Origin of the sequence: Foetidibacter luteolus, assembly GCF_009650435.1 — a bacterium.
In the GTDB taxonomy this organism is placed as follows: Bacteria; Bacteroidota; Bacteroidia; order Chitinophagales; family Chitinophagaceae; genus Foetidibacter; species Foetidibacter luteolus.
Map to the genome: position 1 here is coordinate 1 of NZ_VVIP01000043.1, position 115343 is coordinate 115343.

Sequence of the window (115343 nt, forward strand, 5' to 3'; positions counted from 1 at the left end):
ATTTAAAATACCTGATGGTATTGCATACGGTATATAACCAGCAATATCAAATGCACAGCACCCGCAGTTGCCGTGCAGAGGATCGTATTGTAAATATTCACCAGCCGCATGTACGCCCCATAGTCCGGGGCAAGGATGGTAAAAAAGTAGAGTTTGGCAGCAAACTGCAGGTATCGCTAAGCGGTGGGTTTGCGTTATTAGACAAGTTAAGCTGGGATAATTTTAATGAAGGCGGCAGCCTGAAGGAATCGGTAACGCTGTACAAAAAACGACTTGGATATTATCCCGCCGAAGTATTGGCAGACAAGATTTACTGTACAAGGGAAAACAGAAAAGTGCTGAAGGAATGGGGCATCGCATTAAGGGCTAAGCCACTGGGCCGTCCGGCTAAAGAGGCACTGCACATTCAGGTAAGTCCAGGGGAGCGCAATCCAATAGAAGGCAAGTTTGGGCAGGCAAAGGCTGGTTATAATATGGAGTGCATCAAAGCCAAATTACAAAACACCAGCGAGTCGTGGATTGCTTCCATTATTTTGGTGCTCAACCTTGTTAATTTAATGAGGCTGGGCCTCTATTGCCTAAATTTAATCAGTAATGCAGCCAGGCGCTTCGCCAGTCATCTTCAAGAGGCTTGCTCCCGGAAATTTTGGCAGCCCCATTTTCAAGGATAGTTATTGAGCAAGCCCTATGTAAAAACGGCTGATTAAGTTTTTGGGTAGTGAATTGCAACTTAAACTATTAATTTACTCTCCTATTGATCCATCTCGTTTGATAACATAATAAATGCAGGTGCGGCATAAGCCGCACCCACTTCTATGTAAAGGGTTGAAATGTTTAGTCTGTTCCGGCAATCCTGAGTGTTCTATTGGCATTTACGGTAAGCTTCCGGCACTGCATGTTCAGGAACTTACAAACGCCGTTTACATCTACCGTAAGGTCGTGGCTAAGGTAAACAGCCGTATTAATGTCCGGCACTTTACCGTTGCTCCAGGTGCTGGCATCGCTCCATAAACCGTTCTTTACATTGGTAACTACGCCTTTGTCTGTAAGCTTAAAGTTGGCGTAGCCGGTGGTAAGGCTCCAGTTGCCTTTGGCATCCTGTACCCGGAAGTAAAGCCCCTGCAGGCTATCGGCCTGTATGCAGGTAAAGGGTATGGTTAGGTTGTTGGGATCATTTTCAACGATGGACGCTACGCTGAGTTTGGTGGCCATGCCCACGCCGGGATCGCTGCCGATAAAATATTCCACGCTTTGCAGGTAGTTGGAGTCGGGGCTTTTAATTACCTCCACATTACGGCGCATGGTGTGCCCCCAATTGCCCTGGTTGTCTTTAAAACGGGTGTAAAGCTTATGATAGCCGGGTTGCAACCCTGTAACCTGTGCAGTAAAGCTTTGCATAATAACAGAATCCTGTGGGGATATGGTTATTTTGGCAGCAGCACCCATACCGGGATCTGTGTCAAAAAAATACTCTCCTGCAACAATGGTTTTTTTTGCCTGGTTGGGTATTATTTCAAAATTGCGGCGTGCGGTTATGCTCCATTTGCCATCGCTGTTTTTGGTACGTATGTACAATTTATGCATACCTATTGACAGGCCGGTTGTTTTAACCGTAAAGGGAAAATTGCCATCTGCCGAAGGGGTTACATTTACCCGGGTGTTTTGGCCAACGCCTAAATCCGTATCAACAAAATACTCCAGTTGGGTAATGTTTTGCGCCCGGGCCGCCCCCTGCATCAACAACAGCAGTAGTATGCCGGTTAGTAATTTCATAACAGCGTTATTTAATGGTTCTTGCCTGTATGGTTACGGGTAGGCCGGATGATGTGGCCACGGCTGAAGTGCTGATGCCGTAAATAACCGGTATTGGCGCCAGGCCGGATAATGTGTAGCGGCTGGTAACGGCCAAGCCACCGTAAGCCCCCCTGTCGGTACCATCACTGCCGTTATTGCTGGCGGGCGATGCGGCTTTAAGCTGGTATTTGCCGTCTGTGGTGCCTGCATCAACAAATACGGTGGTCATGTTAGGTACAGCCAGGTTATTGTTGGCCGTGCCGAATTGGGTTGCCGAGGTACCAACGTTATAGGCCACATTAAGATTTGTATTGTTGTTGATGTTAACCGTAGCATTGGTGCTTTTTAAAATGTTATTCTGGAAAGAGCTGGTGAGCATTTGTATGTTCAGCTTATTGGCAGGGCCATCGAACACGTTGTTATTGCATTGAAGTATGGAGCCGGCCCATAAAAGTGTTTTTTGCAAAATGTTGTTGTTAAAGTACACATCGTCAGGATAAACAAACTGCGTATTGCTGTTGGTACGTATGGCTGTTTCATCGCCGGCCAGCGGAAAGAAATTCTGGATAATGGCGATATCGCTGATGCTGTAGTTATCGCCCAGCGTAATGGAGCGTTCAATCCGGCACCTTTTGATAAGAATGTTGCTGGCCTGTATATAAATTCTGTTGCCGGTGTTGGAATTGTACACCACATTAAACCCAATTAATTGAGAGCCGCCTGATGTGCTGGTAAAAACAACTGTGGCCAGTTTGGCATCAAGCACATTGTTGGATGTGTTGGGGTTTTCCGTTAAAAAGTAGCCGGGGCCTATCAATATCAGCTTCTTGGTAATATTTGCGGCGGCATAAACAATGGAAGAACCTTCTACATGCAACGTATCCCCCGCACTAACAGAAGCCCAGCCTATGGCCTGGTTTATCTGCTGAAACACCGGGTAAGACGCGGTACCGCCCAGGTTTTCGCCAAACAGCGATGTGCCATTATAATTTGATGTGTTGTTAACGCGCCATACAGTAGCGTTGGCGGTTACAAGCATACACAGCAAAGCAATACAAACGCAAAATTGTTTCATACTAAATGCTTTAATTGTTTGGATATAAGTAATAGTTAGTTATTACGGCTATTGGGTTAGCATGATGTAAGCAGGTTTTGAATAGAATAGTGAATGCTGGTTTAAACTTACAACAACACCTTCGGGTTGTAAGCCGTTATTTATTCTTTCCAGCATCCTGTTGATTATTTGCTTGGTATTGCCGGTTATTTGCTTTGCCGGTTATGCAGGTTGGTGAGGAAGAATTAAATAGCCCCGGATTTCAACCGGGGCTATTACATGATTTTTACCGTCTACGGTACTACAATTGAGCAAAAAAATCCCAGGGCTGCCTAACCGGGTCTGAAAAGATGCCATAAAAAACCGAACGATGAAGTGCTTGCGACGCAACCAAAGCCGCCATAAAAACCCGTCGCTGGTACCATAAGTAAAACAAGTAGAATAGCGTGGCGTCAAATAGCTGTAACCCGTTTTATAACTTAACACCGATAGTTACATTTACCGTTCTGCCGTCTGACGACCATACGCCGGCGCCGGGATAAAAGGATGGACGTTTGGTAAAATATTGCTTATTGGTAAGGTTATTAATATTAAAGCGTATAGTTACCTGTTCCGAAAACCGGTAGGAGGTATTCAGGTCAAGCAGGCCATAAGATGGCACCAGGCCTACCGTACCGTTGAAGGTTGGCGTTACGGTATTCAGTGCATCCGCATAGCTGCTGGAAGTATAACTGTAAAGCAGTGATACACTGGCCCTGTACAGCTTAAAAGAGGCGCCATTGCGTGTAATAAGAGATGGTACGCTTTCTACCTTATTGCCACTTACATCCACATTCTTGTCACCGCTGCGTACGCTGGCATTCCTGTAACGGGCATTCATATACGCTGTGGAAGTAAACAGGTTTAAATAAGCATTCTTACCGGTGCGTATGCTGTACTCCGTAAACCATTCCAAACCGTTGGTGTAAGAGTCGCCGATATTGGTACGGAAAATATAGGAATTGCCGTTTTCTTCCTGGTTGATGGTACCCAGGCGGTTGCGGTACACCAGGCGGAATACGCTAATATCCCATTTAAGGTAACCCGCACTGCCACGGTAACCGGCCTCAATGGTATAGCCTTTGGCATCTCTCAGGTTCTTATCTGCCCGCTCATTAACAGAGCCGGGAATAATGTCTTTAAAGATTACCGGGCGATACGCCTGCGAAATGCCTGCATACGCGTTGCTGTTTTTGTTGAAGCTGTACTGCGTATTGAAGCCCAGCAACACAAAGTTGTGCTTAATGCTGTTGGGCAGGTTACCGGGATTGTAATAGGTAATGGTGCCCGTCATGTCAGACTTGCCGTTTTCCCAACGCAGGCCGGGGTTAACAGACCAGCGCTCTGTTACTTTAAAACTGTTTTCAATAAAAGCGGCAATGTTATTGGTTTTAAAGTGCAGGTCGCGGCCCCAGGTAGGGTCAACCAGCGTTAAATCAAAGTCGCTGCCGGTAGTGCCTTTGCCTAACTGGCGGCGGTGCAAATCGTTATTAATAACCTGCAGGCCGGCGCTAACAGTGCTTTGCATTCCGGCAAGCCGGTAATGGTGCAGCAGCCGCAGTTCAGATGTATAGCTGTTGAAGTTATCAATATCTACCTGGCGGTTATTGTATTCTTTGGTGGCGGTGTTAATGCTGTCTGCTATGTTGGCCGTTTTATCGTATTGAACGCTGTTACGGTCACCCAATACGGCGGAAAGAGTCCATGATAGTTGGGTGTGCTCGTTAATGTTCCAGTCCGCCGTTAACGACGGCACCCATATAGAAGGATTGAAATAGTTTCTTGCCCTTGTTGACTGCCGGGGGTTAGCCAGGAACATACTGTCTGACAGCGGGCCAGGTATCTGGTAAATGTAGCTGGAGCGTGCCAGCTCTGCCTTTAGCGTTGCATTTTTAGCCAGGCGGTATATTAGCAACAACGATTGTGCACTGTATTTTGACTGGCTGTTTTTCCTGTACCCGTCTGACTCGCGGCGGCTGTAATACGCATAGTAATCCAGCTTGCCTACCCGGCCGCTGATGGCGTTATACGTACTTAACAACCCGTAAGAACCTGCGGAGTTAATGGTTTCAAAACCAATGGCACGGGTGGTATCGGGCTGTTTTATGGCGTAATTAAGCATACCGCCAAACTGGGCGCCATATTGCAGGGAGCCTGTGCCGCGTACCAACTCAATATGGTCAACGGCCTCCATGGGCATACTGTAGTGGCTGGCGGGATAGCCGTACATATCAGAGTTGGTGATAATGCCGTTTTTACGAATATTGAATTCCCAGCCCCGGTGAGGGTCAAGCCCACGTACAGAAATGTTTATTTGGTTTCCGGCACCATCCATATCGTACACAAAAACGCCGGGCACTTTTGCAAATATCTGGCGGGGCGTTTTTTCAGCTATATTGGCATCCATGCCTTGCACGTACAGCACTTCATTTTTTTTACCCAGGTTTAGCCTGGTGCCGGCCACATCATTCAGCCTTGTTACATTAGATAGCTGCGACCGCACTGTAACATCGTCAAGAATGTTTTCTTTTACACTGTCTTTTTGTTGCTGGCTTTGTGCTGCAGAATAAACAATTATCCAAATACACACTAAACAAATTCTTTTCATTGGTTATGCTTTAAAACAGGCACAGGTTACACCTGTGCGGTATGCCTTACGGCAAACAAATATTATGGGCCCGGCAGGAGGAACTACTATGAGGCGTCCCTTGCGTCGCACTCTTGTGCTACATCTCATTACGCAGCAAAAATTACCGGTATCCCTGCAGCGCCAGGCTGCATAGCCCGACCAGTCTCCCGGAACTTAATAAGCAAAAGTTTAAAAAAGACTCCGTTAAGACTAACGGTGTCGAATGATTATGCTTATAAAACTCAAAAACTAACTATGTTGAATAAATGTTTTAAAATAAAGGCTTCGCCAAGACTAACAAAGCCTGAATGATTATGCTTATAAAACTCAAAAACTAATCGTATGTAATTAGCCGGATCATTGCCTGCCGCTGTAAAACATCCTTTACAAAAGGCTCAGCTCCGGAAATAATCCCGCAGTTTTTACAGCATTTAAAGCTGTTACGTTACCCGCTAATCTGTTCCCTCTTTTACCTGCAGTTTCTTAATAAAAGACCCTGTTAAGACTAACAGCGCCTGAATGATTATGCTTATGTAATTCAAAACTTTTTATGGTTATTCTTCAACAGCGCAACGCCGGGTTATTTAAAAAACCCCGCCAGGAATAGCGGTGTTGTATTTTTTATAACCCTCAATAAATAGTTTATTCAGCGCCGTCCGTTTTTGCCCTGTTAATGGCGTATGCACCTACATTATTTCCTGTTTCCAGGCCAACTTCACAATCGCTGCGGTAATGTATGCCGCCATACATCCTGGACAAAGATGCCTCTGACGCCATAGCCTTATACTGTTGCGCTTTTTCAGGTATTATATGGCCCAATATGGTAGCGGCAGCCCCACTAAAAGTTGAGTGGCCGGATATGTATGCCGGAAAGTTGGGTATGCCCGTTAATGTTTTTATTTCGGGGTTCATTTGTGTGGGCCTGGGGTTAAAGTAAAAATACTTGGTGTACCAGCACACAATGGCCGCATCCATCAGAGACATATTTAGCAGGGCCATATTACGGGCCCATCTAACCTCGCTGAAGTTTTTGGTAACAAAATCTTCCGCAGCTATAGCATCCCAATGGCCGGGCGGTGTATAAGTGCCCACACCATCGGCCCAGTAATGCACTATTCTTAAATTGTCTCTGGTGGGATTTTTTACATAGCTCAGAATTTCCTCTGTTTCTTTCTTCATCAGGTCGCTTTTGGTTAAGGGCGGTGGCGGCGGCACCAGCGAAATTTTTGTAAGCGAGTCAAACAAAAACGCTTTCACATCTCCGAAAAAGGGCAACATGGGGTTACGCCTTGGTGTTTCCAGGCTGTACCAAGGTGTTTCTCCCCTGGCTTCGCAATCTGTTTCCAGTTTCTTCCACTGTTCGGGTGTGCCTACCGCACGGCCGGCATAATCGCTTCTGCCACGTGCCACAAACTGTTGTGCCACCATTCTGCCAAGTGCTTCACCAGCCACCACATCGCTGCGGGTGGCAGCACCGCTCATAATGGCAGCGGTTTCCTGCTCAATGGCTTTTTGCTCAATATTGGCTATCTCCGTAGGAAAGAACAGTTTCATCATTTCTGCCGTAACGCCGGCCAGTACAGCCGCTTCAGAGGGATAGGAAGGCAGGTCAGACTTAGCAACCTTTGCCACAATAGCGGTATCTGTTTTGTACGGTGCAGGCCGGTTATACAGTTTTTTGTAATGCCAGCAGGCTACTAAAGCGTCATACTGGGCCGCGCTTATATAGGCATAAGCCCTGGCCGCGTAGGGCGGATTAGCAAAAGGGAACATGGGATAAGCGAATGGGTTGGCGCCGCTGGGTATCGGGTAAGAGCCATCCGGGTTTTGATAGGGTGGCAGGTTATACCTGGCTACCAGCTCCCGCATAATTTCATTCCAGCGCAGCACTCCGCCGGCACTCCAGTATTTTATCTTGCTTTCATCAGAAGCAGACAGGTTTCTCTGGTAGCCCTTTATTTCATTCAGCTCCGCAACATAGCTTGGGTTGGCTAAGGGTAATGGAGCTGCAACGGCAAATGTATCCGGCCTTCTCAAAAGCACGGGCTTCCATGTGCCGGCATTAATGTCAATATTAGCAGCTTCCAGTGGTGGCAGGTCTGCAGTTCTGTCCTTTGTGGTTTTTGAGCAGGAGAGCTGAAGAACCAGCCCGGCTGCAATGATAGTAATGAGGTATATATATTTTTTCATGATGTTTGCTTTGTTGGTGAGAGGGATAGCGGCATAACCGGTATGGCCAGCCTGCCATAAATGTTTTACTAGTTTTCTTTACCTCCGCTGTCAAGCTTTTTATCTCTTTTGGTAAACCCAATCACATAAAAGATTCCGCCGTAAAAAGATTTTGACTGGCCTACATTTCTGCCGTCCAGTACATAGCTGCCCCCGCCGATGAATGACAGGGCCTGCATTTTCTTTACAGTATATTTAAAGCCTGCACCCAGGCTGGTCATGTTCATTTTGTTGCTGGGGAAAGGCATGTCATTTCTTCTCATATCAAAGCCGCCCAAAGTTTCCTGGCGGTTAAGCACCACTTCCGCTATCAGCAGGTGGCTGCGGTAACCGGCCCGCAGGTTATACATGGCCACATTGGGCATTTCTACCTCGTTGGTTAAATGCATCCTGTCTGTGTAATAAGAAGTACGGTCAATTTCAATGTTTCTTCTGTAAGTATAGGTGCCTGAGCCGGTAACAAACAGGCTGCCCACCTGGTAATCTGCTATAATCCTGGCAGAAAGGTTGGTGCTGTGCAAGCCGATTGACAGGGGCAAAAAGTCTGGTGTATAGTTAGAGGCTGGAAAAGACAGGCCACCAACTGCATACAAAGAGAGAGTGCTGTTGCCCCAGCTTTTCTCGTAAGGCAACCATTTAAGCCAAAGGCTTACATCCTGCAGGCCTTTTAAGCCGTGGAGGGTACCAGCGGTTGCCTTAGTTTTTACATAAGGCACATTAAACAATACATTCAGCCTGTTGGTAATACCATAGTTGCCCATTACTGAAAAAGATTGCGTTGAAACAGTCCCTAAATTTTGGTTATCTCTTTTTAGAGTACCCTCCCAGTAGTGGTTCCAGCTACTGTAGCTGTAAACGGGGCCCACGCAAAAATTGTTCTTAATCATCATAATGGCGTCCTGGTCGGTTTGCGCTTTGGTAATGCAGGGCGCTGCTGCAGTTAGTAAAGCAACCAATAACAGGTTGCGGAGTAATGAGTGCTTACAAGTCATAAACAGTTGTTTTGGGTTACACATAAAACAGGGTACGGATTTTTAAATGTGTTGTTTATTCATTATTGTCAGGCCGGTTTTTTTGCTGCGTAAAGCGATGCAGTACAAGAGTGCGACGCAAGAAAAGCTCAATAGCAGGTTCTAAAGCCGGGCCCCAAAAAAATATCTAATGGCGAAGCCATTTAAAACCTTACCGATAAACCGGCATTAATTACATAATCAGCAAAAGCGGCATCTCCGTTTACTTTATTGGTTGGTGTGCTTCTTGCTTTATCAGTAACACTTTGTGTTCTATTGCGCACAAAAGCCACCGGAACAGATGCAAACAGGTTAACTTTCTTAAAGGCATAAGCAACAGCAGGCTCGGCAGACCATACATAACCCGGCCTTCTAAAATCTCCGCTGCCGCCAACAAGATCATTTACGGGGATACCTTCCAGCCTAACGCCTGCGGCTAAAGTGAATTTGTTTATCATTACGTTAGCACCTGCACGAAACATATACTGGTCGGGTACGCTCATAATGGCCTCGTTAGCTAACGCCGGCGTAAGCGTTTCCCTATAGGTTCTAACCCCATTTTGTTCCCGTGGGTTTACCAGGTAATACGCGTTGCCATAAACGCCAATGCTGCGGGTAAAACTGTAATAACCGTTTAATTCGGCAGTAAACCCTGTACCGCCATCCCCGGGTTGTATAGATTGGTCAACTGTTCTCAATTCTTTACTTTCATTAGGGCCTACATTGTACCAGTAATCTTTATAATCATAAGCGCCGGTGGCGAACTTGATGCCCAAACCGGCTTGTATGTTGCCTTTAAAATGCTTTTTGGGGTCAAGCAGCCAGCGGTAAACAGCCATACGTATATCGCCCAGGCCAAATACATGCATGGTATGTCTCTGGTTAAACTTGTTAACGCCGTTAACCAGCCCATGCTCGTACATGGAAGAACGGGTATTATGGATAATTGGAAGATCAACCATCACACTCCAGCGGTCATTTAACAGCCGGGTTAAGGTAAAATCAAAAGCTGTTTGATAGTTAATAACTTCCGTACCTTTTTCTATTCTTTCTTTCTGGTATTCGGTACCCTTATAATGTTTGTTAGACATAAAATACCTGTAACCTGTTGTAAATATCCACTTGTCGTTTTTGCTGGCATCAGGATGTGGTGTCATGTAACCGGGACCGCTACCACGTAGCGCAACACAACCCTGTGCCATGGTATTGTATGCAACGGCTACGCTTAATATGGTTAAAGAGAACGCGGCTAAAAAAGTCTTTTTCATAAATAAAGCTGTTAAGTTTTGATAGATAAACATAAGTATGCATGCTAATACAGTACTGCGTTATGCAGTTACCGTATGCTACAATTCAATTAATAGTAATAGTATTATTCTACTTCTTCATTTTTAACCTGTCAACCACCAGGCCGCCAACTTTGCGGCCATATTCTGTGGAGACAATGCAGGATTGATGAAAGTGAATGCCACCGTAAAAGCGGGCCCAGTTGTTTTCTATAGCCGCCTCTCTGAACGATTTGAAAGAGCGGCTTTTGATGCCGAATTCCAGTTCAGTGGAGTCGGTGTAGGCAAAATTGTCGCCAAACACACTGGTTAATGCTTCTGCCGCGGCAGACGAAATGGTAGAGTGGCCGCAGGTATATTCGGGAAAAGCGGGAGTTTGCAGTAATGGCCTCCATTCAGGATCAATGTACTTATTGATGATGGTTTCCGGTCTTGCCGTGTTATAGGTAAACTTACCATCCCAGCACTCAATAAATGCATCAAACATGGCTATGGAAGTTTTTGTATATGCGTACACAGTGGTAGCAAAATCGGCTTTGGCTTTTTCTGCCGCTATGCCTACAATGCTCATCCAGTGGCCGGTAGGAGAAAACTTTTTAGTGCCAAACTGCACGTGCCCGCTAACATTTAATTTAAACGGGTTATCATCCCAGAATTCCGCGATATGTTTCTGCTCGTCAGATAAACTGTCCACTGCATTTTTTATGGCCATCACCTCTTTATAGTAAGCGCTGTTCTTATCCTTTATGTTAAAAGGAATGGGTGGCGGTACCCTGAAAAGTGAAGCGCTGTCCATTACCAACGGTCTTATCTCGTTCCAGTGCGGTTCAACGGCCTGGGCATACATGGGTGGTGTTGGTACCCAGCGGCCCTCTTCGTTTGTTACGGTGTATTTGCTGGCGCTGCGTGTTTGCGCATAATTGTCTTTTTTGGTCCAAGCCAGTATATGGTCTGCTACTGTATTACCGTATGCTATGCTGTTATCAAAAATATCTGATGGCATACCCGCATCATCGGCCTTTATTTTAAGCGATTCCACGTATTCATCCATACTGCCTTCAGGAAAAGTAACCGCATTGCCAACTTTGCAATACGCTATCAGCGCGGCAAAAGGAAAATCAATTTTTTTACCTTCTGCTGGCTTAGGCGTAGCTGTTAACCCATTTAATTGCCCTGCCAGCGTTTGATAATCTTTGCTTTCCGCAGCTATTACTTCATAGGCGGCAATATTAGCATAGGTATAGTTGCGGGATGCAACCACCGGCGTAAAATTATTGCCCATTACCACACTGTTAAGCTCGTGTACTGTTTTACAGTACAGTATGGGGTCATGAACAATCTTTTTATAGTCTTCTGAGTTTCTGCAAGCCAACAATAACACAGACGCAACTAAACAGCCAACAATTCTTTTCATTACTAAGCAAAATCCGTTGATAAGAGAAAATAGAGAAGTTATGGTACCCGGCAGTTGATATTTCATGGCATCAGCGGTTGTGTCACTCACTTCAGGGTTCGGAAGTTATTTCAGCAGATTACATTACACCCGCCTTTACATCTGCAACCCATTTACCGCACATAAAACCTGTAGATAATCCATGAAAAATTAACGCCGGAAAATGCAGCGAAGATTATGCAACAAACACATCTGGTGGTTGTTCCGGAGAATGGTGCAACCCAAAGGTTATCAAAGAAGTATTTTGAGGAATACCATAAGCAGTAAAAGCGACATTTGAAGAAAGAGTGGAATATTGCTGCTGAAAAGCATCATAATCCAGGGATAGCGTTTTTACGAGAGTAGATTTAGAGCCATCCTGTTTTTTTGCGCCCCCGTTCTGCACCAGGTCGTTGGCCAGGCGGGAGTAATCGTTCTGGGCTGATTCAAGCCGCATTTTTTCATGGTTGGGCAGGCATTTAAGAATCAGTTGCCCATCAACCACTTTGCGTTTTACATACTTGTACACCTGGCCCTGAAGGGTAATTTCACCATCCACCCTTTCAAAATCCGGCTTGCTTACCTGGTAGGGCATAGACAGCGGCACGGTGATGGTAATGAGGTCATCCTCGCTGTATTGATCGTTGTCAAGTGATGAAACAAGTTGAGAATCAGCCTTTTGCTGGGCGAAATAGAACACAGCCCTGTAACCAGTGAGGTTAAAGATGAATAACGCAAGTAGTAATATGGCCGCAAGTCTCTTAAGCATCAGGCCGGAAATTAGGAAAAATTTACAAAATCAAAAGTATTTTTTTGGAAACGGGGAAACAAGCTGCCGGCTGTGTTTAATCAAAAACCAGGAGAATTTGCCAGCTACGGGCTGAAAAGCCGCCCAAAGAACAACCGATGAAAGTAGTTTCCAATTTGCTGCTTCGACACGCAAATGGCGCAACAGACGATTCCATGAAATACTACAGTCTGCCACCATATTTACCCCAAACAGCCAACGGCTGTTACTTTTTTTTCGTTAACAATGCAACCCGCTACCGCTTTTGTGCAACACAAACAGCTTTAACAGCGTCTAATGCGTGGCAATAACTACTTTTGCCGGCTTATTATTAATATGAAGACATATTTCAGGCTTCTGTCGTACGCAAAACCTATAGAGAAGTACGCGATACCTTATACTATTTTTACCTTGTTAACGGTTATTTTCAGCACCCTTAACCTGGCATTACTGGCGCCGCTGCTTTCTACGCTGTTTAATGTAAACGCTAATACCCCTACGCCGCCAAAGCCGGGCAGCTTTTTTGATATTTTCAAAATGCTAAACTATTACGCTGCCTGGGCCAATACCAAGTATGGTACCGCAAAAACGCTGCAATTTGTTTGCGCCACCATTGTAACATCGGTACTGCTAAGTAATGTATTCCGCTATTTTTCTGAGAGAACCATGGAAAGTTTGCGCATCCATACCCTCCTTAACCTGCGCAGAAGCGTTATTAGTAATATAATGACACTTCACCTGGGATACTTTAACAATGAAAGAAAAGGCGATATCATTTCCAAAGTTGCCTCTGATGTGTATGTGGTGCAGTATTCTGTTACCTCTACCCTGCAGGTAGTTTTTAAAGAGCCCCTGTTCCTTGTAACTTACCTGGTAATGCTGTTTGTTATTTCGTACAAGCTTACCCTTATGGCCATGTTGGTAATACCGGTTTCGGCCTTTATTATATCCCGTATTGTAAAAAAACTAAAGGAACAGGCGGCCCAATCCAGTATTTCGCATGGCATTATGATAAGTTACCTGGATGAGGCGTTGAATGGCCTGAGGATTATTAAAGCCTTTAACGCAGTAAAATTTGTTACAGACAGGTTTAATGCCGAAAATGTTCGGTTTTCTAAAATAGGGCGTTCTATGGCCAAACGCCAGCAATTGGCCTCTCCCGTGTCTGAGTTTTTGGGTGTTTTAATGGTGGCTGCTATTGTATTGTACGGCGGTTCGCTGGTGGTAGCGGGCAAAGGCGAGCTAACAGGCGCCAACTTTATCGCCTACATTGCCCTGTTTTCGCAGGTTATGCGGCCGGCAAAAGCCATTTCAGATTCTTTTGCCCACATACATTCCGGCATTGCGGCCGGCGAGCGGGTGTTAAGCCTGGTTGATGAAAAACCCCTGATAACAGACCCGCCCGATGCCATTACAGTTACAGGCTTCAATGACTCTCTCAGGTTCGAAAATGTTTCGTTTGCCTATGGCGAAAGAACCATACTGCACAATATTAACCTTACCATACCCAAGGGCAAAACGGTGGCATTGGTTGGGCCTTCCGGTGGGGGTAAGTCTACTCTTATTGACCTGATTCCCAAATTTTTACAGCCGCAATCGGGCAGAATTCTATTAGACGGTAAGGATATACATGAGATAAAAACAGACTCAATCCGCTCTCTTATGGGTATCGTTAACCAGGAGTCCATACTTTTTAACGACACTATTTTTAATAACATAGCCTTTGCGCAGCCCGGCGCCGACCCTGCCGCCGTGGAAGCCGCTGCCCGTATTGCCAATGCCCACGATTTTATTATGGCCACTGCCAACGGCTACAACACCAACATTGGCGATAAAGGCGTAAAACTTTCCGGCGGGCAAAAACAGCGCATTTGCATTGCCCGTGCTGTATTAAATAATCCGCCGTTAATGTTGCTGGACGAGGCAACGTCTGCCCTGGATACGGAATCTGAAAAACTGGTACAGGATGCCCTTACCAACCTAATGAAGAACCGCACATCGTTAATAATAGCGCACAGGTTAAGCACCATACAAAATGCCGACCTGATTATTGTACTGGAAAGCGGCAGGATTATTGAGCAGGGCACGCATAGTGAATTACTGCTGAAAAACGGTTTGTATAAAAAATTGATTGATATGCAAACTTTCAGCTCTATTTAAAACTATGGGCAGCAGGCAAAAAGGTTTATGGGCGCCTGCCCAAGCTATCGCAAGGGCACCGGGCTTTCCGCTCATACTCCGGCACAAAAGCCTGGGCACAATGCCTTCACCGGGGTATCCGCTGCAATCCCTGGCGCGGTAGTGACACAGCAAAACAAATTACCGGCATGCTAACATGCAGCAGCCGGAACAAAAAAACTTATTTAACTAACCGGCATTGCCGGTACGAAGCCAACGGCTTCACTGCCTTTATTTAATATGTATCCATCCTCGTCACTCATTATATCCACCTATAACTGGCCACAGGCATTGGCCGTTTGCCTTAAAAGCGCCATACGGCAAACAATCTTGCCCGGCGAAATAATTGTGGCAGACGATGGCTCCCGCAGCGATACCCGGCAGGTTATTGAAGAATTCAGCAGGCAATCCCCCGTGCCGGTGGTGCATGTATGGCATGAGGATGAAGGCTTTAGGCTGGCACATATACGCAACAAGGCCATAGCCGCCGCCAGCGGCGATTATATTATACAGGTGGATGGAGACATATTAATGCACCCCCATTTTGTGCAGGACCACCTGCGCTTTGCCAAACCCAATGCATTTGTACGGGCCAGCCGCATTTACATAAATGAGCAGGTAACCCAAAAAATGTTGGCCCATCAGCAAATAAGTATTAACTTATTCAGCAAAGGAACCACCAATTTTTTCAGCGCTTTCCGTGCCCCCGTACTATGGCCCTTTTTTGCTACCTCTTACAAAAACAAGGGCGCTGAACGGTTTGAAATCCACGGCTGTAATATGGCCTTCTGGAAAAACGATGCCATTGAAGTAAACGGTTACAACGAAGATTTTACGGGCTGGGGCCCGGAAGACAAGGAATTTGTGGCCAGGTTATTGAATGCCGGAAAGGAAAAAAGGTTTTTAAAATTGGGCGGCCTGGCTTTTCACCTGTATCATAAAGAAAACGCAAAAAATAACCTGCAGAAAAATGAACTGCTGCTTGAGCAAACGATTATAAAAAATATTACGTTCTGTACTTCAGGCATTCATAAATACATCCGCCAATGACTAAACAAACATCTGTGGCCCTGGTAATTGCCACATACAACTGGCCCGAAGCGTTAAGGCTTGTTTTGGAAAGCGTGCTGACACAAACCGTGTTACCCGATGAAGTAATTATAGCCGACGATGGCTCTACCATTGCCACTACCGGCCTGGTAGATTCTTACAGGAAAAAATTCCCTGTTCCCCTTAAACATTTCTGGCACGAGGATGAGGGCTTCAGAAAAACCATTATACTCAACCAGGCTATAGCCGGCACCAAGTGTGATTACATTGTACAGGTTGATGGCGATATTGTGCTGCACAGGAATTTTATAAAAGACCATTTAAATGCGGCGGAGAGAGGATACTATATAAGGGGCAGCCGTGTTATGATAGATGAGCGAAGGAGCAATGAAGAATTGCTGATAGGCAGGATGAAAAAGGCTTCTGCTTTTTCCGCAGGCATCAAAAACAGGATAAATGCCTTACGCATACCCTTCCTTTCGCCCTTGCTTATTAAAAAAAGCAAACGCTCTGACAATGTAAGCGGTTGTAACTGCGCTTTTTGGAGAGAAGATTTTGTGAAGGTGAACGGCTACAACAACGAGATAAATGGCTGGGGCCACGAGGATATAGAACTGGCTGCTCGTTTTATTAACGCCGGCCTGCTGCAGAAAAAAATCAAAATGATGGCTGTATGCTACCACCTGCACCACAGTTTTGTTGACAGGCAAAGGGAAAGCTTTAACTACACTATTTATAAACGCACCCTGAACCAAGGCATACGGTACTGCTCAAAAGGCTATCACAGCTACCAGCAGCAGTACAACTAAAACTGCCATTTTAATAATTTTCCACCGGTTGGTACGGAATGACGATGGATGGGGTTTATTGAACCCCATATCTATCCTTAAGGCAAAGCCATTGATAAAGCCATCTTTTAAAGAACGGCGTAAAAAACTGAATTCATAACAGTTTTTTGCCCACATTACGTGAAAGGCTGTTGCCAAAGACCAGCTTTTACCAACAAGGATGGTTTTAATTAAGTTGGTTATAAATTCTGCAAGCAGCAAAGCCACTGTAAACTTAACCAATAGCGCCGCAGTACCTGTAAGTATAGCTACCGGTGTTAGCAATGTCAGCAGCAACAAGGTTTCTGACGTATTGGTAAAATCCCGGAAGGTATAATTGCTTACAGGTTGTTTGCGGGCGATTTGGCTGGCGCCGGCGCCATAGCTAACCATGCGCCTGGTTTGCACGCTGCCATTGCCCCACCAGGGATGGTGTACAACAGCCCCCGCAACAGGTATATATTTCTCATTAAACAGCAGGCTGCTGCGTGTAAGAAACTCAATATCTTCCGCATTAACCAGGGCCGCATCAAATAACCCGGGGTGCATTTTTTGCCGGTTAAGCATTACGTTGGCCGTTGGAGACCAGGTGAGTAATGGCTTTCTTAACGCATCAGTAAAGCTGGAAATGGTGCCGTTTATTTCCAGCGCTTTGGTAACGGCATTAATGGGTTGCGGAAACTGCGTAATGCCGGCAAAGCCAATAGCATCCGGATGTGTTTTAATAGCAGCGGCATATACCAACAGCAAATCCGGCTCAGCCTTAATATCATCATCCAGGAAAAGTATCCATTTGCTTTTGCCCGCTTTAATGCCCACATTCCTTGTTGCCGGGGCGCCCATGTTTACAGGGTTAATAATGAGTTGTATTAAGCCCTTGTTGTGCAGTTGCATAACAGAAGCAGGCACAACTACTTCAGGATTATCAGAAACGATGTAGAAAAATACGTTGAACCCGCCAGGTTTTTCAAGGTTAATGATGTTTAGCAATATCTCTTCATCCAGCCTGTAAGACGGTACCACAATATCTATCGCATGTATGTTCATCGGCTCAAATATACAGCCTGTGGGTGGTGTGCCTGGTAAGCGTTATCTCAAATTTTTAAGAGTTGTACTTGCTATACTGTAAATACGGTAAGATGTGCAGCAGCATTGTTCAACCCATTCAGGATTGGGTACTATTATCCAATACCAACCCCGGATTTTATCCGGGGCTATTTACATTGCAGCCCTTCGGGCTGTTGCACGGGTTTGTGCTGCACATACTATAACGTGGCCTAAAAGACCGGGCCGCTGCTATAACAACAACGGCCCAGTGTATTATCAGCCTGTTTCATTTTGCGTGAGGGATTGCAGCGGATACCCCGGTGAGGCCATCGCAGCAGGGCTTTTGTGCCGGAGTAGCAGCGGAAAGCCCGGCCCGCCCTGTATTTTGGCGGGGCACGCCCTGCATTTCTTCCTGTATTTATTTTGTAGCCGCAAGCAAGTAAGCCGCAAAGCGGTTAATGGCTGCAGCATCCAGCATCAACTGCTCCTGCGCTTCTTTAAAATTATATTGCTCTATGGCTTCGCGAATGCCAGGCATGGTTTTAACGCCGTAGCCCGTATAAAAACCAGGTGCATACAGGCTGTGGCGGTACCACCCGCGGCGGGGCAGGCCTTTTTCCAGCAGCAATTGCTGTTCGGCCTGGTATAAAGCTTTGTTCAACACGGCCGTATTGGCGCCAGAGGCCAGCGCTTTACCCCACACAATTGCCAGCGAATCGGCACTTTTTTGCAGGTTTACCAACGCATTTTGCAGGGGAGAGAAATCAAGATAAGGCACTTCATCTTTTGGCTTTGGCGCGGTAAATGGCCTGGTGGGGTCCGCCGCAAGGGTGTAAGCATTTTGCTTTAGTGCTTCGTTTTCGGCAGCAGTCGCTTCCCGCAGGTTATCCGTAGCAGCCTGTAAATCCGCTACATACTTAATGACTGTTTTATATAATGTCCTGAAATCGAAAGGCAGCACGTCGGCATTGGCCATACGCAGTGCCGCATGCCCGGCAGTTTTGGCCAATGCTACACCATAAGCAAAAGTGGGGTCTTTAAAGCGGCGGTAATCATCGTAGGAATCGTAAATAGAATGGTATTCGCCGCCATCGCCTTCGCCACCAAAACCCAGGTTTAAAGACGGTATGCCCAGGTGCTGGAAGAAAGGAGAATAATCTGAACCACTGCCCAGAGCACTTAACTCAAGGCCGGTTTTTGCCAATGCGTCTTTTTTTGCCTTGCCTGCGGCGGCGCCGGCAACAGAAGCTGCTTTGGCCCTTTCAAAAACCGAAACATTGGTTTGCGGGTCTGTTACGTTTTTAGCTATTTCGTCCATTAAAGTGGTAAGTGCGTGAGAGCCGCCTGCCCCCAAAAAGCCACGTTCATTACCATCGGAATTAATGTAAACCACGGTTTTTTGTTTCAGTTCTTCGGCATGGTCTTCTACCCATTCGGTTGAGCCTATCAGGGCTGGTTCCTCTCCATCCCAGCCGCAGTATACCAGGGTACGCTTGGGTTTCCAGCCTGTTTTAAGCAGTTCGCCAATGCTTTTGGCTTCTTCAAGTAAAGCAGCCAGCCCGCTGATGGGGTCGCTGGCGCCGTTAACCCATGCATCGTGGTGGTTGCCACGTATTACCCATTCATCTGGGTACTGAGAACCTTTTACCATACCGATTACATTGTGGCAGGGTACCATTTTCCAGTCGAATTCCAGCTTCAGGTGTACTTTGGCTATACCCGGACCTATGTGATACGTGATAGGCAAAGTTCCCTGCCAGTCAACAGGTGCTACTTCTCCACCCAGTGCTTCCAGCAAAGGCCTGGCATCGTGGTAGCTGATGGGCAACACAGGTATTTTAAGCAGGTTGGTAGCCTGCTGGCGGGTAAGTCGTTGCGCATTTTCAGTAGCGCCAATACCGGGCGTAAGCGGGTCGCCCGGGTAAACGGGCATATCCATTACGCTGCCGCGCTGCACGCCGTACTCATTTTTAAAAGCCCCTTTTGGGTAAACATCGCCCTGGGTGTAGCCATCGTCTTTAGGATCGCTGTAAATAATGCAACCCACCGCGCCATGCTCCTGCGCCACTTTAGGTTTTATACCCCGCCAGCTTCTGCCGTATTTGGCTATTACAATTTTACCTTTAACATCTACACCTATTTTAGCCAGTTCATCATAATCGGATGGCAGCCCATAGTTAACAAATACCAGTTCGGCAGTTACATCACCATCGGCACTCCATGCATTGTAGGTAGGCAGTTGGCCATCCTGCCCGCTGGTGGCATCTTCCTTTAACGCAGGCTCTTTCAATAATGCTTTATAAGCAACGGGACCTGTCATTTCCAGCACCCTTGTTTTAGGCGTGGGAAATAAAACAGTATAAGTTTCAACCCGGGCATCAAAACCATAGCTTTTAAGCCGGTTCATAGCCAGCTCCGCATACTCTTTGCTGCCGGCCGAGCCAAGATGGTGTGGCCTGGCTGAAAAAGTTTTGATGGTTTGGCCAATGTTTTCGGCACTAAGGCCCTGGTCGAACTTTGTCTCTGTTTGTAATTGCTCAGCAGAAGATTTTTCTGTAAAGCCGGTTATAGGTTTTTGTGCGGTAAGGTTAGCATAACCAAACAATACAACAGCAGCCAGTAATGCGTTTTTCATCATGTGTAACAAGTTTTAAAGTGCAGCCCTGAAATTATTGAAGAGAAGCGGAAAAAATGCATTTGAGTTTTTATAATTTAAGTGAGTGGTGAGTAGTGAATGGTGAGTGGTGAATGGTGAGTGGTGAATAGTGAGTGGCTGATTATGGTTCATCACTTCATGTTTTGCTCAATACTCATTCAATGTCGTTTAGTTAGGGATGTCAGCCTGAGCCTGTCGAAGGCGGATGCGTGAAAAGCAACGGACATAAAACGGTTTCGATTCCGAAGTTTCGGAACTCAGGATGACATCCTTAACTAAACGAAGTTGGATATCCATTAGCCGGTAAATATGATACTTTGATTTTTTGTTCTATATCCTTACTTCAAAAACATAGCCGGGTGGCTATTCTGCCAACCTGTATTGTCCTGGTAGAGTTTGGCTATTGCCAGCAGCCTGGCCTCTGCGTACAGGTTGCCTACAAGGGTTATACTCTGCGGTAAATTTTCCTTACCGAAACCGATAGGTAACGAAACAGCGGGGTGACCGGTAAGATTGGTAATAGCGCATTGGTTGCCACCCCAGGTAGGGCATATCACCGCGTCGAAACCGGAAAGTGTATCATTTACCTTTTGCATGAGCAGGTAGCGGTGGCGGTTGGCGTTGATATAATCCACGGCCGATACAAACCTCGCTGTCCTGAACTGGTTAGGCCAGTCATTTTTGGTTTGCCAGGTAAGCAGGTCGTCTTTATTGCTGCGGGTCAGCTCATCAAAAGCCGCGGCGCTTTCCGCACTTATAATGATGCCCATCATGTCAAAGTTGTAAGCGCCTTCTTCCGGAAAATTAACAGGCACAGGGTTAATACCCATGCTGCGGTAGCTTTCCAATACAGCCCACTCAGGGTCGTCTTTCTTCAGCTTGTCAAAGTAGTTTTTGGCGTAGGCTATTTTCAGTTTACGGGTATCTATGCGTTGCTGGTAATTGAATGCCCGGCTAACGGCGCTTTCATCTTTACCATCAGTGCCATGCAGGTAATAAAACACAATAGCGGCATCTTCAGCGCTGCGGCAAATGGGGCCCACTTTATCCAGGCTCCAGCTAAGTACCATACCGCCCGAACGGCTGATGCTGCCAAACGTAGGCCTTAAGCCTGTGGCACCGCAGGATGTGGATGGAGAAATAATGGAGCCCCATGTTTCTGTACCAATAGCGAAAGGCACCAAGCCCGCTACTGTAGCAGCCGCAGACCCGGCAGACGAGCCGGAAGAACCGTGTTTGAGGTTCCATGGATTGTTGGTGCGGCCGCCAAACCACTTATCTCCCATGGCCAGTGCCCCCAGCGTAAATTTAGCTACCAGCACGGCACCAGCTTCTTTAAGTTTGGTGTAAACGTAACTGTCTTCATCAATTAACTGGTTTTTGTAGGGCGCTGCCCCCCAGGTGGTTTTGGTACCTTTTACGGCAAACAAATCTTTTAAGCCATAGGGAATGCCATGCAAGAGTCCGCGGTATTGGCCTTTGGCAATCTCCGCATCGGCCTGCTTCGCCTGTGCCATGGCTAACTCTTCCGTAATAGATATGGTGCATTGCAAGGTATCGCTGTATTTTTTTAGCCTGCTGATGAAATAGCGGGTTAGCTGAACACTGGTTATTTTCTTATTTTTTACTAACGATGCCAGTTGCAACAGGTTGTAAAATGCCAGGCCATTGTTTTGCGGTGGCAGGCTTACGTTGGCCGGAATACTCCATTGAACAGCTTGCTGCCTTTCGGTTTGTTGCATGCCCGGTAACAGCGGGCTTTGCCACAAGCTCATGGGAACATTATTAGGTAATGGCAGGGCATGCATCTTATCTACGTCTCTGCGCAATTCTTTTACAGCACCATACATGGAGTCTACCTCAGCTTGTGTAAACTGCAGCCCGAAAATCCTGCCTGCTATGGGTAAATCTTTGGGGACGATGGTATCCTGTGCCTTACTAACAATAGCGGTTAACAGTAATACAGGGATCAAAAGATGTTTTATCATGGGAGCTTAACATTGCAGGCCGGAAATTAAGAAAGAATCGCTTCAGGCAGGTTTAATTTATGTTGGCGGTCTGTTGTTCAATATCCGCTTGTTTAATGTTCAACATTAGCAACATTCAGAACTTTTAATCCGTAAGGATTACCATGTTATCTACAACGACATGCGTTAACACAATAACAAGTATACAAACTAACCAGCCTGTTACACCTTCGGGTGAGGGATTGCAGCGGATACCCCGGTGAGGCCATTGCAGCTGGGCCTTGTGCCGGAGTATGAGCGGAAAGCCCGGCCCGAGGTACGAGGGACACCCCCTGAAAATCTTATCCCGGCAGAATACAATGCGCTTATTCTTGACAGGAGCGCATAAAAAACCCCCGGAGTTACAAAACCCACGGGGGAGTCGGGGGAGAAAACGTTTGGTGCTGAATGTTTGGTTCCTCATTAACAACATCAAACCCCGCCAAAGAATTCGAGTTATGTAGAGCAAACTGTATGCATTCTCAGCAACGCTTTCAACAATAAGCCACCATTTATATATTGCCCGGTAAATTGCCTTACGGCACGGTTACGCTAAATAAGAGTGATTCAGTATTTTCAGGGATATTGAAGCCTGGATATTTGTACAATCAGCTTGCACGTGCAGAAACAACGATATAAAGTTTAAAAGCGTACAGAAGAACTGTGAGCATAATCAAACCCGCATTTCATTATCACATAAGTGCTAATTAAATACAAAAACAGCAATGCTTTTTAAGGGATTGCTGTTCGCTTTAAATTAACAATTATCATACCTGATTTAGTTTTCCCCATAACAAATTAGACAAAGTGAATAATTTTACGGGTAACCAGTGCAAGTGAGGCCTTTAAGACGCATGCGATGAATGATTGCTGCTATCTTCGCAACATGCTATACCCGGTTATCAGGAAAATTTTTTTTGGGTTGCCCGCAGAAGATGCGCATTATTTTGCCATGAATGCTATGCGCAAAGCCTGCGCCTGGCCCTTATCGGCCAACATGGTACGCTCTTTATACCAGTTTGAACATTCATTGTTACGCAGAAACCTTTTTGGTTTACAATTTAAGAACCCTGTTGGATTGGGAGCGGGGTTTGACAAAAACGCGATTTACCTTACCGAACTGGAAGCCCTGGGCTTTGGCTTTGTGGAGATTGGCACTGTAACACCACAGCCACAACCCGGAAATGATAAGCCCAGGCTTTTTCGCCTGCCTGCAGATAAAGCATTGATTAACAGGATGGGATTCAACAACAATGGTGTTAAAGCCATAAGGGGAAGACTTGCCGCCTGGCGGGGGATGCGTAGCAAAGGCCCCAACAAGCTGCTGGTAGGTGGAAACATAGGAAAAAACAAAGTAACACCTAATGAAGATGCCTGGAAAGACTACGAAATATGTTTTACCGAACTGTTTGATTATGTGGATTATTTTGTTGTGAATGTAAGCAGCCCCAACACGCCAGGCCTGCGTGAATTGCAGGAAAAAGATTCACTGCGCAAAATTTTGGGCCATCTGCAGAATATTAACCAGGGCATGGCAACACCTAAACCGCTGCTGTTAAAAATTGCCCCTGACCTTACCAACAGCCAATTGGATGATATTGTAGAATTGGCCTATGAAGTTAAGTTAAGCGGCCTGGTAGCCACTAATACAACCATTAGCCGCCAGGCACTGCAAACACCGGCCAACAAGGTGGAGGCTATAGGCGCCGGCGGGCTTAGTGGCAAACCACTGCAATCAAGGGCTACAGAAGTGGTGCAATACCTTAGCAAGCAGTCTAATGGCGGTATACCGTTAATAGCCAGTGGCGGCATTTTTACAGGCGCCGATGCCCAAGAAAAGCTGGATGCCGGCGCATCGTTGGTACAGGTATGGACAGGTTTTATTTACGAAGGGCCGGGCATTGCAAAAAACATTTGTAAGTTCCTGGCAAAGCATTAGTTATACATTCATGCAACTTCAACCAAACAAAAAAATATACTTTCTTTCAGACTTTCACCTGGGCGCACCCAATTACGAAAGCAGCCTGGTAAGGGAGAAAAAAGTGGTTGCTTTTCTTGACAGCATAAAAAAGGATGCGGCTGAAATATTCATTGTGGGGGACATTTTTGATTTTTGGTACGAATACAAAACAGTGGTGCCTAAAGGTTATACCCGCCTGCTGGGAAAACTGGCTGAGCTGACAGATACCGGCATACCTGTTCACTTTTTTATAGGCAACCACGATATGTGGATGCGGGGCTACTTTGAAAAAGAGCTAAACATTCCTGTTTATACCGAGCCTAAAACCTTTGAATGGAACAACAGGACATTTTACATAGGCCACGGCGACGGATTGGGCCCGGGAGACCATGGCTATAAATTCCTGAAAAAAGTTTTTCGTAACCCTGCTTGCCAGTGGCTGTTTGGCTTGCTGCACCCCAGGCTGGGTATGGGTGTGGCCAATTACTTTAGCCGTAAAAGCAGGGCAAAAACAGGCAGCGGCGATGCCATTTTTTTGGGTGAAGACAAAGAATGGCTGGTGATTTACAGCCGGGAAATTTTAGCCAAAGAACATTTTGACTATTTTATTTTCGGCCACCGCCACCTGCCGCTGGACATAAGCTTAAACAAAAACAGCCGCTACATTAACCTGGGAGATTGGATTACCTATTTTACCTATGCCGTGTTTGACGGCAATACCGTAGCTTTAAAAAAATGGGAAGCTTAAAATTTTTACCCGCTTTTATCCTTCTTTTTACCGCCCTTCGGTTACATGCTTCCGGCGATACGGTACTGCATGCCACCATGCAACAAATGCACAAAGGCAGCTTCAGCAATTTTTATGCTGACAACCTGGGCAATGTTTACTTAATAACCGCCAACAACCAGGTTAAAAAATACAGCGACAAAGGCGATTCTGTTGGCCTGTTTAACGATGTACGCCGCTATGGCGATATCTGGAGTATGGATGTAACCAACCCGCTGCGCATCATAGTATATTATAAAGATTTTACTACGGCACTTGTTCTTGACCGTTTTTTAAACACCCGTAACGTAATTGATTTGAGGAATGCCGGTATTACCCAGGTTAAAGCAGTAGCGCAGAGTTATGACAACAACATCTGGGTGTACGATGAGTTGGATAATAAAATAAAAAAAATAGACGAGCAGGGTAAACTGGTATTTGAATCGGTTGACTTCAGGCTGCTGTTTGATGATGCCGTAATGCCTGATAAAATTATTGACTACAACAGGGCGCTGTACCTGTATGATAAAAACAATGGCTGGTACCTGTTTGATTATTACGGTGCCTTTCAGAAAAAACTCCCTTACACCAACTGGAAAGATGTGCAGGTGGCTGATAACTTTTTAAGCGGCTATCAAAATAACCAGCTTATTTCACTTCCGCTGAATAATTTTGCCGCAGATGCAACAGCCCTTCGTACAAGTATTGATATAACAACAGCGTTAAAAGCACAATACCAGAACGGCAGGCTATATGTTTTAAACGCCGCCGGGCTAACCATCTACAGTTTGCAGTAACTTTTACAACATGAACGATTTTTTGCAGCGCAAATTTTTAGACAATACAATAGAATTATACCTGTATGTGTTGGGCTCTATACTGGTAGCCCTTTTTATAAAACGTATCATCTCCAAGTACCTGGCAAAGGTACTGTTCAGGATATTTTCAAAGGCTGATAAAACGCTTTATAAGCAACCTTTTCTCGACCTTATTATTGGCCCGCTGGAATGGGTAATCGTTCTTTTTATCAGCGTGGCGGCGCTTGACAAATTAACTTTTCCGCAGATACTTGATTTCAGGATATACAAGGTAACCTCCCGCATGGTGGTGGATGCAATGGCCAATGCCGCGTTGGTTATCTGCTTCATCAGGTTATGTGTACGCATTACCAAGTTTGTAGGCATGATACTGGAGCAAAAAGCCCAGGCCTCGCTTGACCAGGCCGATAACCAGCTCATTGTTTTCTTTAAAGATTTTTTCCGGGTAATACTCATCATTATCGGCATACTGCTTATCCTTAAATTTTCTTTTCATTACCAGATAAGCAACCTGCTTACAGGATTAAGCCTTGTGGGTGCGGCCATAGCGCTGGCCTTAAGAGAAAGCCTGGAAAACCTGATAGCCTCCTTTGTTATTTTTTTCGATAAACCCTTTACCACCGGCGAAACAGTTAAGGTATCCAGCTTTACCGGTACAGTTGAAAAAATAGGGCTGCGCAGCACACGTATACGTACTGATCAAAAAACATACATTACCGTGCCCAACAAGCAAATGGTAGATACCATATTAGACAATATAACCCTGCGTACACAGCGCCGTGTAGATGTGCGGCTGGAAATATCCTTAAGTGCAACCGCCGAACAACTGCGCAAACTGGCCCCCGCCATAAAAATGATACTTCAACACGATGAAATTGAAAGCGCTACTGTTTTTTTAAGCGATACCGGTAAAAATGCGCATGTAATTACCATAGAATATTACACCGGCATACAACAGCCCATAGCAGAATTTAATGCTTTAAGGGAGGTGGTAAACCTTGAAATTATCGCCCTTCTTAATAAGATGGATATTGAGCTTGCCGCCGAGAATACAGAAATTGTTCTTCAGCAAAAGGCAGTAGAAAAGCAGTAGCCAGCCTTCGGCTGTCAGACATTTTTTTGTGCCCCGGCTTTGGGTACTTCATGGCATCGCCTGTTGAGCAATCTTGCGTGACGAAGCAGCAAGATTGGAACACTTGTACGTTCAGTTTTTCATGGCATCTTTTCAGACCCTGGCAGAAGCCCGTTTGCTTAGCGCACTTATTCTTCCCCAAATAATTCCGCAGCAATACCATCTGCCATTAATTTGCCTTTGCGTGTAAGCACCAGGTTATTATTATTCAACACCATCAAATCATTTTGCAAAAATTTGCCGGCGCCTTTTAAAATACCGGCAGCGGCAGGGCCATTCCATTTAGTTTCAACTGCAGCAAGGTTAATCCCCTCGGCTGTTCTTAACGCCGTCATTATGTACTCGTTTAGCTGCTGCACCGGGGTGAGTATTTCTTCTTCAAACGGCACTTTGTTTTCTTCTATGCTTTTAAGGTAGGCCGGGTTATTGCTAACATTCCATTGCCTTGCCTTGCCGTTAAAAGAATGCGCCGAAGGGCCCAGGCCAAGGTAGGGTTTGCCCTGCCAATAACCGCTGTTATGCCGGCTGCGGTGGCCCGGCAAGGCAAAGTTGGATATCTCATAATGCTCCCAGCCGGCGGCGGCCAGCCAGTCCATCAGCATTTCAAAATGCCGGCCCTGCTTATCCTCACTCACATCGGCTATTTTGTTTTTCCGTATCATATCGGCCAGGGCTGTTTTGGGTTCTACGGTTAAAGCGTAACAGGATAAATGGGTGATGCCCAGTGCCAGGGCTTTTTCTACGTTAAGCTTCCACTGTTCATCGCTAAGCGTAGGTGTACCGTAAATAAGGTCAATGGTAATATTGGTAAGCCCGGCATCCTGCGCCAGTACAATGCTGCTTTCCGCCTGTTGTACATTATGCGCCCTGTTCATCCATTGCAGGTCGCTTTGCAGAAAGGACTGCACGCCTATGCTTAGCCGGTTAATACCGGCATTCTTCCAGCCATGTAGCTTTTGCGCATCAATATCGTCGGGGTTAGCTTCAAGGGTAATCTCCGCATCATGGGTAACAGCAAATAAGCCGGCCAGTTTTTCAAGTATCAGTTTAATATCATCCGCACTGTATAACGATGGCGTACCACCGCCAAAGTAAACGGTTTCAACAGGTTCGGCAATGTACTGGCTTCTTAACCCCGCCTCTTTTACAATAGCCTTCAACATATCACCCATTAAACCGGTGCCCGTACTAAAATGAAAATTACAATAGTGGCAGGCTTTTCTGCAAAAAGGAATATGAATATAAATACCTGCCATATCTACGTTTATCTTTAGTAAACTTGTCGCCGGTTATGTTACCATAGCTTACCCGGCGCAAATAAACCGGTTACCCAAATTACAGGTTGATGCAACCTGCTGAGTAGCGGACAAGGCGTACAAGTGAGTGACACAAGTAAAGCCTCATAGTTGTAATGCAGCTAAGTGCCAAAAAATTGTTCACTGCCGGTTATACGCAATGGTACATTTCCACAAGCTGTAAATGGCAAAAATAAGCGAATATAAATGGCGGGCTTTGCTGGTGTTGTTGCCCTGTGTAATGTGCTGTAGCATTATGGCGCAAAACGGCTATACGCTTATAGTGCAACCCGCAGATAAATCCGCGGAATTTATACAGCAGCTAAAGCTTAACACAAAGTTCAGTTCGCAAAAAGACTGTATGGCTTATGTAAGCCGGCTGCCGTCTTTGCTTTCCTCCAAAGGATATGTTTCAGCATCAGTGGACTCTGTTTGGAATGATTCCACAACAACAGGCATTCATTTGTTCTGTGGCGAAAAATACCTGTGGCAGGGATTAACGTTTAGCGAGGCAGATATACCGTTACTACATAACCTGGGTTATAAAGCAGAAACTTTTAACAACAAGCCTTTTGATGCGCAGGCGGTATCTAAACTTTACGAAGACCTGTTGAATTATTTTGAAGACAATGGCTACCCTTTTGCCACAGTTGCGCTTGACAGCCTGCAACTGAACAATAACCTGTTAACAGGCCGCCTGAACATTGACAAAGGGATGTTGTATAAAATAGACAGCATTGCCATAACCGGTACCGCCAAAATAAACAGCAGTTACCTGTACCATTACCTGGGTATTGAAAAAGGCAGCCTTTATAACCGCCGGCAGCTAACCCGCGTTAACCAACGCCTGCAGGAGTTACCTTTTTTACAACAGGTACAACCGTGGGATGTTACTATGCTGAACACCGGCGCCGTATTAAACCTTTACCTTAACCAAAAACGCAGCAACGAAATAAATGCGCTGGTGGGCTTTCTGCCGGCCAACCAGCAGTTGGGCGGTAAACTGCTGCTTACCGGCGAAGCCACCCTTAACCTGAAGAACGCTTTTGGCGCAGGGGAAACTATTGGCTTTAACTGGCAGCAGATACAGCCACAATCCCCGCGGCTGGATATACATTTTCAGCGGCCGTACCTGTTCAGCTCTTTACTGGGGCTTGATTTTAATTTTCAGTTGTTTAAAAAAGATTCCACGTTTCTTAATATCAATGCGGTGTTTGGTGTTAGCTATGCTTTATCCGGCAGGCAAAGCGGTAAAGTGTTTTTGCAAACCGCCAGTACCAACGTGCTTAATGTAGATACTACCCTGGTAAAGCTTACCAAACAATTGCCCCAGGTAAACGATGTAAGCGCTCTAAACCTGGGTATAGAATACAGCTTTAACAACACTAATTACCGGTATAACCCGGTATCTGGCAATGAGCTTACCTTGATGGTATATGCCGGCAGAAAAACTGTTAGGAGAAACAATACCATCAGCCAGCTTAAAGACCCTGATTTTGATTATAACAGCCTTTACGATACCGTACAGCTTAACGCCTACCAGTTTAGGGTAAAACTGAATGGCGCCCGTTATTTTAAAACAGGGCGGCAATCAACCGTTAAAACCGCATTGCAGGGCGGCTGGTACCAAAGCCCTAACTATTTTTTGAACGACCTGTTCCAGGTGGGTGGCTATAAATTGCTGCGCGGTTTTGATGAAGAAAGCATCTACAGCAACTTTTACGCAGTGGCTACGCTGGAATACCGTTACCTGCTGGCGCAGAATTCGTATTTTTTTGTGTTTACAGATGTGGGCACGGTATCCTTTAAAACCAACAGCACCAGCAACAACCATAGCTACATTGGCACGGGTATAGGCCTGGCGTTTGAAACCGGCAGTGGTATTTTCAACATTAGCTATGCAGTAGGTAAAAGAGATGATACCCGGCTGGATTTCCGGCAGTCTAAAATTCATTTGGGATTTGTAAGCCGCTTTTAACATTGTTACTGCCGCCTGCTATATTTTTGCGCCAAGCGATGAGATTGAAATTTTACCTGCTTTTATTCCAACTATCTTTCTGGGGTGTTGCCATTGCACAAAATGACAGCGTGAAGCCGCTACGCAAAGATACCCCGGCAGCAAAGGCTGCCACTGTAAAGCAAGCGCCTGTAAGAAGAGATACTGCCAGGATAAAAACCGCAACGCCTGCTTCTGCCGCAACCCGGCGGGATTCTGTTAAGGCGGTGAAGAAAGACTCAGCGGCCATTGCAGACTCCCTTAGAATAGCAGCAGCCAAAAAAGATTCTCTCGCTAAAAAAGCGCTTCCGCCAAAACTTACCTGGCAAACAGATACCCTGTTTAACCGCTTGTTTAACCTGCCAGGTATACCCAACGGTAAACCGCTTTACCGCATAGAATCTTTTCGCCAGCCGCATGCGCAGGATGAACTTTTTTATGTACTGGTAGGTATTCTGTTTTTTCTTGGCTTTATAAGGCTATTCTTTCCTAAATATTTCATTAATACATTCCGGCTCTTTTTTCAAACCAGCTTTCGCCAAAAACAAACCCGGGAACAATTGCTGCAGGACAGGTTGCCATCGCTGCTCATGAATATCTTTTTTGTGCTGGTAGGCGGTGTGTTTATCAGTCTTTCTGCCATGCGCAATAACTGGCTGCAGGTAACCGGTTTCTGGTGGATTTTGCTATACTGCTCCGGCCTGCTGGCAGCAGTTTACCTGGTAAAATACCTGGTATTGCAGTTTACAGGCTGGGTTTTTAACGCCGGCGAAGCTACAGACACCTACGCCTTTATTGTTTTTTTAACTAATAAAATGTTAGGAGTTTTCCTGTTGCCACTTTTGCTTTTGTATGCTTTTTCCGGCGACGATGTAAATAAAGTGCTGATAACCATTACTGCCTGCCTGGTGGTAATAATGCTGGCTTACCGGTACCTGGTTTCACTGGCAACAGTACGTGGCAATTTGAAAGTGAACGGTTTACACTTTTTTATTTACCTTTGCGCAGTTGAAATAGTGCCTATAATTGTTATTTACAAGGTATTGTTCAATTTTGTATCCAGGAACATCTAATCCCATTTCTAAATATACAGAAAAGACGCATGCTAAAAAACGGGGCCAAAAGTTCAACAGCGGTTGCAAAAGGCGCTAAAAAAATTCTGATTACCCAACCCAGGCCGGAAAGCGAGAAATCTCCCTATTTTGACCTGGCAAAACGGTATGGAGTGGAATTAGTTTTTCATCCCTTTATACGCCTGGAAGGCATCCCTGCCCGAGATTTCCGCAAACAAAAGATTGATATCGCTAAATTTTCGGCCGTAATTTTTACCAGCCGCAACGCGATTGACCATTTCTTCCGCATGTGCGATGAGATGAAAGTTACCATCAGCCAGGATACCAAATATTTCTGCATTACAGAAGCCGTAGCGCTTTACCTGCAAAAATTTATACTGTACCGTAAGCGCAAAGTGTTTTATGGCGCGGATGGCAGCAATAAAAGCCTGTTTGATGTAATTAATAAACACAAAGGCAACGAAAGCTTTTTATATGTGTGCAGCGAAAACCAACAGGATAACGACATTGTAAGCTGGCTAAAAGCCAACAATTGCGAATTTCAGTTAGGCTTTATGTACCGCACCATCAGCAACGAAGTAAAACAAGTGCTGGAGAAAGACGAATACGATGTTATTTGTTTTTTTACGCCCAGTGGTGTAAAAAGCCTGCTGGACAATTTTCCTGAATACAAACAAAACGGAACATCTTTTGGAACTTTTGGCAGCAACACCACCAAGTTTGCCGAAGATGCAGGTTTTAAAATAGATATTAAAGCCCCGGCCCCACAAGCGCCGAGCATGGTAGCCGCTTTAGAGCAGTTTTTATCAAAAGGTGGAAAAGGTTAACATTAACTTCTCATTATACAACAGGCCCCGGCTATAAGCCGGGGTTTGTTATTTAGGGCGTGCCCCGCCAAAATACAGGGCGGGGTCGGGCTTTCCGCTATTACTCCGCCACAAAGCCAACGCACAAAGCTTCAGCGGGGTAACCGCTTCAATCCCTCACGCGGCATCCGTTAAAATATTAGCTTTATCGTATGTATTACGATCTTAAAAAATCCGACAAAAAGCTGGCCCATATTATTTTAGCCAAAGGGGTTGATGCTACTTACAAAAAAGGCCTTGAAAAAGCCGGGGATATTTTAGCACGCTGGAATGAAGGTAAGCTGGATAACAGGGATGCTTACATGGAGTTGTTTCAAACCATCAAGCAGCACGATAAAGCTATTGCCAGGCGGCATAATGGTCTTGGTGGTTCAGAATACCTGGGAGCCATTGCCGGCCTTCTGCACGATGGTTATGTTACGGAAGCTGATATACAAGACTTTTCTGACGAAGTAAAAGAAGTTTTGAAAAGATGGTTATCTTTTTTTAATGAGTAGCATGTCATATTAAGGCATCCTTGAAAATCCAAAATGACATTTTGGATTTTCAAGGATGGTAACGTATGCAAGCGTAGCTATCAAGCTGCCACTATTTTCAATGGCATCTCATCGTAGGTTCTGCCCCCCAAAATTCTGCCGGTTTTCTTTTTATTTGTTCCTCCCCACTGCTTGAAAAAGAAAGCAACCTCATTATCAACACATTGCTGATGGATATCCCACACCCACCATTCCTGCATAGGCCTGGCTTTTCTTCCACTTTCACCCCCAACAATTACCCAGTTTATATTCTGTAGGTTCATGTTCTCCAACGGACCAATTAAAGGTTCGCAGGAAAGAAACTTAGTTTCGGCATTGATAAATCTCAAATCATTTATACGGTGCAAGACTTTTTCATTTTCCACCGAAACACCCATCCAGATATTGCTTGTCCAGCTAAGTAAATGATGAAGCTCTTTTAGTCTCTCTGAACGCTTGGTTAACACCTGGTAAATATGCTGTGGTGTATCGTTCATTACTTCAAATACCCGCTGTATAAATTCATAAGGAATTTCCGGATGAAACAAGTCACTCATGGAATTCACAAACACAACTTTTGAACCTTTCCAAGTGTAAGGAATATGTAGTGATTCCTCGTGTGTTTTAACCGCAAAGCCATCAGCATACTTTTCGATACCCATAGCCTGCAACCGTTTTGTCATTACCTCCGCATAGCAATACTTACAACCTGCTGAAATCTTTGTACAACCAGTGGTTGGATTCCATGTCATTTCTGTCCATTCAATACTGGATTGTGCCATTACAATTTGTATTTGGGTTTAACAATATGATTGGCAATTTTAAGTGCTGCTTCGTTATTAGTTGCCATCACAAAGTGATACATGATAGAGTTTTGAGAATTACGTAGAACAAAAGCATCCGAAACAAATCGAAATACGGTTGATAACCTTTCTTTATAAAGAGCATGAATCTTTTGTATCGAATTACTTTCTTTATAGTGCAAAGTTATATCGGCGCCGAATAAATCTTGCATTGACACCTCTTTGTAAAATCTTTCTTTTATTTCACCTCTTTTTATACCCAAAAAATCTTCAAGTTTTGAATACCATCCATCTGAAATGTTACCATCATTTTTTAGTAATCTTCCAACGCCTATACCTGTTGGAACTAAAATCCATAGGTCCACACCTAAGCCACTTAATGCTTGTATAGAAGACCATTTAACAACCATACCATAAGGGTCAATAAATGCCAATACTCTGAAGTCGCGTTCTTTCTTAAGAAATTTTGCGAGATCAATGAGCTTCTTGTTACAATCTTCATTAACAACGAAAGCGTTCCTAATAGAAAAATCAGACTTTATTGTGGCTTCCAAATCTTTTTTGTATGCTCCATTCTTTTCAACAAAATAATACATGTCGAAAGTTTTAGGAGAATCGATTTCTAAAATTCTAATTGCGGTACCTTTTACGGTATCAATTTCCGATTCTTCTTTTGAAATGCTTCCAGAACCAGCAAATCCATCAAAATAGAGAGTTCTAAATTGTGGATACTTATTCATAATAGTCAGATAAGCTCTTGCATATGACACCACTATCTCTATTTTCTGTTGTGTCCAATCACCTCCGAATTGTTGATTCATAAGGGTATTTTTTAATTAGGAAAAATACGAAATCCATGTTAAAGCGTTTCGCTCAGATTCCTTAGTGCTAATCCAATGATCAACGCTAATAGCTTGATAACCTCATACCCACTTCTCCTTGAAAATCCAAAATGACATTTTGGATTTTCAAGGATGATAAAAAATTATATTATTGATTATCAATTAATTAAATAGATTTTCAAAAACAAACTATTGCAGCAGCATATTATTGAAGTAACCCTCTCAAAACAACCGCCCCTGTTCTCCCGGCCTTCTGAATTGCGAACAATCTAATTCCCAGCGCTCCGCATTAAGGCCGTAGAGTTTGTTGTACTTATGAAACTGCTGCCGCACCAAATCGCTGATAGGGCCTTCCCCACGCATACGCACACCCCAGCGGCTATCGTTCACCTTTCCGCCATGGCCACCTTCTATCAGGTGCCATACTTTGTCCGCACGGTCGGGAAAGTTTTTGTAGAGCCAGTCATGAAACATGATTTTAATAGCGCCATTAAGCCGTATGAATGTGTACGCAGAAAAGGTAGCGCCATTATCAGTAGCGGCTTTCATAATCCGTTGCATCTCATGCTCGTTAAGCCCTGGTATCATAGGGCCCAGCATAACGCCCATGCGCACACCTGCCTGGCTTAAATCGTGTATAATTTTTAAACGCTGGTTAGCCGTAGTAGTGCGTGGCTCCATTACCCGCCGCAGGTCTTCGTTAAAAGAGGTGATGGATACGAGTATGCTGATGAGTTTTTTCTTAGCCATTTCCTGCAGCAGGTCTTTATCCCGCAGCATGCCGGCGTTCTTGGTTATCATACCTACAGGCTGGTTAAATTCGTTACATACTTCCAGTAACTGGCGGGTAATACGAAACTTTTTTTCCGCAGGCTGGTAGCAATCCGTATTACCGCTGAGGCTTATAGGAAGGCATTCCCATTTGGGGTTCATCAAAAACTTACGCAACAGGTCAGGCGCATTTTTCTTTACGAGTATTTTAGATTCAAAATCAAGCCCGGCGCTGTAACCCCAGTACTCAAAAGAGTTGCGGGCATAGCAGTAAATGCAGCCATGTTCACAGCCCTGGTAAGGGTTCATGCTGTACCACATGCCAACGTCCGGGCTGTCAACCTTGTTCACGATGGTTTTGGGGAATATTTCAATGTATTGTGTAGCAACATCTTCTTCTGTCCAGTCATCTATCCCTTCTATATGCTCCCTGGTTGATTCATTGATGAGGAACCTGTTCTTTGTATTGATTTGCGCCCCCCTGCCTTTCAGGTAAGTTTCTTCGTTTTCCTGTTTGGGGCGGGGTTTTTCATTGGGATTATATGATGAGTTTTTCATGATGTTGTGTTTAATTGTTGCGAAAGCGATAATGCCGTAACACTGGCGAAAGCATGCATCTTTTTAAGCTGATGCACATTGCTGCACAGCGATACAGCCGCACAAGAGTGCGACGCAAGGGACGCCTCATAGTAGTTCGTCCTGCCGGGCCCATAAAAAATTTCCTGCCCGTTTAATTATTGCAAATGGATTAGTAAAACATGCGTTTGTTGATATGCCTGTCGCGGTGTTTGTAGGTGTCTTTGCTGTTGTTGCCCAGCAAACTTTTTTCCAGGATATGTATTACACAACTTACCACGCCCCAAACATTACTGCGGTCATCAAAGTACGAGAGCTGTATATCGCTCATTTTTTTATTGGCGGCGGCCAGCACCACGCTGTTGATATTTTTTTGCAGGCGGCGTACCAGCAATTCGCCATCTACAATGGCAACGATAACCTTGCCGCTTACAGGTTTAAGGCTGCGGTCAACAATAAGAATATCGCCATTAAAAATGCCATCGTCCATCATAGCATCGCCGTTCATGCGAAAGAAAAAAGTAGCAGGCTTGTTTAAAATAAGCTGTTCGTTTAAGTCTATGCCCCGCTCCATGTAATCATCTGCGGCTGCGCCAAAACCGGTGGCGTTGGCCGCCTGCACATCGTGTTGCGTAAAATCTTTGCTGCCGTTATAAGCGGCGCCATACATGCGTTCCCTTTCCATATAAACTGTTTTAAGGTGGCTCCCCGCATTGTCCCCACAAAGCGAAGGAAAATTTATTTGGTACTTACTAATTTATTTAGCAATTTTATGCTAAATTATTTGTTTTTAAAAATATTAGTTATGCACACTTCCTATCAAATGCACACCGGGCCTGCTTTTGCGGGGAATAACTTATACGAGTATTTGCTGGTTGTACACCCTGCTAAAGAAGTGTATGAACAACTGGTTGCAGAGAAGCAAAATTTTTATAACGCCTACCAGGAACGGATTGCCATTAAAACCCTGCCCCATATTACCATTGCTAATTTTATGGCCAAAGAAGCCATGGAAGAAACGCTTATACGTTACATGCACCGCATTGTTGGCTCGCACAAAAGCTTTGAAGTAATGCTGAATAATTTCAGCGGTTTTCCTTCTTCGAAAACACTGTATGTGCGTGTGCAGGAGCATGAACCTTTTAAACAAATGGCAGCATCTTTAAAAATGCTGGAACAATACATCAACAGCAATGGTTGCCCTAAACCCTTTTTTATTTCTCACCCGCACTTAACTATTGCCCGCCGCATACAGGAGCGTGTGTACGACAAAGCCATGCTGGATTATTCTCAGAAAGTTTTTCACGCCTCGTTTACAGTTGGAGAACTGGTGTTGTTACGGCGCAAAAGCCAGTACGATAAATGTGAAACCGTAAATGTATTCAGGCTGGCGGAAGCGTAAGGTTGCTGGATTATTCAACGCTAACGTTCAAGACAGATACTATAAGCATTGAACTTTTGAACATGGAACAATTTATGATACCAGCGAAAGTTTTTCATGGCATCGCCTGTTGCGTCGCAATCCTTTCATCGTTCGGAATATATGGCGGCTGCAGGCAGTAATGCAAGCCTGCACAATTAACTAAACATCATTAAAGCAAAGCATCAAAACTCCCCTTTAGGGGTTGGGGTATATTATGGAAAACGAATTACTGTCATTACCCGGTTATACCGAATGTGAGTTTCTGCTGGTGCTTCAGCCACATGAAGAATTATGGAACATGATTGTTGAAGAAAAGAATTACTTCAAACAGCAGTACCAGTGTGACACAACTTTTGGCAAGCCGCATATTACGCTGGTAAAATTTCAGCAGTACGAAATGATGCAGCCGCGTATTGTGCAGCACTTGTACAGCATTGCACTGGGCTTACCCGCCATTAAGGTTGAGCTGAAGAATTATGGCAGCTTTCCCTCGCACACTATATATATCAACATTACCAGCAAAGTGCAGATTGTTGACACGGTTAAATCCATCCGGGCTGCGCAAAAGCTGATGAAGCTGGATAAAGATCATAAGCCGCATTTTATTACCGAGCCCCACTTAACCATAGCCCGAAAATTGCAGCCCTGGCAGTACGAAAAAAGCTGGCAGGAATATGAGCACAAACATTTTCATGGAAGGTTTATTGCTGATTATATGCTGCTGCTTAAACGCCGCACCGGAGAAAAAGGATATAAAGCAGTTGAACGCTTTGACTTTAAAGACCTGAATACGAAAGCGGTGCAGAAAGGCCTATTTTGACTACACTGACGTATTTACAAGAAACGATGTTAACCAAAAACAGTTACATAAAAACACAGCCGGTTACCGGTTACCCCTTCGGGCGGCGGAGGGGGTTTTACGCTATTGTTGACTGCAACAGTTTTTATTGTTCGTGTGAACGGGTGTTCAGGCCGGATTTGAAAGAGCAGCCGGTAATTGTGCTGAGTAACAATGACGGTTGCGTAATCTCCATGAGCGATGAGGCCAAAAAGTTAGGCATTACCATGACGGTACCATACTTCCAGGCCAAGCCATTTATAGAGAAGCATAAGGTGGAAACATTTTCATCCAACTATAATCTTTATGGCGATATGAGCTGGCGTGTGATGGAGACACTTAAAACAATTGTGGAAGAAGACAATGTAGAAGTATACTCTGTTGATGAAGCTTTTCTTGACCTAAAAGATATTCCGCATGAGCAATTATATGAAGCAGCCCTGCAAATACGTTATACGGTAGAACAGTGGACAGGTGTGGCCGTTTCTGTAGGCGTGGCCCCTACCAAAGTGTTAAGCAAGGTGGCTAACCGGCTGTGTAAAAAAGATAAGGGGGTCTCTAACTGTGTAATGGTAATAGATACACCTGAAAAAATAAACGATGCGCTATGCCGTACAAAAGTTGGTGATATATGGGGGGTGGGGCACCAATATGCAGAAAAACTAAAACGCTTTGGCATTGACGATGCTTACCAGTTACGCTGTATGAACGAGGAGTGGGCCCGCAAAAACCTGGGTGGCGTTACTGGCCTGCGGTTGATAAAGGAGCTAAAAGGCGAGCCTGTTATGCAGATGGAAGATGAACTGGATGAAAAGAAAATGATTGCAACCACCCGCATGTTTGGAGCACCAGTAAAAACGATAAAAGACATAAAGGAAGCCATTGCCACCTATACATCCCGCTGTGCAGAGAAGTTAAGGAGACAGCAAAGTGCAGCCTCGGTTGTCAGCATTTTTGTTGTTCCCAAAGTTGCGCCTAAAGATGGGGAACGTTTCAGGCATGGCCCAACCATAAGTGCTTACACCGTTTTGCCGCACGCCACCTCGTTAACCCATGAACTTATTAAGGCGGCTGTAAAACTGGTGGATGAAGTATATAAGGATGGCTCTCTTTATAAAAAGGCAGGCGTTACGGTTAGCGGGCTGGTACCGGATGAATCTATACAGGGCAACCTGTTTGTACCGGAATCGCGGAATAATCACCGGATGCTGATGGGGATGATTGACAATATCAACTTCAGCATGCGGGATGATGCTTTAAAGTTTGCCGCTTCGGGAACAGAACGCAACTGGAAGATGCGGCAGGAGTTGCGGAGCCCCAGGTACACCAGCCGGTGGGATGAATTGTGTGAAACTGTGTGAAATGTTTTTGAAAAAAAATAATATCGCTTTTTTTTACTGTTTTGAAGTTTTTAAACAAAAACACCAGCGCTATGCCACTACATAGACTATTCTACTATCTTCTTATTGTTATTGTATGGCTTATTCAGTTTTACTATTACTTTAAAAATAACACAAGGCTAATTTGACAGTACAATAAAGTAACAAATCCATACTTTTTTGACTGGTTAAGTCAGTGATTTTACTACCGGAGAACATAAGTGAATTAAAGGATATAAAGCCCGGTTTTTCCGGGCTGTAAATCGTTATCACAGGGGTAATATTTTACGATGATATTTTTCTGTGATATCATAGTTAAGGGTGGTAGAGGGCCTACTAAAGGGGCATATTTGAATGTAAAAATAATATGCTAACCGTTGTTATTTTGAACATTTTAACGGCCGTGCAATTTAACCTGACAGGTGTGCAGAATTGACTACTTATTGTGTTTTTAGAAAAGTGTTTTTGCATTGTCGAAGGGAAAAATTGAAGTGAGTTGCCTATTGCCGGTTGAGTTTAGCCATGCTTTTTTTGTACAATTGATGGGATTTTATGAAGTTCCGGAAACTGCTTTTCCCACTGTGGGCTGATATTTTAAGGAACCTGCGCATGAAACTGCCGGCATTGAAAGCGGGCTGCATCACCTTTGGGTGAGGGATTGAAGCGGATACCCCGGTGAAGGTCTTGTGTGTCGGCTTTTGTGCCGGAGTATGAGCGGAAAGCCCGGCCCGAGGCACGAGGGACACCCCCTAACGATTATGACAATAATACAATTGGCCAGGGAAAATACGCAACTGCAGACCCAGGGTTACTTTTACCTGTAACCGAAGCGGGCAAGAAATTCTTCCTTGCGGCGGCTGGCCACTTCAATCATAACGCCATCTTCCATTTCAACAAGGCCGCCGCGGCCTTTTAAATATTTTCGTACATAAGTAAGGTTGATAAGATGCGAATTATGAATACGGAAAAATACGTCTGGGGGAAGCATTTCCTCATACTCTTTGATGGTTTTTGTACCCAGGAATTTTTGCCCGTCTGAAGTAAAAACATTGCAATAGCCGCTACTCGCCTCGCACCTGGTGATGTTGTTTACGGGAACAAACAGCAAACTCTCTTTGAAAGGAAGGGCGATTTTTTGAAGTGTTGTATTGTTTTTTTTAAGGTTATACAGCAGGTTATTCAACTGTTGGTTGGTATCCTTGTGTTGAATTCTTTTTTCGGCTTTTTCAACAGCCTCCTTCAGCTCCTCGATGTTTACGGGTTTTAAAAGGTAATCAAGCGCACTATATTTAAAAGCCTTTAAGGTATATTCATCAAAAGCGGTTATGAATATGATTTCGAAATCAACCGGCATTAATTTATCCAGCATATCGAACGCGTTGCCGTAAGGCATTTCAATATCAAGAAATACCAGGCCAGGATGAAGTTCTTTTATTAACCGGATAGCTGTTTCGGCATTTTCCGCTTCTCCGCAAATTTTTACCTGCGGGCAAAACTGCTCCACGAGGTTTTTTAATACCCGGATATTTTTAGGCTCGTCGTCAATAATCAATGCCCGTATCATAGTTTGATTGGTATTTAGTTCTCAATGACGGGGAAGCGAACTGTTACCCTTGTGCCGCGGGGTACCGCAGTTTCATCTTCCAGGTCTTCTATCATCACTTCTATTTTTTGCGCACTACTTTCGTTGATCAGTTTTATCCTGTCGCTTGTTAAAGACATGCCCTTGGATTGGTACTCAATGGTGGTATTTCCTTTTAATTGCCGCGACATTTTTCTTCCGATACCATTGTCCTCAATTACACAGACAAGGTAACTATCCTGTTTAGTTACAGAAATTAAAATAACACCTGCATGATCTTTCCTGTAACGAACGCCATGCCTTACACTATTTTCTACATAGGGCTGAAGTATCATGGGCGGTATAAGATAATCATGAGGATAAATGTGCTGCCCGGTAATAACCTGGTAAGTAAATGCATTTTCCAGCCTGTCTTTTTCAAGTTCCAGGTAAGTGGTTAAGTAAGTAATTTCATCCGCGAGATTAATATGTGATTTTGCGGAAAAAAACAATGTTTGCCTCATTAAACGGCTAAACCCTGATATGAATTTGTTGGCCCCCGCAATATCTTTATCCATTACGTACTGCTGTATAGAATTAAGGCTGTTAAAAATAAAATGCGGGTTCATTTGAGATTTAAGGGCAAGCTGCTCCAGCTCTGTAATTTTCTTGGCTATTTTTTGCTTTTCAGATTCATTGCGGCGTACATGCCTGATACGAAGATTGAGCAGCAGCCAAACAAAGGCAGCAATTGCCAAAATCAGTAATGACTTAAACCATGTTTTTTCCCACAACAGTTTTTCTACAGAAAAAGGTAATGACATGATATCGCTGTTGACACCAAATTTGTTAGTAGCCTGCAGCTCTAATACATAATCGCCCGAAGGAAGTGTGGGATAGCTTAAATATGTTTCCCTGGTTGTTTGCCAGACACTGTCAAGGCCAATAAGCCGGTAGCGGTAAGTAATATCTCCGGCAGACCTGTAAGAGATGCCCACAAAATTGAACTGGATATTGTTTTTATTGTGGGGGAGATTGAAGTTGCTGCTATCGGTAGAAAAAGAATTACCGGAAACGGAGATGCCGGTTAGGCGTAAATCGCAGCGGGAGTTAGAATTTATTTTTTGCTCATCAAAAAAAGTAAGCCCTTCACGGGTACCAACAAACACCATACTGTTTTCTACAAATACCGCATTAATAATATCTGAAGCAATTCCGTCAGAGGTTGTGTATTGAGTAACAGATGCCTTTTCAGCTTTAAAGGATATCTTGTTTAAGCCCTTATCTGTGCCTACCCAAAGTTTATTACCATCAATAAAAATATTTCGGCAAATGTTACTTGTAAGACCATCATCTGTTGTTAGATGAGTTATTATACGATTGTTTTTATAGGCGAGTAACCCATCGCCATAAGTTGCTATCCAAAGTGTTCCGTCTGCAGATTCTTTAATAGCAGTTATCCTGTTTTTAAAAGATAGTACAGAGGCGCCCCAATGTTTTGCAGGCTTACCACGCACAAGCAGGTGAAGCCCATCCAATGCGCCTATAAAAAAAGTATCGTTACGATAATAAACGGCTGTAGTGCGCTGGTTCCAAATAGTATCTAAAATGCGGAAGGAATAGGGGTCGAAAATCAAGGTACAGCTTGGTGTCGCGACGACAAATTTAGTCTTATCGACCCAAGAAACGGATTTGGTAGGGATTCGAACTCCTTTATCCGGTGCAAAATTACCAGCGGATTTCAATATTTGTGAGCTTTCAAAAAAAATCCAATCCCCATTACTAAGCTCTTTTACATCCAAAATTTCAGAAACTACAGCAACACCGGCCGCAAATCCCTTTTGAACTATGCTTTCAAGACCATCATCCACATTTACTTCATATAAAGCACTTAGGCTTGCGCCGGCAATTATCTTACTGCCTATTTTAAAAATTGCAGAAATAGAAGGCTTAGAATTACTTATTTCTGGCAAACCGAAGTTTTTTACAACCTGTGAATTTAACCTGCAAATACCTTGCCCTAAGGTTGTAAACCATAAGCTACCCTCTTTGTCTATTAACAAATCAGTCACAGGCCTTCCTTCTAGATAAGTTAAATAAGCAAGCGTTTTAGTATTAATAACATCAATGCCAGAATTTTTACAAAGGGCAACCAGGGAGTCATTAACAATAGTGTACTTAAAAAGCGTGTGAGGGTAAGGTATAATGATTTTTTTACCTGAGATTAAATTCTTTAATTCCAACTCATCTGAGTGGTGCTTTTTGGCTAAAAAGTTATTAGCCAAAAAGATTTGTTTGTCTAGAATACCAGCGGAATCTATCTCAGCGATACTTCTAAAAAACCCATTTGCAAATTCATACAAGGTATCATTTTCGAGAACCCAAAAATTACCTTGAGGACTTTTTGATATAACACCGATTTTATTAAAAAATCTTGAGTTTATAGTACTTATATTTTTAACTTCATTATCTGCCGCAACCAGGTAAAGCCTCGACCTGCTGTAATCACTGATTAAAATATTTCCATGGGCATCTTCTGCAAAATGCCGGATATTAGAAAGCAGCTTAACTTTTGCCAGCGTGGTATCATTTTCGGCTGTATGTATCACCCCTTTATAATAATAACAAATCTCATTTCTAAAAGGCGCCATCCAAACCCTTCCCCTTGAGTCAGTAAACAACTCAAGTATCTCATTATCCGGCAGGCCATCCCTGGTGGTAAAATTTTTAAAATGTGTTCCATCAAAACGGCTTAGCCCGTTTTCTGTGCCAAACCATAAAAAGCCGTCTTTGTCTAAAGTTGAACAATAAACGGTGGAACCGGCAAGGCCGTTTTTAGTATCATAGTGGGTGTAACTCAGCTCCTGTGCAAAAGCCAAATGGGGTAGCAGGACAATGGAAAATAATATCAGCGCACTATGTATTCTCATTACGCCGTAAATATAAATGCTGTTTTGCAGCAAAAAAGGCACTGCATCATTTACTTTCCTTTTCTCCTGCCTGCCCGGGTCTGAAAAGCCGCCCAAAGAACCAGACGATAAAGTGCTTGCGACGCAACGAAGTCCCCATGAAAAACCGAACGCCGGTAACCAAATTATATTTAATCCAACCTTTTTGTACTTCATTGTTCAAACCGCGGATAACTGCGTAAAGCAATGCCCCGCATTACCTTACCTTTATCAAAATAATTACGCTAAAAATCCAATATGAAGGCGGCTAACTTACCGGAAAACGAAAAGGAGAGATTGGAAGAATTATACAGTTACGATATACTGGATACGGCTTACGAAGAAGCTTTTAACCAGATTGTGCAGCTTGCTTCCGCCATAAGCGACTCCCCCATTTCCACCATTACAATGGTTGATGTTTCACGCCAATGGTTTAAAGCCAAAGTGGGTATTGAAGACGCGGAAGGCGACCGCGATATTTCTTTCTGCGGGCATGCCATACTGCATACCGAAATAATGGAAATTGCTGATGCACTGCAGGATGAGCGCTTTTTTGATAACCCGCTGGTTACTGGCAACCCCAACATACGCTTTTATGCCGGAATGCCCCTTATTACAAAAAAAGGCCTTTCGCTGGGTACGCTTTGCGTAATAGACAGCAAACCCAAAAGCCTTACTGAAACCCAGAAGTTTATGCTGAAAGTATTGGCTAACCAGGCCATGCAGTTGCTGGAATTACATAAAAAACATGCGGAAGTTGCCAACCTGGTTAAAACGCAGCAAAAAATATTGTCCATTGTTTCGCACGATGTTAGAAATCCGTTGGGGGCAATAAAATCCATCCTTGAATTAAAGAATGACGATATTATTTCCGCTGAAGAATTTGACGAAATGCTGGAAGTTGCTTCCAAACAAATAGACAGCACCATTGACATGATTGCCAACCTTGTGGAATGGGGACGGATGCAGATTAACGTGAAAAAGCTGGTGAAAAAGGATGTTGATTTTCCCGCCATCGTTCAGCATTGCTTTGACATGGTGCATGCCGCCTCTACGCTTAAAAACAACAGGCTGGTGCTTAATTCGCAATGCAACACCATCCATACAGATCCCGATGCGCTAAAGTTCATCATCCGCAACCTGGTTACCAATGCCAACAAATACACTGAAAACGGTACCATAACGGTCAGCAGTTTTACGCAGCACGATAAAACCCTTATACAGGTAGCCGATACAGGTGTTGGCATGACAGAAGAAAAACGTAAAAGCCTTTTTGAAAACCCTAAGAATTTTTCAGAACCCGGCACACAAAACGAGCCCGGCAGCGGTTTGGGGCTTATCCTCATCAAAGAATTCCTGGATAAAATTCACGCCGAAATAAGCATAGAAAGCGAGCCCGGCAAGGGAACAAAGGTTAACATTCTTATCTAATCAAAGCTCTGGTTGCCCGCTGCCGCAAGTTTCAGCATGCGGTCGTACTGCTCTGGTGTAAGGTCATTATAAAAGTAATAAACAGGGTCAACCGGCTGGCCGTTACGGTGTACTTCATAGTGGCAGTGCGGGCCGGTGCTTTTACCGGTGCTGCCCACATAGCCAATCACTTCGCCCCTTTTTACTTTGGTGCCGGTCCTCGCCTTAATACGCACCATGTGGCCATACAATGTTTCGTAACCAAAGCCATGGTTAATAACTACATGGTTGCCATAGCCGCCGGCATTGTAATCAGACTCCTTAACAGTGCCATCTGCCGTAGCGTAAATAGGGGTGCCTTGCGGGGCTGTAAAGTCAAGCCCGGCATGAAACTTATTGATTTTATACACGGGGTCTATACGGGTGCCAAAGCCAGACGCTACACGGGTAAGGCTCTTGTTGCTAACGGGTTGTATGGCCGGTATGGCGGCCAGCAGCTTTTCCTTGTTGTTTATCAGCCCGTCAATCTCCTGGTAAGATTTTTCCTGGTACGCAGTGCGCAGTATAAGGTTGTTCAACTGGCCGGCAATGCTGCTCACCAAATCGCCGGCACCCATACCCTGCACCAGTTGTATTTCTTTGGCCATGCTCATTTCTTTCAGGCGGGCACTATCCGGCACAGGCGCCGATTCAAAAATGGAGCGGTACACTTCATTATCTCTTTTTTCCAACTCGCCAACCTTTTGCTGCAACTGGTTAATGCGCTGCGAAAGCAGTTTGTAATTGGCTGACAGGTTATCATTCTGTTGCTTCAGTAATTTTTCTTCCGGAGATTCAATGTATTGAAACGCAATCAGCACAATAATGCCGGCGGTAACCACGGCAGCGGCAATAAAGCCAAATACACGCAACAGCTTTACCCTGAAAGGCGTAATCAGCTTTTCATATCGCAGCGTGTGGGTATTGTAGAAGTACTTAATTTTTTTCATCTTCCTGTCATCATCGGGTGTTTTTTATGGGGGACGGACTTTCGTGCTGCTATTAAGCTTCGTTGTGTCACTCACTTGTACGCTTTGTTCGCTACTCAGCTTTTCCCACCGGGTAGTTTCAGCTTTTGTACCCTTCCCCGCACTATATTTTCCAGCCCTTGTGCTTGGCGGTAATTTCCAAACCCTTTTCCCAAAGAGTGCCGGGTACCGCCTGCCTAAAATTCAGCAAACAAAAATTCTACCGGTTGCTTTTCTTTTTTTCTTTGCCCTATAGGGTGTTTGGGGGTTTCAATTACCTTTACAGCCCTTTAAAACGGGGCAAAGATAGCTGCTAAGCAGGCAGCGCAGTTGTAAATTTTTATTGAAAGTTTATGTTATCCAGCGCAGAAATAAGGCAACAGTTTTTAGATTTTTTTCGTCAGAAAGGCCACCAGGTAGTGCCTTCGGCTCCTATAGTTGTTAAGAACGACCCCACCCTCTTGTTTACCAATGCGGGTATGAACCAGTTTAAGGATTATTTTCTTGGCAACAAAAAACCACAGCATACCCGTGTGGCCGATACGCAAAAATGCCTGCGTGTAAGCGGCAAACATAACGACCTGGAAGAAGTGGGTGTAGATACCTATCACCATACCATGTTTGAAATGCTGGGCAACTGGAGTTTTGGCGACTATTTTAAAAAAGAAGCCATTGCCTGGAGCTGGGAATTATTAACGGAAGTATATAAGCTGGATAGCAGCCGCCTTTACGTTACCATTTTTGAAGGCGATGAAAAAGAAGGGCTGCCTAAAGATGAAGAAGCTTACAATGAGTGGAAAAAAGTAATTGCCGAAGACAGGATATTGCTGGGCAACAAAAAAGACAATTTTTGGGAAATGGGCGATACCGGCCCCTGCGGGCCCTGTACCGAAATACATGTGGATTGCCGCGGCGATGACGAAAGAAAAGTGGTAGATGGCAAAATGCTGGTAAATAATGACCATCCGCAGGTAATAGAAATATGGAACAATGTATTTATTCAATTTAACCGTGTTTGGTCTGATAAAAAAGGATTCGATGATTGGAACCTAAACACAAAAAATCCTGGCAAAGAGGAGCGGGCTCAGAAAATTCTTGAATGTACACGGCTTGAGGAACTGCCCGCAAAACATGTGGATACCGGTATGGGCTTTGAACGCCTGGTACGTGTGCTGCAGGGCAAGCAAAGCAACTACGATACAGATATTTTTACCGGCACCATTGCGGAAACGGAGAAAATAACCGGCAAAAACTACGATTATAGCGATAGCAGGCAGGCCATCGCCTTTCGGGTTATATCAGACCATATACGGGCCATTGCTTTTACCATTGCAGATGGGCAGTTGCCCTCCAATACAGGCGCCGGTTATGTAATACGCCGCATATTGCGCAGGGCTGTACGTTATTATTTCTCCTACCTGGATTATAAACAGCCGCTGCTGCACCAGCTTATGCCGCTGCTGGCAAGGCAGTTTGAAACCGTATTCCCGGAACTGCAGCACCAGGTTGATTTTGTAAGTAAGGTGGTGAAAGAGGAGGAGCATAATTTTTTAAGAACAATTGACGCCGGCATCAAAAGATTTTCTATATATACAGGTGCAACCGGTGGCTCTGCAAGCAGTTCCTTCATAATGGAAAACATTAATGATCCAGAGGAAGATTCAAAAGTTACAGCTTCGTATATTAGCTTGATTTCCAAATACGAATTTGCTAGAAAAAGGAAAGAAGTAAATGGCGAATTTGCTTTCGAATTAAATGATACTTATGGATTTCCTTACGATTTAACAGAGTTAATGGCAAAAGAAATTGGCTGGCATGTAGACAAAACAGAATATGATAGCCAACTTCAACAGCAGAAATCCCGCAGCCGTGCCGCCACTGCCATTGATACAGAAGATTGGATAGTGCTGGACGAAAACGGTAATTCCGAATTCGTTGGCTACGACCTGCTGGAAACCATCAGCAAAGTGGTTAAGTACCGCAAGGTAAAAGCGAAAGGGAAGGAAGCTTTTCAACTGGTTTTGGATAATACACCTTTCTACGCGGAAAGCGGCGGACAGGTGGGCGATACCGGCAGCCTGGACTTTGACGGCGAAGTGATAAATGTACTGGACACAAAAAAGGAAAACAACCTGTTCATCCATTTTACTGATAAACTGCCGGCCAACATTGAAACTGAAGCTGCCGCCAGGGTAGATGTTGCCAAAAGAAAATCAACCGCTGTACACCACAGCGCTACCCACCTATTACATGCGGCGCTGCGCAAAGTGCTGGGTACACATGTTGCCCAAAAAGGCAGCCTGGTTAATGCAGAGCACCTCCGGTTCGATTTTTCTCATTTCGCTAAGGTTACAGACGAAGAAATAGCCCGGATTGAACAACTGGTAAATGAAAAGATAAGAGAGAATATTCCCGTAGTTATTAAAGAGCTGCCGAAGGAACAAGCCCTGCAATTAGGCGCTATGGCACTATTTGGCGAAAAATACGGCGACGTGGTTCGTGTAGTAATTATAGACCCTGCCTATTCTGTAGAACTTTGCGGTGGTACCCATGTTGGCCATACCGGCGAGTTGGGTTTCTTCAAAATAACCCACGAATCTGCCGTAGCGGCAGGTGTACGCAGGGTAGAAGCGGTCAGCGGTAAATCCGCGGCCGGCTACATGGACGAACAACTGGCGGTTATAACCGGCATTAAAGAGGTGCTGAAAAACCCCAAAGACATCCGCAAAGCCATTGAAAACCTGGCCGCTGAAAACAGTGAGTTGAAGAAAAAAATAGAATCGCTGGAGGCCAAACAACTGAATGTGCTAAAACAGCAGCTACTGGATAAACAAACTACTTTTCCGTTAACGGAAGGCTTAGATGCTGTGTTTATCGGCGATGTGGTGGAAGTGGGCAGCGCCGATGCGCTTAAAAAACTTTGCTTCGACCTTCAGAAAGACATCAGTTGCTTTGCCATTGTGCTGGCGGCCAATGTGGATGGCAAAGCCTCCGTTGCATTGGCGCTTGACCAGGGCGTTATTGATATTAAGAAATTTGATGCGCCAACAGTTATCAAACAGCACATAGCCCCGCTTATTAAAGGTGGTGGCGGTGGCCAGAAAACTCTTGCCACAGCCGGCGGCCAGGATACTTCTAACCTGGAGAAAGTTATTGACGTGGTAAAATCTCTTTTGTAAGGGTTGCTCATCATCATAAAAAAGAGGCTGCGGCCTCTTTTTTATGACCTTACCCCGTTGCGCGGTCATCTTCCCTATTTGAACCCCGGCAATTCCCATAAATGGAAAGTAAAGCCGTACCCGTTTTACAACTTGTTGAAAATCAACCAATTTACATCTTGGCATACCGATTGAAAACCTCTTAAAGGTTTTTCATAGGATATTGGATTAAAAAGCGGGGCCGCATTTCTATGCAAGCCCTTTTTTGTTAACCTGTTTTCCGGAAAGCCAGGTACTATAACTGAAACTAAAATTGGTTGTATGCATTCGCTGAACTCTGTTTTAAAGTTTATTGATTTGAACAGCATGACTGTGGAGAGCTTTGAAAGGCAAGCTAAGCTTACGCCTGGCACCATAAATAATGCCCTGGAAAATTCTGCGGAATTAAAAAACCTGGATGTAAATAAGATTATAGCCCGCTTTGGGCCAGAACTGGTAAGCCTTGGCTTTATCATTTGCTCCCTTGAAGGATGGCCCGGTAGCCATAATGATTATGCCATAATTGAGAACGACCTAAACATGCTTTTCTTCGGCGATAAGAAGTAAAAAGGATGCAATTCCTGCCGCCAGGCCACATTTTCTTTTGAGTAACCATTAAAACAAAACTGAGTTTTATGCCGGGCCCGGCATAAACAGTGCAATACTTGCCGCGATAATAAAGGCTACATACTGTAGTATAAGCCAAAGCCGGTGTTCCCGGGCGGTTTTTTGGTTGTTGATGTAATAAATCATTGGGGATGTGCTGTTATAGAAAGTTACAAAAAATATTGCTTACTAACCAAAAACCAATTACCAATAGTTAATCAATAACAATTATTTCATTTTCTCCCCATGTGTCACTGCGTTATTGTACAGGCTGTTGTAACCCGGCCTTTTCTAATAGTTCGCATTTCATCATATACATATCCATCAAAAGCAATTCTTTGCCTTGTGTTGGTTTACCTTCCCGCCTGTTTGAATGGATAATGGCTTCAAGTTCTTTGATGCCCTCTGTAAGATTGTGGAGCTTGTCAGTCATTGCGTAGATATTGGATTGCATAAATTTAAAATTTAATGCATGTGCTTGCTCAAAGGTTACCTTATAATTTGCTTAAATGAGGTTAACAGCGGGCAAGCCAGGAAGGGCAGGTTACAGGTTACTGGCCTGGTGATGCGTAAGCGGATGCGTTTTATAAAGTTGCCGGGCACAACCAATGCCAAAATTGCCTCTACAATAAAACAGCAGAACATTGAACAAAGTAGAACCTGCTGCACCCTGCTGCGCAGCGAACAAAATGTACAAGAGTGCGACGCAAGTAAAGCTTCATAGTAGTTCGTGCTGCCGGGCCCATAAAGCTTTTTTTGCCGTGTAACGGCAAAGCTTTTGTTAGCAGGAGGGATTATTAATTACACTGCTAAGGTTTCTTTTTTCAACACGGCTTTATGCATGCGGCCTAAAAACTGTTGCATGGCCTGCATGTTTTTTATATCGTCAACCACCAACAGGAAGTTTTTTCCGGCCTGTTTAAGCCTTGCCTTATTGGTACCGGTTTGCAGGTACTGGAGGATATTTTTGAATGTGTCTGACTCGAAGTAAGGGGAGTCGTTTTTATTGATAAAGTAACAACGCAGGGTTTCTTCTTTCAGCGCCATTTTTTCAAAGCCCAGTTCAACTGCCAGCCAGCGGCAACGTACGGTGGTAAACAAATCATCCACCTGTTGGGGCATGGGCCCGAACCGGTCTATCATTTTATGGTGAAACTGCTGCAGTTCTTCCTCTTTTTCACAATTATCAAGGCGGGTGTATAGCGATAGCCGTTCGGTAATACTTTCCACGTAACTGTCGGGAATCAGCACTTCCAAATCTGTGTCGATGGTACAATCGCTTACAAAATCATCCTGGCGGCTTATTTCTTCCTTGAACAAGTCCTTAAACGAGGTTCGCTTTAATTCGCGGATGGCTTCGTCCAGTATTTTCTGGTACATCTCAAAACCAATTTCGGCCATAAAGCCGCTTTGCTCGCCACCCAGCATGTTGCCTGCGCCGCGAATGTCAAGATCCCGCATGGCAATCTGGAAACCGCTGCCCAAGTCGCTGAACTGCTCGAGCGTTTGAAGGCGTTTTCTGCTATCTGCAGGTAAAGTGCTCATAGGCGGGGCCAGCAGGTAGCAGAAAGCTTTACGGTTGCTGCGGCCCACACGGCCACGCAACTGGTGTAAATCGCTCAGGCCAAAATGGTGGGCATTATTAATGATGATGGTATTAACGTTGGGTATGTCAACACCGCTTTCTACAATGTTGGTGCACACCAGCACATCGTATTTGCGGTCTATAAAGTCGAGTATTTTTTCTTCCAGTTCATGGCCTTCCATCTGGCCGTGGGCGTAGGAAATGCTTAAATCCGGACAAAGGCCCTGCAACAGGGCCGACATTTCTTTTACGCCCTGTATGCGGTTGAAAATGAAAAATACCTGCCCGCCACGTTCCGTTTCGTAATAGATGGTATCGCGTATAAAGTCCTGGCTAAAGCTGGCTATTTCTGTTTGTATGGGCTGCCGGTTGGGCGGTGGCGTATTGATGATGCTTAAATCCCTGGCGCCCATCAGGCTGAATTGCAGGGTTCGTGGTATGGGCGTGGCAGTAAGCGTAAGGCAATCCACATTGGTTTTTAGTGTCTTCAGTTTTTCTTTGTGCCCTACGCCAAACTTTTGCTCCTCGTCAATCACCATCAGGCCCAGGTTTTTAAACTTTACGTCTTTGCCCAGCAAGGCATGGGTGCCTATAATGATATCAATTTTTCCTTCTTCTAATTTACTAAGTGTTTCCTTCTTCTCTTTGGTGGATTTAAAGCGGTTAACATAATCTACCGTTACAGGAAAATCTTTCAGGCGGTCTTTAAAGGTTTTATAGTGTTGAAAAGCCAATATGGTGGTAGGTACCAGCACAGCAGCCTGTTTGCCATCCAGGCAGCTTTTAAAAGCGGCCCGTATGGCTACTTCTGTTTTACCAAAACCAACATCACCGCACACCAGCCTGTCCATAGGCGATTCGCTTTCCATATCCTTTTTTACATCCGCGGTGGCCTTGCTTTGGTCTGGTGTGTCCTCATAAATAAAAGATGCCTCCAGCTCGGTTTGCATGTAATTATCCGGTGAGTGCGCAAAACCATGCTGGGCTTTGCGTTGGGCATACAGCTTTATTAAATCGAAAGCTATTTCCTTAACCTTGGTTTTGGTTTTTTCTTTCAGCCTGTTCCATACATCGCTGCCCAGCTTATTTACTTTTGGCGGGCTGCCTTCCTTGCCGGTGTATTTGGAAATTTTATGCAGGCTGTTGATGTTCACATAGAGTATATCGTTGTCCTTGTAAATGATGCGTACAGCTTCCTGCAGCTTGCCATTTACTTCCAGCTTTTGAAGCCCGCTGTAGGTACCAACGCCATGATCAATATGCGTAACAAAATCGCCGGGCTGTAAGTCGCGAAGGGTTTTTAGGGTAAGTGCCTTGTTTTTATTGTAAGCCTGTTTAACACGGTATTTATGGTAGCGTTGAAATATCTGGTGGTCAGTATAACAAACCACTTTCAGGTCTTCATCAATAAAGCCCTCATGAATGCCGGTGGCTACAGGCACAAACTGTATTTCGGTATTCAGGTCTGTAAATATGCTGTTAAGCCGCTCTAACTGTTTGGCCTGCTCCGCAAAAATGAAGATGCCATAGTTCCGGGCTTCATGATCTTTCAGGTCTTTAATCAGCAGGTCAAACTGGCGGTTAAAGGCCGGCTGGGGTTTTGTTTTAAACTCAATCTCAAAGTTTGATAACTGTGGCTTATACCCAAACTCAACAATATGCCGTTGTTGCACCTGCCTTTCTATGGTTGCTGCCGGTACAAAATCTGCCAGGTTAACTTCCTTTAAAATTTTGGTATCGTCTTCCTCATCGTTTACCTGTGGCGTGGCACCCTGCTCCTGCAACTTTAGAAAACTGCCCAGGTCGTTTTCCTGCTCCTCAATCTTTTCTTTTATTACGTCCCAATCCTTCAGCCATACAACCACATTCTCCGGTAAAAACTCCAGCAGCGATATTTTTTCATCGCTGTCAAACTGCGTTTCCACGTTGGGTATAATGGATACCTGCATCAATTTTCTTTCACTCAACTGTGTTTCAGGGTCAAATATCCTGATGCTGTCTACATCATTGCCAAAAAGCTCAACGCGGTAAGGTTTTTCGTTACCAAAAGAATAAATATCCAGTATGCCACCACGTAAGGCAAACTGGCCAGGCTCGTACACAAAATCTGTGCGCACAAAACCATACATTACCAACAACTCCATCAGGCTGTCAAGGTTAATGGTATCGTTGGTTTTAATATGGATGATGTTGCCGCTAAGTGTTTTAGGCAGTACTACTTTTTCAAACAAAGCCTCGGGATAGGTAACAATGATTTTTTTGTTGCCGCCTGCCGAAAGTTTGGTAAGCGCCTCTGTACGCAGCATTACATGCGATGAATTGAGCAGCTTAAAATTCTTCCTGTTTTTAAAAGAAGAGGGAAAATAAAAAAGGTCCAGCGCATTGGTCAGGTTTTCCAGCGTGTTGTGAAAATACGCCGCTTCCTCCGCGTCGTTCAGCACTACCAGGTGGTTAAGCTGTTGTGTGGAAGGATGCGTGAACACGGATGTTACCACGAATTCCGCACTGCTGCCCTGTAAATTTTTTAGGAAGATATGCTGGGTGTCAGCAAAAGAAAGCCTGTCCGCCAACTGAAAAAGGCGGGGATTTTGTTGATACTTATCAAGCAACACACTTAAATTCATAACTGCGGCGCAAAGATAGGAGATAAAAGTTTGCGGCGGGTACATTGAATACAAATGAACAGGGCAAACAAACAGTTAATGTTTGTGAATGTATTTGTTTAATACAGCTTTTATTTTGGTGACAGAAGCCTGGTTTTCAATTGGGCATCGTTGCGTCGCATTACGTTCATCGTTCAGTTCATTGGGCAGCTTTTCAGATCCGGATAGATAGACTGCACAAATATAGCCATACCGCGGACGGTAGCCTTTTCAGCATTGCAATATGTATTAACTTTCCTGCATGCACCTACGTTTATCTATTCTGCAACTCCTGCTTATTTTCAGCGTTGCTTCCAATGCTCAGCAACCTGCCGGCAAACTCTTCATTATTGGCGGGGGCAACCGCACCGAGGCGTTAATGAAAACCATGATACACACAGCAGGCCTTAACAGCAACGATTACATTGTTGTACTGCCCATGTCATCATCCGAGCCGGATACTTCCTTTTATTACATTTACCAGGACATCCGTATGGTTTGCCGCAACCCTGTAGCCAACCTGAACTTTACAACCGAAAAAGTAAGCAACCAGCAATGGCTTGACTCATTAGAACATGCCAAACTCATTTTTATCACCGGTGGAGACCAGTCCAGGTTTATGAAGGCAGTGCTTAATACGCCTGTTTTTGCAGCCATACACAAAGCCTACAACAGCGGGGCAACAGTAGCAGGAACCAGCGCCGGGGCGGCTGTTATGAGTGAACACATGATTACCGGCAACGAATTAAGAGGCGACACCACTTATCACTCAACTTTTGGAAGGATATGGAACGGGAACATAGAATTTACAGAAGGCCTGGGACTGTTAAAAAAAGCTGTTATTGACCAGCATTTTATAGCACGCAGCAGGTACAACCGGCTTATATCTGCCTTGGCGGCTTTCCCCCAGCTTGCCTGCATAGGTATTGATGAAGCTACCGCCATTATTGTACACAAGGATAAAGCCACTGTTGCCGGCAACAGCCAGGTGGTTGTGTTTAAAAAACCGCAGGGCTTAACAGAAGATCCTAAAGGGTTAATTAAATGGAAAGATATTTTGTTTAGTATTTATACCGATGGGGATAGTTTTGAGCTTGACTGATAACCATTTAATATGGGATGCCTGGTACCCGCTTAAATGCTGAATAAAGAACAAGGCGTACACGAGTGCGACGCAAGTAAAGCCCCATATTTGTTCCTGCCGCCGGGCTCATAAAAACTCCCTTTAACCATAGGGCCGCCTTACCATAAATGTTGTACGCTATATTTGCGGCCATGCAAAACAAACCTTCCTTATATACCATTTTATCTCCCGGGCTGTTAAACCTGTATGATGTATCTGACAGCATTGTTGTTATCATAGATGTTTTTCGTGCAACATCAACCATTGCTACAGCCTTATACAATGGCGCCGAAAAAGTGATACCCGTTTCCGGCGTGGAAGACTGCATTGCCATTGGCAGCAAACTAAACGCCATAACTGCCGGGGAGCGTGACGGTAAAGTAATTGAAGGTCTGCAGCACGGTAATTCTCCGGCGGAGTATTATCGTGAATTTATTGAAGGCAAAACCCTGGTGCTTACCACCACCAACGGCACCAAACTGCTGCACATGGCGCTGGAAAATGGCGCATCGGAAGTTATCACCGGCTCCTTCCCCAATCTCTCGGCTGTATGCGGACATCTTGTACAACAAGGCAAGAATGTTATACTGGGCTGCTCTGCCTGGAAGAACCGTTTTAATATGGAAGATACTTTGTTTGCCGGCGCTGTTATAGAAAGCATTAAAGAACATTTTACCATACAATGCGATAGCAGCCTGATGGCGGAAGATATGTACCACCTGCACAAAAGAGACCTTTACAGCTTTGTACAAAGAACCTCTCACTGGCACCGGCTGGCGGCTTATGGCCTGGAAAAAGACCTGCAGTATTGCATAACGGCGGATGTTGCCAACGTGCTGCCGGTATATAAAGATGGGGCATTGGCATTGCAGTAGCTTAGAGCAACTTCACCCAAACATAGTCATCCATGATGACGTTATTTTTTATAACGGCTTTGCGGCGTATCCCCTCCAGGTAAAAGCCATTGTTGCGCAGCACCTGCATGGATGCTTTATTGTTTTCAAAAACTTCGGCATAAACGCGGATAACGCTGAATTGACGCTGGACATACGCCAGCAGCAGTTCAACAGCTTCGGTCGCAATGCCCCGGTTCCAGTAGGGTTCGCCTATAAAGTACCCAATTTCCACAGTTTTGCGGTAAACATCTTCTTTAGGCACACATCCAATGCTGCCAACCACCTTATCGTTATACACAATGGCAAAGTTTACGGCAGGTTGCTGCGTAGCGCAGTGGTTAATCCATTGCAAAGCATCCATCACCGTGTAAGGACTGGGCAACCTGTCTCGTACCTGGTTCCAGATACTGCGGTTGTTGGCTACAGATGCCAGTTGCTGTGCATCGTCCCTTCTCCAGGGGCGTATTATAACCTTGGTTGCCGTATCATTCATATACATGGCATTTGTTGTAAGGGGCATTAAAAGCGCCTGCATATATTACACAAAATGTGCAATTGATAATTTTTGCTGACAAGTTATTTCAATCAAACGATTGCGCCTCGTTTTTTAAAACTTAATCATTTAAATTTATACATCCTTCACCAACCAAACAGCAATGCAACCAACCGAAACGGCAACACAACAGGAAATACATTTATCAGAAGATGAAAAGCGGCTGGCAGCATTGGGTTACAAGCAGGAGCTAAACAGGTCGTGGTCGGGGTTTTCCAACTTCGCTATATCATTTTCTGTTATCTCCATTCTCAGTGGCTGCTTCACCACTTTTTCCCAGGCGTGGAACAATGGCGGCCCCATTGCCATTTCCATCGGGTGGCCACTCATATCGGCGTTTATTTTAATCATAGCTCTATGCCTGGCAGAACTGGCTTCGGCATACCCTACCTCCGGGGGCATTTACTGGTGGGCATCCAAACTCGGGGGTGCAAAAACCGGTTTTTATACCGGCTGGCTCAACTTCATTGGGTTGCTGGCGGTAACAGCGTCTGTGGTATATGGTGTAGCCACTTTTTTAAACATTGTACTTGGTACTTACTTTAGCGGGTATTCTGCTGCTTTTTTTGGTGGGGATAATATTAAGCAGCAATTCGCCTGGTTTGTTATTATCATGGCTGTAATAACAGTGCTTAACTGTTTCAGCAGCCAGGTGCAGGCCATGCTTAATAATATCTCTGTTTGGTGGCACGTGTTTGGCGCCGCACTGGTTATTGTTATACTCATCGCCGTACCGGCAGAACATCAAACAGTTAAATGGATTTTTACACAGCAAATCAACAACTCAGGCTTTTCCAATGGCACTATGTACTGGCTGTATGTGCTGCCGCTGGGCTTTTTATTAACGCAATACACCATTACCGGTTACGATGCATCGGCACACATGAGCGAGGAAACCCAGGGCGCCCATCTTACCGCCGCAAAAGGCATCTGGCAATCGGTTTTTTATTCTTCTGTCGGCGGCTACATTTTGTTGCTGGCATTTTTATCTGCCGCCACCAGGCCAGATGTGGTAAGCTCATTCGATACCGCCATCAACCCCTATGGCAGCGGCTCTGTTATTACTATTTTAGAAAATGCGCTTAGCCCGCTTATGTTCAAAATAGTATTGCTTATTTCCACCGGCGGGCAATTATTTTGTGCTATAGCCTGCCTCACATCCTGCTCCCGTATGATGTTTGCTTTTTCCCGGGATGGCGCCATACCCGGCCATAAATATTGGGCAAGGATAAACAGCAAAACCCATGTACCGGTGCATGCCGTATTAGGGTCAGCGCTTATTGGCGTACTCATAACGCTGCCCGCTTTATGGAAAAGCCCCAGGGGCATACCCACTGCCTTTTACGCGGTGGTATCCGTTGGGGTTATTGGCTTATACCTGGCTTTTATTATTCCCATCTGGCTGCGGTGGCGTGCAGGCAGCCGTTTTAACGCCGGCGAGTGGAACCTGGGTAAACATTACAAATGGATGGCGCCTGTAGCCATGCTGGAAATAATTGTGGTATGTATTTATTTCATATTGCCGTTTGAGCCATCGGCAGTGCCGGGCAGCGAAAACTTTACCTGGCTGGCCGTAAACTATGCGCCCATCCTGGTAGGGCTTACACTCTTGTTTTTATGGATATGGTGGCACCTGTCAGTAAAAAAGTGGTTTAAAGGGCCAATAAAGCAATTGGGGTAAACAATACCTGTATCAACTATTCAACTAAAAAACAAGAAAAATTTTATGGGCCCGGCGGCAGGAATTACTATGAGGCGTCCCTTGCGTCGCACTCTTCTGCGGCTTGTTCTTTATTGAGCATTTAAGCGGGTATAAAGTAAGCGGTGAGTTTTGAGCTGTGAGCTGCCGGATGCTCTGCCGATTTGCAGTATAAAAGGGAGTGTTTACAAGCGACCGAAAATAATAAAACCAGAAAATCAGGCAAAAATCTTGGTGAAGGCAAAAAGCCAACGGCTCATAGCTCAAAACTCACAGCCTTCTTAACAGTACTACTATGTCAACATTGCTGCACGATGAAAGGTTAAGCGCTTTTATGGGCCGCATTCCCAGGCTGTCCGCTGTAACCGGCATGCATATACTCGGCGGCGGCCTAACCAACAAAAACTACCGGGTAGATACGCCAACCGGCACGTATGTAATGCGGGTAAGCGATAGTGAGCCCAACGTGTTAGGTATTAACCGGCTGCATGAAAAAATAAATACCCAACGCTCTTACGAAGCCGGCGTTGGCCCGGCCGTGATTGATTCGCTGGTAGAGGACGGCGTTTTGGTTATAAGCTGGATAAATGCCAAAACACTGCACCCGCAGGACATGCACGGCAACACCGTATTGCTTAACAGGATGGCAGCTTCGTTACGGTTACTGCATAGCGGGCCTGCTTTTGAAGGTACATTTCATTTTCCCTCCATACGCAAACGATACCTGCAAACGGTACTTGAGAACGGCTACTTTATACCAGGGCAATACCTGGAAACTGAATACAGGGTACTGGCGCTGGAAGAAGCTATTGCCGTTACTCCAGAACCGCTGGTATCCTGCAACAACGATTTGCTGGCGGAAAACTTTATGGACGACGGCCAGCATATCTGGATTATAGATTATGAATACTCCGGCCTTAACGAAGCCTCTTTTGAAATAGGCAACCTGGCCAGCGAAAGTGGCTTATCACTAAATGACCTTCACACACTTTGCGGGGCATACTGGCAAAAAGATGTGACAGCAAAAGTGGCCCGTGCACGTGCATGGTCAATGATTGCACGTTACGGCTGGACGATGTGGGCCTGCATACAGGAAGCTGTTTCCAGCATTGACTTTGATTTCAGAACCTGGGGCATGAAGAAATGGAATTCTGTACTGCCCGAATTACTGAGTGAAGAATACGACAATATCTTACATACTATAAAGCAACACAATTCATGAACCAGTTACCCTCAGAGGCAAGTATTGTTATTATCGGCGGCGGCGTTGCCGGCGCATCCATCGCGTACCATTTGGCATTAAAAGGAGCTGCCGATGTGGTAATTATAGAGCGTGGAGAGTTAACCAGCGGTTCTACTTTTCACTCGGCAGGCCTGGTTGGGCAGCTAAGAGGTTCTGTTACCCTTACGTCTATGATGATGTATGGCGCCGAACTTTACCGCAAACTTGCCCAAAACCCCGATACCGATCCGGGCTGGATAGAATGTGGCGGCATTAGAGTTGCCTGCACACCGGAGAGAGAACAGGAGCTAAAAAAACAGGTAGCCTGGGCCACCACTTTTGGCTTGCCATTAGAAGAAATTACAGCAGAAAGGGCGCAGGAGCTATTCCCGCTCATGTCAACCGAGAAGGTATTGGCAGCTACTTACCTGCCTACCGACGGATACCTTGACCCCAGCCTGCTGTGTAACTCCCTGGCTGGCGAAGCCAGGCGCATGGGGGTGAAAATTTTTCAGCAAACCAGGGTAACCGCTATCAACACAAAGGGTAACCATGTAGTATCGGTTACCACAGATAAAGGGACCATAAAAACAGGAAAAGTAGTAGCCGCCTGTGGGTTTTATACAGCAGAAGTTGCCCGTATGCTGGATGTACGCGTCCCAATCGTACCTATGAGCCACCAGTACCTTGTAACAGGCGCCTTCAGGCAGGTGGATAAAAATGCGCCGCATCTGCCTACCCTGCGTGACCCCGACCACCTGGTTTATTACCGTGAGGATGGTGCAGGCCTGGTAATGGGCGGTTACGAAAGGCATTCAGCCCCGGCTTTTTTAAACAGCGAACTGGTAGACGAAATACCTGCTGATTTTAACGGCAAGCTACTGGCCGAGGACTGGGAACGCATGGAGGAAATTATGATTAACTCAGCACTCCGGGTACCTGCCATGGCACATGCACCCATACGAAAGATGATTAACGGCCCCGAAGCTTTTACGCCGGATAATGAATTTTGCCTGGGCCCAACGCAGGTAAAAGGCTTTTATGTAGCGGCAGGTTTTTGTGCGCATGGCATAGCCGGCGCTGGCGGCATTGGCAGGGAGATGGCAGCCTGGCTGCTGGATGGGCACCCTACATTGGATTTATGGGAAATGGATGTACGCAGGTTTGGGGCGCAGTACAAATCTTATTCTTACACGCTGGCCCGTGTGGTAGAAAATTATGAGATGTATTACGACATACGCTACCCCGGTGATGACCGAAAAGCTGGCAGGCCATTAAAAGTGAGTTCGGCTTATGAATGGCACCAGCAACATGGGGCCGTTTTTGGTGAGAAATCCGGCTGGGAACGTGTAAATTACTATAAGACAAACGAGGATATGGCTTACGAGTCCTTAAGGCCTGCGGGCTGGGCCGGAAAAAACTGGAGCACCGCAATTGTAACAGAATCATTGGCCACCCGTGAAAAGCTGGGCATATTTGACGAATCTTCTTTCTCCAAAATCGAAATCTCCGGGCCCGGGGCAAGTGCTTTCCTGGAAAACTTGTGTGCCAATAAGGTAAACAAGGGGACAGGCAGCGTAACCTATACCCAAATGCTTAACGACGATGGTGGCATAGAAAGTGACGTAACCATTACCCAGTTAGATGAGCAAACCTTCCGTATGATTTCCGGCACCGCCCTGCATACGCACGATTGGGCCTGGCTTACTGACCACCTGCCCGAAGATGGTTCCGTTACTATCAGAAATGTAACGGCATCGTTAACCTGCTTTGGCATTTGGGGGCCATTGTCCAGAGAAATGATGTCAACACTTACAGATATTGATCTTTCAACCAAAGCAATGCCTTTCTTAAGCATGCGCCCCACTAACATTGGCGGCATACCTGTGCAACTGGTACGTGTAACCTTTGTTGGCGAATTGGGTTACGAAATTTATGCCCCGGCTGAAAAGGGACTGGAACTGTGGCAATTGCTCTGGCGCAAAGGCCAGGCTTATGGCATGGTAGCTTGCGGTTATAAAGCCATTGATGCATTGCGGACAGAAAAGGGATACCTGTACTGGGGCGCCGATATTACGCCGGAAGAAACTCCTTATGAAGCAGGGTTAAATTTTGCGGTAGCAAAGAATAAAGATTTCAAAGGCAAAACCGCATTGCTAAATAAACAGCTTAAGAAAAAACTGGTCACAATTTTACTAAATAATCCACGTGCACTTGTATTAGGTAACGAGCCGGTAAAAGTTGCAGGAAAAGTTGCCGGACGGGTTACATCAGGGGGGTATGGCGCCTACATAGGTTCTTCTATTGCATTTGCTTATTTGCCCATAGAACTGGCCGCTATTGACACGGAAATAGAAATACTCGTATTCGGTGACTGGATAAAAGGAAAAATTGCACAGGGGCCGCTGTACGATGCCAAGGGGACGAGGGTGAGGGAATAGCGTATCTATACAAAAATGTTTATACAGCTTTTATGATATCGCAGTTTTTGTTGGTGAGTCACATTTTTGAAAGCTGCTCAAATGCACCATAAAAGCCAATTACACCGCCGCACCTTGCTGCATAGCGAACAAAGCGCCAAAGAGTGCGACGCAACGATGCCTCATGCTTATTCCTCCTGCCGGGCCTATAATTTTTTTTACCCGTGACGAGGAAGCATTTTGGCTACCAGCGACATAGCCCTGTAGCACCGTCCCTTGCAAACATGGTTTTGTTATCATTTGGTCTTTCAGTGAAAGACCAAATGATAATCAATCCTTTCATCCTTCGGTTCATTGGGCGGCTTTTCAGACCCGTATAGTTTTACGGGGCAGGATCGAAAATTATGTGCAGCTTTGCAGCTAAAGAACTTAGCTTTACGGTAACGGGTGAACGATATGGCCAATCCAAACTTACATACAGAAAAATCGCAACTGAGCGCCGCGGAAAAAGAATACGAAAACAACATTCGTCCAAAAGAGATAGTGGAGTTTTCCGGGCAGCAGCAGTTGATTGAAAACCTGGTAATATTTATTAAAGCTGCTAAAATACGCGGGGAAGCGCTGGACCATGTATTATTTCATGGCCCGCCCGGCCTGGGTAAAACAACGCTTAGCCGCATTGTAGCCAACGAGCTGGGCGTTAACATAAAAGAAACAAGCGGCCCGGTTATAGAAAAACCTGGTGACCTTGCCGGCCTGCTTACCAACCTGGAGCCCAATGATGTATTGTTTATAGATGAAATACACCGCCTGAGCACTGTTGTGGAAGAATACCTGTATGCCGCGATGGAGGACTTTAAGATTGACATTATGATTGACAGCGGCCCTAACGCCAGGAGCATACAGATTAATATAAGCCCCTTTACACTCATTGGCGCCACAACCCGCAGCGGCCTGCTTACAGCGCCGTTACTTTCAAGGTTCGGCATAAAAAGCAGGCTGGAATACTACACGGCTGAAGTGCTGAAAAAAATTATTGAAAGAAGTTCGGCTATCCTGGGCACCTCCATAACAACAGACGCCGCCCATGAAATTGCCCGCCGCAGCCGTGGCACGCCGCGTATTGCCAACGGCCTTTTAAGAAGGGTGCGTGATTTTGCGCAGGTACTTAACGATGGCAATATTGATCTGGGCATAACCCAGCATGCCCTAAAGGCGCTGAATGTGGATGAGCATGGGCTGGATGAAATGGATAACCGCATACTAAGCACTATTATTGAAAAGTTCAAGGGCGGGCCTGTAGGTATTACTACCATCGCCACCGCTGTTGGCGAAGAGCCGGGCACCCTGGAAGAAGTATATGAGCCCTTCTTAATACAGGAAGGTTTTTTACAACGCACTTCCAGGGGGCGGGAGGTTACCCATAAAGCATACAACCACCTGGGCAAAAACCCCTTAAACAATACTTTGCCGGGAATGTTGTTTAGCTGATTATACCGGTATGCACCATGTGCCTGCAACAGGCAACAGTTCAGGGCTTTGTTTGGATTTAATCCAAACGATATTCCATTAATTTTGGGCACAATTTCAAACTTACCGGCATGAGCCTGCTTCCCTTTTCTGAATCACCTTTTCAATTGCAGTTAAGTTTTTCGCTGCTGCTGGGTAACCTGGAAGCCCAGGCGCTTAATAGCGATGCTACTGGCGAAAGGGCCAGGCAGTTGTTACAGGAAGCCCGGCTTTACCCGGAGTTAAGAACAGGTATAACCTCGGCCGTGCAAATTGAAAACAACAAAGCGTTTATCAGCAGGTTACTGGCGGATTATTTTCCGGCTGCTTTAACCCTTAACGAAATTAAGGCGGTAAACATACCTTACACGGATGTATTCTTTAACCATACGCAGCGTTTTCAGAACATACTTGCGTCCGCTGGGCCGGGTTTTGACCTTAGCATACGAGATTTTGACGACCACCAGTCCTATGTGCTAAGCTGCTGCCTTATCCTTAACGAGTTTTATGGTACCCGGCTGGATTTTGGCCGCCCGCTGTTTTACGATATACCCACCGCGGAGGGCATTACCCGGCATTACCGTATTTTATACAACGCCGATTTCCTGGATATACTGCCTACTGAAAAATCCAGGCAACTTACGCAGGATGATTTGCACCTGCTGATGGACAACTATGATGACCTTGCCTTATGGAAAGAAATGTTTCCCCCCGAAAGCTGGATACTGAAAGGCTTCGCCATCATGACGTTGTTTGATGCCACGGTAGAAAATGCGGTTTCTATTTTTAAAGAGAAACTGCTGGGCCTGCATACGGAAGGCTTCCAGGACAGCGTGGAATCTATTTTCCGTTCCATCTTCCGCATACCAGACCTTAAGATTGGCTTTAGCATTTATAACCCGGAAGACGGCAGTTTTAGCGCTGAAAATTTTGGCCAGCAGATACGCAGCTTTATACTGCAGAATGGCGGCTATACACAAGCGCAGGATTTGTTATGCTCTCAATCGTACAACTGCCTGGTTAAAGAGAACAGTTATTTCGCGGTGTCAAATACGGCGGATGTACTGGCAGCGCAGCCTGCAAACCTGCTGGCCAAAAGGTTTCTTAACCAGGATATACACAGCTTTATTTTAGCGCCGGTTATAAAAAACAACGTGCTGCTGGGTGTGCTGGAAGTTGTTTCATCGCGGCCACGGGAATTAAATACCATTAACGCCAACAAGTTGCAGGTGGTAATGCCTTTTTTAACCGATACAGTTGAGCGGCTGGTAGCACAGTTGCAAAACGAAGTACAGGCTGTTATACAGGACAGGTACACCAGCATACACCGCAGTGTGTACTGGAAGTTTAAAGAGGAGGCGCAAAAGCTGATACGCCGCCGGTTCTCCGGTAAAAATTACGTGCCCAAAGAAATTGTTTTTTCCGATGTGTATCCGCTGTATGGCCAGGTTGATATCAAAGGCTCATCAGAAGCACGCAATGCCAGCCTGCAGAACGATTTGAAGCTGCAGCTAACAACGCTGCAGGCCCTGTTGCAGCAAGTAAAACAGAACACGCATACAAGCCTTCAGCCATTGTTGCACCAGGTTAAAGAGTACCTGGCAGAGTTGTCATCGCCACTAAAGGCCGATACAGAACAATCTGTCAGCACCTACATTGAAACGGCTGTACATCCTGTATTGAAACAACTGCCTTTACCGGCCATCCAGGAATATTTTAAGGAAGCCAATAACAATAACGGTACTTTTCATGTTCACCGCCATAAATACGAAACAACTGTTTCGCAGATTAATGAAACTCTGGCAGATATTATTGACGATAGCCAGCACCAGGCCCAGCAATTGTTTCCCCATTACTTTGAAAGGTTTAAAACAGATGGTGTTGAACACAACCTGTACATAGGGCCATCCATAGCGCCGGGCCAGGCTTTTACCATGCAAAAGCTGTATGACCTACGCTTATGGCAGTTGCAATGCCTTTGCCGCATGGAGATTGCCCACCAAAAACTAAAGCCCTCGCTGCCTTATGGGTTAGATGTAACAACGCTTATTCTTGTATATCACTCCCCTATTGCCATACGCTTTAGAATGGATGAAAAACGTTTTGATGTAGACGGCAGTTACAATGCCCGTTTTGAGATTGTAAAAAAGCGTATTGATAAGGCCCATGTAAAAAATAGCCACGAACGCATTACCCAGGCTGGCAAGGTTACCATTGTATATTCCAGCGAGGTAGAAGAAGAAGAATACCTGGGTTATATACGCAACCTGCAACAGCAGGGCCTGCTGCAGGGCATTGTTGAAAAACTGGAAGTAGAAGATCTGCAGGGCATATCGGGCCTTAAAGCATTACGGGTAGAAATTACCCGTCAGGAAATATAAGGGCTTTTTATGGGACCAACTTTATTGCTACTATTAAGCGACTGTTGTGTCACTCACTTGTACGTTCTGTAATCCTATTCGCCATTGTGCAACAACTGCGTCACCATTATGCAGCATGTGTTTCAGTAATCCGGTTAACCGGTCTTTACCTTATAACCAATTAATCTTAAATAACCGGCGACTATGATACCGAAATTAATACTGTCAGGCTAAGCGCCGCCATAAGCAGAACTTAGCCTGACAGTAATTTTTTTAAGATAAAGCCTACTGGCGTGATTAGAAATTAAGCGCCAATTTAGAAAACAGGCGCATGCCGTTTCCGCCCATTTGTACAGCGTCCCAGGGCCCGCCGGTTTCGTTATTAAATGCCCATCCTTTTGCGCCAGGCGCCACTCCCAAATCGGGGTGCACATTAAATAAATTATCTACTCCCGCAAAAAGTGTGATGCTTTTCGCAAGTTTAAAAGAAGCAAATACATCTGTAACAAGTTTGCCTGAATAGTTGTATTGATCAGGAACATAGGCGCCGGTAGCATCGGTTGGTACCTGTGGTAACAGTACATTAGCCGGATTGCTGCCATCTCCATATCCCATCAATACAATTTTGCCAAAATAGGTAAATCTTGTGCCCACGGTGAACCTGTCTTTGCCATATTCAAGGTTGAAAGAGAATTTTGCTTTTGGCGCAGAAGCCAGAATAAAATTCTTTTCCCTCTCGCTCAGGAATGTGGAACGCAATTCCGGTGTTGCTGATAATCTTGAAGGTACATTTACCTTGTCTATAGTCATCTTCTGAAAATTTGCCGTAAACAATGCCCTGAAGTTTTGCTTTCCGGCAAATTGCCGGTTATAGTCAATCACAATATCAACACCCTTGTTGGTTGTATTTACGGCATTGGCAAAAAATTGTGCAAGGCTAACATTAAGCCCTTTTAATGTGCTGGTAAAAACAGGGTCGAGTGTAGGGTCATCCGCGCTGAACTGGCCGGAGAGAACTACACGGTCTTTTACCTTTACCCAGTAGCCATCTAATGTTATGGTAAGCCCTTTTGCAGGTTGCAAACTAAAACCAAGGCTGGCATTTAAAGATTTTTCCTGTTTCAGTTCGTCTATACCGGCAGATTTTGTGATGGGGCTGTAGTTGGGGGCAATCTTTACCTCAGCTATATTGCCACCCTGAACGGTAGTAAAAGTATTGCTGAAATTAATCTGTGCAAGTGACGGCGCTCTGAAACCTGTGCTTACAGACCACCTGACATTAAAAATTGAGGTAGCCTTGAAACGTGCTGCCAGCTTGTAGTTACTGGTAAACCCAAAGTCACTGTAGTTTTCAATTCTTATCGCTGCATCCAGCAATAACTTTTTTGTAACGTCAATCTCAGCATCAATATATGCGCCTACTACATTGCGGTTAGCGCTTACTTCATCCCCGGGTTGGTAACCGGGATAGCCCTGCGAGCCACCTGCTTTAAAAGTACTATCGAAAAGCGCATCGCCATTATCATCAAAAACAGGATTGCCATTTTCATCCCTTGTTGAATCTCTGAAAAGATAGTTAGGCGTGTAAGTTTTGTAAGAAGCTTCTTCGCCCCTATATATGGTATATTTCTCATACCTGTATTCGGCGCCAAAAGCCAGGTTAAAACCTGCAGCAATACCGGGTATTTCTTTGGAGAAATTAAGGTTAGCAGTATTCTGTAAAAAGTTGAAGCCGCCATCGTCAAAATGCGTTTTGTTGGCGCCAAGTGAAGCGTTAAATGTTTTATCTCCATAATAATGAAAATCATTTCTGCCCAGCGTATTGCTGAAATCCCACTGCCAGTCTCCCGCCATTTTGCCTTTAACACCAGCTGATATTGACAGATCTTTAATTCTCGTTTGTATATGTGGGTCAAAATGAGTATCCCCATCAGGAGTCTTATACATAATTTCTGGAACATTAATTAAAGCCACATCATCATCTATGCCCGTTGTGGGAAAACGCTCGGGACGGCCAGAGAAATCTCTTGTAAATGCAAAAGCGTCAGATTTTTTAAAGTTGTAGCCGCCAAATGCGTAGAAACTTGTTTTGCTACCGGAAAACGGAATTTCCATGTTAAAAGTGCCTCCGCCATTTATTAGAGAACCGTCGCCATTTGCTCTTCTTACATAATTTACCGGCAATGAATTTTTATCGTCAAGGTTATTGTTCAACTCTTGCCTGAATGTTTTTCCGTTAGCAATTAACTGTCCTGCGAAGTTTACATAGCCTCCATTGCCAATCGGCAATCCATAATTCAACCCTACATTTACGGCGTTTCCGTCAATCTTTCCATTGTTCCTGTATTCGCCGCTAGTACGCACTTTGTAGGTATTATACTTGTTATCCAGGTATCCCGAATAACCAATATTTGCGCTGAATTTCTGTACATCTTTTTTGAGAATGATATTGATAACACCCGCCATTGCATCAGAACCATATTGGGCGGATGCACCATCTCGCAAAATTTCAATACGGTCTATGGCAGACACGGGTATAGCACTTAAATCCGTACCGGAATTACCCCTTCCCCTTGTTCCGAATACGGCAACAAAAGCAGTTTGATGGCGGCGTTTACCGTTAATTAATACCAATGTTTGATCCGGGCCAAGTCCCCTTAATGTTGCAAGGTCTATGTGATCTGCTCCGTCACTACCGCTTTGTTTGTTATAGTTGAATGATGGGGCAGCATAATTTAAGATTGATGTTACGTCCATACGGCCAGTAGGTAAAGCAGCTTGCGAGACATTAACAACATCAACGGGAACGGGTGTTTCTGTTTTGATACGCCCGGCACGCCGGGTGCCTATCAAAACAACCTGCCCCAGTTCGGTTATGGATGGCTGAAGCGAAATATTAATAACCGGTTGCCCGTTTACGTTTACTGTTTGGGTGGCAAAACCTACGTAGCTTATTTCCAGTACATCGTTACGCTCTGCCTGTATTGTATAAGTTCCGTCTTTGCCGGTAAGCGTACCTGTTTTTGTTGATTGAACTTTTATAGAAGCGCCTTCCACACCGGCGCCGGTTGACGCATCTGTTACCTTACCGGTAACAGTAAATTTTTGTGCCGAAGCACCCAGAAATAACAGTAGACATACTACTGGAAGCAGAAGTTTGACGAGTCGCATAGCAGTTATTAGTTTTAAGTTAACAACAAGTTAATGCATATTTAATGGAAGCTTGCGCGGGCTGGCATTAAAAACTGCTGAAAAGAAAGAGATGTTTTGCAAAAATGGGAGCAAAATCTATCCAAGGTTTAAAACAGTTGCATGGCCGCGTGGCTGCAAATAACGCAACAGGTTACACCTTGGGTGAGGGATTGAAGCGGTTACCCCGGTGAGGCCATAGCAGCCGGGCCTTTGTGCCGGAGTAATAGCGGAAAGCCCGACCCCTTGCGATAGCTTGGGGGCACCCCCTTAAAACATTACTCCATCTGGCGCCCCTGGAGCCTCAATTATTGTTTACGCTTTACCTTAGCGGTATATGGAGGCGCTAAGACCGTTATTAACCACCTACGCTTATAACATACTGGGCTCGCTGGAAGAGGCGAAAGACGTAGTGCAGGATGCTTTTCTAAAGTTTATGCATATAGATGCCAGCCGTATAGACGACAAAAAGGCCTACCTGGTGCGTACGGTTATTAACCTTTCCATTAACGCGAAAAAGAAGCTGCAGAAAATGAAAGCGGGTTATACCGGTGAATGGTTGCCGGAACCAATTGCAACAGAGCAGGCGGATACCGCCATCAACCGCCGCGAAGTGCTGTCTTACTCGCTGATGGTACTGCTGGAAAAACTAAACCCCAAACAACGGGCGGTATTTATACTGAAAGAGGCTTTTGATTACGATCATGAAGAAATAGCCCGTGCCCTGGATATTACGGTTGAAAACTCCCGCAAATTGCTTAGCCGTGCAAAAAGCCAGCTAAAAGAAGATGCCCTGCCGGATAGCAGCGTGCCGCCAGGGTACCTGGGCAAATACCTGGAAGTAATTCAAAAAGGCGATACCGCAAGGCTGGAGCAACTGCTGAATGAGGATATTGTGGCTATATCTGACGGTGGAGGCAAAGCGCCTGCCTTTATTAACCCTATCTATGGCAGAAAAGATGTTATTGCCGGTATGCTGGGCATATTCAAAAAAACTTTGAGTATGAGTGCCAGTTTAAGGCTTGAAGAAAAAATCATCAATCATCAGCCAGCCCTTTACTACTATGTTGATGACAAACTGGTAACCTGCCAGATATTTTCTGTAAGAGAAGGGATCATTGAGAATATCTGGTTAATACGCAACCCTGACAAATTAAAATCTTTAGAAAAAATATCCTGAAACCTGTCACGTTTTTTTGCATGGCTTGTTTTTATATAAAACATGTAAAAACAACATTTATGGAAAGAATATCTTACAGGGATTTGCCCGCTGGCTATTACCAGGCTTTACTACAGGTAGAAACATTAATAGGCAAAAGCAGCCTTGACCACAAACTGCTGGAGCTGATGCGCTTCAGGGTTTCGTTAATCAACAATTGCGCTTACTGCCTGGACATGCACTTTAAAGAGGCTACCCATGCCGGTGAAACGCCGCTGCGGTTGTTTTCAGTAGGGGCATGGCGGGAAACGCCTTACTATACACCAAAAGAGCAGGCTGTACTTGAATTTGCAGAAACGCTTACCAAAATGCCGGCAGACGAACACAGCGACCATATTCACGATGAACTGCGCAAATATTTTACCACGCAGGAAATTGGCGCACTTACGCTGGCCGTAGCCCAGATTAATTTGTGGAACCGCATCGTAAGGTCATTCGGAAGTGTGCCCGGTAATTACCAGGTTAAGGAGAAGGTGGCCGCCAACTAACAGCCTATTCTTCTAATTGAGGCAGGCGCAAACATTATTTGTTCCTGCCTTAGTTTAATTTACAAAACACTATTCTTAGCTTCTGCTTTGTAGCCTTTCAGCGGCGTTATCAGCACTTGTCTAAATTCCACTTCCGATCCTTCGGCCTGTAAAGCTATACTGCCTTTGGTAGCAGTGCAGTTGTAGCCGGCATTAACAAGATCTCCGTTTTCCCAAACGGTAATAGAATCGCTCACACACTCAATTACCATCGTGTTCCATTCGCCCATCGGTTTTTCAGAACTATCGGTAAGATTTTTAATACGGCGTTCTTTACCATCCACCGTACCCCAGTTGGCTTTTGGCCCGCGGCGCTTTTCCATATCAGGCACCTCGATATTTTCAGAAATACACCAGAAATCACCGGCATTGTTATGCATCAGTTGCGACTCAATTGACTTTGGAAACATCTTGTACAGTATACGAGGTGTAGAAGCATGCAGTATAACGCCGCAGTTGCCGGGGTCGCCTGCAAAACGATACTGCACTTCAAGCCGGTAATTCTGGTAAAGCGAATCTGTTATTATATGCCCCTGCGGACTGGCAAGGCTTACCAGCAGGCCATTGCGGATAATAAAAGGGCTTTTGGCGCTGGCATTGGTGTCCATTGCCGGTACATCAATATGCCAGCCATTAAAATTCGTTCCGTTAAAAAGGCTGTGTGTTTGTGCAGTGCAAAAAGCAGCGCTTATTAGCAGGCATGCGGTGGTAAGGTATTTTTTCATGTTTATGATGGTACCGTAAATATATAGCGGCGCACGTTGTGTTTGCAGCAAAATTTTTATGGGCCCGGCAGCAGGACAAGCATTGGGCTTCCGTTGCGTCGCACTCTTCTGCGCCTTGTTCGCTATGCGGCTTTTCAGCCCATGTACCATAGGCCCGGCACAATTACTGTTCCCCGGTTTCTTCTTCCAAATCTTTCAGCAGTTTGTTTACATCTTCTTCAGTAGAAGTAAGTTTGGCCCTGCATATTTTAATAAGCCGGGTAGCCAGTTTTACTTTTTCTGACAGCTCATCCACCGATATTTCGCCTTCTTCAATTTCGCTTACAATTTGCTGCAACTGTTCAAATGCCTCTTTATAGGTTATGGCTTCTTTCATGGTAGTGTATTTTTTTGGGTTGATGATACCGTACTGGCAATGCTGCCATCGTGGGTTATGGTAGTAATGGCATCGCCCTGTTTTATTTCAGTAACAGATTTTACAACCCGGCCATTTTGTAAAGTAATGCTGTAGCCACGCTTTAATACATGAACGGGGTTTAGCAGGTTAACCGTTTTTTCCAGGCCGTTTATTTCAACCTGTTGGGCATGTAACAACATGCCGCTTTTCTGCTCAATTGCAGTAACAGCATCCTTCAACAGGCGATGAGTATTTTTTAATGATTGTAATGCATTCCTGTCAATGCTTCTTTGCAGTTGCTGCTGGGCGGTTTTGTGGTGCTTTATTAAATAGATGGCCTGGTTTATCATCCACCTTGCACGGTTATTTAAATACTGCTGGTTCTTTTGCAGCAGGCCCCTGGCTACAGAACGAAAAAATTTCACCTCATTGTCCAGCGCTGATTTTTCCTGCCGCAGCAATCGGTTGGCCAGTGTTGTTATTTTTTCCTCGGCCTGCTGTACAGGCACCGCAAAATCGTGAAATGACTGAATTAAATAATCAGCCAGTTCAGTTGGTGTTATGGCATTTTTAAAGGCCACCATTTCCGCAACCGTTTCGTTGGTGGCGTGGCCGATGCCTGTAATAACCGGTAACGGAAACAAGGCTATTTCTTTGGCCAGCCGGTAGTTATTGTAAGATGATAGGCCCACATCCCCACCGCCGCCGCGTATGATGGCCACCACATCAAAATGGCTGGCCACCGCTTTAATTTTCTGCAATTGCTTAATGATAGAATCTACGGATTGATCGCCCTGCAGCAACGCCGGGAACAGGTGCTGAAAAAAGCGGTAGCCCCAGTGATTGCCATTGAGTACTTTTAAAAAATCAGCGTACCCTTTGCTGGTTTCTACAGAAATAATGGCAATACGCTGTGGCAACAGCGCAGGTACTAACTGTTTGTTACAGGTAAAAATACCTTCCTGCTGTAACTGCTCTATCGTTTGCTGTTTTTCCCTCTCCAATTCTCCCAGCGACCAGGATGGGTCAATATCAATAATACGCAGGCTAAGACCATGCACGGGGTCGAAGCTGATGGTGGCACAAAACAAAATGCGGATGCCGTCTTTCAGCGGCTCTTTCAGTATGCGCAGAAAGTCATTATTAATACGCAGGAAATCATTCTTCCATAAAACAGAACGCAGTTGCGCCACCACTTTACCGTCCTTCTTTTCCAGCAGCTCCGGGTAACAATGGCCGGAGTAAGAGTAATGGTTAAGCTTGTTCATTTCTGCCTTTACCCAAAATACACTCTTGTACCTGTCTGCCAGGGTTTTCTGGATGCTTTGGGTAACTTCCAGCAGCGAGAATATTTTTTTATCGTTAATAGTTTCAGGCATTGAGATGGCGCTTTGAAGCAGGCAAATATCTTACTTATATGATGTTTTAACTAAAAATGTTAGTTTTGCTGTATGTTCAGAAGTCAAATGAATAGCAAAATTGGAAACCTGCTTAACTATCTGAGTACCCGGATACCAAACTTGAGTATGACAAAAGCGCTTAAGTTACTTTACCTGATTGATGAAACTTCTTATGTTCGGTCCGGTGCCCCTGTAACCTGGCTTGACTATAAGGTTTGGGAAATGGGCCCGGTGGCGGAAGAGTTGTACAATGAGCTCCGTTACGACCAAACACTTGTACAAAATGGCGAAGCTATAAACCTGAGCAATTTTATAGAAGCAAAGAGAGAAAAAGGTTTTGAAGGCCAGGAACAGGTAGTTATCTATCCAAAAGGAACTTACCAGTTGAATGAGTTTTCTGCCTTTGAAAAAGAACTCATAGAAAATGTTGTGGATCGTTTTGGGTATTGTTCCGCACGCCAGTTAATTGATATCCTGCACCAAGAAAAAACTTTGTGGCATAAATGCGTTACTGACAATCACTTGAAAGAAAATTTCAGGATATACGGCAAAAAAAGTAACCACTCTATTGATTTTACAGATTTAATAATCAGCAACCCTATTTTGCAAATGGCTGCCCAATCTGCTTTTGAAAGTATGCAGATGCAAGAGGAGCTTGATAATCTTGATGCTTAATACATGGAATGGAAATCCGGCCTTATCCTAAGGATAAAGAACTATAAATTTGAAGATGATAATTCTATACGTGACAAGTATTCTGTTGTGTTATACGCTACTGACACGGAGGCTTACCTGATCCATTCCCTTACTACCAGCCAGAATAATTTGCATGTTGGTGCACAAAACTATGGGTGCTCTGTACAGTATAATATCCCTTACTTCTTTTTCCCAAAAAATTATGTTGTTGGAAACGAGAACTTTTATTTTGAGAAGGATACATTTATCTTTTTTAATAATAATGTTCGTAAAGAATCTCTTTTGAAATTCAACCTGGCTGCAAGTAAAACCTTTGGAGTCATCAAATTAGGAGTGCTTACAAACGATGAACTCAAAAGAGTACTGAAATGTGCGTTGAAGTCAAAATTTTTAACGGAAGAAGTTGAAACAATTCTGTCGGCTTTTAAAGCCACATTATAAAAGTGCTCTTGTTTCTATATACAGTTGGTATCTATGAATTCCAATGAATCCCCGCTATATAGAGGGATGTTGTATTGGTTGCTCAGTAAAGTTCCGAACTTACAAGTGAGTGACACAACCGCCGCCTCACAGCAGTACCTCTGCCCGTTCCCAAAAACGCAGAAGCAAATGCTCCGGGCATTTGCTTCTGCCACCCCTAACTACTTTTCTTATATTTATCCCGTTTCATTTTTTAACCAGCGCTTTAACCAATGAAGAAACATTTAGCCTGTTGCCTGCTTGCTTGCGTATGCCTGTTTGTATCTGCCCAAAAAAACGACGCGCCGTGGTGGAAACAAAATAACCTGCGGGTTATTCAAACCAATTTGCCAGCTTATGAGGCCGCAACCCTTAACCCGGATTCACTGTTACAGGACCTGAAAAATTTTTCGGCCAATACACTACTGATAAATGCTGGCGGCATTATGGCTTTTTACCCTACGCAAATGCCCTTTCATTACACCAACCCATACATGAAAAGCAATATGCTGGGCGATGTGGTAAAGCTGTGCCATGCCAACGGCATTAAAGTGATAGTACGCTTTGATTTCAGCCGCGTACATGAGAGCATCTTTAAGGAACATCCCGACTGGTGCTACATCTCTGCAAAAGGTGAACGGATGATTAATACAGACATGTATGTGGTAAGCATTAACGGGCCTTATGTGCAGCAGAAGGCTTTTGAGATAATCGCGGAGGTAATGGATAAATACCCCATTGACGGAATATTTTTGAACATGCCGGGTTACCAGGTGCGCAACCCTTACGAAGACAAATACCAGGGCATTGACCAGAATGATTATGACGCCAAAGCCTTTGCCGGATGGAGCGGCGGCCTGCCGCTACCTAAAGAGGAAAATAAGGCAGATACTTTGTTTCAGCGCTATGCGGAATTTAAAAAGGTTACAGTGGAAGACTGGCAACGCCGCCTGCATGAAATGGTAAAGCGTAAAAATGAACAGGTAGCCATTTGTACGTATTCGGATAAGTATGTGGACATTATCCGTCATGAAAGCCAGGCCAGCCCATTGCCTTACTGGCCCTATGGCGCGTCAGACAATGTGAGCAATGCCGCACATTCTTTTCCGCGGCACATCATCAGCAACAGCAGCATACAGCAAATCTCTTTTCAAAGCAGGTATAATGCCATTGAACCGGAAGAAGTGGCTATACGGCTGTACGAAAACATTGCCAACGGTTCCGGCCTTGATATAAGCATGATGGGCGATATGCGTGGTTACGAGGATGAGCGCAACTACGAGGTAATTAAAAGTATTTATGCTTTTCATAAAAAACACGAGCCTTATTTTGGCAATTATCGTTCGGTAGCCAATATTGTTGTTGTAGCGCCGGGGTCATGGCCATCCGGGCTGCCCATGCAGGAGTACAGGGGCCTGCAGTTAATGCTGAAAGAAGCACATATTCCTTTCGATATAATAGAAGATGCCCAGTTGGCCAACCTTGCCGCTGAGTTAAAGAAATATAAGTTGCTGCTGCTGCCTGATATCACTTACCTGAGCGCCGCATCCAAACAGGTGCTGAAGAGCCTTGTACGTTCCGGAACAAATATTATCGCTACCAATACCAGCCTGTTTGATGACCCTGGACTGCTGCTTGAATTGTTCGGCGCCAGGATTGTAAAGAAAGAAAACGATGGCAGCGGCAACTACCTGCGGCCGGACAGTAAAAAAATTTTTAAGCGGCTTGAAAAGCAAAGCATGCTGTCCTGGAAATTAAACCTGGGGCTGTATGATTTTACAGGGGCTGATAGCACTTACCTGCCCATATTAAGCAAAGGGCGGCCTGGCCCGCCAGAAATTATTGGCGGGCATGAGCCTACCGGTTATTACGCTATGGGAATGAAGAAACATGGGAATGCTAAAGCGGTATTGCTTCCCAATAATATCGGCAGGTTATACTACCAGCATGGTTACCAGCAGTACAAAAACCTGTTGCTGGATGTGGTTGAACATCTTCTTCCAACAGCGGCAGATGTAATACAGACCAATGCACCCGGAAGAATTGAATTTGTATTAAACGAATATGGAAAGAATACAGCAGCCAACAGGGGTAAAGCGCCTGTTGCTGGGTTACTGCTTCATGCCATTAACCTTACCGGCTTTAGCGGCAATACCTATTTTAAGCCATTGCCGGTGTACGGGATAAAGATTAAAGTACAGTCAGCTTTTAAACCCTCCAAAGTGTTTGCATTAAGTACGGGTAAAGCATTGCCGTTTACATGGAAAAACGGTTACCTGGAAACAAAACTGGATGCACTGCAAAGCTTTGAAGTTATTGTAATGGATAAGTGATAGTTGCCATAGGAAATACTATAACACATGCACATCGTACATCTTAAATCCCACATCTCACATTTGTCTCATTTCCTCAGCCTGGCCTCTTCCAGGTCAAGGTCTTCTTCTTTGCGGCGAATCAGCTCATGGGGGTAAGTATGGTTTTTGTGAAATTTTTTCAGTTCGTTGCGCCTTACTTCAATCAGTTCCAGTAATAAGCGCCGGAAGGTTAAAAAGCTGTTGGTGTTGGGGCGTTCGGCATCCTGCTCCAGCAGTTTTTCGCTGGCCGCGTCAATAAGCCGCTGGTAACGGAATCTTAGCTGCCGGAAAGCTTCCTCTTCTGCCGCCTGTTCGCCACAGTTGGTATCAATATAATTGATAGCCGCGGTGGCCAGTGCAATCTGCAGGCTTTGCTCCTGCTCCTCTTCGTTATCCCTCACTTTTATATTAAAGAGTTTTATAAACCAGGGCAGGCTAAGCCCTTGCAGTACCAGTGTAAACAGTATTACTACAAACGTGATAAAAAGAATAAGGTTACGGTGAGGAAAAGCCGGCCCGCCTTCACTAACTACCAGCGGTACAGCCAATGCCGATGCCAGCGACACCACGCCCCGCATGCCGCTCCAGCCTACAATAAAAACAGGCTTCCACCCGGGGCGCTGCTCCCTTAAGCGTATTTTTTTGCTCAATAACCTGGGCAGGTAAGTGCCCGGAAAAACCCAGGCAAGCCGTACCGCAATGGTTACCAGGCTTATAATAACAGCATACAATACGGCTTCAGATAAGGAATAATCCCACAGGCCACCCACCACTTCGGGTAACTGCAGGCCTATAAGTATAAACACAACACCATTTAACAAAAACACCAGTGTATCCCACACGCTTTGCGTTTGCAGGCGTGTACTATAGCTAAAAATGTCACTGGAGCGGAAGGAAAGAAATAGCCCCCCGCTTACAACAGCCAATACGCCGGATACATGAAAATGTTCCGCAGTTATGTACATTAGGTAAGGTGCAATAATGGTAATGGCAGTATCAATACTGGGCGTGGTGGGCAGGTAGCGGTGAATAGCGTACATAATGTTGCCAATAACCAGCCCAATGGCAATACCTAACAGCACCAGCCAGGTGAATGAACCAATGGCTTTCGAAAGTTCAAACTCGCCGGTTTGCACCGCTGCCACTGCAAAGCTGAAAACAATTAAGCTGGAAGCATCGTTAACCAGGCTTTCTCCTTCCAGTATGGTAACAACCCGTTTGGGCACTTTTAACTCCTGCAATACACTTGTAGCAGCCACAGCATCCGGCGGAGAAATAATGCCGCCGAGTAAAAAGCCCAGCTCCAGCGGAAAACCGGGTATAATGGCGTGTGCCGTAAAAGCAATAACAGCGGATGTAAATATCACCAGCCCAAAAGCCAACAGGCTTATGGCCCTGCGGAAGCGCCAAAACTCTGCCCAAGATGTGTTCCATGCTGCGGCATATAGCAATGGTGGCAGAAATACAATAAACACCACTTCCGGTTCAAGCGTAACATGGGGTACATCCGGCAGCAGGCTTATGGCCAAACCCGCCAGTACCAGGAAGATTGGGTACGAAATACGCAGTTTTTGGCTAAGCATAGAAAGCATGCTTACCGCCAGCAATAACACCAGTACAAGTAATAATTTGTTTTCAAGCATAAGCAGAGGCTGTTTGCGGTTGTTTTTGCCACAATTTAAACATCCGGCGCCATCTGTACAGGTATATGGCAGGAAAATTGGAGTAACCTCTAAAAAGCTATATGAAAGCCACATTGATAATGCTGCTTTTCGCAATTGTTATAACCTCCTGCAATAATCAGTCGGGCCCGGCTGAAAATGCAGACTCCGCAGCGGTTAAGGCAGGGTTGCCCATTCCCGGCGATACTGTGCAGCATAAAGATACCGCAACGTTAGACGGGCGCTGGGTACTGCAACCTGTACTGGCATCTGACACTGCTGCCGGCCATAACCCCGAGATTATTTTCGATCTTTCTAAAAGTAGTTTTGCCGGTAATACAGGCTGTAACCGGATGAGCGGTACGTTTGTGCAAAAGGCTGACAGTCTTAAGTTTAACGAACAGGTAATTACCACACGCATGGCCTGCCAGGGGTATAACGAAAAAGCCTTCCTTGATAATCTTTTTATTGTTAACCGTTACAGGATAGAAAACGGCGTGTTAATGTTTATGAATAACGAAACCGTTGTATCCAAATGGGTGCGTAACTTAAAAACGCCTCGGTTGAAAGAAGCGTAAAATATTTATACCGTAACTATTCTTTATGGCAAGTGGGTAGGTAGCAAATGGCGAGTGGGATGCCCACGAGTGTTTACATCGTACATCCCACATCTTACATAAGAAGTACTTTGTATTTGTTATTTGGGGGTGCCCCCAAGCTGCGCAAGGGGTCGGGCTTTCCGCTCATACTCCGGCACAGAGCCCCGCCGCGATAGCCTCACCGGGGTATCCGCTTCAATCCCTCACCCGGTGGTGCAGCCTGTCGCTTCTGTTGTGGTTATGTTGTGTTGCAATAGCCTAAAACTTATTAATCTTAGCCAACTGCAGCCTGCTATGTCTTTGTGGGCTAATAATTAAATAAGCCCATGATTGCTTTTGCATGGTAGTTGTTAAAAACAATACCTTTATCGCCTGTTGCCACCCAAAAACTGAAGATCCTTCAACTATTTTTTAAACTCAGCTATATGATAACCAGGCGCTCGTTTATTAAAACCACCACACTTGCTTCAGCCGGCTTGTTGGTAAAATCTGCCTATGCGGCAAAAGGTAAAGGCTATATTGGCCTTCAGCTATATACCGTACGCGATGCCATGCAGCAAGACGCCGCAGGTACACTGGCCAAAGTAGCACAAATTGGTTTTAACTCTGTGGAGGGTGCTACCTATACAGGCTCTCAAAAGTTTTATGGAATGGATGCCAAAACATTTGCCGCAGCATTAAAACAAAACGGGTTAATTATACCCAGTGCGCACTACCGCCTGGGGCAGGAAAAAACAAATGGCACCGACACAAAAGGAACTATCCTGCATGAGTGGGACAAAGCTGTAGATGATGCCGCTGCTGCCGGTATTAAACACATGGTTTGCGCTTACCTATCTGCCGAAGAGCGGGGCAACCTGGACCACTATAAAAAGCTGGCCGATGAATTTAACAAGGCTGCCGCAACCTGTAAAAAAGCCGGCATACAATTTTGCTACCACAACCACGATTTTGAATTTGAAGCGCAGGATGGCGAACTGCCTTATGATATACTGCTGAACAATACCGATAAAGACCTGGTTAAAATGGAGCTTGACCTGTACTGGGTTGCCAAAGCCGGTAAGGATGCAGTAACACTGTTTAACCAGCACCCTGGCCGTTTTCCGTTATGGCATGTAAAAGATATGGACAATACCCCCGAAAAAGCGTTTACCGAGGTGGGCAACGGCACTATAGACTTTAAAAACATATTCGCCCACGCCAAAACATCTGGCATGAAGTACTTTTTTGTAGAGCAGGACAGGTGCCCGGGCTCTCCGTTTGACAGCATTACCAAAAGCATAGCTTATATCAAGGGCAATCTTGTATAGTTAGGTAGATACAGGTTTGGCATGTTCCTCAACCCAGCGCTTCTAATACCCGCTTAAATGCCGCCATAAAATACAGGTGTAAACGCTGTGCGACGCAAGGGACGATGCCATGAAAAACAAATAGCCGGGCTCATAAAAAACCGTTGTATAAAATCTATCTGGCAGACAAACAATCATTTGTTTGCTGTAGATTGTTAACCATATTTTCATAAAAAAACATACCCACATATTATAAACATTGTTATTTTTACGCCCTTAAACAATTTTAGATAACAATTTCATCTTTAACTGAAGTTGAAACAGAACACAACACATATTCAGGTTAGCTCCTCTCATTCATACAGAATGGGTGTTGTTTCTTTTACTTGCCCCAACCCTTTCATTTCCCGACCGATCCGACGACCTCGTATCTGATACTTCCGCATTGACAGACTTTAGCACCAGCGAAAGGGGCGGACTTATCGAATAAGCCGCATGTATTTTTATTTTCTTCGGTTAGCAATTTTTACAAACAAACAAAGTGGAACAGAACAACATCATTATACGGGTTGCAGAATTAACTGATACACACTACGCCATACGGATAACAGACGAAATGGAAGCTTCGGCCAAAGCCCGTGGTACCGGCATTGCCAAACGTTCTCCCGAATATATTGCCCAGAAAATGCTGGAGGGTAAGGCTGTAATCGCCCTTACCACTACCGGCCAGTGGGTAGGCTTTTGCTATATTGAAACCTGGAGCCATGGCAGCTATGTTGCCAACAGCGGGTTGATAGTATCCCCGGAATTTAGAAAAAGCGGGGTTGCCAAAGGCATTAAGAAGAGGATATTCGACCTATCAAGAGAATTATACCCCAATGCAAAAATATTTGGCTTAACCACCGGGCTTGCTGTAATGAAAATTAACAGCGAGTTGGGTTATGAGCCTGTTACCTATAGTGAACTTACGCAGGATGAAGCTTTTTGGGCCGGCTGTAAAAGCTGCGTGAACTATGACATTTTGATGAGTAAGGAAAGAAAGAACTGCATGTGCACAGCAATGCTTTATGATCCAAAAGACCACTATACCCCTGAAGAAACCACGCAGGATTTTGAGAAGAAAAGTAAAGTGTATGAAAGGTTGTTGCGGCTGAAGCAATTGTTTGTAAAAGACAAAGATAAAAACGGCAACAGGAAAATGGTAAGCAATGGCCCAAGGCCAAAATCTTTGCTGCAATATTTCTTTAATTTATAAAACCTACATCCCTGCAGAAGGGATTTTTTATAACCGCTTTCTTAATTCTTATATACAGATTTACAATGAGTGACTCAAAAAATTTAAGTGAAAACATGGCGGGCAAAAAAGTTGTTCTTGGATTTTCCGGCGGGTTAGATACCACCTTTTGTGTAAAGTATTTAGGAGAGGATAACGGTTACGAAGTGCACAGTGTTATTGTAAACACCGGTGGGTTTAGTGAAGATGAACTGAAAAAGATAGAAGCACATGCTTATAAACTTGGTGTAAAAACACATACCACTGTTGACGCCGTAAAAGGTTATTATGACCGGATCATCAAATACCTGGTTTTTGGAAACACTTTAAAGAACAATACTTACCCTTTAAGCGTAAGTGCAGAACGCCTTGTACAGGCACTGCATATTGCGGAACATGTAAAAGCATTGGGTGCAACTGCTGTTGCACATGGCAGCACCGGCGCCGGTAACGACCAGGTGCGTTTTGATATGGTGTTTAATATTATGATACCTGGCGTTGAAATTATTACACCTATACGCGATTTAAAATTAAGCCGGGAAGCAGAGATAGAATACCTGAAGAAAAAAGGTGTGGAGATGAATTTTGAGAAGGCTGCCTACTCCATCAACAAAGGTTTATGGGGTACCAGTGTTGGTGGCCGGGAAACATTATCATCTAAAGGAATCCTGCCTGAAGAAGCATGGCCTACGCAGGTAACAAAATCAGGCAGCGAAGAAGTAAAACTGCATTTTGAGAAAGGTGAGTTAACGGCCGTAAACGATCGATCATTTACACACCCGTCAGAAGCAATTCAACATTTACAATCCATTGCCGGCGCTTATGGCGTTGGCCGTGACATACATGTAGGTGATACCATCATCGGCATAAAAGGCCGGGTAGGTTTTGAAGCAGCAGCGCCAATGGTTATTCTGAAAGCGCACCATGCATTAGAAAAGCACGTGCTTACCAAATGGCAACTTAGCTGGAAAGACAATATTGCTAACTTTTACGGCAACTGGATGCATGAAGGCCAGATTCTTGACCCTGTGATGCGAGACATTGAAGCCTTTCTGCAAAGCTCTCAGCAGAATGTTACCGGTGACGTGTATGTGTTATTGCAACCCTACCGTTTCCAGGTTATTGGTATAGAAAGCAAGTACGATTTAATGAACAGCAAGTTTGGTAAATATGGTGAAATGAATAATGGCTGGACAGGGGAAGATGTGCGTGGCTTCAGCAAGATATTCGGTAACCAGACAGCCATGTTTCATTTAGTGAAGGAGGATGCGGAGAATACCCCCAACCCCTAAAGGGGAGTATGGATTTATCATCACTTGTTTATTCTCATGCAACAAGAAACCAGTCTATACATAAAACAAAAAAACAACATCCCTTTAGGGGCTGGGGGTAATCATTATACGTGGGGTGACAACTGCGATGGCTGGGTGCTGGTAGATACAGAAGCCTTATCCGTAAAGCAGGAGTGCATGCCAGCGCAAACTGGCGAAGCGTTACATTATCATCAAAAAGCGCAGCAATTCTTTTTTATTCTTACAGGAATTGCAACCTTTGAAGTGGAAAATGAAATTTATACGGTGCATCCAGGTCAGGGCTTTCATATAGAAGCCGGCAAAACGCATCGGATTTTAAACAATACACCGCAAGACCTTGAATTTATTTTAAGCTCTCAACCCTCAACCGGCAATGACAGATTTAATTGTGTTTAATTAGTCAGCAGCATGAGCAAACATATTAAAGTAGGAATAGTAGGAGGTGCAGGGTACACCGGAGGCGAATTAATAAGGTTATTGATTCACCACCCCAATGCCGAAATTATTTTTGTGCACAGCAAAAGCAATGCAGGCAACTCATTACACAAAGTACATAGCGATCTTATCGGTGAAACCGCCATCCGCTTTACGGATGAGTTGAGCAGCAATATTGATGTACTGTTTTTGTGCACAGGCCATGGCGAGGCAAAGAAATTTCTTGAGGCAAATGCTATAGCTGACCATATTAAGGTTATTGATTTATCCAACGATTTTCGCCTGGCTCAAAACTCACAACTTGAAGCCCGCAGCTTTATCTACGGCCTTCCTGAGCTAAACAAAACAGCTATCCAGTCAGCGCAAAATATAGCCAACCCAGGTTGTTTTGCAACGGCTATTCAACTGGGATTGTTGCCACTGGCCCAGGCTGGTTTGCTGGATGAAGTCTACACAACCGGCATCACCGGCTCTACTGGCGCCGGGCAGGGCTTGAGCAGTACTTCTCACTTTAGTTGGCGGGCAAATAATATACAGGCCTACAAAACATTAACCCACCAGCACCTGGGCGAAATAGGGCAATCATTATTGCAATTACAGCCCGTCGGAAAAATTGACCTCAGCTTTGTTCCCTGGCGGGGCGACTTTACAAGAGGCATCTTCATCAGCTCAACAGTACATTCCGAAAAATCAATAGAGCAGTTAACTGCGATGTATAAAGATTTTTACGAGTCACATCCTTTCACCATTGTTAGCGATGACCCCATCTTTTTAAAACAGGTAGTCAACACCAACAAATGTATTATTCAACTGGAGAAAGTAGGCACCAAACTGGTGGTTCACTCTATCATAGATAATCTTTTAAAAGGTGCATCAGGACAGGCCGTTCAAAACATGAACCTTTTGTTTGGTATAGAAGAAACCGCAGGGCTTAAGCTGAAGGCTAACTACTTTTAACTGATTAGCCGTTTAAAGGAAAACACATCAAAACATTTAATATAACATGAGCAACTCACAAAATAATCAAACATCCCAGGTTCCCCCTTCAGGGGGCGGAGGGGGTGTACTTTTCGACGTCTACCCGCTTAACAACATCACCATTACAAGGGCACAAGGTTCTTACGTTTGGGATGATAATGGAGCACAGTATCTTGATATGTATGGTGGCCATGCAGTAATAAGTATTGGCCATACACACCCGCATTGGGTAAAGCGCATAGAAGAGCAACTGCAAAAAATTGCCTTCTATTCCAACTCTGTTCATATCCCCATTCAGCAAGAATTGGCTGATAAATTAGTAAAGCTTAGCGGAAAGGAAAATTACCAGCTTTTCCTGGTAAACAGTGGTGCGGAAGCCAATGAGAATGCCTTAAAACTGGCTTCGTTTTATACCGGAAAAAAGAAAATTGTTGCCTTTAAAAAATCGTTTCATGGAAGAACATCCCTGGCTGTTGCCGCGACAGATAATCCATCCATCGTAGCGCCTGTAAACCAAACAGACAATGTTGACTTTCTTCCTTTCAATGATGAAGATGCTTTAAAAACCTACTTTCAAACAAAAGGCAAAGATGTTGCCGCGGTTATTATAGAAGGCATACAAGGCGTGGGCGGCATTAACATTGCCAGTGAAAGTTTCCTGCAACTTATTCGCCGCCTGTGCGACCAGAACAATGCAGTGTATATTGCCGACAGCGTACAGTGCGGTTATGGCCGTAGCGGCAAGTTTTTTTCTCACGATTATGCAGGCGTAAATGCCGATATCTATACCATGGCCAAAGGCATGGGTAACGGCTTTCCTATTGGTGGTATTTTAATTGCACCTCACATCAAACCAAAGCATGGTATGCTGGGTACAACGTTTGGCGGCAATCATTTGGCATGCGCTGCTGCGCTTGCCGTGCTGGAAGTATTGGAAGAGGAAAAATTGATTGACATAGCCAAGCAGCGTGGCACTTATTTACTCAACCGCTTAAAGGCAGTAAAGGGTATTGAAAATGTTCGTGGCCGTGGACTGATGATTGGCTTTGATGTGCCTGAAGATTTGAAAGGTTTGCGCAGCAAGTTGTTGAATGATTATTTCATCTTTACCGGCGAAGCCAAGCCGAACGTAATAAGGTTATTACCTTCATTGGGTATTTCAAGAAAGCAGGTAGATGAGTTTTTAGACACGTTGCAGGATGCTATTGCGGAGATGAAACCCCCGGCTCCTAAAGGGGAGAAAGAAGAAGTAGCGACTGTAACCGAATAGTGATTTGGATACCAGCGTTCGGTTCTTCGTGGCGACTTCGTTGCGTCGCAATCCGTTCATCGTTCGGAGCTATGTGGAGCAATTAAGCGAAGGGCGCTCTGCGAAGTCTTTTGCTCTGCGAAGTCTCCAGACTTCGCAGAATTATGCATCAAGTCTCTGACTTGATATTATATAATCGCCGGAGGCGATAGAATAAAAATGCGAAGCGAAGACGCTTCGCATAGCAGCACAAGTATTAAGTTCTTTTAAAATAAAATTCAATTTGGATAAGGCCACGCAAATATGTCTTATTAACCCAGGCTTTAAAGCCTGGGCTATACGATCGCAAACAACATGGCTTTAGCCAAAGTAGTTATCAAATAAAACTTTTGAATATTGTGAGGTTGACTGCATCTTGCTGAATAATGAGACAATCGCACAAGAGTGCGACGTAACGATGCATCATAGTAGTAATGAAGTCCGGTGCCAAAAAAATCATTTACATAAATAACCAGTTTCCCAATTAATGGAAAGTTCTGTACAAAGCCTTCTTAAAACACGTGATTCAGGAATAAAAAGTTTTATTTCTGCACATGATGTAACCAACATTAATGCACTTGTTGCAAAAGCACTGGACTATAAGGCAAATCCGCTGAAAGATAAAACGCTGGGTGAAAATAAGCGTATTGGTTTATTGTTCTTAAACCCCAGTTTGCGTACACGTTTAAGTACGCAGGTGGCTGCTGCTAACCTGGGCATGGAGCCGATTGTTTTTAATGTTGACAAAGAAGGCTGGGCGCTTGAATTTGAAGAAGGCGCCATTATGAGCGGCAGCACCGTAGAGCATATTAAAGACGCTGCACCTGTGCTGGGCAATTACTTCGACATACTTTGCATAAGGACTTTTCCATCGTTGAAAAACCGGGAAGATGATTACAGTGAATTGTATATATCGCAATTCATGAAGTATTGTGGTGTGCCCGTGATAAGCCTGGAAAGTGCAACGCTGCACCCATTACAATCTCTCACTGATATTATTACTATTAAGGAAGTTCTAAACCAGCAACCTGTTACCGGCAACCGGCAACTGAAAATAGTTCTCACCTGGGCGCCGCATGTAAAACCATTGCCGCAATGTGTTGCCAACAGTTTTGCGCAGTGGGTGAATGCATGGGGCGAAGCGGATTTTGTAATTACGCATCCGGAAGAGTATGAACTGGATGAACAATTTTCAAAAGGAGCTACCATTACGCATAACCAGGACGAAGCATTGAAAGATGCCGACTTTGTGTATGTTAAAAACTGGAGCACATTTAAAGACTACGGCAAGATATATGAGAACGACCCTGCCTGGATGATGACAGAAGAAAAGTTGAAACTTACCAATAATGCTAAAGTGATGCATTGTCTTCCTGTGAGAAGAAATGTTGAATTAAGCGATGAAATACTGGATGGGCCAAACAGCATCGTAACTCAACAGGCGGCTAACAGGGTATGGGCGGCACAGGCGGTGATTAGTGAAATCCTAACCCCCATCCCTTAAAGGGGTGTTTGGCTTGCCTGTTGAAATTGTTTTAAAATCCGTACTATGAAAGAGAATTATGCGAATGTATTTATGTATGCTGCTGTTGAGAATGAAGGGATGAATATGTACTATGGAGCAAGTAGTATCATTTTTCAAAGAGCTACTGAACTTAGAAATACAATGACGCCTGCTGAAGCAGTGCTTTGGAAGGCGATTCAATATAAATGAGTGGAAATTAAAATTTAGAAGGCAACACCCGGTTGCACATTACATAGTTGATTTTTACTGTCATGCAATAAAACTGGTGATAGAAATTGATGGAAGCGTGCATGAAGTTGAAGAAGTAAAAAGGGATGATGCTGCAAGACAAACATTTATTGAAGGGCTTGGTTTAAAAGTGGTAAGGTTTAAAAACGAAGAAATCTTTAAAAACAAGAAGAAAGTATTGGAGACAATTAGCCAAACAATTACGCAGCTCACAAGCCCCACTTCAGGGGATGGGAGTGTATTATATGTTATAAAGATTGGTGGGAATATTATTGATGATGAAAATAAGCTCAAAAGTTTTTTGTCATCATTCGCAGGAGTTGAAGGAAAAAAAATCCTGGTTCACGGTGGTGGCAAGCTGGCAACAAAACTTGCAGCGCAATTAGGCGTGGAACAGCAAATGATTGATGGCCGCAGGATAACAGACGCAGAAACGCTGAAGATTGTAACCATGGTATACGCAGGTTATATAAATAAAAATATTGTGGCGCAGTTACAGTCGCTTGGTTGTAATGCCATTGGATTATCCGGAGCAGATGGCAATGTGATACAATCGCATAAAAGGGTGCATGCATCTATTGACTATGGTTATGTAGGTGATGTAGATGCAGTAAACACAAGTTTATTAAAGAGCCTGCTTGACCAGGATGTAAATGTTGTAATGGCGCCTATTACTCACAACAAAGAAGGTTTGTTGCTAAACACAAATGCCGATACCATTGCACAGGAAATTGCACAATCCATGAGTGCATTGTATAATGTGCGGTTGATATATTCTTTTGAGAAGAGTGGTGTGCTGCTTGATGTAAATGATGAGAGTTCCGTTATTCCTGTGCTAACACATGATTACTACCAGGAGCTTAAAACACCCCTTCAGGAGACAGGGGTAACAAGGATTTTCGCCGGTATGATTCCTAAGTTGGATAATGCTTTTACTGCCATTAATAAAGGTGTAAAAAAAGTCATCATCGGTAAGGCCGAAGAATTGCAACGATTGGTGACAGGTGAATCTGGAACATCCATACAGCAGGGATGATATTGTTAATGAATGATGAAGATAATGAATGACAGTCTGAATACACATAGTAAGGAAGCAGTTGAGTTACTGAAGCAACTTATTGCAACACCTTCTTTCAGCAAGGAAGAAGATAAAACGGCGGATATTATAGAAAGCTTTCTAAAGTCAAAAGGGATAGAGGCGCAGCGTTACCTTAATAACGTCTGGGCAAAGAACCAGCATTACGATGAAAGCAAACCTACCATTCTCTTAAACTCCCATCACGACACGGTAAAACCCAACAAAGGGTACACCCTTGACCCGTTTCAACCAATTGAGCAGGATGGCAAACTGTATGGATTGGGCAGCAACGATGCCGGCGGTTGCCTGGTTTCTTTAATCGCTACTTTTTTACATTTTTACAAACAGCGGGATTTAAAGTACAACCTTGTTCTTGCAGCCACTGCCGAAGAAGAGATATCCGGCAAAAATGGCGTAGAAGTGTTGTTGCCTTTATTGCCTTCTATAGATTTCGGTATTGTAGGTGAGCCTACTTTGCTAAACATGGCGGTAGCTGAAAAAGGCCTGCTTGTGTTGGACTGCACTGCTCATGGTAAGGCTGGCCACGCTGCAAGAGAAGAAGGCGACAATGCCATCTATAAAGCGCTGAAGGATATTGAATGGTTCCGCAGCTATAAGTATGATAAGGTTTCTGATTTGCTGGGGCCGATGAAGATGAGTGTTACCATCATCAATGCAGGAACACAACACAATGTAGTACCACATGAATGTAAGTTCACCGTTGATATACGGGTAAACGAACTCTATACTTTTGAAGAAGTGCTGGATATTATTCATAATAATGTTGAGTGCGAAGTGCAGCCAAGAAGTATTCGTTTACGTTCAACAGCTATTGCTATTGACCATCCTTTGGTACAGGCTGGTATGGCATTAGGCAGAACCTATTATGGTTCACCAACCACAAGCGATAAAGCTTTGATGAAATTCCCGGCACTCAAAATAGGCCCCGGTGACAGCGCCAGGAGCCATACAGCGGATGAGTATATTTTTGTGGAAGAGATTTATGAGGGAGTGGAGATGTACATTCAGCTTTTAGAGAAGATTTTGTAGTTGCAGGTTACTGGATACTGGTTGCTGGTCTGTTGTGCGGATAGACGTGAATTGGTTTTTGAAAGGTTCTATTTGGAATGTGGATTATGATTATCTTTTACAAAATAATCCGTTTATGAAATCCTATAGAGAACTGGAAGTTTATAAGCAATCAAAATCATTGGCAATTAGGGTACATGGGCTTAGTCTGACGCTTCCAAAGTTTGAAATGTATGAAGAAGGCAGCCAGGTAAGGCGTTCATCAAAAGCAATAACATCTGCCATTGTTGAAGGATACGGGAGAAGAAGGTATAAAAACGAATTTATAAGATACCTTGTTTTTGCACAATCCGAATGTGATGAAACCAGGGAGCACATTGATTTTTTGTTTGAAACAGGTTCTATGAAAGATGAAACCGTTTATCGTGAATTAAGTGTTGCTTACGAAGCCTTAAGCAAGCAAATAAATAAGTTTATCCAATGGGTGGAAGATAAATACAAAGGAAACAAAGAGTAAATAACGAAGGATACTGTTTTGTGAAGCAAGGATTTGAAACTAGTTTATAGAATAAAAATTAGACAGACCTGCAACCAGTATCCTGCAACCAGCAACCATCATGAAGCTCTGGCAAAAAAATACAGCATCACTCAAAGAAGTAGAACAATTCACCGTAGGTAAAGACCGTGAATTCGACTTGTTATTGGCGCCTTTCGACATACTTGGCAACATTGCTCATGCAAAGATGTTGGCAACAGTGGGTTTGTTAACCCATGAAGAAGCAGAACTGCTCACAAAAGAGTTGAGAGAAATCTACAAAACCACGCAACCTGCAGGCACTGAAGCCACCCATTCACCACTCACTACTCACCACTCACCATTCACCATTCACGATAACATCGAAGACGTGCACTCCCAGGTAGAATTTCTGCTGACGGAAAAGCTGGGCGACATCGGTAAAAAAATTCACTCAGCCCGCAGCCGTAACGACCAGGTACTGGTGGATGTAAAATTGTTCTTGAGAAGTGAGATAGAAAAAACAGTTAGCTCTATTCAATCCTTTTTTGAGCTGCTGGTTACTAAAAGCGAGCAATTTAAAAATGATTTATTGCCTGGCTATACGCATCTCCAATTAGCCATGCCTTCCTCATTTGGATTGTGGTTGGGGGCTTATGCAGAAAGCCTTACAGATGACGCTACTGTTTTGAAAGCAGCTTATGATGTGGTAAACAAAAACCCATTGGGTTCCGCTGCTGGCTATGGCTCTTCCTTTCCTATCAACAGAACGCTTACTACAAAACTGTTGGGCTTTGCTGACTTAAACTACAATGTCGTGTACGCTCAAATGGGCCGTGGCAAAGCGGAACGTATCGTTGCCCAGGCATTGGCAAATGTTGCCGATACACTGGCAAGGTTAAGCATGGATGCCTGCCTTTACCTCAACCAAAATTTCGGTTTCATTAGCTTCCCGGCAGAGCTTACTACCGGCAGCAGCATCATGCCGCATAAAAAGAATCCTGATGTGTTTGAGCTTATCCGGTCTTACTGCAACCGCATCAAAGCGCTGCCTAACGAGATTACGATGATGACCACCAACCTGCCATCCGGTTATCATCGGGACTTACAGCTATTAAAGGAACACCTGTTCCCTGCATTTGAAACACTCCGCAGTTGTATTGATATGGCTGGCCTCATGCTCAGCAATATGGAAGTAAAGAAAAACATACTGCAGGATGAAAAATACAAATACCTCTTCAGCGTAGAAGAAGTAAACAAACTGGTGCTGGAAGGCCTGCCGTTTAGAGATGCTTATAAAAAAGTAGGGCTTGATATCGAGGCCGGCGAATTTACTTATTCAACAGATGTACAGCATACGCATGAAGGCAGCATTGGCAACTTGCAGAATGAAGCCATTAAGCTGAGTATGCAAAGAATAATTGCCTCATTTGATTTTAGTACTTACCACAAGGCTATAGACCACCTGCTGGGCAAGTAAAATTATTCTTTAACCTCATTCTTTAAAACCATACCATTCCTTACACCGGTATGGTTTTCATTTTCAAAGGTAACCTGTCCGTTCACCAGCACATACCTGAAACCCTTTGAGTATTGATGCGGCTTTTGATAAGTTGAAGCATCCGTTACTGTCAATGGGTCAAATACAACAATATCCGCTGCAAAGCCCTGCTGTAAAAGGCCTCGTTTCTCCAGGTTAAACTTCCTCGCCGGCAACGATGTCATCCTGCGTATGGCTTCTTCCAGCGATAGTACTTTTTCTTCCCGTACGTATTTACCCAATACCCTTGCATTGGTGCCATAGCCCCGCGGGTGTGGTACACCCTGGTTAAAAATGCGTATGCTGGCATCACTGGCAAACATGTTGTAAGGGTACTGCATAATTTGCTTTACATCATCTTCACTCATGCCATGAAAAACCATGCCTGCGCCACCCAGCTTCATCATATCAATCACGGTTTCAGCTTCTTCTTTGGCCTTGTGTTTCCTGTTCATAAGCAGGTTCACTTCTTCAATGCTTTTACCGTTATAACTGGTATCTGCTTTATAATTTGCCACTACCGGGTAACTAAAGTGTTTCAGCTTACGCTTCTTAAGTTTTTGCAGCATGTAATCAATCACCTGCTCTTTTATTGTCTCATTGCCCAGCCTTGCGTTTATGGAGTCCTGGTTATCTGCCAGCACCCAGTCGGGCAGCAGTGTGCTTAACGATGTACTGCTGGCCGTATAAGGGTATTGGTCAATAGTTACATCCAAACCTTCTTCCCTTGCTTTAATAATCATGGGCACAGTCTCGGCGCTGCGCCCCCAGTTTTGTTGCCCGCTTAATTTAAAGTGAGATATTTCAACAGGTATGTTGGCCAGCCTGCCTATGTTTAGCGCCTCAGTAATGGCTTGTGTTACACTGTCGCCCTCATCACGCATGTGGGTTGCATACACACCATTATATTTAGCGGCAATTTTGGCCAGGGCGGTTACTTCTTCTGTTTTAGAGTAAGTGCCCGGTATATATATCAAGCCGGTTGAAAGCCCTACGGCGCCATCTTTCATTGCTTGTTCGGTAAGCGCCATCATCTGCTGCATTTCATTGGCGGTAGGCAGCCTGTTGGCCTTGCCCATAACGGCTTTGCGTATATCGTTATGGCCAGCCAGCGATGCTACGTTTATAGAAAGTTTTATGCTGTCAATAAACTTAAAGTATTTGCCAAGGTCAACTTCCGAGAGCCCGCAGTTGCCCGTAACTACGGTTGTAACGCCATCGGCAATAAAGTTGGTAGCATAAGGGTTTTTTATTTCGTCGCCTTCAATATGCGTGTGCACATCAATAAAACCCGGCGCTATAATTAAGTTGGTAGCATCAATTGTTTTTGTACTTTTCCAGCCGGATAAATTTCCAACGCCGGTTATTTTCCCGTCTTTAATTGCCACATCGCCATAAAACCACGAGTTGCCTGTGCCATCCATAATTTTTCCGTTCCTGATGATGATGTCGGCGGTTGTTTGTGCATAAGAAACAGTAGTTAACCAAAGCAGAAGAAAGAAAGCGGTGATGTATTTCATTGTGTTAAGATAGCAAATTAAGCCTAAGCGCTGTTGCATGTAAAAGTGATGTTGCACCGTGCTGAGTAGTATTACAGAACGTACAAGAGTGCGACGCAAGTGAAGATGCATAGCAGCAGTTAAAGCCGGGCCCATAAAAATGTCTTTTAAAAAAGATGAAATCTTTTTTATGGCCTTAACGGCATTGCTGCTATTGGGCTTTGGTTGTGTCACTCACTTGTGCGCCTTGTCCGCTATGCGCCATAGTGCATCAGGCCTTTGGTATGTAATCTTTTACAGCCGGTCAGTTTTCGGTTATCAACTTAAAATCATCGGCATATTTATGGCTAAATGGTTTTTAGATTCCTGTAGTTTTATTCTTTGTTTTAATAAAAAATAGCTTATGAAAAAATGGAGACTGCTGTTTCTCGGCGCTTGCTTTTCCACCATGCTGCATGCACAGGAAACTTTTCCTGAAAACGGCGTGGCAGATAAACGGGAAGGTGTTTATGCTTTTACCAATGCCACCATTGTTAAAGATGCCGCTACCGTTGTGCAAAACGCTACGCTGCTTATTAAAGACGGAAAAATTGTGGCTGTTGGCGCCAATATAAGCGTACCGCAAAACGCCGTAGTTACGGATTGCCGGGGCAAATACATTTACCCTTCTTTTATTGACATTTACAGCGATTACGGCATACCTGCACCTGAACGTGCAGCAAGGGGCTTTGACTATCGTGCGCCGGCCCAGTTGGTTTCTAACCAAAAGGGAGCTTATGGCTGGAACCAGGCCATACGCACCGACATACAGGGCTCCCGCCTTTTTGCGCCAGACCAGTCAAAGGCCAAAACCCTTAGGGATATTGGCTTTGGTACCGTGCTTACCCACCAGAAAGACGGCATTGCCCGTGGTACCGGCGTACTGGTAACACTTGCGGATGAAAGAGCCAACCTGGTAGTGTTGAAAGACAAAGCCTCTGCCCATTACTCTTTCAGCAAAGGTGTATCCACCCAAAGCTACCCTACCAGTATGATGGGCAGCATTGCGCTGTTAAGGCAAACTTACCTGGATGCGCGATGGTATAAAAGCAATCCTGCGGCGGAGGGCTCTAACCTTACCTTAAAGTATTGGAATGAGCAGCAAGACCTGCCGCAGGTATTTGAAGCCAATGATAAATGGAATGCCTTGCGTGCAGACAGGATTGGGGATGAATTTGGCGTGCAATACATTATTAAGGCAGGCGGTAACGAATACCAGCGCCTGGATGAAATAGCTGCTACCAAAGCTACCTACATTCTTACATTAAACTACCCTATGGCCAAAGATGTGGAAGACCCTAACGAAGCAAGGTTTGTTTCGCTGGCGGATATGAAGCATTGGGAAATGGCGCCGGCCGAGGCAGGCATGTTTGAAAAGAAGAACATTCCTTTCTGTATAAGCCCGGCAGATCTGAAAGATGTAAAACAGTTTATGGCCAACCTGCGCAAAGCCATTACTTACGGCCTTAGCGAAAACAAAGCGTTGGATGCGCTTACCAAAATGCCCGCCACTGTGCTTGGCGTGTATGACAAGGTTGGCAGCCTGGATGCTGGTAAAGTAGCCAGCTTCATCATAAGTTCCGGGCCGGTTTTTAATGAGAAAACAGTTATTCTGCAAAACTGGGTGGGCGGTAAAAAGTATGCCGTAAAAGATGAAGAATGGAAAAGTGTTGACGGCAGCTATAACCTGGCTGTTACAGGCGCCGGCGCCACCACCAGCTATGCGCTGGAGATATCCGGCGGTAAAGCCAACATCATCAGTGGCGATACGCTTAAAGCTAAATTCAGCTACGATGGCAAAATTGTACAAATAAGCTTTCCGCAGGCTAAAAAAGCCCAATCTTCACTCCGCTTAAGCGGTGTTGCCAATGCTGATATATGGCAAGGCGCCGGTCTTGATACAGCCGGTAATACCGTTACCTGGACGGCAAGTTTTGTAAAAGCCGTTGCCGCCGAAAAAGAAAAAGACAAAACCAAACCAACGCCTGAACTGGGTAAAATTACCTACCCCTTTGATGGCTATGGCTGGGAGAAATTGCCCACGCAGGAAACCGTACTGTTTAAGAACGCTACTGTTTGGACCAACGAAAAAGAAGGCCGCCTGGAAGCCACAGATGTATTGGTAAAGGCAGGAAAAATATCCGCTATAGGCAAGAACCTTTCTGCTTCCGGCGCCAAAACTGTTGATGCCACCGGAAAATTTTTAACAGCGGGGATTATTGATGAGCATTCGCACATCGCAGCCGCTTCAATTAACGAGGGGGCACAAAGCGTAACATCCGAAGTACGCATTGCCGATAACCTCGACCCGGACGATATTGACATTTACCGCCAGTTAAGTGGAGGCGTTACCAGCTCTCATATTTTGCATGGGTCTGCCAATACCATCGGCGGGCAAACACAATTGATAAAACTGCGCTGGGGCGTTACTGACTCTGCCCTGAAATTTCAGGGTGCAGACCCGTTTATTAAGTTCGCCCTCGGTGAGAACGTAAAGCGTACCACATCCTCCAACAACAACCGTTTTCCTGATACCAGGATGGGCGTAGAGCAGGTACTTACAGATGCCTTTCAACGTGCTTCTGATTACCAGAAACGCATGGCGGCAGATTCCAAAGGCACCCGCCGCGACCTTGAACTGGATGCACTCGTGGAAATTATGAACCGGAAAAGGTTTATCACCTGCCACTCTTATGTGCAGACGGAAATTACGTACACTATGCGTGTTGCAGAGAAGTATGGCTTTAAGGTAAATACCTTTACCCACATACTGGAAGGTTATAAAGTGGCTGATAAGATGAAGGAGCACGGCGCCAGCGTATCCACCTTCTCAGACTGGTGGGCTTACAAAACAGAAGTACAGGACGCCATTGCTTATAATGCCGCTATTATGCAAAAGGTAGGGCTGAATGTTTGTATTAATTCCGACGATGCTGAACAGGCCCGGCGCCTTAACCAGGAGGCAGCTAAAAGTGTTAAGTATGGCGGTATGAGTGAAGAAGATGCCTTTAAGATGGTAACGCTTAACCCGGCCAAAGCCTTGCATGTGGATGATAAGGTAGGCAGCATTAAAGTTGGCAAAGATGCCGACCTTGTTTTGTGGAGTGATAACCCGTTAAGCATTTATGCCGTGGCAGAAAAAACAATGGTGGATGGCATCTTCTACTTTGACAGGGAGCGTGACCTGCAACTGCGCCAGCAAATAAAAACCGAGCGTGCCAGGCTTATCAACAAAATGCTGGGTGAAAAGAAAGGTGGAGGCCCTGTCGGCCCGGCAACGCCCAGCTTCCGCCACGTAAATAGCTGCGGAGAAAACGACCACCACAACGGGTTGATTACAGTAGGTAATGATGAAGGGATTATGTAAAATTCAAAAAAGTAACAAATGAAAAGAATACTAATGATACTCTCCTTATTCATTTCCGGAGGTGCTTTCTCGCAAGAGACGGTATATCCGGCAAAAGACTATAAGGGCTTGCTCTTTATTAAAAACGCTACCATCCATATTGGCAACGGGCAGGTTGTTGAAAATGGAACCATCAAAGTAAGCAATGGAAAAATTGAACAGGTAGGCACTAACATCGCCATACCTGCAGACGACGTGAAGGTATTTGATGCCAAAGGCGGCCATGTTTACCCCGGGCTTATTCTGCCTGTAACTGATTTAGGCTTAAAAGAAATCGGCAGCGGTGTAAGGGGCTCCAACGATTATGCTGAACTCGGTGATAACAATGCCAACATACATGCCCTGTATGCGTATAATACCGATTCAAAAATCATCAATGTATTAAAAGCCAATGGCATATTGCTGGCAGGCGTAACCCCCCAGGGCGGCACCATCAGCGGCGCATCTTCTGTAGTGCAACTGGATGCGTGGAACTGGGAGGACGCAGCTTACAAAAAAGACAACGCCATACATATTAACCTGCCGGATTTTATTTACCGTCCAAGCCCGTATGCTGCGTTCCTCGGGGTTCAGCAACGTAAGGCGGACGAGGTTTTAAAAGAGGCGGAAGAAAAGGCAGAAGAAATCAAAGCTTTTTTCCGCGAGGCCAAAGCCTATTTGCAACAGTCATCGCATGCGGATGTAAACCTAAAGTTTGAAGCGGTAAAAGGCCTGTTCGATAAATCGCAAAAGCTCTTTGTTCATGGAGACCAGGTGCGCCAGATGCTGGTGGCCGTAGATTTTGTAAAAGAGTTTGGTTTTAATGTGGTTATCGTAGGCGGCAGCGAAAGTTTTCAGATAGCCGGCCTGCTAAAGCAAAACAACATTGCCGTGGTGCTGAACAGCCTGCATGCATTGCCTTCCACTGAAGATGATGATGTTGACCAGCCCTTTAAAACGCCGGCCGTTCTGCAAAAAGCCGGCGTGCTGTTTGCCTTAAGCGATGATAATGGCGAAACCCGTTACCGCAACCTGCCCTTTGACGCCGGTACCGCCGTGGCTTATGGCCTTACAAAAGAGCAGGCATTACAGGCGCTTACACTCAACAGCGCAAAAATTCTGGGTATAGACAACGTTACAGGTTCGCTGGAGCCTGGTAAAGATGCCAACATCATCATCAGCGAAGGTGATATTTTGGACATGCGTACCAGCATTGTTACGCAGGCATTCATCCAGGGCCGGCAGGTTGATTTAAACAACAAGCAAAAGCAATTGTACGAAAGGTATAAGTATAAGTATGGCCTGTAAAACAGGTATGTTTCCCCTATAAAAAGAGGCCCTTTCCAGGGCCCTTTTTTATTGTATGGGCCCGGCAGCAGTAACTACTATGAAGCATCGTTGCGTCGCACTCTTGTGCTGTTAGATTCTCTATGCAGCTTTTCCCGCAGTATAGTTTTGTTTCTGCCGCCTGCGGCGCCAAAAAGCCAGGGCACCGCTTACTTGCATTACGGTAGTAAGTTTAGTTGATATTAAGGCCAATAATTAACCCTATCCAGGGCTTGTTCTGATAAATCCAGTATTTCCTGTTTTTATCAAGCAGGTTATCAAACCCAAGACCTAAACCAAACGAAAGGTTGTTGATGCCGATAATGCCAGCAATACCCTTGTTTAAAACAAACCCATCATACTCGGCGCTGATAAAATCCTGTGTAACCCAGGGGTTAACTGCGGTGGAGCCAAAACCGAGGAATGCGCCTACACTAAACCCAAAATGAGTTTCCGTTCTTTTATAATCGCCGGAAAGTTTTTGCGTGTAGGAAATTTTGTAAATGTCTGTACGCATGCCCACATATACAGCTCCGTTAAAGTTGGTGTTAAGCTGGTTAGGGAAGCCTTTAACTACCGGCCTGTATTTAAAGGGAATGGTGATGGCATCTATATCCAAAGAATTTTTCCGTAGCGTTGCATCGTTTTTATCGCTTGGTTGTATGGGTGGGTAAATGATAAACAACAAAGAGTCTGCGAGGCTTACCATCTTTTTGCCGGGAACTACAATTACTGTATCGTCTTCATCAATAAGCACGGCAGACATAGTTTTTTCATGCAATGAATCCGTGTAAGCAAAACGTCCTTCCGTAAAATTGTATTTGTGCGCATTTTTGTTGGTTGCGCAACCTGCGCAAAGCACAAGTATAACCACCGTAATAAAGGATATTCTCATAATAACAGGCAATACAATTTGCTATCAAAACCAGCCCCTTTGTTTAAAAACCCGTATCATCCATATAGGTACAATCAACATAAGGCCAACAGCAATATAAAAACCATTCTTGTGGTGCAGGTAAGGTATCCGGTCGAAGTTCATGCCGAATATACCGCCTATTACCGTTGCCGGCGCCAGAAGGCAGGTAACAATGGTCATCACTTTCATTACCTCGTTCATTTTCATGTTGGCCTTGTTCATGTAGAGGTCCTGCATGTTCATCATCATATCGCGGTAGCTCTCTACCATATCCGCGGCCTGAACAATATGGTCATAAACGTCTTTAAAGTATTTGGTGGTTTTTTCTTCCAGCAGGTCGCTGTCGCTGCGGATAAAGCCATTCACCATATCCCTAACCGGCGCCACGTTTCGCTTCAGCACAATCAGCTCTTTTCTTAAACTGTTGATGCGTGCCAGGGAACGGGCATTAGCATAACGGATAATTTCTTCTTCCAGCAGTTCAATGCGGTCGCTTAGCTTTTCCATTACCACGAAGTAGTTGTCTACAATCATGTCTATAAGCGAGTAGCACAGGTAATCAGCACCGCTTTGCCTTAGTTTGCTGTTGGCTATTTTAATACGGTTGCGCAAAGCGTCAAACACATCCCTGCTGGCATCTTCCTGGAAAGAGATAACAAAGTTCTTACCCAGCACTATGCTTATCTGCTCCTGTTCTACCGTTATGTTTTTTTCATTGAAGTACAGCATATTCAACAGGCAAAACATTTCATTGTCCATCTCATCCATCTTGGGCCGCTGGCCAACACTTAATATGTCTTCCAGTATCAGGTAATGTATATCAAAGCGTTTGCATACCGCTTCAACATCGGCTTTACGTAAGCCATCAATGTTAATCCAGGTAGTATTGCCATTGTCCCTGAAATGAAAACATTCTTCTATCCGGTCAAAGTTATACTCACGTATCTCATTACTGTTAAAATCAAATACCTGTATGCTTACTTCCTTAGCTTCCTCCCGCTGGGGAATAACTGTTGGGTTTACATGGAATATTTCCCCGGTTCGTTTGGTATTGAATATGGGAAATATTAACTGCAAATATTTGTTTGGCTTAATCGGTACCCGCATGGTTGCTGCAATTATTGGGCGACAAGTTAAGAAATACCGTTTTAAGTAACGGGCATTAAAACAATGATGCTTAGCAGTAAAAACTGTTAAACCAATTTTACGCTGGCCCTGCCTATTCTCCGGCCATTTGCAGGTCTTTTTAGTTTGTATAATGATGATAATTGTATCAATACAACATGGAATGATAGGATATTGGCATACCTTAAAAAGCGGTATTACATATTAGCTGTATTCCCCCTAAATTAGTAGCGCCTGAACGGGAAGATTGACCAGCTTTAAGTCGGTTACACGTTGCAGAGTAGCGAACAAGGCCCTTCGTTAACTCAGGGCAGGCTACTTCGGCAATTGCTGAATAGAATTGTTGCAGTACAAGTGAGTGACACAACAACCGGTGATAGCAGCAATGCAGTTCGTCCCAAAATTCCTGCCCCATGATTGCGCATATCTTGTTAACCACCAATGATACATATGAACTGGAAATTACTAACGATTTGCTGCACAGCCCTCTGTGGAAGCGTATTTGGGCAATCCCTTCATCCATCTCACAAAGTACCTGTTGAAAAAAGCCTTTCACAACAATGGAAACAGGAGCTGTGGGCTAACCAACGCAAAGTGTATAAAGGCGATGAACTGCTTACCATAGGCATGCCTTGCGGTGGTATTGCTGCCGGCCAGTTGTACGTACGTGGCGATGGCACCCTGGCCAACTGGTGGATTGCCAACAATGCGTACAATACCGGTTATGGCATTGACTCCCTTACACGCTTTAACACAGCGCTGGGCCCATGGAAAGTATGTTACCAAACATTTGAGCCGGCCAGCTATGTATCGCAGGGGTTTGCCATAACGGTAACGCAGAACAATAAAAAACAAACGGTAAACCTGGATAAAAACGGGCTTGATGATATTGCCTTTACCGGCGAATACCCCATCGCAAAAATTGATTACAATTCTGCCACGAAAAAACTACCGATAAAAGTGGATGCGGAAGTGTTTTCACCATTTATACCCATGAATGCCAGGGAGTCTGCAACGCCGGGTACCATTCTTAAATACAGTATTAAAAATACATCTGCCCAGCCTGCAACGGTAAGCCTGCATGGCTGGCTGCAAAACCTGGTATGCCTTGAAATTGCAGATGAAATTGCCGCCCTAAGCCGTAACCGCGTAGTAAAAAGCCAGGGCATTACGTCACTGTTAATGGACTTAACCCCCAAGCCTGCTAATGCGGCTGAAAGAAAGCCAACAATAAAAACTTTTGATGATTTTGAATCAGGCTATGGCAAATGGACAGTAACAGGCGAAGCTTTCGGCCAGGCGCCTGCAAATGGCAGCTTCGGCGGCGACCAATCCAGGCTTTCCGGCTTTTCCGGTAAAGCTGTGGTTAACTCTTTTTTAAATGGAGATAAGACTACTGGCCGCATGGTATCGCAAACCTTTACGATTAATGATGATTACATCGTGTTCAAAATTGGGGGCGGCAACCATCCCCAAACAACCTGCATAAACTTGGTGGTAGATAATGCTATAGTGCGTAATGCAACAGGTAAGAATACAGAAGGCCTTGACGCGAAATACTGGGATGTAAAAGACCTGAAAGGCAAGCAGGCGCATTTGGAAATTGTGGACGAGGATAAAGGCGGATGGGGCCACATCAATATAGATGATATAGGCTTTAGCGATATGCCTGTAACCAAAGAAAAATACTACCCGCAACAACATCCGTATTTCGGCAACCTGGCGTTGAGTGTATTATCGGCTGACGGTTTTGCCGATGCTGCATACGAAGGAGCTACCGATAACAACCATGCTGATTCTTCCAGTAAAGCTACCGGCGAAAAATTACTGGGCGGCGTAGGGGCGACCATTACACTTAAGCCTGGCGAACAAAAAGAAATCACTTTCCTGCTTACCTGGTATTTTCCCAACAGGCCGTCTTACTACTTTGGCAGCGATGTAACTGATATTATCAGCAACGACTGGAACCAGGCCCTTCCTACAGAAGGTGCTACTATTATCGGCAACATGTACAGCAACTGGTTTGGCAGTTCAATGGATGTGGCTAATTACCTGCAGCAAAACCTGCAGCGTTTATCGGCCTCCACCCACCTGTTTCACGATACCTATTACAACAACAGCACCTTGCCATACTGGCTGGTGCAGCGTACGTTAATGCCTTTGTCAATACTGGCAACAGAAACCTGCCAGTGGTGGGCTAACGACAAATTCTGGGCCTGGGAAGGCGTAGGCAGTTGCGTAGGCACCTGCACGCATGTTTGGAATTACGAACAGGCATTGGCCCGCTTTTTTCCCGAACTGGAGAGAAATATAAGAGAGCGTACAGACTTTGGTATTTCCTTTCAAAAAGATGGCAGTGTGCTGGCCCGCAATGGCTGGGGCGGTGTACTGATTGATGGCCATGCCGGCGCCGTACTGAAAGCTTACCGGGAATACCTGAACAGCAGCAACAGCATTTTTTTAAACCGCAACTGGGACAGGATTAAACGTGCCACTGAGTTCATCATTAACGAAGATGAAAACGAAGATGGCCTGATTGAAAAAACACAGGCCAACACCTACGACATTGCATTTTACGGCGCCAATACCTATGTGGGTTCACTGTACCTTGCCGCTTTAAAAGCTGCCGCCGAAATGGCCGTTATCATGAACGACACAGCTTTTGCCAACCGCTGCAATAAAATAGCAAAAACAGGTGAACAAAATACCGTTGCCAGGCTTTGGAACGGCGAGTATTTTATACAGGATGTAAACCTTAAAGAGCACCCTGAATTTCAATATGCTACCGGCTGCCTTGCCGACCAGTTGTTTGGGCAAACCTGGAGCCACTTAAACAATCTTGGATACATATACCCCAAAGAAAAAGTAAAGCAGGCGCTGCAATCTGTATGGAAGTATAACTGGACAACGGATGTGGGCATACAAAATAAAGTACACCCGCCCGAAAGAACCTATGCCAGTTTTGGCGAGCCGGGCCTGTTCATTTGTACATGGCCTAACAGCGAACACATGGGAGAGCAGGGCGTTCGTTACCGGGATGAAGTGTGGACGGGAATAGAATACCAGGTTGCCACAAATATGATTTACGAAGGCATGATAGACGAAGGCCTTTCACTGGTAAAAGCCGTGCATGAAAGGTACCGGCCGGAAAAGCACAACCCCTGGAACGAGATAGAATGCGGCGACCATTATGCCCGTGCCATGGCCTCCTGGGGCATCATGATTGCTTTGCAGGATTTTTACTACAACGGCCCGCAGAAAATATTGGGGTTTCATCCAAAAGTGCAGCAGCAGAATTTCAAGAGTTTCTTCACTTCCGCCGAGGCATGGGGTATAATAGAACAACAGCAAAACCCAGCACAACAAACCAATAATGTACAGGTAAAATATGGCAGCCTTACATTGGAGCAACTGCAAATTACCATTGCAAAAAAGCCGGTAAAAATAACTGTTACCAAAGCGGGGGCTACACTTGTAAGCAGCTTTACTGTTGACGGCAACAAGGTGGCTATCAAATTCAATGAAGTAAAATTGGGTGAAGGGGACACGATAAAGGTTGCGGTTTCTTATTAACAGGCAACAACCTCCGGAACTGCAATTTTTTGGCAGCCGGCTGGCGGAACACGGAAGGGTCATCGTTGCGTCGTCCTGAAACTTCGGGATTCATCGCCCGGTTTTTTATGGCGGCTTTTCAGCCCGGGTAGTTTGGTATCAACACTGTTATTACTGCAATAAAAAAAACGATGGGGCAAAATATTTGCCCCATCGTTTTTTTGGAAAGAATTTCCTGTTACTTCTTATGCCCACCCTTCAACCTGTGTAAGGCTGTTACCAGGGTATCAATATCGCTGCAGGTGTTGTACAATGCCAGCGATGGGCGTACAGTTGCTTCCACGCCAAACCTGCGCAGGATGGGCTGGGCGCAATGATGGCCGCTACGAACCGCGATGGCATAGTGTTCGTTAAGATAGCTGCCCACCTCCTCGGTTTTAAAACCATCCAGCACGAAGGAAAGTACGCCTGCCTTATCTGCCGCGGTACCTATTAAACGAATACCCGGAACCTGTTTTAGCAAATGAGTGGCATACACCAGCAGGTAATGTTCATATTGGCTTATGTTATCCATGCCAATACGCATTACATAGTCAATGGCTGCACCAAGGCCCACCGCGTCGGCAATATTGCCGGTACCTGCTTCAAACCTTGAAGGTGCATTGTGGTATTTGGTATGTTCAAAAGTCACATCCTGTATCATGTTACCACCGCCCTGCCAGGGTTGCGTTTCATTCAACAGCGCTTCTTTTCCATACAATACGCCAATACCTGTGGGGCCAAATACTTTATGGCCGGAGAATACATACCAGTCGCAATTGAGGTAAGTAACATCAGCCCGCATGTGAGATACCGCCTGGGCGCCATCCACCAGCACTTTGGCGCCGATGGCATGCGCCATATCCACCATTTGTTTGGCAGGCGTTACCGTGCCCAATGCATTGGACACCTGTGTAAAAGAAACCAGCTTTGTTTTGGGGCCTAACAGTTTGGCATATTCTTCTATAATTACCTGGCCGTTGTCATCTACCGGAATTACTTTCAACCTAAGCCCCTTCTTACCGGCAAGTATCTGCCAGGGAACAATATTAGCATGATGTTCCAGGTGGCTGATAACAATTTCATCGCCCTGTGTTAAATATTGGTCGCCCCAGCTTTGCGCAACAAGATTGATGGCTTCCGTTGTACCACGTACAAATACAATTTCATTCACTGATTTTGCATTCAAAAAGCGCTGCACTTTTTGGCGGGCAGATTCGTAGGCGTCTGTTGCTCGTGCGGCAAGCTCATGTGCTGCACGGTGAATATTGCTGTTCTCATGCTCGTAGAAGTAGCTTACGCGGTCAATAACCTGCCTTGGCTTTTGTGTGGTAGCGGCATTATCCAGCCATATAAGCTGGCGGCCGTTTACACGCTCCTGCAAAATGGGAAAATCCTGTTTAACAATATTTACATCAAATGGTGGGTGAGGCAGGCCGCTGTAAGTTTCCGTTGCGGGAGTTCCCTTTACCAGATAGCCTGAATAATCCTTCTCCAGCCCCTTGACACCGGGTATAAAATAATATTCCGGCGCATCCGGCAAACCATAAGCTGTTCCAGGAATTTGCGGTGTAGGCGTGTAGCTTTTTATGCCGCTAAGCAGGCCGTTTAAATCTGCTTCAAAAGGTTGCTCTGCATAAGGCAGGTAGCTAAACGATGGCGCTGTGGGAAACGCACTATGGGTTTGCAGCGGCGCCGAAAGAGGATGGTATATCCGGCTGTTGTTCTGCTGCTCTCCAAATGCATACAAAGCAGGTGTTTGCTGGCCTTGTTGTGCATACGACGGCGATATACCGCTGCCTGCTACCGACGGCGGCACTTGCCCTGTGCCGGCAAAATGCGGATCTGGATGGCTGGTTGGCGGTTGGTTTAAATTAAACGATTTGCCATGCTGTATGGCAGAAGGTGATACCCCGCTGCCAGCCACGGAATGCGGTACCTGGCCTGTATAACCGGTGTCTGGAAGTTTACGCGAAGCCTCACCGGGATTAAATATGTTTTCCCGGCCACCCGCGGAAGGTGATACACCACTACCCGCTACCGAGGAGGGCACATTACCTGTTCCAAAATGCGGATCTGGATGGCTGGTTGGCGGCGCATTTAAATTGAAAGATTTTTCATGCTCAATTGCCGATGGCGATGCACCGCTACCTGCTACTGAGGGTGGCACGTAGCCTGTATATTCTTCCCTTTCACCCGGGGCTGCAACAGCAGGGGATGTTTGTTCCGGCGTAGAAAAGCTTCCTGGTGTATTGCCAGGAGCATGGTTATCGCCGGGCAACGCTTTAAAATAAAGGTTGGCCAACTGCTGCAATGCCGCTTCGTCAGGAATATCGCTATAAGAAGACATAACAATGTGTTTATTTTTTATTACCGGCAAGCCGGATAATTTTTTTTCATGGGCCAGGGCTGTATTACTACTATGATGCTTCTCTTGCGTCGCACTCTTCTGCGGTTGAATATGCTACTCAACAAAGTGCAAGAATCAATATTGAATTGCTACTACCTGAAAGCCGCCTTGTTTAGTTTTCTACAGTAAGCCAGGGCATTGGCCAAAGCCTTTTAATCTGTGTTCGCTAACCCAAGGCTTTAGCCAATGCCACATTCGAATACTATAGTTCCACGCTTCATTCTTCGCTCTGCTGAATAAAGTTCAGAACGTACAAGTGAGTGACACAACCAAAGCTTAATAGTAGTAATAAAGCTAAGTACATAATTCTTCGTGAAGGGGGGAACGGTCAATCGGTAATACCAGACTTTCGTTTGCTATCCCATTTCTATTTCCTATTCACTACTCACCATTCACTACCATTTATAGTCGTGGTATTTTCCTATCTCTACGTCGTCCAGAACAGCAATGGCATCATCTACCAGCACAGCCAAAGAGCAGTACAGGGATACAAGATAAGAAGCGATAGCCCTTTCGTTAATGCCCATGAAACGTACTGACAAGCCGGGTGATAATTCGCCGGGAAGATTGGGCTGGTACAAACCAACAACACCTTGTCTTGCTTCGCCTGTGCGGAGTAAGATAATTTTAGATTTACCTTTCTCAATCGGCAATTTATCAGAGGGGATTAACGGAATGCCGCGCCATGTAATAAACTGTGACCCGAACAAGGAAATTGTTGGCGGCGGCACACCCCTGCGTGTACATTCGCGGCCAAATGCGGCAATGGCCTGTGGGTGTAACAGAAAAAAGCCTGGCTCCTTCCACACTTTAGCCAGCAGTTCATCCAGGTCGTCAGGGGTGGGTGCGCCGGTACGTGTTTTAATGCGTTGAGAAGGCACTGTGCTGTGCAGTAATCCGTATTCTTTGTTGTTGATCAGCTCGCTTTCCTGCCTTTCTTTGATGGTTTCGATAGTAAGGCGAAGCTGTTCGCTTATCTGGTTATAAGGCTTGCTGTAGAGATCTGACACACGGGTATGCACGTCCAGCACGGTATTAACAGCGGAGAGGTTGTACTCACGTGGGTTTTCTACATAATCCACAAAAGTTTGCGGAAGGGCACGTTCATCGCGGCCGGAGCAATCTACTTCCACATTTTCAGCATCTTTCACCTTGTTGAGACGGTACACGCCAGATTCAACGGGTATCCAGTTAAGTAAATGGGTTAACCAGCGTGGCGTAATAGTAATCATTTGCGGTACCGTACGGGTAGCAATAGCGAGTTGCCGTGCCGCCACATCGCCTAACGCGGTTTGCGTTCTTCCTTTTTGTTCTGCCATAAGATTTAAAATTGAAAGGTTAATTATATGAATATGTTACCCGCAGCCCGGATTCTTCAGGGGAGTGCACGAGTTAACAGGCGCAACCGGTATTTGGTTTATTGCACAAAATTAACTGGCACTACTATACTAATCCAGTATGCTGTTGTTGTTAGAAGATGTATGCTAATACCTTAAAGCCTTACCGTTTGCAGCGCCGGCCCACAATGGTAAACGGATGTTTAGTGGTAAGGTTTGTGAACTGGTTTATGAAACGGTTATTAAACAGGGTGGAAGGTAAGGAAACTATGTACAGGTTGAAATGTTTTTTTGCATCATATTTACCGAATCTCTAAAATCATATCATAATTCAGGCCCTTGTATTCAAAGGAACCGAGCGATTTATACCCCAGCTTATTATAATAGGCTACTGCCCGGTCATTACCAGCCTGAACACCACCCCACAAGATGATTCTTTTGAACCCGTTTTCTTTGAGTTGAGCAAGAAGATAATCAAAAAGTATTTTGCCTATCCCGTGCCCCTGCCAGGCATCAGCAACGGATGGGGCAAAAGTGCAATCTGTGTCATTATTCAATAAAAGCCCATAGCCTTGCAGCCGCTGGCGGTCATGCTCAAGAAAGCCTGATTTAATAATGGCATAAGCAACCAGTTCGCCGGTATCGGTCTCTTCGGCAATAAAACCTGTATGGCCTGGTTGGCTGTACAGTTCCTGCAGAGATGAAATATCAAAAGCATGTGGCCCAAAACGGCTTTTGGTTTCAGCGCTAAGGCTGCTTAAATAGGTATGCAGCCTTTGCAGGTCATCAAGGTAAAGCTGTCGAAAGCGTAGCTGGCGGTTGTTTTTTTGCAACGTTATCATAATGGCAGGAAGAATGGAAGGTTAGGAAAAGCAAACCCTGCACATAAACACGGCTTATGTGCAGGGTTTACAGGTGACAGCTTAGTAAATGAACTGCTCTTTTACAATTTTGCCATCTTTTACGCTGTACACGCAAATCTCGGCCATTACCTGGCGGCCCATGCCTTTAAAGGTAGCTTCAAAGGTAGCAGCAACTGCAAAGTGATCGCCGGCAATAACCGCGTCGCTTACTTCGCTGCTGTGCACTTCTTCAATCATCGCCATAAAATTGTGGCCTTTTTGAACAATCGCATCCCTGCCTGTAACAGTCTTTAGGCCGGGTGATCCGTCTGGCTCAATGCTTACGGCATCATCTGCATACAATTCTTCCTGTGCGGCGGTGTATTCGCCTTTGCGGCACAGTTCAACCAGCCTGTCCGCAATTTGTTGTGTGGTCATATGAATACGTTTAAGGGGTAAAAGATAAATAACTTACGGCAGCTTATATATTATGTAATGATGAAGCGGCAGGAAATTTATACCAACGGGTAAAGGTGCCTGTGCCTTAACCTGCCTGCAGGCAAACCAATAGGTTAACCCTGCGGGTAAAGGATTGAAGCGGATACCCCGGTGGGGAACTCCCGCCAACTCGCTGTAAAGATGGAGGGTTTACCTATGTAAGGTATTAGTCTGACATGCACAACTTTAACCAGCAATTTGACATTTAATGCCTGCCTCTGTCGCAAGATGGCTGCCTCCCCCAAGACAGTATGTCTTGCACCAACGATTTTTAGTTTCATCTCTTTAAACAGCTTCTTAACAGCTAACCTAAATCTTTCTTAAAACCCTGCTCTTCAACAAACGCAGCGGCATTATTTCCGTTCATAGTATAGTTCGGGCATTGCATTTGAACTATTTACAATTGAACAAATTTTAACGTATGAGACGCATCTTATCATTATTGCTCGTTGCAACCGGCAGCGCAGCAGTTATTACGGGTTGCCAGAAAGATCCATTGAACAATTTAACACCGGAAGAATCACGTATTTACATTACCAACCGCGACTCAACGGTTGACTTTAACAGCTATACTACTTTTAGTGTGGCCGACTCTGTAGCGGTGGTAGATAACGGGAAAGCAAGTAAAGAATTAACGAGTGTTGACCAGGCTTACATTGACGCAGCAAAAAAATATATGCAGCAGGCTGGCTATACACTGGTTTCGAAAAACCAAACACCTGATGTTGGTATTAACATTACCCGCATTTACCAAACATCGTCAGGCGTAATAAGCTACCCTGATTACTGGGGTGGTTATGGCGGTTACTGGGACCCCTACTACTGGGGTTATGGGGGTTATGGTTATGGATTTCCATATTACTCTTATGGCGTTTACTCCATTACCGAAGGCGCCTTATCCATTGACATGCTGGATTTAAAGAACGCCGCTTCTCATGGCAATAAGATTGACCTTGTATGGAATGGATTGGTACGCGGTTCAGGCATTTTCAATCAATCTACGGCAGACAGCCAGGTAAAAGCCTTATTTGACCAGTCATCTTATCTGAAAAAAAATTAAAGTAAACACGTATGAAAAGCATATTGAAAATAGCAGCGCTGTTTGTGGTTGCCATTCCTTTATCGTTATCTCTAAAGGCACAGCGCGGAGAAGTTAAAATGTACCTTAACTACAATTACAGCCTGCCGCTGGGCAGCTTTAAGAATGATATTGTAAGCAAAAACTCGCCGCGGGGTTTTACAGGTGACATTCTTTACTCTTTCAATAAAAAATTTGCATTGGGTGGCGCTGTTGGCTTCCAGGATTATTACGAAAAATATCCCCGCGCTACTTATAAACTGCCAAGCGGCGAAGATATATCCGCCGTTATCAGCAACTCTGTACAAACCATTCCTGTTATGGTAAAAGGTTTATACGCGCCATTAGGTGATAAATTTTCGTGGGTGCAACCTTACGTATCTCTTGGCGCAGGCATAAATATGGTAAGTTTTAAGCAATACCTGGGAGAATTTGGCAGCAGCAATACAAATGTAAGCTTTGCCGCACAGGCCGGCGCCGGCATACAGGTTCCTTTTGGCAGGTTAAGTAACTCAGGGTTGCAGTTAGGAGCTGTTTACAACTATGTTCCTTACACTAAAAACGGCTACAATAACTTAAATAATTTAGGTGTGCAGTTAGGTGTTCACTTCCCGTTAAGATAAGTGTATAAGATAATGTGAGGCGGTTAGTGTTGTGTGTTAAGTTTGGGGCAATGACAGAGCATGTGAATTGTTTAGTGAAGTAAACCCATTTCCCCAAATTTGTTAAGGGGTGGTACTATAAGTATCATCCCTTTTTTGTGCATATCAGTCTGTGTATTTGTAACCCATGCCCCGGGCAGAGTGAAAATGTTTTGGGTTACGGCTATCCTGCTCAAAATACTTACGAAAGTTGAGTATAAAGTTGTCTATGGTCCGGGTGGTAGGGTAAACATTGTAACCCCATACAACCTGCAATATTTTTTCACGGGTAACCACATCATCTTTGTTTTCGATAAGCAGTTTAAGCAGCAGCGCCTCTTTTTTGCTAAGTTCAATGGCCTCGCCTTTAAAATTATTAGCCATGAGTGATTTAAAATCTACACGGTTGCCGCCAAACTCGTATATATCACCAACAGATTCTTTGTCCTGAATTTTTTTATTCTTCATTATCAGCTTCTCTACCCGCAGCAGTAGTTCCTCCAGGTTAAAGGGCTTTGTAAGGTAATCGTCTGCGCCTTTTTTAAGGCCCAGCACCCTGTCTGCACTATTATTTTTGGCGCTTAGTATTAAGATAGGCACTTCACTGTTGTGTACCCGTACTGTTTCGGTAACGCTTATGCCATCCAGCTCCGGCAGCATAATATCCAGTATCAGCAAATCAAAGTATTCATTGCGGGTGGCTTTGACTGCGGCGTTGCCATCGAAGGCGGAAGTAACCGTATAACCCTCCATCTCCAGGTTAAGCTTCAGCGCTTCATGCAGGTTTTCCTCATCTTCCACCAGCAGAATATTTCCTTTATTTATGTCCATGGTTTTACAGTTTACCAACCAGCCTTACGCAGTTTTTAATGCGCTTAATGTTACAATAAAAACAGTTCCGCCCGGTTGGTTGTCTTTTATAGCAATGCTGCCTTTATGGTCTTTTACAATGCGTTTGCAAAGATAAAGGCCCAGGCCTGTGCCCTTGGCCTTGCGGGTAGCTTCATCGCCAACACGGTAAAATTTCTCAAAAACTTTTTTCTTTTCCTCGCCGGGTATGCCTTCGCCTTCATCCGCAACGGAAAACAACAAACTGTTGTTATTTTGTTCCAATGCAATAGTAACTGTTGAATCTTTGGGTGAATACTTAATGGCATTATCTACCAGGTTGTTCACCAGCATCTGCAACAGCAGACTTTCGCCTTCGGTATATATACCAGGCTGAATATTACAGATGAACCGCCTGCCTGTAAAACGTTCTGCAAAATCTTTGATGCTGTCTTCTACAATGTTGCTTAGGTTTATTTCCTGGCGGTTGAGCTGGTAGTGCCCTGCATCTAATTGAGAGGCAACAAGTATGTTGTTGCAAAGGCTGTTTAAACGGTTGGCTTCCTGCAGGGTGTTGGCAATAAGTTTTTGCTGTTTTTCTTCTTCCAGCCTTCTTTTCTGCAGGGTTTCCAGGTTAAGCCTGGTTACAGCAATAGGCGTTTTAAGTTCATGTGTAACCGCCATCATAAAATTTTGTTGCTGGTGGCTAAGCTTAATTTGCCGCCTGACCGCACGATATACAAAAACGGCGCATACCAGTATGAGTATTAAAAAAGTAGCGCCCTCACCAACGTATTGAAAGGTCTTTCTTTTCCGCAAATCAAGTATATGGCTGTATTTGGACAGATAGTCCGGGTCATCCTTATTAAGTTCTACCAGGCGCATTGAAGCCATGTAGTCGTTTTGCTGCGTAAGCTCTACAAACCAAAGGATAAGTGCTGCTACAATGTACAATAGCAAAAACCAGTAAACAATGGTTATTATTTTTAGCTGGTTTCTTTTGTAAAAAGCTCTCATGGCTATTCTGCTTTCTCCAGGCGTATGCCCGCATTCAATACATCATGCAAAGGGTTTTGGCGCATGGCCTGCTGCAACGTAAACCGGTAATTGCCGGTTTTAAATTTAATTGGTGCGGCATTCACTTTAATACGGTGCTCAAAAACATCGTCCATACCACTGCCCAACCACCCTTTGCTGTTATTGGCAAGTATAAACTCCTTAAGTTGTGTTTGCGCTGTATCGCCGGGGGGAATAATGGTAAGGTTAAGCCAGATGTTATTATAGCTGTAAGCATCGGTATGGCGCAATACTACAAACAGGTTGTAGCGGGCCATACTGTCTTCAATCTTAAACTGAAACTCCGGTTTTATAGCTGCATCCCAATCCTGCATTTTAAAATAATATGTTTTTTCGTACACATCTATCGGCCGGCAGGAAGCAACAACCGTAACAATTGCCACAAGTATATAAACAAAGCTTTTTCTGAAATGAAAACCGGGATGCTTCTTCAATGGATTTTTTTTACAAAAGTAAGCCAGAAACATAAGTAATAGGATAATGCTGTTTTACCTGCTGCAAGCAATTGATAAAGGTTAAAGCCGATAGCGGGCTTAAACTGTTGAATAAAAATAAACCCTTTCGCTTTGCAGGGGCGGCCGCTGCGGCAATTGGTGAGTGAAGGCTCATCTGCCCATTGCGCACCTTCTTCTAATGGAGAAGGAAGATAGCTGAATAATGTTCAGAACGTACAAGAGTGCGACGCAAGGGACGCCTAATAGCAGTTCCTGTTGCAGGGCCCATAAAAAATAAAAAATAGCCGAAGGCTATTACAGAACGTTCAGCACCTGTTCTTTTGCTTTTTCCAGTTCATCTTTCATAAGCACTACACTTTTTTGCACATCAGAATCGTAGGCTTTGGAGCCGGTGGTATTTATTTCGCGGCCAACTTCCTGTAAAATGAATGAAAGTTTTTTCCCCTTGCTGTTATCGTTTTGCCTTAGCACAGTTTTAAAATAATCGCAATGGTTTTTAAGCCTTATCTGCTCTTCGCTGATGTCAATTTTTTCAATATAGTAAATCAACTCCTGCTCAAGGCGGTTGGCATCGTAATTGTCAGCACCAACATTATCTTCCAGCACTTTTTTAAGCCCCTCTTTTATTTTTATGCGGCGCTGCGGTTCAAACCCGGCCACCACTTCCTGTTGAAGCTCTATGTTTTTTATGCGAAGGAGTAAATCTTCTTCCAGCATCCTGCCTTCATCTTTGCGGTGTGCTATTAAATTATCCAGCGCTTCTTTTAAAATGCCGGCAAAGCCATCCCACTCCTCATCCGTAAGCATTTCTGATGAAGGTGTAATTACTTCAGGCAGCTTAAGCAATGTGCTTAATATGTCTCCTGTTTCAAGGTTAAGGTCTTTGGCAAGGTCTGCCACAGGCTGGTAATAAGCTTTTGCCAGCGCCGTGTTGATGGTTACGGGCTTGGCAGAGCCTGTTTGTTTAAGCGTAATAATACATTCAACACTGCCACGCTCCAGCTTTTCACTTATAAGGCCGCGTATCTCAAACTCATAAGGTTTAAGCAAAGCCGGAATAAGCAACCGTAAATCGAACTGCTTACCGTTTAGTGACCGCACTTCTACGAGAAAAGTTTTATCATTTACCGATTGCTCTGTTCTTCCGTAGCCTGTCATGGATAAAAGCATAAACAAAATTTAATGATTGCAAATGAATGTAGTGGTGTTGGTTAACCTTTTGCAAAGAATAATTAGGCAATATAACAAAACTTATTTGTCGTTCATATTTTACTGCAAGGGGTTACCTGTTCATTGCTTACATTTATGTGCAAATGTGCCAGGTTGCTTACCGGTTTCCTTACTACTTACAGCTAAATTTTTTTTATGAAAGTGCTCTGTATTGGAGAAGCTTTAATTGATATGATTTGTACCGACAAAGGCAAATCCCTCAGCGATGGCGATAATTTCTTAAAAAAAGCAGGCGGGGCGCCCACCAATGTTGCAGCAGCTATAGCGGCCCTTGGCGGCCAGGCCCATCTTGCCGCCAAAGTGGGCGCTGACCCTTTTGGCAGGCACCTGGTAGAAGTGATGGAATCGTTTGGCGTATCTACCCAATGGGTTATACAGGATGTAAACCATTTTACCACTTTCGCTTTTGTTTCTTTAATGACCAATGGCGAAAGGGATTTTTATTTTAACCGTGGCGCAGATGGCCAGTTGAGCATAAAAGAAACAGAAGCCATCCGGCTTTCGGATTATTCAATTATACACTTTGGCTCTGCCACCGCTTTTTTACCTGGCCCGTTACAGGAAACTTACAAAGCCCTGCTGCTGGAGGCATCCCGCCAGCAGGTGTTCATCAGTTTCGATCCTAACTATCGCCACCTGCTGTTTCAGAACAATACCAGGAGCTTTATTGACCAAAGCCTTGATTTTTTGCAATACTGTCATTTCTTTAAAATAAGCGACGAGGAAGCATTGCTGATAACCGGCAAGCCCACACTTGAAGAAGCCGTTGAATTTTTACAGCAAACAACCAGGGCCATTTTTGCCATTACCATTGGCAAAGACGGCACTATGCTGGGCATTAACAACACGGTTGAAATTATACCAAGCATACCCGTAAAACCTGTTGACACTACCGGCGCCGGCGACGCTTTTGTTGGCGCTGTGCTGCACCAGTTGAGCGATAAGCCCCTGAAGGAAATTTTAGCCTTACCCGTAGAGGATTGGAAGAAAGTAATTTACAATGCCAACAAAGCCGGCGCCCGTACCTGCGAATACATGGGCGCAATGGAAGCTTTCAGGCATTTGAGCGGGGATATTTTTAAATGAACTTCACGTTAACCAGGAATTTTTATTTGGTTACCAACGACGGTTTTTCATGGCCGCCCAGTTGTGTCACTCACTTGTACGGTTGGTTTTTTATGGCGGCATTTAAGCGGGTATTAACCCACCCTGCAGATATTATTCTTCGCCGGTTAGGCCATACATATTCATCAGTTTCAACAGTACGCCGTTGGTCCACCCAAAACCATCCTGCGACGGATATTCTCCGCCACCGGCTTCTACATTGGTATCTGTCACATTGTACTTCTCCATTAGCTTACCCGTGCTTTTGTACACTTTTACATTCAGGTTAACCCAGCGGCCCGCTATTTCTTTTGCCAATGCGCCCATGCCGTAATTTTCCAGCCCTTTAATAGTAATCCATTGCAATGGGGCCCACCCATTGGGCGCATCCCACTGCTGGCCTGTATTTTTAAGTGTTGTTACAACGCCTC

Annotated in this window: 88 protein-coding genes (1 of these 88 running past the window's edge); 49 read left to right on the forward strand and 39 right to left on the reverse strand. The window is 44.8% G+C overall.

Translation table 11 applies throughout. The annotated features are described in order from the left end of the window. Positions 1–671: transposase (locus F0364_RS12655; RefSeq protein WP_153798152.1), on the forward strand; the 671-nt coding region annotated here is incomplete at its 5' end. Between the two features lie 163 nt (positions 672–834). Here the strand turns inward: F0364_RS12655 and F0364_RS12660 are convergent. The 8 genes from F0364_RS12660 to F0364_RS12695 all read right to left on the reverse strand — a co-directional run bounded on the left by F0364_RS12660 (position 835) and on the right by F0364_RS12695 (position 12242). Continuing rightward, complete coding sequence (locus tag F0364_RS12660; RefSeq protein WP_153798153.1) at positions 835–1773, reverse strand: hypothetical protein; 939 nt, start codon at positions 1771–1773, stop codon at positions 835–837. Between the two features lie 7 nt (positions 1774–1780). After that, on the reverse strand, positions 1781–2869 hold the full coding sequence (locus F0364_RS12665) for a hypothetical protein (RefSeq protein WP_153798154.1): 1089 nt from the start codon (positions 2867–2869) through the stop codon (positions 1781–1783). 451 nt (positions 2870–3320) lie between these two features. After that, positions 3321–5495, reverse strand: a complete 2175-nt coding sequence (locus F0364_RS12670; protein WP_153798155.1) for a TonB-dependent receptor family protein — start codon at positions 5493–5495, stop codon at positions 3321–3323. Between the two features lie 663 nt (positions 5496–6158). Next, positions 6159–7706, reverse strand: coding sequence for a phosphatase PAP2 family protein (locus F0364_RS12675; RefSeq protein ID WP_153798156.1), 1548 nt, complete (start codon positions 7704–7706; stop codon positions 6159–6161). Between the two features lie 68 nt (positions 7707–7774). Then, positions 7775–8737 carry a hypothetical protein gene (locus tag F0364_RS12680; RefSeq protein ID WP_207632650.1) on the reverse strand — a complete coding sequence of 321 codons (963 nt, stop codon included), beginning with the start codon at positions 8735–8737 and terminating at the stop codon, positions 7775–7777. Between the two features lie 182 nt (positions 8738–8919). Continuing rightward, positions 8920–10023, reverse strand: coding sequence for a hypothetical protein (locus F0364_RS12685; RefSeq protein ID WP_153798157.1), 1104 nt, complete (start codon positions 10021–10023; stop codon positions 8920–8922). Between the two features lie 109 nt (positions 10024–10132). Further along, positions 10133–11455, reverse strand: coding sequence for a vanadium-dependent haloperoxidase (locus tag F0364_RS12690; RefSeq protein ID WP_153798409.1), 1323 nt, complete (start codon positions 11453–11455; stop codon positions 10133–10135). 214 nt (positions 11456–11669) lie between these two features. Next, entirely contained in the window at positions 11670–12242 is a 573-nt protein-coding gene (locus F0364_RS12695) for a hypothetical protein (protein ID WP_153798158.1), read from the reverse strand. A 354-nt stretch (positions 12243–12596) separates the two neighbouring features. On the opposite strand from F0364_RS12695, the gene F0364_RS12700 reads away from it, so the two are divergent. From F0364_RS12700 to F0364_RS12710, 3 genes are all read left to right on the forward strand, one after another. Beyond that, positions 12597–14420 carry an ABC transporter ATP-binding protein gene (locus F0364_RS12700; protein ID WP_153798159.1) on the forward strand — a complete coding sequence of 608 codons (1824 nt, stop codon included), beginning with the start codon at positions 12597–12599 and terminating at the stop codon, positions 14418–14420. Between the two features lie 258 nt (positions 14421–14678). Beyond that, positions 14679–15488, forward strand: coding sequence for a glycosyltransferase family 2 protein (locus F0364_RS12705; protein ID WP_153798160.1), 810 nt, complete (start codon positions 14679–14681; stop codon positions 15486–15488). Further along, positions 15485–16297, forward strand: a complete 813-nt coding sequence (locus F0364_RS12710; protein ID WP_153798161.1) for a glycosyltransferase family 2 protein — start codon at positions 15485–15487, stop codon at positions 16295–16297. Before F0364_RS12705 ends, F0364_RS12710 begins: the two co-directional genes overlap by 4 nt. Here the strand turns inward: F0364_RS12710 and F0364_RS12715 are convergent. The 3 genes from F0364_RS12715 to F0364_RS12725 all read right to left on the reverse strand — a co-directional run bounded on the left by F0364_RS12715 (position 16259) and on the right by F0364_RS12725 (position 22006). Beyond that, positions 16259–17362 carry a glycosyltransferase family A protein gene (locus F0364_RS12715; protein WP_153798162.1) on the reverse strand — a complete coding sequence of 368 codons (1104 nt, stop codon included), beginning with the start codon at positions 17360–17362 and terminating at the stop codon, positions 16259–16261. The genes F0364_RS12710 and F0364_RS12715 overlap by 39 nt on opposite strands. 418 nt (positions 17363–17780) lie before the next feature. Continuing rightward, entirely contained in the window at positions 17781–20000 is a 2220-nt protein-coding gene (locus F0364_RS12720; protein WP_207632651.1) for a transferrin receptor-like dimerization domain-containing protein, read from the reverse strand. A 356-nt stretch (positions 20001–20356) separates the two neighbouring features. After that, positions 20357–22006, reverse strand: a complete 1650-nt coding sequence (locus F0364_RS12725) for an amidase (protein ID WP_153798163.1) — start codon at positions 22004–22006, stop codon at positions 20357–20359. A 904-nt stretch (positions 22007–22910) separates the two neighbouring features. Between F0364_RS12725 and F0364_RS12730 the strand changes: the two genes are divergently transcribed. From F0364_RS12730 to F0364_RS12745, 4 genes are read left to right on the forward strand one after another with little or no spacing between them, the layout of a single operon-like run. Further along, positions 22911–23963, forward strand: a complete 1053-nt coding sequence (locus F0364_RS12730; protein ID WP_153798164.1) for a quinone-dependent dihydroorotate dehydrogenase — start codon at positions 22911–22913, stop codon at positions 23961–23963. 10 nt (positions 23964–23973) lie between these two features. Continuing rightward, complete coding sequence (locus F0364_RS12735) at positions 23974–24732, forward strand: UDP-2,3-diacylglucosamine diphosphatase (protein WP_153798165.1); 759 nt, start codon at positions 23974–23976, stop codon at positions 24730–24732. After that, positions 24720–25547 (forward strand): hypothetical protein, encoded by an 828-nt coding sequence (locus tag F0364_RS12740; protein ID WP_153798166.1) that lies wholly within the window; start codon positions 24720–24722, stop codon positions 25545–25547. The genes F0364_RS12735 and F0364_RS12740 overlap by 13 nt, the downstream gene beginning before the upstream one ends. A gap of 10 nt (positions 25548–25557) precedes the next feature. Beyond that, entirely contained in the window at positions 25558–26661 is a 1104-nt protein-coding gene (locus F0364_RS12745) for a mechanosensitive ion channel family protein (protein ID WP_153798167.1), read from the forward strand. 167 nt (positions 26662–26828) lie between these two features. Here the strand turns inward: F0364_RS12745 and hemW are convergent, their stop codons facing one another. Then, positions 26829–27956, reverse strand: coding sequence for a radical SAM family heme chaperone HemW (hemW, locus tag F0364_RS12750; RefSeq protein WP_153798168.1), 1128 nt, complete (start codon positions 27954–27956; stop codon positions 26829–26831). A 223-nt stretch (positions 27957–28179) separates the two neighbouring features. Here hemW and F0364_RS12755 point away from each other — a divergent pair, with 223 nt between their 5' ends. The 4 genes from F0364_RS12755 to F0364_RS12770 all read left to right on the forward strand — a co-directional run bounded on the left by F0364_RS12755 (position 28180) and on the right by F0364_RS12770 (position 32427). Beyond that, positions 28180–29973, forward strand: a complete 1794-nt coding sequence (locus F0364_RS12755) for a POTRA domain-containing protein (RefSeq protein ID WP_153798169.1) — start codon at positions 28180–28182, stop codon at positions 29971–29973. A gap of 38 nt (positions 29974–30011) precedes the next feature. Next, on the forward strand, positions 30012–31064 hold the full coding sequence (locus tag F0364_RS12760) for a DUF4271 domain-containing protein (RefSeq protein ID WP_153798170.1): 1053 nt from the start codon (positions 30012–30014) through the stop codon (positions 31062–31064). Positions 31065–31093: 29 nt separating this feature from the next. After that, entirely contained in the window at positions 31094–31891 is a 798-nt protein-coding gene (locus F0364_RS12765; protein ID WP_153798171.1) for a uroporphyrinogen-III synthase, read from the forward strand. Positions 31892–32082: 191 nt separating this feature from the next. Further along, complete coding sequence (locus F0364_RS12770; protein ID WP_153798172.1) at positions 32083–32427, forward strand: hypothetical protein; 345 nt, start codon at positions 32083–32085, stop codon at positions 32425–32427. A gap of 80 nt (positions 32428–32507) precedes the next feature. Here the strand turns inward: F0364_RS12770 and F0364_RS12775 are convergent, their stop codons facing one another. The 4 genes from F0364_RS12775 to F0364_RS12790 form a co-directional block, all read right to left on the reverse strand. After that, positions 32508–33227, reverse strand: coding sequence for a DUF5131 family protein (locus tag F0364_RS12775; protein WP_153798173.1), 720 nt, complete (start codon positions 33225–33227; stop codon positions 32508–32510). Then, positions 33227–34069 carry a three-Cys-motif partner protein TcmP gene (gene tcmP, locus F0364_RS12780; protein ID WP_153798174.1) on the reverse strand — a complete coding sequence of 281 codons (843 nt, stop codon included), beginning with the start codon at positions 34067–34069 and terminating at the stop codon, positions 33227–33229. The genes F0364_RS12775 and tcmP overlap by 1 nt, the downstream gene beginning before the upstream one ends. Positions 34070–34312: 243 nt before the next feature. Beyond that, on the reverse strand, positions 34313–35419 hold the full coding sequence (locus tag F0364_RS12785) for a PA0069 family radical SAM protein (RefSeq protein WP_153798175.1): 1107 nt from the start codon (positions 35417–35419) through the stop codon (positions 34313–34315). 190 nt (positions 35420–35609) lie between these two features. Then, the gene (locus tag F0364_RS12790; protein ID WP_153798176.1) at positions 35610–36122 is read right to left on the reverse strand and encodes a LexA family protein; all 513 of its coding nucleotides are present in this window, start codon (positions 36120–36122) and stop codon (positions 35610–35612) included. Between the two features lie 120 nt (positions 36123–36242). On the opposite strand from F0364_RS12790, the gene F0364_RS12795 reads away from it, so the two are divergent. The 3 genes from F0364_RS12795 to F0364_RS12805 all read left to right on the forward strand — a co-directional run bounded on the left by F0364_RS12795 (position 36243) and on the right by F0364_RS12805 (position 39059). Next, positions 36243–36839, forward strand: a complete 597-nt coding sequence (locus F0364_RS12795) for a 2'-5' RNA ligase family protein (protein ID WP_207632652.1) — start codon at positions 36243–36245, stop codon at positions 36837–36839. Between the two features lie 235 nt (positions 36840–37074). After that, the gene (locus F0364_RS12800) at positions 37075–37680 is read left to right on the forward strand and encodes a 2'-5' RNA ligase family protein (RefSeq protein WP_153798178.1); all 606 of its coding nucleotides are present in this window, start codon (positions 37075–37077) and stop codon (positions 37678–37680) included. A gap of 26 nt (positions 37681–37706) precedes the next feature. After that, on the forward strand, positions 37707–39059 hold the full coding sequence (locus F0364_RS12805; RefSeq protein ID WP_153798179.1) for a Y-family DNA polymerase: 1353 nt from the start codon (positions 37707–37709) through the stop codon (positions 39057–39059). An 832-nt stretch (positions 39060–39891) separates the two neighbouring features. On the opposite strand, the gene F0364_RS12810 is transcribed toward F0364_RS12805, so the two are convergent. Then, positions 39892–40641 (reverse strand): LytR/AlgR family response regulator transcription factor, encoded by a 750-nt coding sequence (locus F0364_RS12810; RefSeq protein WP_153798180.1) that lies wholly within the window; start codon positions 40639–40641, stop codon positions 39892–39894. Between the two features lie 14 nt (positions 40642–40655). Continuing rightward, complete coding sequence (locus F0364_RS12815) at positions 40656–43568, reverse strand: sensor histidine kinase (RefSeq protein WP_207632653.1); 2913 nt, start codon at positions 43566–43568, stop codon at positions 40656–40658. Between the two features lie 276 nt (positions 43569–43844). On the opposite strand from F0364_RS12815, the gene F0364_RS12820 reads away from it, so the two are divergent. Then, the gene (locus tag F0364_RS12820; RefSeq protein ID WP_153798182.1) at positions 43845–45017 is read left to right on the forward strand and encodes a GAF domain-containing sensor histidine kinase; all 1173 of its coding nucleotides are present in this window, start codon (positions 43845–43847) and stop codon (positions 45015–45017) included. On the opposite strand, the gene F0364_RS12825 is transcribed toward F0364_RS12820, so the two are convergent. After that, a complete protein-coding gene (locus tag F0364_RS12825; RefSeq protein ID WP_153798183.1) occupies positions 45014–45985 on the reverse strand; it encodes a M23 family metallopeptidase in 972 nt (323 codons plus the stop codon). The genes F0364_RS12820 and F0364_RS12825 overlap by 4 nt on opposite strands. A 371-nt stretch (positions 45986–46356) precedes the next feature. On the opposite strand from F0364_RS12825, the gene alaS reads away from it, so the two are divergent. Further along, positions 46357–49182: an alanine--tRNA ligase gene (gene alaS, locus F0364_RS12830; protein WP_153798184.1), complete on the forward strand. Its 2826-nt coding sequence runs from the start codon at positions 46357–46359 to the stop codon at positions 49180–49182. A 300-nt stretch (positions 49183–49482) separates the two neighbouring features. Further along, positions 49483–49767: a hypothetical protein gene (locus F0364_RS12835; RefSeq protein WP_153798185.1), complete on the forward strand. Its 285-nt coding sequence runs from the start codon at positions 49483–49485 to the stop codon at positions 49765–49767. Positions 49768–50065: 298 nt separating this feature from the next. Here F0364_RS12835 and F0364_RS12840 read toward each other — a convergent pair whose 3' ends face one another. Both F0364_RS12840 and mfd read right to left on the reverse strand, forming a co-directional pair. Next, the gene (locus F0364_RS12840; RefSeq protein ID WP_153798186.1) at positions 50066–50260 is read right to left on the reverse strand and encodes a hypothetical protein; all 195 of its coding nucleotides are present in this window, start codon (positions 50258–50260) and stop codon (positions 50066–50068) included. 347 nt (positions 50261–50607) lie between these two features. Continuing rightward, positions 50608–54015, reverse strand: a complete 3408-nt coding sequence (gene mfd / locus F0364_RS12845; protein ID WP_153798187.1) for a transcription-repair coupling factor — start codon at positions 54013–54015, stop codon at positions 50608–50610. Between the two features lie 280 nt (positions 54016–54295). On the opposite strand from mfd, the gene F0364_RS12850 reads away from it, so the two are divergent. Both F0364_RS12850 and F0364_RS12855 read left to right on the forward strand, forming a co-directional pair. Further along, the gene (locus tag F0364_RS12850; protein WP_153798188.1) at positions 54296–55135 is read left to right on the forward strand and encodes a cyanophycinase; all 840 of its coding nucleotides are present in this window, start codon (positions 54296–54298) and stop codon (positions 55133–55135) included. Between the two features lie 173 nt (positions 55136–55308). Continuing rightward, positions 55309–56031 (forward strand): 2-phosphosulfolactate phosphatase, encoded by a 723-nt coding sequence (locus F0364_RS12855; RefSeq protein ID WP_153798189.1) that lies wholly within the window; start codon positions 55309–55311, stop codon positions 56029–56031. 1 nt (position 56032) lies between these two features. Here F0364_RS12855 and F0364_RS12860 read toward each other — a convergent pair whose 3' ends face one another. Continuing rightward, a complete protein-coding gene (locus F0364_RS12860; protein WP_153798190.1) occupies positions 56033–56545 on the reverse strand; it encodes a GNAT family N-acetyltransferase in 513 nt (170 codons plus the stop codon). Between the two features lie 163 nt (positions 56546–56708). Between F0364_RS12860 and F0364_RS12865 the strand changes: the two genes are divergently transcribed. From F0364_RS12865 to F0364_RS12885, 5 genes are all read left to right on the forward strand, one after another. After that, positions 56709–58286, forward strand: a complete 1578-nt coding sequence (locus F0364_RS12865; protein ID WP_153798191.1) for an amino acid permease — start codon at positions 56709–56711, stop codon at positions 58284–58286. A 313-nt stretch (positions 58287–58599) separates the two neighbouring features. Beyond that, positions 58600–59526, forward strand: coding sequence for a choline kinase family protein (locus F0364_RS12870; RefSeq protein ID WP_153798192.1), 927 nt, complete (start codon positions 58600–58602; stop codon positions 59524–59526). Then, positions 59523–61967 carry a GcvT family protein gene (locus F0364_RS12875; RefSeq protein WP_153798193.1) on the forward strand — a complete coding sequence of 815 codons (2445 nt, stop codon included), beginning with the start codon at positions 59523–59525 and terminating at the stop codon, positions 61965–61967. The genes F0364_RS12870 and F0364_RS12875 overlap by 4 nt, the downstream gene beginning before the upstream one ends. A gap of 435 nt (positions 61968–62402) precedes the next feature. After that, positions 62403–63437: a Holliday junction branch migration DNA helicase RuvB gene (gene ruvB / locus F0364_RS12880; protein ID WP_153798194.1), complete on the forward strand. Its 1035-nt coding sequence runs from the start codon at positions 62403–62405 to the stop codon at positions 63435–63437. A 110-nt stretch (positions 63438–63547) separates the two neighbouring features. Next, entirely contained in the window at positions 63548–65836 is a 2289-nt protein-coding gene (locus F0364_RS12885; protein ID WP_153798195.1) for a GAF domain-containing protein, read from the forward strand. Between the two features lie 276 nt (positions 65837–66112). On the opposite strand, the gene F0364_RS12890 is transcribed toward F0364_RS12885, so the two are convergent. After that, positions 66113–68986, reverse strand: coding sequence for a TonB-dependent receptor (locus F0364_RS12890; protein ID WP_153798196.1), 2874 nt, complete (start codon positions 68984–68986; stop codon positions 66113–66115). A gap of 355 nt (positions 68987–69341) precedes the next feature. Here F0364_RS12890 and F0364_RS12895 point away from each other — a divergent pair, with 355 nt between their 5' ends. Continuing rightward, positions 69342–70184: a sigma-70 family RNA polymerase sigma factor gene (locus tag F0364_RS12895; protein ID WP_153798197.1), complete on the forward strand. Its 843-nt coding sequence runs from the start codon at positions 69342–69344 to the stop codon at positions 70182–70184. Between the two features lie 59 nt (positions 70185–70243). Beyond that, a complete protein-coding gene (locus tag F0364_RS12900; RefSeq protein WP_153798198.1) occupies positions 70244–70711 on the forward strand; it encodes a carboxymuconolactone decarboxylase family protein in 468 nt (155 codons plus the stop codon). A gap of 59 nt (positions 70712–70770) precedes the next feature. On the opposite strand, the gene F0364_RS12905 is transcribed toward F0364_RS12900, so the two are convergent. The 3 genes from F0364_RS12905 to xseA all read right to left on the reverse strand — a co-directional run bounded on the left by F0364_RS12905 (position 70771) and on the right by xseA (position 73251). After that, positions 70771–71475, reverse strand: coding sequence for a 3-keto-disaccharide hydrolase (locus F0364_RS12905; protein WP_153798199.1), 705 nt, complete (start codon positions 71473–71475; stop codon positions 70771–70773). A gap of 163 nt (positions 71476–71638) precedes the next feature. Beyond that, positions 71639–71851: an exodeoxyribonuclease VII small subunit gene (gene xseB / locus F0364_RS12910; RefSeq protein WP_153798200.1), complete on the reverse strand. Its 213-nt coding sequence runs from the start codon at positions 71849–71851 to the stop codon at positions 71639–71641. After that, entirely contained in the window at positions 71848–73251 is a 1404-nt protein-coding gene (gene xseA / locus F0364_RS12915; protein ID WP_153798201.1) for an exodeoxyribonuclease VII large subunit, read from the reverse strand. The genes xseB and xseA overlap by 4 nt, the downstream gene beginning before the upstream one ends. Positions 73252–73398: 147 nt before the next feature. On the opposite strand from xseA, the gene F0364_RS12920 reads away from it, so the two are divergent. The 3 genes from F0364_RS12920 (at position 73399) to F0364_RS12930 (ending at position 76760) form a co-directional block, all read left to right on the forward strand. After that, complete coding sequence (locus tag F0364_RS12920; RefSeq protein WP_207632654.1) at positions 73399–73947, forward strand: Panacea domain-containing protein; 549 nt, start codon at positions 73399–73401, stop codon at positions 73945–73947. Between the two features lie 3 nt (positions 73948–73950). Next, the gene (locus F0364_RS12925) at positions 73951–74409 is read left to right on the forward strand and encodes a hypothetical protein (protein ID WP_153798203.1); all 459 of its coding nucleotides are present in this window, start codon (positions 73951–73953) and stop codon (positions 74407–74409) included. 251 nt (positions 74410–74660) lie between these two features. Next, the gene (locus F0364_RS12930; RefSeq protein WP_153798204.1) at positions 74661–76760 is read left to right on the forward strand and encodes a family 10 glycosylhydrolase; all 2100 of its coding nucleotides are present in this window, start codon (positions 74661–74663) and stop codon (positions 76758–76760) included. Between the two features lie 68 nt (positions 76761–76828). Here F0364_RS12930 and F0364_RS12935 read toward each other — a convergent pair whose 3' ends face one another. Beyond that, entirely contained in the window at positions 76829–78424 is a 1596-nt protein-coding gene (locus F0364_RS12935; protein ID WP_153798205.1) for a Na+/H+ antiporter, read from the reverse strand. A 101-nt stretch (positions 78425–78525) separates the two neighbouring features. On the opposite strand from F0364_RS12935, the gene F0364_RS12940 reads away from it, so the two are divergent. The 13 genes from F0364_RS12940 (at position 78526) to argH (ending at position 91471) form a co-directional block, all read left to right on the forward strand. Beyond that, entirely contained in the window at positions 78526–79020 is a 495-nt protein-coding gene (locus F0364_RS12940) for an META domain-containing protein (protein WP_153798206.1), read from the forward strand. A gap of 446 nt (positions 79021–79466) precedes the next feature. Beyond that, positions 79467–80351 carry a sugar phosphate isomerase/epimerase family protein gene (locus F0364_RS12945; RefSeq protein ID WP_153798207.1) on the forward strand — a complete coding sequence of 295 codons (885 nt, stop codon included), beginning with the start codon at positions 79467–79469 and terminating at the stop codon, positions 80349–80351. Between the two features lie 520 nt (positions 80352–80871). Beyond that, the gene (locus F0364_RS12950; protein ID WP_153798208.1) at positions 80872–81585 is read left to right on the forward strand and encodes a GNAT family N-acetyltransferase; all 714 of its coding nucleotides are present in this window, start codon (positions 80872–80874) and stop codon (positions 81583–81585) included. 65 nt (positions 81586–81650) lie between these two features. After that, the gene (gene argG / locus F0364_RS12955; RefSeq protein WP_235921077.1) at positions 81651–82895 is read left to right on the forward strand and encodes an argininosuccinate synthase; all 1245 of its coding nucleotides are present in this window, start codon (positions 81651–81653) and stop codon (positions 82893–82895) included. Between the two features lie 36 nt (positions 82896–82931). Further along, positions 82932–83312, forward strand: coding sequence for a cupin domain-containing protein (locus F0364_RS12960; protein WP_153798209.1), 381 nt, complete (start codon positions 82932–82934; stop codon positions 83310–83312). A gap of 12 nt (positions 83313–83324) precedes the next feature. Continuing rightward, a complete protein-coding gene (argC, locus tag F0364_RS12965; RefSeq protein WP_153798210.1) occupies positions 83325–84308 on the forward strand; it encodes an N-acetyl-gamma-glutamyl-phosphate reductase in 984 nt (327 codons plus the stop codon). Positions 84309–84354: 46 nt separating this feature from the next. Then, positions 84355–85599, forward strand: coding sequence for an aspartate aminotransferase family protein (locus F0364_RS12970; RefSeq protein ID WP_153798211.1), 1245 nt, complete (start codon positions 84355–84357; stop codon positions 85597–85599). A 505-nt stretch (positions 85600–86104) separates the two neighbouring features. Next, a complete protein-coding gene (locus tag F0364_RS12975) occupies positions 86105–87121 on the forward strand; it encodes an N-acetylornithine carbamoyltransferase (protein WP_153798212.1) in 1017 nt (338 codons plus the stop codon). Between the two features lie 45 nt (positions 87122–87166). Next, on the forward strand, positions 87167–87331 hold the full coding sequence (locus F0364_RS12980) for a hypothetical protein (RefSeq protein ID WP_153798213.1): 165 nt from the start codon (positions 87167–87169) through the stop codon (positions 87329–87331). After that, a complete protein-coding gene (gene argB / locus F0364_RS12985) occupies positions 87324–88406 on the forward strand; it encodes an acetylglutamate kinase (protein ID WP_262885381.1) in 1083 nt (360 codons plus the stop codon). The genes F0364_RS12980 and argB overlap by 8 nt, the downstream gene beginning before the upstream one ends. A 12-nt stretch (positions 88407–88418) precedes the next feature. Further along, entirely contained in the window at positions 88419–89498 is a 1080-nt protein-coding gene (locus F0364_RS12990) for a M20 family metallo-hydrolase (protein ID WP_235921086.1), read from the forward strand. Positions 89499–89613: 115 nt separating this feature from the next. After that, on the forward strand, positions 89614–89994 hold the full coding sequence (locus tag F0364_RS12995; protein WP_153798215.1) for a four helix bundle protein: 381 nt from the start codon (positions 89614–89616) through the stop codon (positions 89992–89994). A 100-nt stretch (positions 89995–90094) separates the two neighbouring features. After that, positions 90095–91471 carry an argininosuccinate lyase gene (argH, locus tag F0364_RS13000; RefSeq protein WP_153798216.1) on the forward strand — a complete coding sequence of 459 codons (1377 nt, stop codon included), beginning with the start codon at positions 90095–90097 and terminating at the stop codon, positions 91469–91471. A 2-nt stretch (positions 91472–91473) separates the two neighbouring features. Here argH and F0364_RS13005 read toward each other — a convergent pair whose 3' ends face one another. Beyond that, on the reverse strand, positions 91474–93051 hold the full coding sequence (locus tag F0364_RS13005) for an N-acyl-D-amino-acid deacylase family protein (protein ID WP_153798217.1): 1578 nt from the start codon (positions 93049–93051) through the stop codon (positions 91474–91476). Positions 93052–93433: 382 nt separating this feature from the next. Here F0364_RS13005 and F0364_RS13010 point away from each other — a divergent pair, with 382 nt between their 5' ends. Together F0364_RS13010 and F0364_RS13015 are read left to right on the forward strand one after the other, a co-directional pair. Then, positions 93434–96436 carry an amidohydrolase family protein gene (locus F0364_RS13010; RefSeq protein ID WP_153798218.1) on the forward strand — a complete coding sequence of 1001 codons (3003 nt, stop codon included), beginning with the start codon at positions 93434–93436 and terminating at the stop codon, positions 96434–96436. Between the two features lie 18 nt (positions 96437–96454). Next, positions 96455–97762 carry an amidohydrolase family protein gene (locus F0364_RS13015; RefSeq protein ID WP_153798219.1) on the forward strand — a complete coding sequence of 436 codons (1308 nt, stop codon included), beginning with the start codon at positions 96455–96457 and terminating at the stop codon, positions 97760–97762. A 211-nt stretch (positions 97763–97973) separates the two neighbouring features. Here F0364_RS13015 and F0364_RS13020 read toward each other — a convergent pair whose 3' ends face one another. Beyond that, positions 97974–98675, reverse strand: coding sequence for a hypothetical protein (locus F0364_RS13020; protein ID WP_153798220.1), 702 nt, complete (start codon positions 98673–98675; stop codon positions 97974–97976). A gap of 24 nt (positions 98676–98699) precedes the next feature. Next, positions 98700–99773: a magnesium/cobalt transporter CorA gene (gene corA, locus F0364_RS13025; RefSeq protein ID WP_235921088.1), complete on the reverse strand. Its 1074-nt coding sequence runs from the start codon at positions 99771–99773 to the stop codon at positions 98700–98702. Between the two features lie 498 nt (positions 99774–100271). Here corA and F0364_RS13030 point away from each other — a divergent pair, with 498 nt between their 5' ends. Continuing rightward, positions 100272–103394 carry a GH116 family glycosyl hydrolase gene (locus F0364_RS13030; RefSeq protein WP_207632655.1) on the forward strand — a complete coding sequence of 1041 codons (3123 nt, stop codon included), beginning with the start codon at positions 100272–100274 and terminating at the stop codon, positions 103392–103394. 217 nt (positions 103395–103611) lie between these two features. Here the strand turns inward: F0364_RS13030 and F0364_RS13035 are convergent, their stop codons facing one another. The 4 genes from F0364_RS13035 to F0364_RS13050 all read right to left on the reverse strand — a co-directional run bounded on the left by F0364_RS13035 (position 103612) and on the right by F0364_RS13050 (position 108439). After that, positions 103612–105762 (reverse strand): family 2A encapsulin nanocompartment cargo protein cysteine desulfurase, encoded by a 2151-nt coding sequence (locus tag F0364_RS13035; protein WP_153798223.1) that lies wholly within the window; start codon positions 105760–105762, stop codon positions 103612–103614. 455 nt (positions 105763–106217) lie between these two features. After that, entirely contained in the window at positions 106218–107141 is a 924-nt protein-coding gene (locus F0364_RS13040) for a family 2A encapsulin nanocompartment shell protein (protein WP_153798224.1), read from the reverse strand. Positions 107142–107461: 320 nt separating this feature from the next. After that, on the reverse strand, positions 107462–108001 hold the full coding sequence (locus tag F0364_RS13045) for a GNAT family N-acetyltransferase (protein ID WP_153798225.1): 540 nt from the start codon (positions 107999–108001) through the stop codon (positions 107462–107464). 81 nt (positions 108002–108082) lie between these two features. Further along, positions 108083–108439, reverse strand: a complete 357-nt coding sequence (locus F0364_RS13050) for a nuclear transport factor 2 family protein (RefSeq protein WP_153798226.1) — start codon at positions 108437–108439, stop codon at positions 108083–108085. Between the two features lie 481 nt (positions 108440–108920). Between F0364_RS13050 and F0364_RS13055 the strand changes: the two genes are divergently transcribed. Beyond that, the gene (locus F0364_RS13055) at positions 108921–109559 is read left to right on the forward strand and encodes a DUF4136 domain-containing protein (protein WP_153798227.1); all 639 of its coding nucleotides are present in this window, start codon (positions 108921–108923) and stop codon (positions 109557–109559) included. 11 nt (positions 109560–109570) lie between these two features. Further along, complete coding sequence (locus F0364_RS13060; RefSeq protein ID WP_153798228.1) at positions 109571–110200, forward strand: outer membrane beta-barrel protein; 630 nt, start codon at positions 109571–109573, stop codon at positions 110198–110200. A gap of 144 nt (positions 110201–110344) precedes the next feature. Here the strand turns inward: F0364_RS13060 and F0364_RS13065 are convergent, their stop codons facing one another. From F0364_RS13065 to F0364_RS13080, 4 genes are all read right to left on the reverse strand, one after another. Then, a complete protein-coding gene (locus tag F0364_RS13065) occupies positions 110345–111049 on the reverse strand; it encodes a response regulator transcription factor (protein WP_153798229.1) in 705 nt (234 codons plus the stop codon). A 24-nt stretch (positions 111050–111073) separates the two neighbouring features. After that, the gene (locus F0364_RS13070) at positions 111074–112063 is read right to left on the reverse strand and encodes a sensor histidine kinase (protein WP_153798230.1); all 990 of its coding nucleotides are present in this window, start codon (positions 112061–112063) and stop codon (positions 111074–111076) included. A gap of 2 nt (positions 112064–112065) precedes the next feature. Further along, on the reverse strand, positions 112066–112557 hold the full coding sequence (locus F0364_RS13075; protein WP_207632656.1) for a gliding motility lipoprotein GldH: 492 nt from the start codon (positions 112555–112557) through the stop codon (positions 112066–112068). 315 nt (positions 112558–112872) lie between these two features. Then, positions 112873–113748 (reverse strand): YicC/YloC family endoribonuclease, encoded by an 876-nt coding sequence (locus tag F0364_RS13080; RefSeq protein WP_153798232.1) that lies wholly within the window; start codon positions 113746–113748, stop codon positions 112873–112875. Between the two features lie 195 nt (positions 113749–113943). Between F0364_RS13080 and F0364_RS13085 the strand changes: the two genes are divergently transcribed. Further along, positions 113944–114894 carry a carbohydrate kinase family protein gene (locus tag F0364_RS13085; protein WP_153798233.1) on the forward strand — a complete coding sequence of 317 codons (951 nt, stop codon included), beginning with the start codon at positions 113944–113946 and terminating at the stop codon, positions 114892–114894. A gap of 132 nt (positions 114895–115026) precedes the next feature. On the opposite strand, the gene treF is transcribed toward F0364_RS13085, so the two are convergent. Then, positions 115027–115343, reverse strand: partial view of an alpha,alpha-trehalase TreF gene (gene treF / locus F0364_RS13090; protein ID WP_153798234.1) — the 3' portion only. Its footprint extends 1288 nt past the window's final position; only the last 317 of its 1605 coding nucleotides appear in the window; its start codon lies beyond the right edge, outside the window; its stop codon occupies positions 115027–115029.

What these genes read in the sequence shown, in the direction of transcription:
- F0364_RS12660 (WP_153798153.1), bottom strand. Translation starts at nt 1,773, where the DNA reads ATGAAATTACTAACCGGCATACTACTGCTGTTGTTGATGCAGGGGGCG.
- F0364_RS12665 (WP_153798154.1), bottom strand. Translation starts at nt 2,869, where the DNA reads ATGAAACAATTTTGCGTTTGTATTGCTTTGCTGTGTATGCTTGTAACC.
- F0364_RS12670 (WP_153798155.1), bottom strand. Translation starts at nt 5,495, where the DNA reads ATGAAAAGAATTTGTTTAGTGTGTATTTGGATAATTGTTTATTCTGCA.
- F0364_RS12675 (WP_153798156.1), bottom strand. Translation starts at nt 7,706, where the DNA reads ATGAAAAAATATATATACCTCATTACTATCATTGCAGCCGGGCTGGTT.
- F0364_RS12680 (WP_207632650.1), bottom strand. Translation starts at nt 8,737, where the DNA reads ATGACTTGTAAGCACTCATTACTCCGCAACCTGTTATTGGTTGCTTTA.
- F0364_RS12685 (WP_153798157.1), bottom strand. Translation starts at nt 10,023, where the DNA reads ATGAAAAAGACTTTTTTAGCCGCGTTCTCTTTAACCATATTAAGCGTA.
- F0364_RS12690 (WP_153798409.1), bottom strand. Translation starts at nt 11,455, where the DNA reads ATGAAAAGAATTGTTGGCTGTTTAGTTGCGTCTGTGTTATTGTTGGCT.
- F0364_RS12695 (WP_153798158.1), bottom strand. Translation starts at nt 12,242, where the DNA reads ATGCTTAAGAGACTTGCGGCCATATTACTACTTGCGTTATTCATCTTT.
- F0364_RS12700 (WP_153798159.1), top strand. Translation starts at nt 12,597, where the DNA reads ATGAAGACATATTTCAGGCTTCTGTCGTACGCAAAACCTATAGAGAAG.
- F0364_RS12705 (WP_153798160.1), top strand. Translation starts at nt 14,679, where the DNA reads ATGTATCCATCCTCGTCACTCATTATATCCACCTATAACTGGCCACAG.
- F0364_RS12710 (WP_153798161.1), top strand. Translation starts at nt 15,485, where the DNA reads ATGACTAAACAAACATCTGTGGCCCTGGTAATTGCCACATACAACTGG.
- F0364_RS12715 (WP_153798162.1), bottom strand. Translation starts at nt 17,362, where the DNA reads ATGAACATACATGCGATAGATATTGTGGTACCGTCTTACAGGCTGGAT.
- F0364_RS12720 (WP_207632651.1), bottom strand. Translation starts at nt 20,000, where the DNA reads ATGATGAAAAACGCATTACTGGCTGCTGTTGTATTGTTTGGTTATGCT.
- F0364_RS12725 (WP_153798163.1), bottom strand. Translation starts at nt 22,006, where the DNA reads ATGATAAAACATCTTTTGATCCCTGTATTACTGTTAACCGCTATTGTT.
- F0364_RS12730 (WP_153798164.1), top strand. Translation starts at nt 22,911, where the DNA reads ATGCTATACCCGGTTATCAGGAAAATTTTTTTTGGGTTGCCCGCAGAA.
- F0364_RS12735 (WP_153798165.1), top strand. Translation starts at nt 23,974, where the DNA reads ATGCAACTTCAACCAAACAAAAAAATATACTTTCTTTCAGACTTTCAC.
- F0364_RS12740 (WP_153798166.1), top strand. Translation starts at nt 24,720, where the DNA reads ATGGGAAGCTTAAAATTTTTACCCGCTTTTATCCTTCTTTTTACCGCC.
- F0364_RS12745 (WP_153798167.1), top strand. Translation starts at nt 25,558, where the DNA reads ATGAACGATTTTTTGCAGCGCAAATTTTTAGACAATACAATAGAATTA.
- hemW (WP_153798168.1), bottom strand. Translation starts at nt 27,956, where the DNA reads ATGGCAGGTATTTATATTCATATTCCTTTTTGCAGAAAAGCCTGCCAC.
- F0364_RS12755 (WP_153798169.1), top strand. Translation starts at nt 28,180, where the DNA reads ATGGCAAAAATAAGCGAATATAAATGGCGGGCTTTGCTGGTGTTGTTG.
- F0364_RS12760 (WP_153798170.1), top strand. Translation starts at nt 30,012, where the DNA reads ATGAGATTGAAATTTTACCTGCTTTTATTCCAACTATCTTTCTGGGGT.
- F0364_RS12765 (WP_153798171.1), top strand. Translation starts at nt 31,094, where the DNA reads ATGCTAAAAAACGGGGCCAAAAGTTCAACAGCGGTTGCAAAAGGCGCT.
- F0364_RS12770 (WP_153798172.1), top strand. Translation starts at nt 32,083, where the DNA reads ATGTATTACGATCTTAAAAAATCCGACAAAAAGCTGGCCCATATTATT.
- F0364_RS12775 (WP_153798173.1), bottom strand. Translation starts at nt 33,227, where the DNA reads ATGGCACAATCCAGTATTGAATGGACAGAAATGACATGGAATCCAACC.
- tcmP (WP_153798174.1), bottom strand. Translation starts at nt 34,069, where the DNA reads ATGAATCAACAATTCGGAGGTGATTGGACACAACAGAAAATAGAGATA.
- F0364_RS12785 (WP_153798175.1), bottom strand. Translation starts at nt 35,419, where the DNA reads ATGAAAAACTCATCATATAATCCCAATGAAAAACCCCGCCCCAAACAG.
- F0364_RS12790 (WP_153798176.1), bottom strand. Translation starts at nt 36,122, where the DNA reads ATGGAAAGGGAACGCATGTATGGCGCCGCTTATAACGGCAGCAAAGAT.
- F0364_RS12795 (WP_207632652.1), top strand. Translation starts at nt 36,243, where the DNA reads ATGCACACTTCCTATCAAATGCACACCGGGCCTGCTTTTGCGGGGAAT.
- F0364_RS12800 (WP_153798178.1), top strand. Translation starts at nt 37,075, where the DNA reads ATGGAAAACGAATTACTGTCATTACCCGGTTATACCGAATGTGAGTTT.
- F0364_RS12805 (WP_153798179.1), top strand. Translation starts at nt 37,707, where the DNA reads ATGTTAACCAAAAACAGTTACATAAAAACACAGCCGGTTACCGGTTAC.
- F0364_RS12810 (WP_153798180.1), bottom strand. Translation starts at nt 40,641, where the DNA reads ATGATACGGGCATTGATTATTGACGACGAGCCTAAAAATATCCGGGTA.
- F0364_RS12815 (WP_207632653.1), bottom strand. Translation starts at nt 43,568, where the DNA reads ATGAGAATACATAGTGCGCTGATATTATTTTCCATTGTCCTGCTACCC.
- F0364_RS12820 (WP_153798182.1), top strand. Translation starts at nt 43,845, where the DNA reads ATGAAGGCGGCTAACTTACCGGAAAACGAAAAGGAGAGATTGGAAGAA.
- F0364_RS12825 (WP_153798183.1), bottom strand. Translation starts at nt 45,985, where the DNA reads ATGAAAAAAATTAAGTACTTCTACAATACCCACACGCTGCGATATGAA.
- alaS (WP_153798184.1), top strand. Translation starts at nt 46,357, where the DNA reads ATGTTATCCAGCGCAGAAATAAGGCAACAGTTTTTAGATTTTTTTCGT.
- F0364_RS12835 (WP_153798185.1), top strand. Translation starts at nt 49,483, where the DNA reads ATGCATTCGCTGAACTCTGTTTTAAAGTTTATTGATTTGAACAGCATG.
- F0364_RS12840 (WP_153798186.1), bottom strand. Translation starts at nt 50,260, where the DNA reads ATGCAATCCAATATCTACGCAATGACTGACAAGCTCCACAATCTTACA.
- mfd (WP_153798187.1), bottom strand. Translation starts at nt 54,015, where the DNA reads ATGAATTTAAGTGTGTTGCTTGATAAGTATCAACAAAATCCCCGCCTT.
- F0364_RS12850 (WP_153798188.1), top strand. Translation starts at nt 54,296, where the DNA reads ATGCACCTACGTTTATCTATTCTGCAACTCCTGCTTATTTTCAGCGTT.
- F0364_RS12855 (WP_153798189.1), top strand. Translation starts at nt 55,309, where the DNA reads ATGCAAAACAAACCTTCCTTATATACCATTTTATCTCCCGGGCTGTTA.
- F0364_RS12860 (WP_153798190.1), bottom strand. Translation starts at nt 56,545, where the DNA reads ATGAATGATACGGCAACCAAGGTTATAATACGCCCCTGGAGAAGGGAC.
- F0364_RS12865 (WP_153798191.1), top strand. Translation starts at nt 56,709, where the DNA reads ATGCAACCAACCGAAACGGCAACACAACAGGAAATACATTTATCAGAA.
- F0364_RS12870 (WP_153798192.1), top strand. Translation starts at nt 58,600, where the DNA reads ATGTCAACATTGCTGCACGATGAAAGGTTAAGCGCTTTTATGGGCCGC.
- F0364_RS12875 (WP_153798193.1), top strand. Translation starts at nt 59,523, where the DNA reads ATGAACCAGTTACCCTCAGAGGCAAGTATTGTTATTATCGGCGGCGGC.
- ruvB (WP_153798194.1), top strand. Translation starts at nt 62,403, where the DNA reads ATGGCCAATCCAAACTTACATACAGAAAAATCGCAACTGAGCGCCGCG.
- F0364_RS12885 (WP_153798195.1), top strand. Translation starts at nt 63,548, where the DNA reads ATGAGCCTGCTTCCCTTTTCTGAATCACCTTTTCAATTGCAGTTAAGT.
- F0364_RS12890 (WP_153798196.1), bottom strand. Translation starts at nt 68,986, where the DNA reads ATGCGACTCGTCAAACTTCTGCTTCCAGTAGTATGTCTACTGTTATTT.
- F0364_RS12895 (WP_153798197.1), top strand. Translation starts at nt 69,342, where the DNA reads ATGGAGGCGCTAAGACCGTTATTAACCACCTACGCTTATAACATACTG.
- F0364_RS12900 (WP_153798198.1), top strand. Translation starts at nt 70,244, where the DNA reads ATGGAAAGAATATCTTACAGGGATTTGCCCGCTGGCTATTACCAGGCT.
- F0364_RS12905 (WP_153798199.1), bottom strand. Translation starts at nt 71,475, where the DNA reads ATGAAAAAATACCTTACCACCGCATGCCTGCTAATAAGCGCTGCTTTT.
- xseB (WP_153798200.1), bottom strand. Translation starts at nt 71,851, where the DNA reads ATGAAAGAAGCCATAACCTATAAAGAGGCATTTGAACAGTTGCAGCAA.
- xseA (WP_153798201.1), bottom strand. Translation starts at nt 73,251, where the DNA reads ATGCCTGAAACTATTAACGATAAAAAAATATTCTCGCTGCTGGAAGTT.
- F0364_RS12920 (WP_207632654.1), top strand. Translation starts at nt 73,399, where the DNA reads ATGACAAAAGCGCTTAAGTTACTTTACCTGATTGATGAAACTTCTTAT.
- F0364_RS12925 (WP_153798203.1), top strand. Translation starts at nt 73,951, where the DNA reads ATGGAATGGAAATCCGGCCTTATCCTAAGGATAAAGAACTATAAATTT.
- F0364_RS12930 (WP_153798204.1), top strand. Translation starts at nt 74,661, where the DNA reads ATGAAGAAACATTTAGCCTGTTGCCTGCTTGCTTGCGTATGCCTGTTT.
- F0364_RS12935 (WP_153798205.1), bottom strand. Translation starts at nt 78,424, where the DNA reads ATGCTTGAAAACAAATTATTACTTGTACTGGTGTTATTGCTGGCGGTA.
- F0364_RS12940 (WP_153798206.1), top strand. Translation starts at nt 78,526, where the DNA reads ATGAAAGCCACATTGATAATGCTGCTTTTCGCAATTGTTATAACCTCC.
- F0364_RS12945 (WP_153798207.1), top strand. Translation starts at nt 79,467, where the DNA reads ATGATAACCAGGCGCTCGTTTATTAAAACCACCACACTTGCTTCAGCC.
- argG (WP_235921077.1), top strand. Translation starts at nt 81,651, where the DNA reads ATGAGTGACTCAAAAAATTTAAGTGAAAACATGGCGGGCAAAAAAGTT.
- F0364_RS12960 (WP_153798209.1), top strand. Translation starts at nt 82,932, where the DNA reads ATGCAACAAGAAACCAGTCTATACATAAAACAAAAAAACAACATCCCT.
- argC (WP_153798210.1), top strand. Translation starts at nt 83,325, where the DNA reads ATGAGCAAACATATTAAAGTAGGAATAGTAGGAGGTGCAGGGTACACC.
- F0364_RS12970 (WP_153798211.1), top strand. Translation starts at nt 84,355, where the DNA reads ATGAGCAACTCACAAAATAATCAAACATCCCAGGTTCCCCCTTCAGGG.
- F0364_RS12975 (WP_153798212.1), top strand. Translation starts at nt 86,105, where the DNA reads ATGGAAAGTTCTGTACAAAGCCTTCTTAAAACACGTGATTCAGGAATA.
- F0364_RS12980 (WP_153798213.1), top strand. Translation starts at nt 87,167, where the DNA reads ATGAAAGAGAATTATGCGAATGTATTTATGTATGCTGCTGTTGAGAAT.
- F0364_RS12990 (WP_235921086.1), top strand. Translation starts at nt 88,419, where the DNA reads ATGATGAAGATAATGAATGACAGTCTGAATACACATAGTAAGGAAGCA.
- F0364_RS12995 (WP_153798215.1), top strand. Translation starts at nt 89,614, where the DNA reads ATGAAATCCTATAGAGAACTGGAAGTTTATAAGCAATCAAAATCATTG.
- argH (WP_153798216.1), top strand. Translation starts at nt 90,095, where the DNA reads ATGAAGCTCTGGCAAAAAAATACAGCATCACTCAAAGAAGTAGAACAA.
- F0364_RS13005 (WP_153798217.1), bottom strand. Translation starts at nt 93,051, where the DNA reads ATGAAATACATCACCGCTTTCTTTCTTCTGCTTTGGTTAACTACTGTT.
- F0364_RS13010 (WP_153798218.1), top strand. Translation starts at nt 93,434, where the DNA reads ATGAAAAAATGGAGACTGCTGTTTCTCGGCGCTTGCTTTTCCACCATG.
- F0364_RS13015 (WP_153798219.1), top strand. Translation starts at nt 96,455, where the DNA reads ATGAAAAGAATACTAATGATACTCTCCTTATTCATTTCCGGAGGTGCT.
- F0364_RS13020 (WP_153798220.1), bottom strand. Translation starts at nt 98,675, where the DNA reads ATGAGAATATCCTTTATTACGGTGGTTATACTTGTGCTTTGCGCAGGT.
- F0364_RS13030 (WP_207632655.1), top strand. Translation starts at nt 100,272, where the DNA reads ATGAACTGGAAATTACTAACGATTTGCTGCACAGCCCTCTGTGGAAGC.
- F0364_RS13035 (WP_153798223.1), bottom strand. Translation starts at nt 105,762, where the DNA reads ATGTCTTCTTATAGCGATATTCCTGACGAAGCGGCATTGCAGCAGTTG.
- F0364_RS13040 (WP_153798224.1), bottom strand. Translation starts at nt 107,141, where the DNA reads ATGGCAGAACAAAAAGGAAGAACGCAAACCGCGTTAGGCGATGTGGCG.
- F0364_RS13045 (WP_153798225.1), bottom strand. Translation starts at nt 108,001, where the DNA reads ATGATAACGTTGCAAAAAAACAACCGCCAGCTACGCTTTCGACAGCTT.
- F0364_RS13050 (WP_153798226.1), bottom strand. Translation starts at nt 108,439, where the DNA reads ATGACCACACAACAAATTGCGGACAGGCTGGTTGAACTGTGCCGCAAA.
- F0364_RS13055 (WP_153798227.1), top strand. Translation starts at nt 108,921, where the DNA reads ATGAGACGCATCTTATCATTATTGCTCGTTGCAACCGGCAGCGCAGCA.
- F0364_RS13060 (WP_153798228.1), top strand. Translation starts at nt 109,571, where the DNA reads ATGAAAAGCATATTGAAAATAGCAGCGCTGTTTGTGGTTGCCATTCCT.
- F0364_RS13065 (WP_153798229.1), bottom strand. Translation starts at nt 111,049, where the DNA reads ATGGACATAAATAAAGGAAATATTCTGCTGGTGGAAGATGAGGAAAAC.
- F0364_RS13070 (WP_153798230.1), bottom strand. Translation starts at nt 112,063, where the DNA reads ATGAGAGCTTTTTACAAAAGAAACCAGCTAAAAATAATAACCATTGTT.
- F0364_RS13080 (WP_153798232.1), bottom strand. Translation starts at nt 113,748, where the DNA reads ATGCTTTTATCCATGACAGGCTACGGAAGAACAGAGCAATCGGTAAAT.
- F0364_RS13085 (WP_153798233.1), top strand. Translation starts at nt 113,944, where the DNA reads ATGAAAGTGCTCTGTATTGGAGAAGCTTTAATTGATATGATTTGTACC.